Raw genomic sequence first — 110847 nt, forward strand, 5'->3', positions numbered from 1 at the left:
ACCCCCCCCCACCCCCCCCCCCCCCCCCGGGGGGGCGGGGGGGGGCCCCCCCCCCCCCCCCCCCCCCGCGGGGGGCCCCCCCCCCCCCCCCCCCCCCCCCCCCCCCGGGCGAGTGGCCGGTCAGGAGCCCCGCCCCGGACGCTGGACGTACAGCCGATTGCCGTGCGGCCCGGTCCACTCCACCCGTACGACACCGGGCACGGCGGCATCGTCGATGCGTGACGCGTTGGACCAGTAGCCGAACGCGGGGTTGCGGAAGAACGTCGCCCACAGCCGGCCGGTGTGGTCCTCGAAGAGGTTGTTGTGTCCGGCGCCGACGCCCAGGGTCCACCGCTCGGAGTACGGGCCTTCGAAGTGGTCCGAGACCGCCACGATCGCGTCGTACTGATACTGCACGCGGCCGGTGCCCGGCGGGTCGTACGCGTACCGCGGGGTGCCGTCGGCACTGATCGACGTCCGGTCCCACGCGGCGTGCATCAGGAAGTACTTGCCGCCGTACTTGAACACGTACGCGCCTTCTAGATACGGCTCGGGGGAGTAGGGCTTCTGCTGGAAGCGGGGGAGGTTCGTCGGCGTGACGATGTCCTCCATGTCGTCGCGGAACTTCGCGTACAGGTCGTTGTGGAGCACGAGCCACGCGTCGTCGCCCTCGCTGTAGAGGCCGCCGTCGATGTGGAAGTACGCACCGGGCTCGATGAAGTTCGGCCCACCGGTGAAGGACTCTCCGAAGGGCTTGTCGAGGTTGCCCCGGGCGAGCCGGTAGGGACCCTCGACGCCGCCCTCGCTCACGAGCAGGAACGAGCCGACCTTCTGCGAGTGGTCGCCCATGCACGCGACGATGTACCACTTGCCGCGGAAGTAGTGCACCTCCGGCGCCCACGCCTGGCCGCGCTTGCCGAACCGCTCGTCGTGCCAATATTCCTGCCAGGGCGCCACGACCGTGCGCCCGGGCCGGTTCTCACCGACGAACTCGGGCGACCACACCTTGCCCCGCTCGGCACCCGGCCGGATGCGGGTGGTGTCGGCCAGCCGCCACGGCCCCTGCATGGACCGGGAGGTCCACAGGAAGATGCCGTCGTTCCACGGGCCGGCAGCTTCCAGCCCGGGGACGCGGGTGGTACCGGTCGCCACGTAGAGCGGACGTCCGTCGATGACGAAGCAGTTGACGTAGGTGTCCCGCATCCAGACCTGGCCGCGTTCCCTGTCGCGGGAGCGCAATTCGAGCGGAAGGACGAAGGAGTTGTCCTTGCGCGGCCACAGATCCGTGTCGTGGTCCGCGAGTCCGTACGGCGTGAGGTCGGGCCGATTCGGCGGGTACCGCCGCAGCGCCCCATCCTGCTTCTTCGGCGAGGCCACGGATTCTGCCTCGGCGGCTTGCGTGGCTCGTGCCGCTGTGGCGGGCAGCGCCGCCGTCACGGCCAACGAGCCCGCGACACCGGCCAACAGGGATCGCCGCCCGACGCGGGGGCCGTCTTCGGAAGTCGTCATCAGTTGCGCGCCCTTCTTCGTCGTCCGGGGCGTGTTGCCTCATGGGATGGCATGACGCACAGCATGCGAAGGCCCGCCGATTTTCGTCAACACCACGGAAAAATAATCCGGATCGGGCCGGGATCCGGGCGACGGAATCGATCAGCCCAAGGGCGCTCTCGGGGGCCGCTTCGGGCGCTGCGGTAGGCGGCGATCACGGTGGCGCCCAGGGCGGTGCGACGGGACAACGGTCGCCCGTGGGTCATGCCTGTTGCCCGTGGGGTGGTGGATCGAACGGACCCGAGCGAGGGTTGGGTCGTATGCCTGCGCGATCGCCGCCACCTCGGCGATGTGCTCACGGACATCGGGGCGCTGCAACGCTTCCTTGTACTGCTGATCACTGGTCCACTGCGCGTAGTTGAGGACACAGGGTGAGCGCGGTGCCTGCAGCGGTCGGGCCATGCGATGGGCAAGCCCTCCGGCGACGGCGAGCCTTCGTTGTCAGGACTCTGACATCATGGACTGTAGGCGCCCCCACCCCCACGCCAAACTCCTGACATGGGGGGCGTCACGACAAGGTATGACCTCGGGCGGGATTTCGGCGGCCACTGGGCTCAGCGGAGCCAGGCCTCGGCGTGCTGGAGTAGGCCGGTGCAGAAGTTCGCTCCCATCAGGGAGGCGATCGCCGCCTCTTTCGTCGCGAGATCGGGCGGGTTGACGGCAACCGCGTAGGAGACGCGGGCGACGTCGCTGGTGATGCTGCTGACCTCGTCCACGATGGCCCGGGTGCGTGCGACATCATCGGGCTCGCTCGTGAGCTCGTAGAAGTGGTAGCAGCTGCAGACCAGGCGCGGGACGACGACGTGGGCGTCGAGGGCGGCACCCACCCCGCGCGCGTTCGCCACGTGGAGCCTGCCGAACGTCGCGGAGGTTCCGAGCCATCGCTGGAGCGGCCCGCAGAACATCGCCTTGTACAGCAGACGTATCGCCGTCACGAGGGTGCAGGTCTTCGAGACGTAGGGATTCTGGATGGGGTCGTTGGGGGCGAACGTGTCGGCCAGGACGTTGGCCATCCCTCCGGAGACCCCGCCGAGTATGCCGACGACCGCGGTGATAGCGGCGTACTCGTTGTTTCCGGTGGGGAACTGGGCCTCCATAACCGAGCGTTGATCAAATTGCGCAGATCAGGGTCGGTGGCCGGGTCCGCCGTGGACGGTATGGCGAACGGATCGGAGCCTTTTGCCTGCTCCGTGAGCTGGTCGTAGTCGATTCATGGCCGGACTCAGGGCGGGCACTGCCGCCCAGGACCTGGGTCGGTGCGGCCTCGATCGGACAGCGGATGCGTTCCGCCGGATCGGGGCCGGTCATCGCGGGCAGCTCCGAAAGCTCGGCCGTGGTGCACACGGTGCACATCTCCAGCAGTGCGGAGACCACAGCTCGTCGGGCGTGTTGCAGGGCTGCCCGCTCGTCCGCGGCCGCGCATGGATCGAGTCGGACCACAAATGATGGCCCGCGATTGCGGGCCCGGCCCCGGCAAGCCCACGCCTGCGACTCGCAGGCGGCGGTCCTGGGGTGGCGTCGGCTGCTGTCCGCCGGACCCGGCGCGCGCGAGGAGGACAACCAGCGGCTGTGGGACGCGGCACGGCGCCGCGTGGCCGCCGAGCTGTCCGGCGACCGCATCGGCCTCGTCGCCCAGGACGTCGCCGCGGCACAGCGGCGCAGCCCCTTGACGGTGAGCGGGTACTGCACGGCACGGAGAGCGTTCCGCCGCTGTGGCTTGGTGCCCAGCAGCTGCGGAAGGCTCCGCCACCTGTCGCAGGCTGATCGTCGATGGCGTGCGGTTCGACAGCGCCCGCCCACCCTCCGCTGCGCCTTGACCGATGTCCCGGCCGACCGACCGGCACGGCTTCGCGCACAGGCCATGGATGACCGCCGGGCATGGCGCTGTGACATGCCTGGTCGGGCGGTGCGTAGCCGGTGCTGCGGAGGCCCTGTGGGGCTTCCCATGCACAGCAACGGCTGCACAGCGACGGCATCCTTGTTCTGATGGCAATCAGATGGCGATCAGACGGCTCGCCACAGGGCTGGGGCCATCGGGGGTTCCCAGCCGGGCTGCGCTGTGTGGGCCTGGAGGCACACGTAGGCGCGGCTCGCGTGCGTCACCCGGTCTCCTGCCCGGTAGGCCGTGCCCGCGGCCCATGCACTGCCCGATGGTGGAGGGGTGGTGGGCGACGGGCCGGGGTTCTGCGGTACGTCCAGCACGAAGTCGAAGGCCGCCTCACGGCCGCCGTTGCCGTTGCGCACGTTCATCAGTAGGCGGGCGTCGAAGAGCATGTCGGTGTTGTTGCGCGGTTCGTTCGGGAAGTACAGCTGTGTGGTGAGGATCGGGCGGCCGGGGGCCTGCACCTTGACGTGGATGTGCCGGGTACGGCCCGGGTAGAGCCCGGGGACAATGGTGGTCAGGGTGAACGCGCCGCGGGAGTCGCTGTACTGATGCCCGCGCATCCGGTAGCCGGTGTTGTCGTAGTCGCCGTTGTCGTCCGCCTGCCAGAAGTCGAGCAGGGCGCCGGAGACGGGAAGACAGGCGCCGCCGAAGACGTAGCCGCTCACGGTCAGCCGGGTACCGGGCATGCCGGGCTCCAGCAGATCGGTGCGTTGGGGAGAGTGGGGTTTGAAGTACGGGCCCTCCATCTGCTCGGGCGTGGGGTCGTCGCCGTCGTCGCATTCCGGAGTGAGGGGCGCGGTGGTGCCGGTGGAGCTGAGGGTGCGGGCCAGAGCCGGGCCGCCGATGAGGGCGACGGGTATTGCGGCGCCGGCCGCGAGCGCCGTCCGTAAGACGGTCTTGCGGCGCACGAGCCGAGGCGACTCGGTGGACGGGGACGGTCTCTCGCTGTCCATACCTGCTCCTTGGGTGGGGGCACGTGGGGGCCGTCGGATCGGTAACGAAACTAGGCGTGTGACCGCCCCGTCGCGATGGACTGGTGGTGGCGTCTGTGGTGTTTTCGGAAGTCGCCGGGACTGCTGCCGGTCTCCCGCCGGAAGAACCGGCAGAAGTAGGCGGGATCGGTGAATCCGGTGCGGGCGGCGACTTGCCGTACCGGCAGCTCGGTGTGTGCGAGCAACTGCTGAGCCCGGTACACGCGGGCCGCGATCAGCAGCCGGCCCGGGCTGCGGCCGGTGGCCGCGCGCACGGCCTGGGTGAGGTGGCCGGGGGACACCCCGAGCCGTTCGGCGCACTCACGCACCGACCAGGCCACCGCCTCCCGCCGGGCCGTCAGCCGGGTGAATGCCTCGGCCAGCGCCCCGGGCCGGGCGGGGGACCGGTCCGGGCCGGCTGCCTCCGCCGGGCCGGCGACCCGCGTCGGCCCGGTGCCGCCACTGTGCTCCGGTAGCCGCGCAGCGCATACGATGAGGACGTGCAGCAGGGCCCGTGACACGGTCTCGTGGCCGGCAGCGCGTTGCCGGTGCTCCGCGGCCAGGTCGGCCATCAGCCGGCCGATCCGTGTGTCGTCCTCGGCGTCCAGGGCGAACCAGCTGGTTCGTGCGAGCTGCCGCAGCACTTCGCGGTCGCCGGGGTGATCCACCAGAAAGTCCTCGGTGAACAGCGCGAGTGTCCCGTCGACGTCCCGGTCGCCCTGCCAGTGGTGGATCTGCCAGGGCAGTATCACGCCCAGGTGTGGTGGTCGCACCGGCCACCGGGCGAAGTCGATGACATGAGCGCCCGAACCCGCGGTGACATGGATGATCTCGTAGAAGGTGTGGCGGTGCGGGAGGTCGGTCCATGACAGCGGGCCCATCTCTTCGAAGGAGCCCGCGGCGAACGGCGCTGCGCCGGGGTCGGGTAACTCCAGTCGATGCAGGGGCGGTTCTCCCGCCGGCGGGTCTACGCAGGGCGTGCCTCGCGGGACAGTGGTACTGCGCATCACTCCTCCTCGGAGCAGGTACAGACCAATAGCATTCGGTGGGTCACGTTCCCAGAGTGGTACGGCTGCGAACACCGCCTTCGGCCCTCCTGGTCCGCGTTCGGGCCACCTATTGGTCCGTACCTGTCTCTTGCCCTTCTTCTGTCATGCGCCGCAATATCCCCTCATGGAGCTGGAATTGCGACATCTGAGAACCATCCGAACGATCGCGGAGGAAGGCAGCCTCACCAGGGCGGCCACGGTGCTCGGTCTCGCGCAGCCCGCACTGAGCGCACAACTCAGACGGATCGAAGCTGCTTTGGGCGGCGCGCTCTTCGAGCGGGGACGGCGCGGCGTGCGGGTCACCGCACTGGGCGAACTGGTGCTGGAGCGCACCCGGATCGTGCTGCCGGCAGTGAGCGAACTGCAGCAGGAGGCCGTCAGGTTCGCCCGCTCCTGGCGCGGACCGGAGCGGCTTCGGCTCGGCGGCACGCACGGTCCGCTCCTCGGCGCGCTGCTGGACCGGCTGGCCCAGGCGGTGCCCGACGCGACCGTGACCACGTACGTGTCGTGGTCCGAGCGGGAGTTGGCCGTGCTGCTGGCCGAAGGACGGTTGGATTTCGCGCTGGCCGGCACCTGCGGTACCACCGCTCCGCCCGACGCCACGCGGCTGGCCTGGCGGGAGATCGCGGTGGACCCTGTGTTCGCGATGCTGCCCAGCAGCCATCCGTTGGCTTCGTGCGCCGAAGTCGAGCTGTCTGCACTGGCCGGTGAGGAGTGGGCCTGCGTGCCCGGTGACGGCTGCTTCGCGGACTGCTTCACCGCGGCCTGCGCCCGGGCCGGATTCAGCCCTCGGCGCATGTACGAGACGGATACCGCGTCCTGCGTGCATCTGGTGCAGGTGGGGCGGGCGGTGGGACTGTGCCGGGCCTCGTTCCCGACGACACCCGGCGTCATCACCCGGCCGCTCGCCGGTACTCCACTGCTGTGGCGGCACGTGCTCGGCTGGCACCCCACCCTTCAGCAGCCGGACACCACGGCCACCGTGCTGGCCGAGGCACGCGGCGCACATGCCAGGACGGCGGAAGGCAGCGACAGCTACCGGCCCTGGCTCGCGGAGCGCGGCGAACGCACGGGTCAGAGCCTCGGGCCCAACTGACCGCGCCTTTACGGCAAGCGCGTTCCATAACACCGGGGCAGGGGGTCAGCTGACACCTTACGCAGTCCGATCAGCCCTCCTTACGGTATCGGCACCCCACCGAAACCCGAGGAGAGTCCCATGCTCCAAAGACCTGCCGCAGCCGTCTGCGCCGCATTGGCGGCCGCGGGCACGCTGCTCGTGGCCGGGCTCAGCGGCTCAGCGAACGCCAGTGGCCATGCGACTGCCCCGGATACGCTCACCGCCGCGCAGACTCTGCGCACCGCCGACGCGCCGGCCGCCCTGTTGGACGCGATGCAGCGGGACCTGAAACTGGGCCGGCAGCAGGCAGCACACCGACTGGTGAACGAGGCGGAAGCAGGGGCCACGGCGGGTCGGCTGCGCGCGGACCTGGGCGGCGATTTCGCCGGCGCCTGGGTGCAGGGTGCCGAGTCCGGCACGCTCACGGTGGCGACGACCGACGCACGCGACGTACCGGCGATACGGGCCCGCGGGGCACGGGCGGCCGTCGTGCACCATTCGCTGGCCTCACTGGACGCGGCCAAGGCCCGGCTGGACCGCGCCGCGGCCCGGCACGCGACCGCCGACACCCCGGTCTGGTACGTCGACGTCCGGTCCAACTCCCTCGTGATACAGGCAGTGCGCCCGGCGGCCGTCCGTCCCCTGCTCGCGGCGGCCGGGGTCGACCCGGCTCTCGTACGATCGATGAAGTCAGCCGAGCGTCCCCGGCCCCTGTATGACCTGCGCGGCGGCGACGCCTACTACATCGGCAGCGGCAGTCGGTGCTCGATCGGCTTCCCCATCACCCGCAGCTCCCAGCAGGGATTCGTTACGGCAGGCCATTGTGGCCGGTCCGGCAGCACCACCACCGGTTCCAACAGGGTGGCCCAGGGCACCTTCCAGGCGTCGGTCTTCCCGGGGAACGACATGGCGTGGGTGGCCACCAATGCCAACTGGACGGCGACCCCGTACGTCAACGGTTCCAGCGCGCAGGTCGCCGGGTCCACGCAGGCCATGGTGGGCGCCTCGGTGTGCCGCTCCGGCTCGACCACCGGCTGGCACTGCGGCACGGTCCAGCAGCTGAACACGAGCGTGACCTACCAAGAGGGCACCGTCAGCGGCGTCACCCGCACCTCGGTGTGCGCCGAACCCGGTGACTCGGGCGGCTCCTTCCTCTCCGGCAGCCAGGCGCAGGGCGTCACTTCGGGCGGTTCGGGCAACTGCACGAGCGGTGGTACCACCTACTTCCAGCCCGTCAACCCGATCCTGCAGGCCTACGGCCTCACCTTGACGACGAGCGGCAGCGGACCCGGCGACCCGGGCGACCCCGGGGACCCGAGCGGCGCCTGGTCCGCGGGCACGGTCTACAGCGCCGGCGACACGGTGACCTACGGCGGTGCCACCTACCGCTGCCTCCAGGACCACCAGGCCCAGCCCGGCTGGCAGCCCCCGGCCGTACCGGCCCTGTGGCAGCGCCTCTGATCGCCGGACCGGCCGACACCACGGCAACGGCCCTGCCCAGGTAACCCAGTGAACACCGGCCGGCTCCGGCCGGGGCGCGCACCACCGCGCACCGGGCGGATCCGAGCTGCCCAATGCCGGCCGCTCACGCTCGCGGTGTTGTCGTCGGTTGTCGACTCCCGCAAGGCCCTGAAGGGGCCAGGGCGACGACGTCTTCTCCCTCTGCGCCCGGTGCTTCGGGAGCAGACTGACGCGGTTGCGCCCGGACGCCTCTCACCGGCGTCCGGGCGGTCGTGCTCAGTTCTTCTGGAAGTGCTCCACCAGCCGTGCGTAACTGTCGCCGCCCCGCCCTTGCTCGATCGCCCTGTCCACCAATCCGAGGGTGTACTCCGGGAAGTCGACGCCGAGGCCCCGCGCCGCGCACTCGCTGATGAGGTCCACGAGGGAGGGCCGGTGCGAGCGGAGGGCGCCGTAGGGGGTGGCGAAGCTCTTGCTGTCGACCTCGTCGCCGAGCATCGGCAGGTGCCCGATGAGCGCCGTCACGGCGGGGTTCGCCTGCTCCAGGAACTGCTTCGTGGTGATGCCCTCGCTGGACAGCAGTGCGGCGGCGTGCAGGAAGCCGTTGAGCATTCCCCACATGGTGCCGTGTACCGCCATCCCGTACAGCGTGGGCGCCCCGGCGTCGGTGCCGATCAGGGTTCCCCGGCCGCCGATCAGCCGCAGCACGGCTTCGTGGCGGTCGTGGACCTCGCTGGAGCCACCGTAGAAGACCACGCTCTCGTCGCCGCCGACACCCGGGGCGATCGTCATGATCTGCCCGTGCAGATACGCCGCCCCCTGTTCCCGGACCCAGTCCGCCACCGCTCGGGCCTCCTGGGACGTGCCGTCGGTCAGGTTGAGGACCGCCCGTCCCTCCAGCGCGTCCCCGGCCGACTCCAGCACCTCGCGCACTGTGGCGTTGCCCTGCACACTCACCACGACGAGTTCGCCGGCGGCGACGGCCTGCCGCACGCTGCCGGCCCGCCTCGCCCCCTTCGCCACCAGGGCGTCGGCCTTGGCCGCCGTACGGTTCCACACCGTTGTCCGATGCCCGCCGGCCAGGAACGCGGCGGCAAGGGCGCCGCCCATCTCACCGAGCCCGAGCACGGTCACAGTACTGGTCACGCTTGCCCCTCTCTCGAATGCGGGACGGTACCGGCCCGTCCCCGATGAAGAAGAAGCCTGCTTGCTCAACCGCGCTTGAGGTCAAGCCTCCGGGAATTCCACTCCGGCTACTGGCTGTCTGCATCAGCCGGATTGTCGCGGACTGCCCCTGGAGGCATCAGCGTTGTGCTTCGGCACGGCCACCCGGAGGCCGAGTGCCGCGGCGCTGTGGCGGCGGTGCGTGTCGGTACGGCCGGGACGAGCAGGCCGCCGGCGACAACCGCCTGGAGAGGTGGCCGGGGCGCGAGCGTCGCACTGTTGTTGAGCAGTGCGAGGTCAGGCTTCTTCGGCAGTGTGTCGGCCGCGGTGGCGCGTACGGCCCGGTCGATCGCCTCTCGCAATCGGTGTGCTGCGGCAAGGCTGTCGCTCTCCGCGCTGTCCGCGCTGTCGGCAGTGCCCCGCTGCCTTCCAACTGCCCGCTGCGGCGCAGCCAGCGCTCCAGAGCGGGCGGGTCGAGGAGCGTCTCCCTGGAGGTGGTTTTGCGGTCCCGGAGGGTGCTGACGAAGTCCAGCCCGACCCGCCCGCCGCACCGGAGCCAGTCGTCTCCCGTTTCCGCCGTGTCCATGGTGACGGCTGACCGTCCCCTGAGCCTTGATGGGTGAGGACGGCGGCGATGGCCGTCACGGGGGCGGGCGGGCTGTAGTCGGGTGATGTTGTTGAGCTGTGGTTAGCCGGGCGGGTTGGCTGCGTGGATACTGGCGATCATGCGTATGGAGATCGATCCTCGGGATACGTCCCGTAATGACTTCTACCGGCTGCTGACCGCGACGGTGGTGCCGCGGCCGATTGCTTGGGTTTCGACGGTGGGGCGGGACGGCGCTACGGCGAACCTGGCGCCGCATTCGTTCTTCACCATCTCTGCGGTGTCGCCGCCGATCGTGCAGTTCACGTCGGTGGGGCGGAAGGACTCGCTGCGGAACGTGGAGGCGAGTGGGGAGTTCGTGGTGAACCTCGCGCCGGAGGGGTTGTTCGAGCAGATCAATGACACCGCCACGGACTTTCCGCTCGGTGAGAGTGAGTTCGAAGCGGTGGGGATCGCCACGGAGCCGAGCCGGCTTGTGAAGCCGCCGCGGGTGGCCGCTTCTCCCGTCGCGCTGGAGTGCGAGCTGCACAGTACGTTGCGCTTCGGGGACTCCACGGTCGTCTTCGGGCGGGTCGTACACGCGGCGGTGGCCGAGGACGTCATGGCGGACGGACATCCGGACATTCGCAAGTTGCGCCCGCTGTCCCGGCTGGGGAAGGACGAGTGGGGCACGGTGGGGGAGGTTCGGGAGATCTCCCGCGTTCGGTACGCGGACTGGGAGGGGCCGTCGGCGAGCCGCGGTGAGTCGTCATGAGGCAGGGTGCCTGAGCGGGCGGTGGCGTCATGGCGAGTTCCGGTGCGAGCAGTGTGGTGGTCACTTCTGTGTGAGGAAGTGGGCTGACACTCTCTGTGCCTCGCAGGATTCTCGCTGGTGGGAGACGACGTGACCGTTGCGGAAGCCGCAAGTGCGGATGCACACGCCGAGGGGAGTGCCGATGCGCGGGCCGATGGGGGATGGGTGAGCCGGCGGCTGGCCTTGCGGGCGGCGGGGGTGGCCGCTGCGGCTACCGTGCCGATCATGGGTATCGGGGGTGGGGGTGCCCAGGCCGCTGCGGCGACCGCTGATACGGGGGCGGGGGAAGGGGCCGGGCGGCGGCTGCGGGCGATGACGTTCAATCTGCGGTACGCCTCGGACGAGCGGCCGCACTCCTGGGACCAGCGGCGTCCGGTCATGCGCGAGCTGCTGCGGCGGGAGGCGCCGCATCTGCTGGGTACGCAGGAGGGTCTTTACGGGCAGCTGCAGGACATCGCGGAGGATCTTGGAACGCGGTATTCCTGGCTGGGGACCGGGCGAGCGGGTGGCAGCCGTGATGAGTTCGCGGCGATCTTTTACGACACGCGACGACTTCGGCCAGTCGAATACGACCACTTCTGGCTGTCCGGCACTCCGTACCTGATCGGCTCGGCGACCTGGGGCAACACCGTCATCCGCATGGTCACCTGGGTGCGCTTCCGTGACTTGGCAGGGGGTGGGGAGTTCTATGCCCTCAATACGCACCTTGATCATGCGCATCAGGGATCGCGTGAGCGGTCTGCCGCGCTCATCACCGAGCGGCTGCGCGGCATGGATGCGGCACTGCCCCGGATCGTGACCGGTGACTTCAATGTCGCGGCGCACGGGAACGCGGTGTACGAGACGATGCTGCGCGCCGGCTCGCTCGTGGATTCCTGGGACGTTGCCGAGGCGCGCAGCGCGCAGTACGCGACCTTCCACGGCTACCGGCCGCTCGTGCCGGACGGCGACCGCGTGGACTGGCTGCTCACCTCGCCCTCCGTGCGGACGCTGCGGGCCGAGATCAATGTCTTCGCGAAGGGCGGGCAGTATCCCAGTGATCATCTGCCCGTGCAGGCCGTGCTGGAGTGGTAGCGAGGGAGAGAAGCAGGGGGAAGGAATGCGGGCGCCGGTCAGGGCTTGGTGCTGCCTCGTACGTGGAGGCCGGACAGGAGGTCGCGGGTCGCGGCGGTGATGGCGTCCACGGCCTCGTCGAACACCTCGCGGTTGTGCGCGGCGGGCGCGCGGAAGCCGGAAACCTTGCGTACGTACTGCAAGGCCGCCGCGTGCATGTCCTCCTCTGTCACATCAGGGGTGGTCGGTGGGCGGAGGGTCTTGATACTGCGGCACATGAGGCCAGTCTGCCGCGTCGTGCCGCCGGACGCGCGCGTACGGCGAGCCGCGGGCCCCGCTTCCCGCTCAGGCCGCCGTGACGATCTCGTCCCGCACGGCCCACGTCCAGGCCGCGAGCAGGCGCGTGTACTCCTCGCGGTCCTCGGCCGTCCAGGCACAACCGCGTCGAGCCCGGACGAACTGCCGTATGGAGTCGTTCACTTCGGTGGCAGTAGGGCGGACTTGACCCGGAAGCAGCTGAGTTGCGGGAGTTGCGGACATGAGACACATGTTAGGGGGAAGGACTGACAATCGACCGGGAGTTATTTGCCGGGAGGGATGCGCGAGGAGTAGCCGTGCGAGGGACTCCGTCAGGGGGTCTCTTCCCACTTGCGTACTACTCGGGCGGGGTTGCCCACGGCCAGGACGTTCGCCGGGAGGTCCCTGGTGACGACTGAACCGGCGCCCACCACGGTGTTCTCGCCGATGGTCACGCCGGGGCAGACGATCACCCCGCCGCCGAGCCAGACGTTGTCGCCGATGGTCACCGGTACGCCCTTCTCCCAGCCGGCCCGGCGCCGCTCCGCGTCGAGTTCATGGGTGGGGGTGAGGAGCTGAACGTGGGGGCCGATCTGGACGTTCGCGCCGATGGTGATGGGCGCGGCGTCGAGGAAGACAGCCCCGAAGTTGATGAAGGTGCCGGAGCCGATGCTGATGAGATATCCGTAGTCGCAGTGGAAGGGCGGGCGGATCCGTACGTCGGCACCCACCGATCCGAGCAGCTTCTGCAGCAGCGCGTTGCGCCGGTCCGGGTCGTACGTGCCGGGTGTAAGTCCGCCGGCGGCGTTGAAGGCGGCGCACAGCTCGATACGGCGCTCGGTGTCCGCCATGAGTTCCGGATCATCGGCGATGTACCAGTCACCGGCCAGCATGCGGTCCTTGTTCTCGCCCACGGCGCTCCTTCGTGATCGGCCCCGATGATCGCTCCCGAGTGGAGGGTCACGGTTCCGGAGCGGGGCAGGTCCGTCAAGGAGGCGGGTCCGCCAAGGAGTCACCCGGACGGGCGAACCCTTGGCGGTCGGGCAGGGATAAGCGCAGGTCGGCGCCCGGGTCCGGCCGACCGTGGGCGGAGTGCCGCGGCCGGGTCGACGGCGATTGTCAGTGGCCGCCGCTACGGTGAGCAATGTTCCTATCCGAGCTGCTGGCGCTACTCGGACCGGTCCCGCTCCCTGACAGCGCGGGGGGCGGGACCACAGGAAACGGCCGCCGATGGGGGCCGACGGGGAGCGCCCGGTAGCGGGCCCCCTCGCAGGGACAGCCGCAGGGGCGCCCGCAGGGAACAAGGGCAGGGGGGCGGATGCGGGCAGGGAAGGTAAAGATCAGTGGCTGGCCAGAGTCCCGTCCAGGTACTGCTGCACCGGGACGAACAGGCCCTGCGGTACGTATCTCGGTATGTCCGCGTGCGCGACCCAGGCCACGGCGGACAGCTCCTCCGGCGCCGCGACGTGCGCTTCGCCCGCGACCGCCGAGCAGGCGATGTACGACAGCAGCCGGCCCGTCTCGGGATGAAACCGCCTGCCCAGCAGTCTGACCACCTGGGACCGCAGGCCCGTCTCCTCCAGGGTTTCCCGTACCGCTGCCGACTCCGGCGTCTCGCCCGACTCGATCTCGCCGGCCGGGAACTGCCACACCAGTGATCCTTCGGGGTTGCGACGGCGGATCAGCAGGACGCGGTCATTGCGTACGACCACCGCCGCGGCGATGGGCGGCCGGTCCATGGGCTCGGTCATCGGTCCCTCCTGAGCAGACGGTGTCGGGGAGTGACGTGTCGGGGCGTGACGGTGTCGAGGAGCGACGGTTTTGTTGACAAGCTTGCCCCGTGATGCCGACACGGGCACATGCCGATGGGCACCGCCCGTACCCGGCGAGCTTCGGGTGTGCACATGCGGTGACTCAGGAGCAGGCTGGATTCAAAGGGCCCGCTGTTCTGGAGGAGGGCTCCGTCGACGGTCCCTGGAGGAGGGCTCCATGGAAGGTCGCATGGACGGACGCACCGGCAAGGCGCGCAACATCTTCCTCGTGTGGCTGGTCTGGCCGCTGATCACGCTCGGGATCTACTTCTTCGTCTGGTACTACAAGATCAACCGAGAGGCCCGTGACTTCGACCGGAGGCTGGACGTCAATCCGGTACTGGCGATGCTGGCCCAGCTCATCGGCTGGATCATCATCGTGCCCCCGTTCTTGTCCACCTACCGCACCGGCAAGCGGATCGCGCACATGCAGCGGGCCGCGGGGCTGGAGGGCAGCTGCAATGCGTGGATCGGGCTGATCCTCATGTTCGTCGCCGGCCTGCAGTCGCTGTACTACCAGCACGAGCTGAACCAGGTCTGGCGGCACTACGGCGATCCGCCGGAGGGAACGGTGGTGCCGCTGCAGCGCTGATCAGCGTCACCGTGGGGCGGGGGCTAGGCTGCCTCGGCGTCGTCCTTGCGGATGGCTATGACCCAGGCCTCCAGCAGCTGCTCGTATTCCGCCCGCTCGTCCGGCCACAGGGGCCGGCCCGCACGTCGGCGCATGAAGGCGCGGATCGCCTCGTTCGCCTCGGCGGCGGGGTCAGTGGGCATGTATCGATGCTAGGGGCAGGCACTGATAGTTGGGCTGATCGGACGATGAAAGTTCTCTTAGTAGGCGATGTCATTACGTTGCCTGCGGGGCGGGGACGGTGGGCATGAGTCGGCCCCGGGGCGTCGTCTTCACCGCTCGGGGAGAGACGACGACTCGGGGCCGATGGATGAGGTGGCGGGGTGAGCTGCCCTGGAGGCTCGGTCAGCCGCCCGCGGACTCGCCGGCGTGGGGGCTCAGGACGCCCGCTCCGATCAGGATGAACAGGGCGATGCCGAGCAGGACGCGGTAGATGACGAAGGGCATGAAGGACTTCGTGGTGATGAACTTCATGAACCAGGCGATGACCGCGTAGCCGACGACGAAGGCGATGATCGTCGCGAAGATGGTCGGGGGCCAGGAGACGTGGCCCTCGCCGGCGTCCTTGAGCTCGTACACGCCCGAGGCCAGTACGGCCGGGATCGCGAGCAGGAAGGAGTACCGGGCGGCGGATTCGCGGGTGTACCCCATGAGCAGGCCGCCGCTGATCGTGGCGCCCGAGCGGGATACGCCGGGGATCAGGGCCATCGCCTGGCAGACGCCGAAGAGCAGGCCGTCCCTGACGCCGAGGTCGGTGAGCGTCTTGCGCTGCTTGGCGGCGCGGTGCCGGCCGCCGGTCTCGTCGCGTGCGGCCAGGCGGTCGGCGATGCCGAGGACGATGCCCAGCACGATGAGGGTGGTGGCGATCAGGCGGAGGTCGCGGAACGGGCCCTCGATCGCGTCCTTGAGGGTGACGCCGAGCACGCCGATCGGGATGGAGCCGATGATCACGAGCCAACCCATCTGGGCGTCGTGGTCCTGGCGCATCGCCTTGTTGCCCAGCGAGCGGGCCCAGGCCGAGATGATGCGGACGATGTCCTTCCGGAAGTAGATCAGTACGGCCGTCTCGGTACCGATCTGGGTGATCGCGGTGAACGCGGCGCCGGGGTCGTGCCAGCCGGCGAAGGCCGCGGTCAGGCGCAGATGCGCACTGGAGGAGATCGGAAGGAACTCGGTCAGACCTTGGACAAGTCCAAGGATGAATGATTCAAACCAAGACATGGGTAGTACGCCATCCGGAAGGTGATCGTGCCGTGACCGGCAATCGTGCAGGCCGGCGGGGAATTCGGGGTGGCGGCCGTCATGGGTGCGACCGCTGTACGTGCCGGTTCGGGGGAGTGGGTCGTGGTGGTCGTCCTCAGGCGGGCCCTTTGCTGGCGGAGCTGATGAAGCATCAGGCGACCCCGGAACGCGACACGGGACGCGGAGCGCGAACGTGTGCAGGCGCACGTGCGGGTCACTGATGGCACAGCTGTTCTTCGGGTGGCTCGTGGGCGGGCTGCGGCGCGATCTTGCGCCGGTCGTAGGGCAGCGTAGCGCCCCGAAGTGTCCGACAGGCGATCGGCCCGGCCCCGCGCGGTGCCGGGCGGCGGTGACAGGGGCCGAGGGGACGGTCGCGACGGCGGCGCGCCCGCGGCTGCGCCGAACCCGGACTGGCGCAGGGCCGGTCCGGGTTACTTCCGGTACGACGGTTGCCGTCCGGTGGCCGGCGCGGCGGGCGGCCTGCTCAGTGGGGCCGTCCGGTGATGCCGCCGATGCCGGTTGCTGCTCAGTGACGCCGTCGGTGCTGGTTGCCGCTCAGCGGTGCCGTCCGCGCCGACTGCCGCTCAGCGGTGCCGGCGGCTGCCGTCACCGCCGCCGGCTAGCGCCGTTCCAGGGCCGGTGCCAGCAGGTCGAGAGCCTGTTCCCAGCGGAAGAGGCGGCGACCGCCGCCCGTACGAGGCTGATGCGGCGCGTAGTCGCCCAGCAGGACGCCCATGCGGCGCAGCCGGGTCAGGCTCTGTGCATAGGCGGGATGCGCGGCCTGCGCGGCGTTCAGGTACGGGAGCGCCGCGATGGGAATGCCGAAGCCATACGCTTCGCACAGGATGCCCAGAGCTAATGTGTCGGCGATGCCCTGCGCCCACTTGTTGATGGTGTTGAACGTCGCGGGGGCGACCGCGATCGCGTCGGCGGGCGGTAACGGGCGTGGCTCGCCCGGCGTGCGCCACGCCGACCGCACGGGATACCCGGTCTGCGCCTCGATGGCCGCCGCGTCGACGCACTCCCGGCCGCGTGGCGTCGCGATGACGCCGACGCGCCAGGTGCGCTGCTGCGCGGTCGTGATCAGCTTGCTGACGTCGTCGGCGATGCCCGCGGCACAGAGGATGACGTACAGGAACGGCTGTCGGCCGATGGCGGTGGGGGAGGGGCCGGGGGCGGCGGGGGCGGTCGACCCGCCCTCTCCCCGGCCGTCCCCGCCGGTCTCCGCCGTGCCGCTCTCCCGGCTGTCCTGGCAGATCACGCGGGTGCTCCGAGGCGGCGGCTGAAGAGGTGCAGCTCCGGGAGGGCGCGGTGGCGGTCGCGGGCGGCCATGTCGGCGACCATTTCGCGTACGGCGGGCCGGCGGATGTCCTGGGAGGCGCAGCGTTCGGCGATCCGGAGCGCCTGGAAGGCGTCGGCGAGCTTGCCCTGCTGGCTGTACGCACGGGCCACGTCCACCCACAGCCCGGCGCGGCGCTCCGGTACGGGGATGTTCCGGCGCATGAGGGGGCGCGCGGCCTCCAGCGCCTGCCCCGCGTCGCCGAGCGAGACGGACGCGCTGACGGTGTGCAGCTCCACGTTGGTGGGGCTGAAGTTGGCCCAGGCGTCCGGCCGGTCGTGCGAGACGTACCGGGCGACCTCGCCCGCTTCGTCCAGCAGTTCGCGGGTCGCCGCCCGGTCGCCGCTGCTGCTGGCCGCGGTGACGCCGCGCAGCAGCATCAGCCCGACGGCGGCCAGGTACTGTGAGGAGCGCCGGTCGTAGGACCCGCAGAGCTGGTCCGCGGTGTGCCGGACGATCGCCACGGCCTGCGCGGCGTGCTTCTCGCGCACCAGGACGTGGGCCTGTACGCGGACGCTGGACGCGAGGACGACCGGGTCCCCCGAGCGTTCGGCCTCCGCCATCGCGCGGCCGACCGCGAGCCAGGCGTTCCCGTGGTCGCTCTGCTTGAGCAGCAGGCCCGCCGCGGTCTGGTAGGCCGTGGCAAGCAGGCCGGAAAGGTGCGGAACGTCGGCCGAATTGTGGTCGGCCGCGTTCCGCAGATCGGCGATCACGCCGGGGATCGTGCCCTCCAGTTCCTTGTAACTGCAGGTGCTGAACAGCCGGCGGACGGCGCCCACCCGCTCCTTCAGCTCGGCGAGTTTCAGTGCCGGCCTGGCGGGCGTCCTGCCCGGGCCGGGGAGCAGCGAACGGACCAGCTCGTCATGGGCGACGGGGGTGGGTACGTCGGGCGTCGCGAGCGCAGCGATGCTCGCGGCGAGGAAGGTGCGGCGGTACATGTCTTCTGCCTCAGGGTCGGCGGTGCTTGCATCCGGGGAGGCAGCAAGGCCGAGACTGTCCAGCGGAATACCGAGAACCTGTGCGACTTCTCGCAACAATCGGGTGTCTTCGGTGCCCCGGCCGCTTTCCAGGCGGCTCACTTTCGACTGGTGATAGCCAAGGGCTCTGGCGACATCCGCTTGCGAGCGCTTCTTCAGCACCCGCGCCCGGCGGATCACCTCGCCCAGCCTCTTCGCTTCACTTTGTACGTCGACCATGTGTGCCACGGCCCCTTTGCCGCCGCCGATCCTGACTGCTCAACCGAGCGTAATGAAACCATAATCGAGAGTGATGCAACTCCTGCATAAGTGATGCATCGCCGACGTCCGATCTGGCCACAGCGGCCGCATCGCTGCTTGCCTGAGTTGCCCACTCAGTCAGGAGGCCACTCATGCAAGCGCACGGGCTCAGCTTCTCCGTGCCTGGTACGCCCGCCGCCGCAGCAGCAGCGCGGCGCCGGGTAGTGAGCGACTTACGGAGCTGGAGCGTGCAGTTCGACGCCCAGTCACTCCAGAACGTCGAACTGGTAACCAGCGAATTGATCACCAACGCGGTCCAGCACGCGGGGGGTGACTCCGTTGCCGTCAGCGCCCGGTTGCACGGTGAGACCCTGCTGATCGAGGTGTTCGACGCCAGTGCCGAGCTGCCGAGCGCGTGTCTTGCGGACCTGGACGACGAGGGCGGGCGAGGGCTGTTCCTCGTCGCGGCGTTATCCCTCGACCACGGTGCCGAGCGGACGCCTACGGGCAAGCGGTGCTGGGCGGAGATCCCGGTCGGCCGGGTGCCGCGTACGGGCACGCACACGTCGTCCGGGGGCGGCACGGCGGCGCACATGGCCGGCGCCCGCGTTTCGCTCCGGTGCGTCTGATGCGGCGGGGGCGGAAAAGGGGAATGGCGCGTACCGCGTTGGCGATTGACCGGAACTGAACGAAATCACGGAAATGCAGCTCGTCGTTGGCGATGCGGGCTCACGTGGTGCTCAGTGTGGGGGGAATGGGGCGTATTCCGGGGCGCATTCAGCGGCGCATCGACATCTGTATGGCTTCCGGCCGGAGCGGCAAAGGGTATTCCAGATGTCGATGCAGATGTTTGTGCGAATGCTGATGCGAGTGCACGGGTAAATGCACGTGCGTGCGCATGTCGTGCGCGTTCTCGGGTCAGGATTCTGAATTCCCGCGCAGTGCGCCGCGCTTCCACCATGCCACGGCGACCGCCGCCAGGCCCGTGACGGCGATGAAGCCCATCGAGATCAGGAACGCGGGCGACGTGGGGCTGGACGCCTGCGCGCCGGCCACGACGTACGCGGCGGTGTTCGGGATGCTGCCGATCCCGGTCGCGAGCAGGAACGCCGGCCACCGCATACGGGACACCGCCGCACAGTAGTTGGTGGCAGCGAAGGGCAGGCCGGGGAAGAGTCGGACGGCCAGCATCGAGCGGAAGCCGTGCCGGCTCAACTGCCGGTCGGCCGCGGTCAGCCAGCGAGCACGGAGCAGCGGGCGCAGCGCGTCCTGGCCGAGCAGCCGGCCCAGGCCGAACGCGAGCCCGGAGCCGAGCACCGTACCGAGCAGCGCTGCCGGCGTGCCGATCTGAGCACCGAAGAGCGCGCCCGCCGCGGCGTTCAGTACGGGGCGTGGCACAAAAGCGGTCGTGCACAGGCCGTAGGCGACCGTGAACAGCACCACGGCCGTGCCGCCGGAGAGCTGCGGCGGCCACCCATGGGCGAGCAGGCGCTGCGGTTGCCATACGACCATGGCGACCGCGGCACAGGCGAGCAGGGCGACCAGCAGTCCCAGGCGGGACCACGGCGACAGGAGGAGCCGCGTACAGCGCACGGCGAAGGCGTCGGGCGGGGCAGCGGAGTCGAGCATCAGGGGAGCGTAACCGAACCGGGTGTCAGAACGGTGTAATAAGTGTGTACGGGTGACCGAGCGTGAGCAACGAGGCGGGAGCGGCCGGCGATCAGCGCTCTCACAGCAGACTCAGCTTCGCCGCGCGACCGCCGTCGACGGTGTAGATCTGTCCGGTGATGAAGCCTTCCCCGTCGGCGGCGAGGAAGGCCACGAGCGCGGCTACTTCCTCCGGCTTTCCCGTGCGGGCCACCGGGTGGATACGGCCGGTGTCGCGCCGGAAGGCGTCCGGGGCCGGCATGCTGTCGATGAACTCCAGGTTCAGATCAGCAGGAAGGCCGCCGTCAGGTTCACGGCGATGCTGCGCTGCCAGTCCGGTGACATGGCCTCGGCCGTGACTGCGACCGCGTCCGGCTCGCCCACGCCCGAGGAGTAGGAGGAGGGCACGCGTGTCACCGCGCCACCGCCCAGGAGATCGGCCACCCGCACACCGAGCCGCTTGCCGATCGCCCAGATGCGCGGTCTCGCGGTCCGGGGCGACCTTCCGGAGACGTAGCCGGAACTCATCGGCCGGCCGCGCCTTGTGCGCGGTGACCCTCGCGGCGATGACCTTGCTGTCCGGGTATCCGGCCGGCGCGTTCAGGAAGAGGCATCCGGTGTTGGCCACCTCGGCCAGCCAGCCGCCCAGCCGGACGAGCGGGTGCAGCACGTGTGCCACACCGTCCTCCGGCCCCCAGTGAGCCACTGGAAGTAGGTCCGGTCCCGGTACTCCAACGCGCCAACGATCATCGCCTCGCGACTGGGGAAGTACTTGTAGAGCGTCCTCAGGGAGACATCGGCCTCGGCGCGCAGGGCCCCACACCCTGCTCGGCGAAGCCCTGCCCGGCGAAACTCCGCTCCAGCTCACTTGCGATCGCCGTGGCTCGTGTCGCGCGCGAAGGAATTCGGCCTCCGTGATCAATATGCGAACGCACGTGGCTGTCCCGCCGCAATAATCGGTCGACGTGACGGCGTTCGCCCGCGATCCTTTGTGGCATGACCCGGTTCGCCTGCCACGCGCTCAGGTCCGCTGCCGCGGACGTGCTGCAGGCTGCCGTCATTCCTCACGCCGCTGCCCCGGCAGCCGTTTCCTGCGCCGCACTCGACGGCGTCCGAAGCTGACCCTCCCCGGACAGTCCGGCGGGCCCCGCAGGGGGAGGGTCGGCCGGACCAGGGGGTCCGTACGGCGGCCGAGCCGCCGTCCCACCGCAGCACCGCGCCACCGCAGCGCCGTCATGCCTGCCCGGGCGCGCGAGGAGACCACGTATCCATGTCGCACACTCCTTCCCGCACTCCGTCCCCCAACCCCGCCCAGGCCCGCGCCCGCAGCGCGGCCCCCGGCGCCAAGTCGGCCTACCTGCGCACCAAGCCGCACCTCAACATCGGCACGATCGGCCATGTCGACCATGGGAAGACCACGCTGACCGCCGCCCTCACCAAGGTCCTGAGCGAGCGCGGCAGCGGTACGTACGTGCCGTTCGACCGCATCGACCGAGCCCCGGAGGAGAGCGCCCGCGGCATCACCATCAACATCGCGCACGTCGAGTACGAGACGAGTACCCGGCACTACGCGCACGTGGACATGCCCGGCCACGCCGACTTCATCAAGAACATGGTCACCGGCGCCGCGCAGCTCGACGGCGCGATCCTCGTCGTCTCCGCGCTCGACGGGGTCATGCCGCAGACCGCCGAGCACGTGCTGCTGGCGCGGCAGGTCGGCGTGCGGCACCTGGTCGTCGCCCTGAACAAGGCCGACGCCGGCGACCCCGAACTCACCGACCTGGTGGAGCTGGAGGTCCGCGAGCTGCTGGCCGCCAACGGGTACGACGGCGAGCACGTGCCGGTCGTCCGCGTCTCCGGGCTGCGTGCCCTGGAGGGCGACCCGCGCTGGACGGCGGCCGTCGAGGCGCTGCTGGACGCGGTGGACACGTACGTGCCGACTCCCGAGCGGTACGTGGACGCGCCGTTCCTGCTCCCGGTGGAGAACGTGCTCACGATCACCGGGCGGGGCACGGTCGTCACGGGCGCGGTCGAGCGTGGCCGCGTACGCAAGGGCGACCACGTGGAGATCGTGGGGACGGCGGACGCGGCGCGTTCGACGGGACACGGCGCCGGCACGGGCGGGATGTCCGTGGTCACCGGCCTGGAGACCTTCGGCAAGCCGATGGAGTACGCGGAGGCCGGCGACAATGTGGCGCTGCTGCTGCGCGGTGTGGCCCGCGACGCGGTCCGCCGCGGCCAGGTGATCGCGGCGCCGGGCAGCGTCACCCCGTACCGCGTGTTCACCGCCGATGTGTACGTGCTGTCCGCGGAAGAGGGCGGCCGGCGGACGCCACTGTCGACCGGGTACCGGCCGCAGTTCTACCTCCGCACGGCCGATGTCGTGGGTGAGCTGGACCTCGGGGAGCGCGGTACCGCGCGGCCGGGGGAGACCGTCCACGTCACCGTACGGCTGGGCCGCGGCATGCCCGTGGAGCCCGGACTCGGCTTCGCCATCCGCGAGGGCGGCCGCACGGTGGGCGCCGGGACGATCCGGAGCGTGCTGCCGGACTCCGGGATGCCGGACCCCCGGCCGCTGGACTCCGGGCTGACGGACGCGGACTGACGGCCTGACGGGCTGACAGTGCTTCGGGAGGCCCCCGGGGCGGTGTGCTGCGCCGCCTCGGGGCCTCCCGGAGGGGTTCGCACGCTGTCCCGGCGGGGCCTCCGCTGTGCCGTATCGTGCGGTCGCTCGTGCACCTGCACACCCGTGTTCACGTGCAGTTTCTTGTGCGGGAGCGCGCGTGTACGGATGTGCGGGCCGGGTCCGGATGCGGCCTGTCGGCGGCGCGTTCTCGATGGAAGACTGCACGTCCGGCGGACCCTTGAGGCACCGGGTTCCCGGGGCCCGGACACAGGGCCTTTGCGGCGCTCACGGGGCGCTTGCGGCCCCCGGTGCAAAGGACCGCCGACGAGCGGGAAATGTCGGACCATCGAGAAATGGGAGAGCGGCACGCATGGCGGGTACGGCGTTGGTGCTGGGCGGTGGCGGGCTGACAGGCATCGGCTGGGAGATCGGGATGCTCGCCGGACTGGCCGAGGCGGGGGTGAACCTCTGCACGGCCGATGTCGTCATCGGCACGTCCGCGGGATCCCTGGTCGGCGCTCAGCTCACCTCCGGGCAGCTGACGTTGGAGGAGCTGTACGAACGGCAGTTGGCCGGTGCTTCGAGCGGCCCGTCGGTCGGTGCATCCGCAGGTGCCGCCGGCATCGCACAGGGTGGCGGCGCACCGGCCCGGATGGGCGCGGTGTCGATGGCCCGCTTCGCGGCCATCGCGCTGCGGTCGCGGGACGCGGTGACCTTCGGCGCGCGGATGGGACGGCTGGCGCTGGCCGCCCGTACGGGGCCGGAGAACACCCAGCGTGCGGTGATCGCCGGGCGGCTGCTGTCGCAGGAGTGGCCGGCCAGGCGGCTGATGATCACGGCCGTGGACGCGTACACGGGGGAGCGCAGCGTCTTCGACGGAGGCAGCGGCGTGAAGCTCGCCGACGCGGTCGCCGCGAGCTGTGCGGTACCGGGTGTCTGGCCGCCCGTGACGATCGGGGACCGGCGGTGGATCGACGGCGGCGTCCACTCGTGCGCGAACGTGGACCTCGCCGCGGGCTACGGACGCGTCGTCGTGATCGCCCCGATGGCGTCCGGCGGCGGCCCCGTCGAGCCGCCCCGCACGCAGGCCGCGCGGCTCGCGGCGGACGGCGCCGAGGTGCTGGTCGTCACGCCGGACCGCGCCGCGCGGGCGGCCTTCGGCCGGAACGTCCTGGACCCGTCCAAGCGCGCCGCGGCGGCCCGCGCAGGCCGCGTCCAGGCCGCTGCCCATGTGTCGGAGGCGGCCAGGGTGTGGACGGGCACGGACGGGGGCTGACGGCGGGCGCCGCTCCCTGCGGGGCCCGCCCGCGCGGGTACGGAAGTCGCCCCGCACACCGCACAATAGGACGGTGGCAGAGCGAAACGACGTGCCGGCAGCAGTCGGTGACCCGATACCTCCCGTCCCCGTGGCCGCCCCCGGGGCAGTCCTCGTGCCCGTCACGCGGGAGGTGGACCGCGGTACGGCCAAGGTGCTGCCGGACGTGGACCGGTCGCGGGCGGCGCTGCTCACCGTGGACGGCGCTCCGCAGTCGTACGTGGATCTGGACGATCCGACGTACCTGGAGTTCGAGTACGCCCGCCGGGTGGGGCATGTGCTGGACGCCGTGGCCGAGCCCGGCCGCCCGCTGGACGCGCTGCATCTCGGAGGCGGCGCGCTGGCCCTGCCGCGCTACCTCGCCGCGACCCGGCCCGGCTCGCGGCAACAGGTGATCGAGGCCGATCGCGGTCTGCTCGACCTCGTACGGGAACACCTCCCGCTGCCGCCCGACAGCGGCATAGCGGTGCATGCCGCGGATGCCCGTGCCGCGCTGGAGTCGGCGCCGGCGGCCTCCGCCGATGTCGTCGTGGCCGACGTCTTCGGCGGGTCGCGGGTGCCGGCGCATCTGACGTCGGCGGAGTACGCACGGGCCGCGGGCCGGGCGCTGCGGCCCGGCGGCTGCTACGTGGCGAACCTCGCCGACAGCGCGCCCTTCACCTTCCTGCGCGGCCAGCTCGCCAACTGCACGGCGGTCTTCGCGCAGGTCTGTCTGATCGCGGAGCCGTCGGTGCTGCGCGGCCGGCGGTTCGGGAACGCGATCCTCGTCGCCTCGCAGGAAGAGCTGCCGCTGGCGGAGATCGCCCGGCGGGTGGCGGCCGACGCCTTCCCCGCCAGGGTCGAACACGGCCCGCGGCTGCGGCAGCTCATCGGTGACGCCCGACCGGTACGGGACGCGGACGCGGTTCCTTCACCCGAGCCGCCCACCGGCGCGTTCAGCGTGGGGTGACGTCGTCCGTGGCGGCGGAGGACGGGAGGCCGGTCACCGGGACCTGACCGGGGATGTCGGCCGGGGCACCGTCTGCGGACCCGTGGGCGGACTCCGTCCTGGGCTGCCCCTCGGCTCCCGGTGCCGTGTCCGGCCGGCGCGTCAGCTGCCGTACGTCGCGTACGCACAGCACGGCCGCCGTCAGCAGGGCGATCAGCGCCGAGCACGCCCACAGCGCTGTGGTGCGGCCGATCAGGTCCTGGACCGGGCCCGCGAGGGCGGTGGCCAGCGGGACCATGGCGAGGGAGCCGAGCCAGTCGTACGAGGAGACCCGGGAGAACTTCTCCTCCGGTATCTCCTGGTGCAGCGCCATCATCCACGTCACCGCGAACACCTCGACCGCGATCCCCGCGCCGAACATCACGGCCGTCAGCGCGCCGGCGGGCAGCGGTACGGCCAGCGCGGCGGACGGCAGAGCGAGCGGGAAGACGCACAGCGTGCCCACGCGCAGCAGGTACCGCGGCTTGTACCGGGTCATCAGCAGCGCGCCGCCGACCGTACCGGCGCCGAACGCCGCGAGCGCCAGCCCCCACGGGCCCGGGCCGCCCAGGTGCTCCTGCGCGACCAGCGGCCCGTAGACCGCCTCGGCGGCCGCCACGACCGCGTTGACGATGGCGAACTGCAGGACGATCGACCACAGCCACCGCCGCGAGACGACCTCCCGCCAGCCGTCCCGGAGGTCGGCGAGCAGGCCGTCACCCGGTTCCCGCGGCGGCACGCCCCGTACGTCGAGGAAGGCGCGCAGCGCGCCGGCGAGGGCGAAGGCGGCGGCGTCGACCGCCAGCACCCAGCCGGGGCCGACGGCCGCGATCAGGGCGCCGCCGAGTGCGGCGCCGCCGATGTTCGCGCCGTTCATGCCCATGCGGAAGACGGCGAAGGCGCGTCCCGACTGCTTGCCGGAGACGCTGGCCAGCACCATGCCTTCGGCGGCGGGCGCGAAGAACGCCTGCCCGGTGCCGCCGAGCGCGGAGAGCAGCGCCATCTGCCACAGGCGGGGTTCCCCGGTGAGCACCAGCAGCGCGAAGGCGCCCTGGGACACGCAGTTCAGGACGTTGGCGGCGACCATCACGCGGTGCCGCGGCAGCCGGTCGGCGATCGCCCCTCCGATGAGGAGGAAGATCACCAGGGGGACCGTACGGGCCGCGGCGACCAGGCCGACGTCGGTCGCCGAGCCGCCGGCTCCGAGCACGGCGAACGCCGCCGCGATCAGCGCCCCGGAACTTCCGAGGCCGGTGACCACGGCGGCGGCCGTCAGCAGCGTGTAATTGCGCCCCGCCCACGCGGGGCGCTTCATCTTCATCACAACAGCATCGCGTTCTTGCCCGAAGGCGTCACTCGGATTTGCGCGCGGCCGGCCCGGGGGTACCCGGGCCGGCCGGGCCCGGCTACTCCAGTGGCCGGAGGGAGCTCATGATCTTCTTGACCGTGGCCTCGTCGATCTCGCCCTTGACGTCCTTGGCGGCGTAGAGGATCCAGGTCGCGTACTCACCCGTGGTGTCGGTGTACGTGACCGCGTACGCTTTGCCGTCCGAGTCGCACTTGCCGTCCTTCTTGACGCCGGTCACGGTCGCCGTGGACAGCTTTCCGGTGATGCCGTGATCGCTCTTGAAGGACTTGGCCTTGGTGCCCTTGAACGTGCCGGTCTTCTTCTGGTCGTACCCGGCCCAGACCCAGTTCAGGGCCTCGTTCTGGGCGGCCTCGCCCTGGCTCTTGGCGCCCTGCGCGCCCTTGACGCCGGTGCCGGCCAGCGAGGCGGTGGACTCGTTGCCGTCCTTGTCCTTGACGGTGCACCAGTTTTCCTTGAAGTAGGCCGGTGCGGTCATGGAGATGAGGGTCTTGGGGAAACCGGACTTGTCCTTCTCGTCCTGGAACCCGGTATAGGTGTCCGGCGAGGTGGTCGTCCAGTCCTTGGTGGGGACATCGAAGGCGACGTGCCGCTTGGCGTTGACCACGGTCTGCCAGCCCTTGATGACCGGCTGGTCGGGGGCGTTCGGGTCGCCACCGGGGCCGCTGCTCGCACTCGCGTCGCCCGACGGCTCCGAGGGCTCGGCCGTCGCGGACGTGCTGGGCTTCGGGTCCTGATGGGCGACGGGCTTCTTCTCGTCGTCCTGGAGGACGAAGACGCCGGTGACCACGGCGGCCGCCACGACCGCCACCGCCGCGACGATGGCGATCGTCACGGTGGTCTTCTTCTCGTTGCCGCCGTTGTTCTTGGGCGGCTGCGGCCCGCCCGGACCCTGCCACTGCGGCTGCGTCGGGTGCTGGTAGGGGTGGGGCTGCTGGTAACCCGGCTGTTGGTAACCCTGCTGCTGGTACGGATTCGGCTGTTGGTACCCCGGCTGCTGATAAGGGTTCTGATCCTGCGGGTTCTGCTCGCCCCCGGGCGGCTGCTGTCCTGGCCACATGGGCGCTAACGATAAAGGTCCGAGGTGGGAGGTGTCACAGCTGCCCCGGCGAGCGTGACAGAACCCTGACCTTCACATGCGCTTCGTGGCGCTTCAGGTGGCTTTGGCGCCGCGTCGCTGCGGCCACGGGCCGGCCGGGGCTCCCGACGCGCCAAGGGCGCTTTTCGAGCTGAGAGTGGGGTCTGACCAGGGTGGCCAGGTTGGCTACTCGGCGGTAACATTTCGCTCATGACAAGTGAGAGCGCCTCGATGGGTGAAATGCTGGCCGCCGCGGTCCCGATGGTGCGGACCCTGAATCTGGAGTTCGTCGAGGTCACCCCGGAGCGTGCGGTGCTCCGGCTTCCGGACCAGCCGGACTTCCACAATCACATCGGTGGCCCCCACGCGGGCGCCATGTTCACCCTGGCCGAGTCCGCCAGCGGTGCCATCGTCCTCAAGGCCTTCGGCGACCAGCTCTCTCGTGCGGTGCCGCTCGCGGTGCGGGCCGAGATCGACTACAAGAAGGTGGCCAAGGGGCCGGTGACGGCGACGGCGACCCTGGGCCGCCCGGTGGCCGAGGTCGTCGCCGAGCTCGATGCGGGCGGGCGGCCGGAGTTTCCGGTCGGTATCGCCATCCAGCGCGAGGACGAGGCCGTCACGGGTGAGATGACGGTCGTGTGGACCCTGCGGCTCAACGGCTGAGGGGCGCCGGGGAGAGATATCTGAAAGTAGCTTGGTTGCCGGGCCGGGCCGCCTCTTCGGCGGCGGCCCGGCCTTTTCGGCGGGGCGAGCCCCACCCCCGTGAGGGCGCGCCCGTCGGCGGTGACCCGTCACCGCTGAGCTCGGTTCGCGCGAGGGAGAGCATGCGCTCCTCGGAGGCAGCGCGCATGAGGTGGATGTCCCGGTAGGGCCGGGAGGCAGTCCCGATCAGGTGAGACCGGCATCCCGGGCGCGTGCGACCGCGGCAGCCCGGCTGCTCAGACCGAGCTTGGTGAGAGTCAGGGCTGCACTCGTCGAGCCTGGTATGGATGAGGTGCTCGTACGCACGAGGTGCGGGCAGGACGGCGACGCTCCCGCGAAAGGCCGAGGTGGGGAACTGCCGCAGCAGGGCCTTGAGGTGCAAGGGGTTTCCCTGAGCGTGCTCCCTCATCCGGCCGGCGGCCTTCCGCGGCAGCGGTGCGCCGGCCAGAGCGGTGTGCAGCCGGCGGATGTCCTTGACGTCCAGCTCCCCCCGAGCCGGAGCTTGAGTGTGCCGTCATCGCTGAGCATCCGCTGCAGCCCCGGAGGCAGCCTGGGATCGATCGCGTCCCGCACCACAAGTACGGTCATCACCCGGTCCACACGGAGTCGCCGCAGGGCGAAGGTGAGTGAGTGCAAGGACGCCGAGTCGGCCCAGTGGGCATCGTCGATGACCATGAGAAGCGGTGCCGTACGCTTCTGGAGCCTGCCGATGATGTCGAGCAGCCCCGCCCCACGGTAATCGCGTCCGGCACGTCGGCGCCGGAGCGTGCACGGGGCTCCAGGGCCTCCAGCAGCGGATCGAATTCCACGGTGAGGTGCGCGAGGAGTTGCGACACCACAGCGTACGGAAGCTGAGTCTCGTTCTCCTCACCGCTGGCCAGCAGAAGGCAGCTGTCCGGTGGGACGTCCGCGAGGAAGCGGCGGACCAGGCAGGTCTTGCCGATGCCGGCGGGGCCTTCGACGACAACGATTTGCGGCTCACTGCTCGCGGCACGCCGCAACCGCGTGTGCATCGACGACACTTCGTCCGCTCGGCCGAGAAAGATCGTTCTCTCCGCCCGGCCTGACACGCGGCACCACCCCCAACTGCCTCGGCCGAGCCCGGCAGGTGCCGAACCCCGGGAGAAGTCCCGGGTTACCCCCTGGGGTGCCTCAGATCCTCTGCTGTCTACGGTGCCACGAAAAAGGAAGGGACCGGCATGCGATTCTGGGCACATGTCCTCCTGCTCGGCACGCCGCTGACACTGGTGGGCATCATCGTGAAAGGACTGTTCGACAAGAACGCCAAATGGCGCTGCGGGATCCGGATGTCGTACTGAGCGACTCGGCCCGTGCCTTGGTGGTCCGCAGCAGGCCGAGTTCGTCCAGCGTCGCGGAGGCCAGTCCGTCCAGGAGCCTGCGCACCTCGGCGATGGCGCCTCGGATCTCCGTACTGAGCGCATCGAGAATGGGCCCGGTCTTGGCGTCGGCCGGAGCCGACAGCCGTGCGCCGTCGAGCAGATAGGCCACGCCGGCAAGCGTCGGCCCCAGACCGTCGTGCAGGTCGCGGCGGAGTCGGCGGCGTTCCTCTTCGCGGGCGGCAACCAGCCGTTCCCTGGAACGCTGCAGGTCGGCCGTCACCCGGACGCCGTGCAGGGCAAGCCCGGCCTGCCGCGCCAGGTCATGGAGCAGGCGCAACTCCGCGGGCGAGAACTCCTCGCCGGGCGACCGGGGGCTCATCGCCATCCGGCCCAGCAGTTCGCCGTGATGGGTGAGAGGAATGGTGAAGGGATGGGCATCGGCAACGCCATGCGCGGAGGCGGCACGGAATTCATCGTTCTGGAGCAGCTGAATGGCGACGTAGGGGATTTTGAGGGCGTTCGCGACGGTATTGACGATCACCGGGAGTGCGGTGCCCGGTGCCAGTGCGGAGGAAAGCCGCCGGCCGTGCTCGGAGACAACGGCGTACGGCTCGCCGCGCCTTCCGTAGAGCAAGCGGTTCACGCCGCGCTGAAGGCGGGCCCGTACCGGAACGGCGAGCATCGCGATCACCGTGACGACGATGGCTGAGGCGCCGAGTCCGATTCGTTCGGACAGTGTGCCCAGCGACGCCACGACCAGGATGTAGGCCCCCGCTGATGGACACTGTCAGCAATGCGTAAACGAGCGTGCGATTGATGACGCGGCCGATGTTGTAGAGGTGGTAACGCAGCACCGCGGCACCGATCGAGGTGGGGACCGCCCACAGCATGAAATTCGCTGCCGCCCGGGCCCAGTTGCCGATCTCCTGAGTCGGCGGAAAAGACCACACCGCTACGGCCGCACCGCCGACGAAAGCCAACCACTTGATCTGGGCGCGTTCCTCCCTGCCGGCCCGCTGCAGTCGTACGATGACCGCGGCCGCGGAGCCTGTCACCAGTGCGGGAAACCCGGAGAAAAGGGTCGGCAGGGCATTTCTGAGACTGCCGTGGTCACCGAATAGGTACTCGGACCACGGAAGAGGGACCAGCGGAGGCTCGGTATAAACACCCCCGCCCGAGACGGCGAGTACGGCCAGTAAGGCCGACCAGGCGGCGTAGATGCAGGCAATGGGGCGCCAGCGCCGGGACGGCAGAGAGCCGTTGGGGTAGAGCAGCAGGGTCCACAGCAGCAGTATTACTGGGCCCGCCCACAGACAATTGGCCAGTAGGCCGGCGCCGGCCGTGAGAGGGAGGTCGTGGGCGCGTCCGTATCGGAAGTAATTCCAGGTGGTCTGATCAGCGGCGGTCGGGAATCCTGCGCTGATCATCATGATCCCGATGCGATTCCCCGGTCGGTGCGTGAGAATTATGCCGCCGACAATTGATGTCGGCAGGGCGATTCCTATGTATGCGAATCGGCCCAGGCGAAACGAGAGCCCCTCACGTGGTTGCTGCTGTAAGTCCAGCAGTAAACTAGAAGCCACCAGGGACGTCGCCATGAGACATATTGTCCAAACGGCCCGAGCGCATCATTCAGCATTCCGGCGGGACAAGAGCCGGCCTCCCTCCAGTCCAACGCCCGCGCTGTCCCGGTCCCAGCCGCACTGTGCCAATCGTATGGGTGAGGAGACGGCTGAGAACCGTCCAGGGGGAGCGGGCCGCCCAGGCCATTGCTTGAGTGCCGCTGCCGTATGGCGGAGAGGTCACCACGTGTGCGACCGTTCCGTGGGAGCGGGTGCGGACACGCTTGGACTCGCCGCCCAACAGTTGAGCCCGCGCTTGTAGTGGCGGTCGGAAATTGCCTGCGATTCCTCCAGGGGCGCGGGCAACTGATGGGCTCCACGTTGCGTCCCACCATCTGAAGGAAGAACGGCCGCCCCCTGCCCCGCGCCGTGCGCGAGGGCTGCGGCCGTGACCAGCAGATCGAGTACGCTTCCCGGACGCGCGGCACCGCGCGTCAGGGGGCGGCCCGCACGGCGGGCCCGATACGAGGTGGAGGAACGGCGCGTTGCACGTCCAGGAGTGGCTCGAGTCCGTACCAGCGGTGAGCGTCTATCTCCTGGTGGGGGTGGTCATCGGGCTGGAGAGCCTGGGCATCCCGCTGCCGGGCGAGATCGTTCTTGTCAGCGCATCGCTGCTGGCGGCCACGCAGGACCACATCAACCCGTACGTGCTGGGTACGTGCGCGACGGTCGGCGCGATCGTCGGTGACTCCATCGGGTACCTCATCGGCCGCAAGGGCGGTCAGCCGCTGCTGGACTGGGCCGGGCGCAAGTTCCCGCGCCACTTCGGGCCCGAGCACGTCGCCATGGCCGAGGAGAAGTTCGCCAAGTGGGGCATGTGGGCCGTGTTCTTCGGCCGCTTCATCGCGCTGCTGCGGATCTTCGCCGGACCGCTGTCGGGCGTGCTGCGCATGCCGTACTGGAAGTTCCTGATCGCCAACGTGCTGGGCGGCATCGTCTGGGCCGGCGGCACCACCGCGCTGATCTACAGCGTCGGCATCGTCGCCGAGCCCTGGCTGAAGCGCTTCTCGTGGCTGGGCCTGGTCGCCGCGGTCCTCTTCGGCCTCGGTTCGCTGATCGTCATGAAGCGCCGGGCGGCCAAGGCCGCCGCGGCCCATGAGGAGAGGCAGAGCGCCCAGGAGAAGCAGCCGGCGGCGTCCGCGGCCGCCGAGTAGCCGCCCGCTCCCGCTTCCGTCTCCTTGTGATCTTCACCCCAGCAGGGGCGGATCGCACCCGTCCGTCGCCTACGGTGCTGTCGGCGCGACGACAGGCCATGGCGTCGGACCTGGCGGCAGGCCATGACGACGAGACGTGACCACGGTGTGATCACGAGACGTGACGAGGAGACAGCGATGGCGGGACAGGCATTGATTTCCGGGGTCGGCGGGCCGGAGCCGAAGATCGCCCCCGAGGCGTTCACCGCGCCCACCTCCGTCGTACTGGGCGAGGTCACCATGGCGGCCGGGGCGAGCGTCTGGTACCAGAGCGTCCTGCGGGCCGACGGCGGCCCCATCGCCATCGGCGCGGAGAGCAACATCCAGGACAACTGCACCGTCCATGTCGACCCGGGCTTCCCGGTCAGCGTCGGCGAGCGGGTGTCGGTCGGGCACAACGCCGTACTGCACGGCTGCACCATCGAGGACGACGTCCTGGTCGGCATGGGCGCCACGGTCCTGAACGGGGCCCGGATCGGGGCCGGCTCGCTGGTCGCCGCGCAGGCGCTGGTCCCGCAGGGGATGCAGGTGCCGCCCGGCTCGCTGGTCGCCGGCGTACCGGCGAAGGTCAAGCGCGAGCTGACGGACGAGGAGCGCGAGTCCATCAGGCTGAACGCCGCGGTCTACGTCGACCTCGCGGCGCGCCACCGGGAGACCGTGCAGAGCGGCGACTGACGTACGGTACGGCGCCCGACCGACACAGGACGGCCGCCTCCGTGCGGAGGCGGCCGCTTCCCCGGCACTCCACGGCATCCGGTGCCGATCGGCTGCCGCCGGCAGTGATCAGCCGGGCTGGCTGTTGTCCTTGAGCGTGCCCCAGCCGTGCCAGCGGTCGATCTCGATCCAGGCGCTGACCCGCTTGCGGTCGCGCTGCGGGTACTCCTTGCCGAGGTACTGCTGGGCGAGCCGGTCGATGTCGGCGAGGCCCTCGTCGTCGCGGAGTTCGACGACGCGGCCGATGATGCTGATGTGCGTGTACCAGTTCTCCTCGTCGAGCACGGTGAGCGTGACCCGCGGGTCCCTGCGCACGTGGTTCAGCCGCTTGCGGCCCTCGTCCATGTTGACCAGCACCCGGCCGTCGTCCCAGAGGTACCAGGTGGCCGTGGACACCGGCTGGCCGTCGGACCGGAGGGTGGTGATGACGGCCGGGTTCGCCTTCTTCAGCATGGCGACGGCGGCCTCGGGAAGCGGCGGATTCGACATGGACTCTTCTCCTCCTCGTTGCGTGCGTCCGCGTCGCACGGCCCGGCCACCGGAACCGGACCGTACGGAGGGCCGTACTGGCGGGCTACCGGACCGGACCACGAGACGCACCTGCACCGTGCCACATCCCGGCCCCCGCATCCCGTACCGACTCCAGCGAATCCGCCCGGTGCCGGGCAGTTCGCCACCCTCCCGTCCCCGGAGGAGGGCGCGGCCGAGCCGGGACTCCGGGCCGGCCCGGGGGCGACCGTGGGGTGAAGATCACAGGACGCGGCGGGGTGCGGTTGGCCTACCGGTGAGTACGGTGAGCGGGTGCGAGCGAAGAAGAACGTGTTCTCATCCCTCGGTGCCGTGCGGCGCCGGGCCGCGTCATGGGCCGTGCACCGTGGCACGCGCTGGGTGCGGGAGGCCGGCGCGGTGACCGCCGAGCGCCCCGGACCGTACCGCTTCCGCCGCATCGGGGGCGGCACCCGGCTCGCCTTCCCGCAGGGCACGGTCTTCGGTGAGCAGTGGATCGAGCTCGGTGAGTACTGCATCATCGGCGAGCAGGTCACGCTGACCGCAGGAATGATGCCGGGCCTCGATCTCGGCCCGGAGTCGGTGCTGCGCCTGGGCAACGGCGTCGTGCTCGGCCGCGGCAGCCATGTCGTCGCCTCGCAGACCGTCACCATCGGCGACGAGGTCTACTGCGGCCCGTACGTCTACATCACCAGCGACAACCATTCGTACGACGACCCCGCGCAGCCGGTGGGCAAGCAGTGGCCGCGGACCGCGCCCGTCGAGATCGGTGCCGGCTCCTGGCTGGGCGCCGGCGCGGTGATCCTGCCGGGCGCGCGGCTGGGCCGGAACGTGGTGGTCGCGGCGGGCGCGGTGGTGCGCGGCGAGGTCCCGGACCACGCCGTGGTCGCCGGGGCGCCCGCCAAGGTCGTCCGCACCTGGGACCCGGCGGCGGGCTGGCAGCCTCCGCTGCGTACGCCGCCGCCGAAGCCGATCCCCGAGGGCGTCACCCCGGAGCAGTTGCTCGCCCTCGCGGAGTGGGAGGCGGGGGACCAGGTCCCGGCCTCAGCCGCTGGCGGCGAGCAGCGCCGAACCCGCGAGAGCCAGTGAGGCGCCCGCCGTCTGCACGGCGCGCAGCCGCTCCTTGAGCACGCCCATCGCGGCGACCGCGGTGACGACGGGATAGAGCGAGGCGAGTACGGCCGCGATGGTCACCGGGCCGCTCTGCGTGGCGAGCGCGTACGTGCCGTTGGCGGCGACATCGGCGATGCCGACGAACGCCAGCGCGGGGAGCGCGGCACGGATGACGGACGTGCCGCCTTCGGGCAGCGCGGGCGTGCCGCGCCGGACCGTGACGTACAGCGCGGCGCCGCCGACCACGACGTTGCACAGCCGCTGCACGAACAGGGCGAGGAACAGGCCGGTCACGGTCGTGGACGCCGCGGAGATGAAGGCCATCACCGCGCCGAAGCCGAAGGCCGCGACGAGGGTGAGGACGAGCGCCTGGCCGGTGACGGAGTTGCCGCCGCGCTGCGGGCCGCCGGCCAGCACCACGCCTATGACGGCCACGGTCATGCCGGCGATCTGCACCAGGCCGGGGCGCTCGCCCAGGGCGAAGCCGACGCCGAGCGGGACGAGTACGGAGCCGAGCGAGGCGACGGGTGAGATGACGCCCATCGGGCCGAGCGCGAGCGCACGGTAGAAGCAGAGCATGGCCGCCGGGCCGACGACACCCGCCGCGACGGCGCACCACAGCCGGGGCGAGGCCGCGTGCCAGGCGCCGGAGGCGACGACGATCGTGCCGAGCACCACCGCGGCGATCACCTGCGAAACGACCACGACGGTCAGCGCCTGCATGCGCCGGGTGAGCAGACCGCCGCCGAAGTCGGCGGCTCCCCACAGGATGCTGGTGGCCAGAGCCAATACCGCGGTCATGATGTGGAACCTCGCAAGTACAGTGTGCTGAACGATGGAGTGCAGGAGAGAGTAGTGCAGGAGACTGAACTATGTAATGGATTATTTTGAACTTGGCGAGGTGGTGGCCAGGTCTTCACCCGGCCTTCACTGGGCCTCCGATGGAGCAGTTGGACCGAACAAGACTGGAGGGAACGTGACGGATCTCGATCAGCTCACGCAGTCGCTGGCGCGCAATCTCAAGCACTGGCGCGGCGAGCGGGGCTACACGCTCGATGCCCTCGCCGCCCGCGCGGGCGTGAGCCGCGGCATGATCATTCAGATCGAGCAGGCCCGGACGAACCCGAGCGTGGGAACGACCGTCAAGATCGCCGACGCGCTGGGCATCAGCATCACCAGGCTCCTGGAGTACGACCAGGGGCCGCAACTGCGGCTCGTCGGGCCCGGCGAGGCCGTGCGGCTGTGGTCGACCGAGGCCGGCAGCCACACTTCGCTGCTCGTGGGCACGGAGGCGCCCGGTCCATTCGAACTGTGGGACTGGCGGCTGATGCCGGGCGACCGCAGCACGTCGGACCCGCATCCGCAGGGGACGAAGGAGCTGATCCACGTACGCGAGGGGGAGCTGACGCTCGTCCTGGACGGCGTCCCACACCGGGTACCGGCGGGTGCCTCGGCCGCCTTCGAGGCGTCCCTCCCGCACGAGTACCGCAACGACGGCGAAGAGACCGTGGAGATGGTCATGGCCGTGAGCGTCCCGTCGGGTCGGTGAGTCCGGGAGCCGAGACAGGAGTCAACTGTGTTCGTGTTGCTGTTAGCTTGACGGGCATGTCGACACCTACTCCCTCACGCACGCCCCTGGACGCCTTCGAAGAGGTCCGGCCGGCCGTCGAGTGCGCGGAGCTGCTGCCCGAGCCCGTCGCCGCCGCGATCCGCGACTGGCAGGGACCGGTGGACGTCCGGCAGCTTCACCACGTGGACACCGACCCGGCCATCGCCGACACCGCGCTCCTCGTCGAGCACTACGGCTCCTGGCTGCTCGACCAGTCCGCGAACTGCGTCGTCGTGGCGGGCAAGCGCGGCGACACCGTCACCCTCGCCGCCTGTGTCGTGCTCTCCACCACCCGCGTGGACGTCAACGGTGTCGTACGGCGCGAACTCGGCGCCCGCAAGGCGTCGTTCGCCCCGATGGACACCGCGGTCGGCCGCAGCGGCATGGAGTACGGCGGCATCACCCCCATCGGACTGCCCGCCGACTGGCCGCTCCTGGTGGACGCGGCGGTCGCCGATGCGCCGTACCTCCTGATCGGCAGCGGGGCCCGGCGCGGCAAGCTCATCGTCCCGGGCAAGGCCCTCGCCACCCTGCCGGGCGCCCGCGTCCTGGAGGGACTGGGGCGCGCCGCGGGCTGAGCGACGAGCGGCGGCCGGATGCCGGGCGCCGGTTACGGGTGCTCGGTTGCCGTCGACCGGTGGTCAGTGGTCGCTCAGAGCGTCTCGATGTCCGTCGCCGAGCCGAGGTACGTCTCGCCGAAGGCCGCGGCCGCCGCGTCCGAGGCGAACAACTGGCGCAGCCGGGCCTCCGCGGTGCCCGCGCGGAACCGGTCGCCGGACGACGCGCCGTGCATGACGTCGGACAGCCACTGCGAGAACTCCTGGTACTGCCAGATCTTCTGCAGGCAGGCGTCCGAGTACCGGGCGAGCCCGGCGTCGTCCCCCTTCGTGCAGGCGCCGATGAGCGCCCGGGCGAGCAACAGGGCGTCGTGGATCGCCAGGTTCATGCCCTTGGCCGCGATCGGCGCGACCAGGTGGGCGGACTCGCCGGCCAGGTAGAGCCGGCCGTACCCCATCGGCTCGACCACGTAGTTGTGCATGTCGAGGACCGTCTTCTCGATGATCCGGCCCTCGCTGAGCGGCTGGGCGCCGGTCGCCGCCAGGCGCGTACGCAGTTCGCTCCAGATGCGGTCGTGCGGCCAGTTCGCCGGATCGTCGCCCGGCGGGCACTCCAGGTAGTAGCGGGTGACCTCGGGCGTGCGCGCCATGTGGGCGCTGAATCCGCGCTCGTGCAGGCCGAAGACGACGCCCTCGGCGGACGGCGGGGCCTCGGCGAGCAGCGCGAGCCAGCCGATGCCGTAGTCCAGGCGGGAGATGCGGAGTTCCTCGGCGGGTATCGCGGCGCGCGCCACGCTGCGGGCGCCGTCACAACCCGCTATGTACGCGCAGTCGATGCGGTGCCGGGCGCCCGTCTCCGGGTCGGTGTACGAGACGGACGGCCGGTCGGTGTCGATCCCGGCCGGGCGGACGTCCCGTACGCCGAAGCGGATGTCGCCGCCCGCCGCGTCCGCGTAGGCGGCCACCAGGTCGGTCACCAGCAGTGGCTGCGGATACACGAAATGGCTCTGCCCGGAGAACCGGCCCGGCTCCACCACGTGCCGCTTCCCGCCCCACCGGAACTCGAACGTCCGCTGGCGCTCGGCCCGTTCCCGCAGCCCGTCGGCCAGCCCGTGCCGCTCCAGGGCGTTGACCAGCCACTCCTCGATGAAGCCGGCCCGCGGCCGCTGCTCGATGTACTCCCGGCTCTCCGCCTCCAGTACGACGCAGCCGACGCCGGCGGCGCGCAGGACGTTGGCGAGCGTGAGCCCGGCGGGGCCGGCGCCGATGATGACGACGGAGGTGCGGTGCGTCTCCTCGGGGGAGCCGGAGGAGGAGGGGACGGCGGCGTCGGCCACGGTGTCGGTTCCCTTCGTACGGGGGCAGAACCGGGTGGCAGTGTATGGCCGAAGTCCCTGGTCAGATGCGTCAGGTGGGTCAGGTGCGGCCCGGAGCCGGACTCCGCCGGAAGGTACGGGCATCAAGGGACAGCGCGGTCGAGTGCTCCGCGAAGCCGAGGCTCCGGTACAGGGCCTCCGCCTCGTCCGTGGCATGCAGATCGATACGGGACACGCCCTGCCCGGCCAGCCACTCCAGCAGCGCTTCGGTCGTCGCGCGGGCATAGCCGCGCCCGCGGTACTCCGCGTCCGTGCACACGTTGAAGATGAAGGCGAACCGCCCCGTGGGATGCTGCGGCGCGGGCAGCCGCTGCTCGACCGTCCCCACGGCACACGCGGCGAGCCGCTTGCCGGTAGGGGTGCCCGCCGTGCCGTTCATGCGGTGGGCGCCGTCCGCGTCGCTCGCCGCCTCCGCGGCGTCCGCGTCGATCACGAAGGCGCCAAGGACCGGCTGGTCGCCCGACAACTGCTGCCGTGCGATGCTCACGGCTTCCTTTTCCCAGTCTCCCGGCCGGTCGGTGCCGTCCATCGCGGCGAACATCAGCCGGCGCAGCCGTACCAGCTCTTCGGCGTCCTCGGGCCCCGCCTGTCGAATCTCGATCATGCCGGGACGCTAGCGCACGGGCGTTCCCGTGAGCTGGGAATTCCGCAGGCCGGACAGGCCCGTCAAGGGGTCCTGATCGACATCGACTGATGACGGCTGAGCCGTCCGGTCGAGCGCCGGGTGCTTGGCGGCTGAGCGGGGAAGCCCGCACACGGAACTTCGTACGCGACCACGGCTGGCTGCCGCCCGAGGACGAACTGCCGGACTTCCTCCCGCTGCTGCTGGAATTCGCCGCGCGCAGCCCCGAGCCGGGCCTGCGCCTCCTCGCCGGCCCCCGCCAGCCGCAAGGAGGCCATCGCCCCATGGCGCACGCCCCGTTCGTCCACCAACTGCACGCCGCACTCGCGATGGCACTCCTCGCGCTGTGGCCGTTCAGCCGCCTGGTCCACGCCTTCAGCGCCCCGCTCGGCTAGCTCGTCCGCCCGTACGTCGTGCACCGCTCGCGGGGCGCCGCCGGCGCCGAGGCCATGGCCGGCCGTCGCGCTAGCTCAGGGCGGGGATCTCGATGGCCGGGCAGCGGTCCATGACCATGTCCAGGCCGGCGGCGCGGGTCCGCTCGTACGCCGCCTCGTCGATGACGCCCAGCTGGAACCAGACCGCCTGGGCGCCGATGGCCACGGCCCCGTCCGCTACCTCGCCCGCCAGCGCGCTGTTCACGAACACGTCGACGACGTCGACCTCGAAGGGAATGGCGTCGAGGGAGGGGTAGCCCTGTTCCCCGTGCACCGTCTCGGCCTTCGGGTGCACGGGGACGACGCGCTTGCCGAAGCGCTGCAGTACGTTCGCGACGCCGTACGCCGCACGCTGCTGGTTCGAGGACAGCCCCACGACGGCCCAGGTGTCACCGAGTTCCGTCAGAATCTTGCGGATGGTCGCCGGGTCGCCGTACATCGCTTCAGCCTCCTGGTATCGGATCGTGCTCCCCACGGTATGCCCCTGAGCGTGTCGGCGCGGTGCCGGATCACGGAGGCCGGTCAACGGCGCAGTGGGGTGTACGCCGCCGTGTGGCGGGCCCCCGGCCAGGGCACAGTGCCCAGCATGAGCAACGAAGATCGTGACAACGGACGGCAGGCGCTGAGCGGGAGCGTGGCGCTGGTGACCGGTGCCTCCAGTGGGATCGGGGCCGCGACGGCGCTGGCGCTCGCGCGGGAGGGGTGTGCCGTGGCCCTGGTCGCCCGCCGGGCCGAACGGCTGGCGGAACTCACCGCGCGGATCGGGAAGGCGGGCGGCCCGGAACCGCTCTCCCTCACCGCCGACCTCAGTGACGCGGCGCAGGCAGCCCGTGTGGTCTCCGAAGCCGTGGACCACTTCGGCCGGCTGGACGTGCTGGTGAACAATGCCGGATACGGAGCGCGCAGCCCGTTCGAGGACAGCGATCCCGAGGACTGGGACCGCATGCTCGACCTGAACGTGAAGGCGTTGCTGCGGATGTCGCACGCCGCGCTGCCGCACCTGCTGCGCGCTGCGGCGGACGGCCCGCGCGGCGTCGCCGACCTGGTGAACGTCAGCTCGGCCGCCGGGCGGGTGCCGCGCAAGAACAACAGCGTCTACTCGGCCAGCAAGCACGCCGTGTGCAGCTTCAGTGAGGCGCTGCGGCAGGAGGTGACCGGGCGCGGCGTACGGGTCGGACTGGTCGAGCCGGGGGTGGTGGTGACGGAGATGACCAGCGGCAGCCAGGCGTCCTCGGCCCGTGGATTGCCGCGGGAGGAGTGGCTGGTGGCGGAGGACATCGCGCGGTGCGTCGGCTTCATGGTGACGCAGCCCGCCCATATGGCCGTCAACGAGCTCACGGTACGGCCCACCGCTCAGGAGCACTGACCCCGGAAGCACTCGGCCCGGAAGCGCTGAACCCGACCGGCAGCGCCTCGGCCGCCCCTGGCCGAAAACCGCCTTATGGGCCGCCCTCGGCCGTCCTACCTTGACTTCGTGACCAGATTTCAAATCTGGTCACGAAGTCAGAAAGGCCCGCGGAACCAAGCGGCCAGCAGCACCAGGGAAGCCGGAGGGCGGAGCGCGTGGAGCGTGGGGAGCGGATTCTGGAGGCGGCGGGGGAGCTGCTGGTCGCGTGGGGGTACCGACGCGTCACCATCGACGAGATCGCCCGTCGCGCCCGGGTCGGCAAGGGCACGGTCTACCTGCACTGGAAGACGAAGGACGCGCTCTTCCTGGCCGTCGTCCTGCGCTCCAAACTCCGCAGCCACCGGTCCCAGCTGGCCCGCATGCGCAGCGACCCGCTGGCCGTCCTGCCGAGCCGGATGATGAGCGGGGCCTACCTGGACTTCCTGGCCGACCCCGTACTGCGCGCCCTCTACCACGACGACGCCGACATCCTCGGCCGGTTCACCGACATCGCCAAGAAGGAGCTCGCCGAACTCTCCGCGTACAGCAACGAGGTGGTGCGGCACTACCTCGAAGTGCTGCGCGCGCACGGACTGGTACGCACGGACATGGCCGTCGAGCACCAGCAGTACGCCTTGCTGGCCACGGCCTCCGGCTTCTTCCTGTCCGAAGCCCTGCTCCACGACCGGGCCCCGCAGAGCGCGGAGGAGCGGTCCACCATTCTCGCCCGTACGGTGCGGGGCGCGCTGGAGACCTCGGCCGACCCCGACCCGGAAACCGGCCCGGCCGCAGCGCGCATCCGCGCGGCCGCGGCCGCCGCCGCGCCGGACATCATCCCCGCCTTCGAGCGCCTGGCGGAGCTCAGCGAGCAGGAGATGCGCCGGCAACTGCGCGAGTGACGTCCGGCCCCCACGACCTGGAGGAGAACGCACGATGACCGAAGCACCCGCCACCCCGTCCTCGCCGCTCGCCACCTACATAGGCAAGCACCCGGGCGAGCCGAACGTCGCCGACCCGGCGCTCCTCGCCGACCCCTTCCGCGGCTACGGCGCGCTGCGCGAGCAGGGGCCCGTCGTCCGCGGCCGGTTCGTGGACGACTCGCCCGTATGGTTCGTGACCCGCTTCGAGGAGGTCCGCGAGGTCCTCCGGGACCAGCGGTTCGTGAACAACCCCGCTGCGGTGCGCGCCGACGGCACGCGCGAGGACCCGCTGACCCGGTGGCTGGACATGCTGGGCATGCCCGAGCACTTCCACGTCTACATGCGCGGCTCCATCCTCAACAACGACGCCCCCGACCACACCCGGCTCCGCCGCCTGGTGTCCCGGGCCTTCACGGCACGCAAGATCAACGACCTGCGGCCGCGGGTCGAGGAGATAGCCGAAGACCTGCTCGCGCGGCTCCCGGAGCACGCCGAGGACGGCGTCGTCGACCTGCTCCCGCATTTCGCCTACCCGCTGCCGATCACGGTCATCTGCGAGCTGGTCGGCATCGCCGAGGAGGACCGCCCGCAGTGGCGCGCCTGGGGCGCCGACCTCGTCACGATGGAGCCGGAGCGGCTGGCCCGGACGTTCCCCGCCATGATCGATCACATCCATGCGCTGGTCGACGAGCGGCGCGGCGCGCTCACGGACGACCTGATCAGCGAGCTGATCCGGGCCCATGACGACGACGGCGGCCGGCTCAGCGACGTCGAGATGGTCACCATGATCCTCACCCTGGTGCTGGCCGGGCACGAGACGACGGCGCACCTCATCACCAACGGCACCGCAGCCCTGCTCACGCACCCCGACCAGCTGGCCCTGTTCAAGAAGGATCCGGCGCTGCTCCCGTCCGCCGTGCACGAGCTGATGCGCTGGGCCGGGCCGGTGCACATGACCCAGCTGCGGTTCGCCGCGGAGGACGCCGAGATCGGCGGCACCACCGTACGCAAGGGGGAGGCCGTGCAACTGCTGCTGGTCGCCGCCAACCGCGACCCCCGCCACTACGCCGACCCGGACCGGCTGGACCTGACCCGGCACCCGGCGGGGAAGGCCGAGAACCACGTCGGCTTCGGCCACGGCATGCACTACTGCCTGGGTGCCTCGCTGGCCCGCCAGGAGGGCGAGGTGGCGTTCGGCCGGCTCTTCGCCCGCTACCCCGGCCTGTCCCTCGCCGTCGACCCCGGCGACCTCCAGCGCGCGGCGGTACCGGGCAGCTGGCGGCTGATTTCCCTGCCGGTGCGCCTGTAACCGGTACGCCTGCAACCGCTCAGGACATCGATGCCCCTACCGAACTCCCGTACAGCCGGTGCGTCAGGTACTACTGTGGCGCCTGACGCACCGGGTACCGGGAACGGGGGCGGCCGGCAGATGGTGACGAGCGAATTCGCCGAGTGGACACGGCACTTCACGGCCGAGGCGGAGGGGCGGCGGCGCGCCGGTGATCCCGACTGGGCGCGGGGCGCGCGGGCGCCGGAGGCCGTATGGCGCAGCCTGCAGAAGTTCCAGGTGGGCGAGGACGGCGACGGCGCGGACCTGATCGGCAAGGCCGACGCGGCCGGGGACGCCGACTACGCCGCCGCGGTACGGCTGTTCGTCGCCGAGGAGCAGAATCACGCACGGCTGCTCGCCCGGCTGCTGGCGGCGGGGGACCGGCCGACCCTCACGACGTGCTGGAGCGACCGGACCTTCGTACGGCTGCGGCGGCTGCTCGGACTCCGCACGGAGCTGCTGGTCCTGATGGTCGCCGAGCTGGTGGCCGTGCCGTACTACCGGACGGTGCGGGACGGCGCCGAGGACCCGCTGGTCTCCGAGGTCGCGGGCCGGATACTGGCCGACGAGCGGCGGCACATACCGTTCCACTGCCGTCGGCTGCGCGCCTCGCTCGACGCTCTGCCCGGGCGCCCGCTGCAGGTGCTGACCATGGCGGGCTGGCGCCTGCTGATGCTGGGAGCGACGGCATTCGTCGCGCTGGACCACGGCGCCGCGCTGCGCCGGCTGGGCGTACGCCGGGTCCGCTTCATCGGCGCGGCGATGGCGGAGACGGGCCCGGTCGTGGCCGCGGTGCTCGACCGGAGCGGGCCGCCGCCCGTACCGCCCGCCGGCCATCGTTCCCCGCTCTCCGGCACCGCCGGGAGAAGCGGGCCGGCCGGCGATTAGGCTGGCGTGATGCAGGAGCAGTACCGCACCCTGGCCGCCGAGGGCGTCCACGAGATCGAGATCAACAAGTCTCGCTTCATCTGCGCGCTCGCGCCGGTGGCGACCGAGGCCGAGGCCCAGGAGTTCATCGCGCGCATCCGCAAGGAACACCCCACAGCCCGGCACCACTGCTTCGCGTACGTCCTCGGTGCCGACGGCGGGATCCAGAAGGCGAGCGACGACGGCGAGCCGGGCGGCACGGCGGGCGTCCCGATGCTGCAGATGCTGGTCCGGCGCGAGATGCGGTACGTGGTCGCCGTCGTCACCCGCTACTTCGGCGGCATCAAGCTCGGCGCCGGCGGACTGATCCGTGCCTACGGCGGCGCGGTCGGAGAGGCCCTGGACACGCTGGGCACGGTCACCCGCCGCCGCTTCCGGCTGGTCACCGTCACCGTCGACCACCAGCGGGCCGGCAAGGTCGAGAACGACCTGCGGGCCACCGGCAGGGACGTCCGGGACGTGCGGTACGCCGAGGCCGTCACCTTTGAGGTCGGCCTTCCGGAGAGCGAGCTGCCGGCCTTCCGCGCCTGGCTCGCCGACACCACCGCGGGCTCGGCCACGCTGGAGCTGGGCGGCGAGGCGTACGGAAGCTAGTCGCACGGGAGCCGGCCGCACGGCGTCGGCCTGATTGAGGCCCGTAGTGCGGGGTAACCGGTCACAGACGGGGCGAGCGATCTTTCTTCGTTCGCTTCGGTTACTTGCTGTGACATGGTTATGGGCTGTGATGTTCGCGCGCGACGCCGTTCACCGGCACGCCCCTGATGCGTGAGGAGGTGCGATGACCACCACTGATGCACCCGATTCCGGCTATGGGCACCCGCCCGGTTCCGCTCCCCGCGACCCGGGACCGACCCCGCGCGACCCCGAATCGCCCGGGAAGGCCCCCGAGGAACCAGGTCCCGCCACTCCGGGCCCCGGCGGCCCCGACGCGCCTCCGGAGGAGCAGCCGGACGGTCCGCCCGGCACTCCGGCGGTCGAGCCGCCCGACTGAGCCACGGGTGAGGCCACGGTGAGCGACCTGGCGCGCGGCAGACACGAGACGGCCGAGGAACGTGCGGACCGGCGGTGGGGAGAGCTGCTCCAGGAGCTGCGCGTCGCCCAGACCGGCGTGCAGATCCTGTTCGGCTTCCTGCTCACCGTCGTCTTCCAGCCCGGCTTCGAGGAGCTCGACAGCCTCGGGCGCGACATCTACGTCGTCACCGTCGTCCTGGGTGCGGCGACGACCGGAGCCCTCATAGGCCCGGTCTCGCTGCACCGGCTGGTGACGGGGCGCCGCCTCAAGCCGGAGACCGTCACCTGGGCCTCCCGGCTCACCGTGCTCGGGCTCGTGCTGCTGCTGTGCACGATGGTGTCGGCAATGCTCCTCATCCTGCGCGTCGCGCTGCACGGCACCGGCGCGATGTGGCTGGTCGGCGGCATGCTGGTGTGGTTCGTCCTCTGCTGGTTCGTGCTGCCGATGTACGCGCGGCGGAGCGCCGCCCGGCACCACGGCACGCGCGAGCCGTGACCGGCAGGCCGCTTCCGGGGAGCCGGCTCACGGCAGGAGCACCGGCGTGAGGTCCGGGTCCTCGAAGCCCTCGTCGTCGAAGGGGTAGAGCGTCGCTCGACGCGGTGGTGGCCCAGGCGGAGCAGGTCCTGGTCGACGCCGCCGGGAGTGAGGGCGAGCAGCCAGTCCGCCGCGATGTCGTGGAGGTAGGGCTCCAGGTAGCCGATCTTGACCACGACCAGGTCGTACGCCGTCGGATCGAGCGTGCCGAAGTCGGCACGGGTGTGGAGCGGGGTGCGGCGCTCGGCCGGCCCGACGAAGACGAAGTCGCGCCGGACGTCCCAGTACTGCCGGGCGAGCGAACGGGCCTGGTAGCGGGCGAGTTCCGGATCGTCCGCCGTGACCACGACCGCGGCGCGGCAGCGGGGCTCGTCGGCTCACGCGTAGCCCACCCACACCGCCGCGTCGACCACTCCGTCCAGCGCCTCGACGGCGGCGAGCCGCCCGTACAGGGACCTGGCCGGCTCCAGCCGGGCGCTGGTCTTCTCGCCGGGCAGCGGGACGGGGACCTGGACCCATGCCCGGTGCGGGCGGCCGAGCCCGGCCGTCAGCCGCGCGACGAGCTTGCGTGCCGCGCGCTCGCGGGTCTCCCACGCGTCCTCGTGCGGGGCGAGCCGGTGGGCGGTGAGCAGGTCGAGGGGTTCGGCGAAAGCGCGTGGATTCCGAAGCGGGGCACCGGGGTGTCGTCCACGTGTGTCCCCGGCCCACAGCTGACACTGTGGGGCGAGTGGATCAGGCCCGGCCCGGGCTCGCGCGCCGCGCGACGGGAGACCGCCGGGGCCGGGGCGGAGCGAAAGGAGTGACGTCCAGCATGGCGTCGACCGAACCTGTGCCAGGAGTTCCGTGCTGGGTCAGCCTGAGCGCGCGCGACCTGAAGGCGGCCGAGGAGTTCTACGGCGCGGTGCTGGGCTGGTCCTTCCGGGCCGGGGCGCTCGGTGAGGAGTTCTCCGTCGCCTACCTGGACGGCAACCCGGTCGCGGGCCTCGGCGAGCTCGCGGGCGCCCTGCACGTGGCCGTCGCCTGGACGCCGTACTTCGCCGTCGCGAGCGCCGACGAGACCGCCGCCCGGATCCGGGAGCGCGGCGGCACGGTCGCCATCGGCCCCCGCGCCTTCGGGCCGGGGCGCGCCGCGATCTCCGCCGACCGGGACGGCGCCACCTTCGGGATCTGGGAGGGGCGGGTCCCCGCCGGCTGGTCCGTCGGCCAGGGCAGCGCACCGGCCTGGCTGGAGCTGCGCACCCGTGACGCGTTCGACGCCGCGATCTTCTACGCGGAGGTCCTGCACTGGGCGACCCAGGAGGGCAAGGGCTGCGACGTCGCGTACGAGCAGGAGCGAGTGATCGTGCGGGAGGGCGACCACACGGTGGCCGAGCTGCGCGGGGGAGCCGTCGAGGCGGCGCCCGACCCGCACGTGCGGCCCCGCTGGCACGTCCACTTCTGCGTACCGGACGTGAAGGCGGCGGCCGAGGCCGCCGTCACCACCGGCGGCGCGGTGGTCTCCCCGCCCGTGGAGACCGAGGGCGGCGGCCACCGCTGCTCGCTGCGCGATCCGGACGGCGGCCTCTTCACGATCACCGAGGGCATCTGACCACCGAGGCCACCTGACCACCGAGGCCTGACCGCCGAAGGCATCCGACCGGCACCGGTACACGCGGGCGGCGCTAAGGGTGCGTCTCCTCCACCAGTACCCGGACCGTGCCGAGGGTGGTGTCCGTGGCGTCGGGGAGGTTCATGCCCGCCTCGATGCCGGTCCGCAGGTAGGTCAGTACCGGCTCGGTGAGCCGCTCGCCGGGCAGCGCGGCCGGAATGCCCGGCGGGTACGGGGTCAGCATCTCCGCCGAGATCCGCCCGGCAGCGCGGTCCACCGGTACGTCCTCCGTCGTGCCGAAGAACCCGTCCCGCGGCAGACAGCTCTGCTCCAGCCGCAGCCCGGCCGGCGACGGCACCTCGACCGCGCGCGCCGGGCGCAGCTCCGGCGCTGCCCGGGAGAGGTCGCGCAGCGCGGCGAGCAGCCGGTCGGCCGTGCCGCGGTCGTCGGCGTGCGTGATCTGTGCGCTGATCCGGCGGTGGTCGGAGAGGTGGGCGTCGATGTGGCGGTGGGAGCGCAGCCAGTCCGCCGCCGCGTAGCCGGTCGTCCCCAGCCCGCTGACGTCGATGACCACGGGCAGCGGGTCGAAGTCGACGCCGAGCCCGGGGCCGCAGAAGTCGGCGCGGTCGTTCACGTGCAGCCCGTCGATCTTCTCGATCTCGGTCCGCACCTCGGCGGCGAGGCCGAGCGCGTGCGCGAGCAGCTCCTTGCCGTGCAGCATCATCTGCCGCCGCCAGCCGTCCATGCCCGCGTAGAGCAGGACCGAGGGGCTGGTCGTGCCGAGCAGGTCGGCGCGGGACTTCAGCAGCGCCGGGTCGATCAGGTCGCCGCCCAGGTGGAAGACCGAGCCCTGCTCCAGGCCGCTGCCCATCTTGTGGATGCTGGTCACGCAGACGTCGGCGCCCGCGTCCATCGCCCACGAGGGCAGGTCGGGGTGGAAGGGCAGGTGCGCGCCCCACGCCTCGTCGACGATCAGCGGCCGGCCCCGGCGGTGGCAGACCTCCGCGATGGCCGCGATGTCGGCGCAGCTGCCGTACGGCGTCGGGCTGGTCACCAGCGCGCCGCGGGCGTCCGGGTGGGCGTCGAAGGCCGCCTCGTACGCGGCCGCCGAGGGCGGGTGCGCGAGGTGCCGGTCCGCGTCCCACTGCGGATCGATCCAGATCGGCTGGACGCCCGAGACGATCAGGCCGGACACCACGGACTTGTGCGCGTCCCGTCCGACGAGCAGCTTCTCGTGCGGCCCCGCGACGGCCAGCATCGCCGCCTTCACCGACAGGGAGCTGCCGCAGGTGGAGAAGAAGGTGTGCGAGGCGTGCACGGCGTCGGCCATCAGGTCCTCGGCGCGCTCCAGGACCCGGCCCCTGGTGCGCCGGTCGTCCAGGGAGCCGCTGGCCAGCACGTCGCCGTGGAAGACGGCGTCGCCCAGCACCTCGCGCACCTGGGGATCGGCGCCGCGGGCCTGCTTGTGTCCGGGCGGTGTGAAGGAGAGCCGCCCGAGGTCGCGGTAGTCGGCGAGCGCTTCGAGAACCGGGGCCTGCGTGTGATCCTGTGCCATGTGACACGGCTTCCCGCAGGCCGGGGCGGCCAATCCGGACATATGCGCCAGGTGGCGTCGGAAGTGTCACCCGTGCCGGCGCACCGCAGTGCGGCCGTCAGGTGCGGCTCCAGGAACCCAGCACCATGAGTGTCTTGGTGCCGGTGACCCGGCCCGCGCTGCGCAGGCCGTCGATGACCTGCTGGAGGTGGGCGATGTCGCGGACCCGTACCTGGATGAGCGCGTCCGGGTCGCCGGCGATGGTGAAGACGGCCTGCACCTCGGGCACGTTGTAGGCCGACCGCACGATCTCGTTGACCCGCGTCGTCCCCGCGTACCGCAGTTCCACGAACGCCTCGATGCCCCAGCCGAGCTTGGACTGGTCGATCTGCGCGGCGAAGCCGGTGATCACTCCGATGTCCTTCAGCCGGTCCACGCGCCGCTTGACCGCGGCCACCGACAGACCCACCTCGGTGGACATCTCGGAGAACGTGCGGCGGCCGTCCTCGCGCAGCAGGCGCAGCAGGCGGTGATCGATGTCGTCGACCTCAGGCATGCAAAGGAATGTACGTCGACTGGCCCTGTCCGTAAATACTTTGCGCCTTGCCGCGGATTTCCAGCCGGATGCTTGTGCGTTCCGCTTCCCGTTGCTGTGCTGTGTGCCGTTCGTCACCACCCCCACCCCAAGATCCTTCACAACCTGTCGAGGAGGCTTGCGTGAGCACCCCACCCGTCGCGGTGTCGCTCGACGACAAGTACACGGCCACCGACGGCCGCGCGCTGATCTCGGGCGTCCAGGCCCTGGTACGGCTGACGCTGGAGCAGCGCCGGCTGGACGAGGCCCGCGGGCTCGACACGCGGGCCTTCGTGAGCGGCTACCAGGGATCGCCGCTGGGCGGTGTCGACATGGAGATGGGCCGCGCCGCCCGCTTCCTCGACGAGGCCGGCGTGGTCTTCCGGGCGGGGGTCAACGAGGAGCTGGCCGCCACGGCGGTGGCCGGCACCCAGATGCTCGCCCAGGTGCCGGGGCGCCGGCACGCCGGCGTGACCGGCTACTGGTACGGCAAGAACCCCGGCCTGGACCGCGCGGCCGACGCCATCCGGCACGGCAACCTCGCCGGCACCGCACCCCTCGGCGGAGCCGTCGCCTGGATCGGTGACGACCCCGGCTGCAAGTCCTCCACCGTGCCCAGCTCCTGCGAGCGGATGTGCCAGAGCCTGGCGATGCCCGTCCTGGCGCCCGGATCGGTCGCGGAGATCATCGAATTCGGGCTGCACGCCGTCGCGCTGTCCCGCGCCACCGGCCTGTGGACCGGCCTGAAGATCGTCGCCGATATCGCCGACGCCTCGGCGACCGTGGACTTCGGAGCGCTGCGCCACGGCATCCCGGAGCCGGCCGGCACCGGGCGCGCCGCGTCGCCCGCCCTCGTCGGCCCCGCCGCGCTGGACGCCGAGCACGACATGCTCACCCGCCGCCTCGACCTCGCCCGCGCATACGCCCGTACCGCCGGACTCAACAAGGTCGCCTTCAGCGCCCGCCGCGCCACCCTCGGCATCCTCGCCTCCGGCACCTCCTACGCCGTCGTCCAGCGCGCCCTGGACGACCTCGGCCTGGCCGAGGCGGCGATGGAGGAGCTGGGTCTCCGGCTCATCCGGGTCGGCATGCCCTTCCCCGTCGCCGACGAGGACCTGATGGCCATGACCGGCGACCTGGAGCAGGTCCTCGTGGTCGAGGACAAGGTGCCGTTCCTCGAATCGGCCCTGAAGGAGGCGCTGTACCGGACCACGGACGCGCCCGTCGTCGTCGGCCGCCGCGACGAGACCGGCCGCCCGCTGCTCACCGCCCGCTCCACCCTGGGCGCCGAGGACGTCGCCCGCGCGCTGGCCCGCCGCATCGGCGCCGACCGGCTGCCCGCGCGGGCGAGCGCGCACCTGGAAGCGCTGGCCCCGGCCCGGCCCGCCCGCATCAACCTGCCCACCGTCGCGGCCCGCACCCCGTACTTCTGCTCCGGCTGCCCGCACAACACCTCCACCCGCACCGACGACTCCACTCTGGTCGGCGTCGGCATCGGCTGCCACGCGATGATCGCGCTGGACGGCGCCGGGCGCGGCACCCAGGTCGGCCTGACCCAGATGGGAGGCGAGGGCGCGCAGTGGATCGGCCTCGCGCCCTTCACCGACGATCCGCACTTCGTGCAGAACCTCGGTGACGGCACGTTCCACCACTCCGGCTCGCTCGCCGTACGCGCCGCCGTCGCGGCCGGCGTCACCATGACGTACAAGCTGCTCTACAACGACGCCGTCGCGATGACCGGTGGCCAGCGCGCCGAGGGCCGCCTCGACATCCCCGCCGTCATCCGGCTGCTCGCCATCGAGGGCGTGCGCAAGGTCGTCGTCACCACCGCCGAGCCGGGCAGCTACCGCGGCGTGCGGCTGGATCCGATCGCGACCGTACGGCACCGCGACGAACTCGCCGACGCCGAGCGCGAACTGGCGGCCACCGAAGGCGTCACCGTCCTGCTCCACGATGACCGCTGCGCCGCCGAGGAGCGGCGGCTGCGCAAGCGTGGCCAACTGCCCACCCCGGTGGAGAAGGTCGCGATCAACGAGCGGGTCTGCGAAGGGTGCGGGGACTGCGGCGACAAGTCGACCTGTCTGTCCGTTCAGCCCGTCGAGACCGAGTTCGGCCGCAAGACCCGTATCCACCAGGCCTCCTGCAACACCGACCTCAGCTGCCTCAAGGGCGACTGCCCCTCCTTCCTGCTCGTCGAGCCGGGCCGCAAGGAACCCCGGAAGGTGCCCGAACTGCCGGTCGCCCTGCGCGAACCGGGCCGCCGGGTCGGCCCGGACGGCACACTCCTGCGGATGCCCGGCGTCGGCGGCACCGGCGTGGTCACCGTCTCGCAGATCCTGCAGATGGCGGCCCGGCTCGACGGCCTGTACGCGGCCGGGCTGGAGCAGACCGGCCTCGCCCAGAAGGGCGGCCCCGTCCTCAGCGACCTGCGGATCGCCAAGTCGCCGGTGACCGGCGCGCTGCGCGCCTCCCGCGGCACCGCCGACGTACTGGTCGGCTTCGACCTGCTCGGCGCGGCCGGCGACACCACCATGGCCGTCGCCCGGACGGGCCACACCGTCGCCGTCGTCAACACCGCCGTCGTACCGACCGCAGCCATGGTCACCGGACGCGTCGTCCTGCCCGGCTCGCCCGACGACGCCCTGGAGCGCATCGAGTCGGTCACCCGCCGCGAGGACAACCTCTACCTCGACGCGCAGGGCCTGTCCGAAGCCCTCTTCGCCGACCACATGCCCGCCAACATGGTGCTCATCGGCGCCGCCTACCAGCACGGCTGCCTCCCGATGAGCGCGGACGCCATCGAGAGCGCCATCCGCCTCAACGGCGCCGCCGTGCAGAAGAACCTCGACGCCTTCCGCTGGGGCCGCGCCGCGGTGCTCGACCGCGCCGCCGTCACCGCCGCGCTCGCCGCCCCCGAACGCCCCGCCGTACAGGTCACCCGGGCCGCCGCGGAGATCGCCGCCGGACAGCCCGCCGACGAGGAGCTGCGGACCGTGGTCGCCACCCGCACCGCCGACCTCATCGGCTACCAGAACGAGCGGTACGCCCGCCGCTACGCCGATGACGTCGCACGCGTCGCGGCCCTCGCCGAGGAACGCGCCGGCAGCGAGGCCGGCACCGCCATCGCCGTCGCCTACGCTCGCGGCCTGCACAAGCTCATGGCGTACAAGGACGAGTACGAGGTGGCCCGGCTGCACCTGGACGCCACCGAACAGGACAGGCTGCGCGACGAGTTCGGCGCCGGCTCCAGCGTCTCCGTCCTCCTGCACCCGCCCGTCCTGCGCGCCCTCGGCATGAAGCGCAAGATCCGGTTGCGCCGCACCGCGCCGGCCGCCTTCCGGGCCCTGCGCGCCGGCCGCGTGCTGCGCGGCACCTCGCTCGACCTCTTCGGCTACGCCGAGGTCCGCCGCGTGGAGCGCGCCCTGATCGGCGAGTACCGCCACCTGGTGCGCGGCGCGCTCGCCCACCTCACCCCGGAGAGCACCGACGCCGTACGCGAGGTCGTCGAACTCCCCGACCTGATCCGCGGCTACGAGGACATCAAGCTGGCCCGCGTCGCGGAGTTCCGCGCACGGGCCCGCACCGCACTCGCGGGACTCGGCGCCGGCACCACCAGCGCTCTCAGCGCCACCACGGAGGCACGATGACCGTCGACCGGCTGCTGCCGACCCAGGAGGCCGAGGACCTGCTCGGCCTCACCCGCGACATTGCCGACAAGGAACTCGCTCCCCGCGTCGACAAGCACGAACGCGAGGAGCTCTACCCCGAGGGCCTCTTCAGGACCCTGGGCGAGGCCGGACTGCTCGGCCTGCCCTACCCGGAGGAGTACGGCGGCGGAGGCCAGCCGTACGAGGTGTACCTCCAGGTCGTCGAGGAACTGGCGGCCCGCTGGGCGGCCGTCGCGGTGGCCACCAGCGTGCACACCATGTCGGCGTACGCCCTGATGACGTACGGCACCGAGGCGCAGCGCGAGCGCTGGGCGCCGGGGATGCTCGCGGGCGGCCTGGTCGGCGGCTACAGCCTTTCCGAACCGCAGGCCGGCTCGGACGCCGCCGCGCTGACCTGCAAGGCGGTGCGCGATACGACCGGCTACCGGATCACCGGCAGCAAGGCGTGGATCACCCACGGCGGCAAGGCCGACTTCTACACGCTCTTCGCGCGCACCTCCGCCGGCAGCCGCGGCATCTCCTGCTTCCTTGCCCCCGGCGCCACCGAGGGCCTGACCTTCGGCCGCCCGGAGGAGAAGATGGGACTGCACGCGATCCCGACCACCGCGGCCCACTGGGACGGCGCGCTCATCGAGACCGACCGGCTGCTCGGCAGCGAGGGCCAGGGCTTGCAGATCGCGCTCTCCGCGCTGGACTCCGGCCGGCTGGGCATCGCCGCCTGCGCCACCGGTGTCGCGCAGGCGGCCCTGGACGCGGCCGTGGCGTACGCCAACGAGCGCACCGCCTTCGGCCGGAAGATCATCGACCACCAGGGGCTGGGCTTCGTCCTCGCCGACATGGCCGCGGCCGTCGACTCGGCCCGTGCCACCTACCTCGACGCGGCCCGCCGCCGCGACGCGGGCCGCCCGTACAGCCGCCAGGCCAGCGTCGCCAAGCTCATCGCCACCGACGCCGCGATGAAGGTCACCACGGACGCGGTCCAGGTGTACGGCGGCTACGGCTACACCCGCGACTTCCCGGTCGAGCGGTACATGCGCGAAGCGAAGATCATGCAGATCTTCGAAGGCACCAACCAGATCCAGCGCCTGGTGATCAGCAGACAGCTCTCCCGGCCGTGAGCCGCGCTTCCGCCATCGGCTGACAGCTGTGCCCGGTGCAGCACGGAACCGGAGGCCCCGCTCCCGAGCCGGAGCGGGGCCTCGGCGGTCATGCCCGTGCGGATGCTGTGGCGCACTGTGCAGTGATCACACGGGCAGTGATGGCATGGCTGCTGATGACATGGGCACGCCGTCCCAGTACTCTTGCCGATCGCGGAACTGACCAGCAGTCAGAGCGGGCTCAGGGCTGCAACAGCTGAAGAGCGGGGCCTGCTCAACAGAACGGGGGATCGGTTGAGTACCCATGACGAGACGCGCGAGGAGAGCGGTCCACCGCGTCTCCAAGTGCGGTTGCTGACTGCGGCGGGGGCGTGCGGCGCGACGCTGCTGGCGGCGTCACTCGCCGTCGTTCTCAGCGGCGCCAACGAAGTGACCGTGCCGGGCGTGCCGAGCCCGTCCGGACTGCCGACGTCCTTACCCAGCTCCTTACCGACCTCGCTGCCGACCGATCTGCCGACCGGCCTCCCCAGCGACCTCCCGTCGTCGATGCCCACGGACCTGCCCACGGATCTGCCTACGGACCTCCCCACTGATCTGCCTACCGGCCTGCCCAGCATGCCGGAGCTGCCGGAGCTGTCCGGAGGTGGCTCATGAGGGGGCCGCGTCTCGTGTCGGTACGCGACGACCCCCGGGCGCGGGCACGGGCGTTGCTCATCGCACGCGTCGCCATCGCGTTCTACCTCGTGGAGCTGCTGCTCAACCTGACCCGGCCGCATCTGCTGCCCGACGAGCCGGCCCTGTCGATCTTCTACAAGCTGCCCGGGAACTCGGGCTCGCTCGGGCGGCTGCTGTCGATGCCGGAGCTGGTGTTCTGGGTCATGCTCGCGGGCATCGTGGCCGGTGCGGCCGTACAGGTCTACGCGGCGCTCACCCGCCGCAGCCGTAAAGGTGACAGCGGTGAGGGCGACGCCGGACGGCGGGCGATCACGCTGACCTGGATCACCCTGGGCTGCCTGTTGCTGCCGTTCGGGCTGATCTCCCTGACCGTCCTCGTCGAGTTCTTCCCGATCACCCTGCTGTGCCTGCCCACCACGGCCCTGGTGCTGCTTCTGCTGCGCTCGGTCGTACGGTTCGCCCGGGTGCCCTGGTCGGCGCTCCTGATCGCCTTCGGCTGGGGCGTGCTGATCGTCTTCGGGCTCGGCCGTGCCTACACCAGCCTGGGGTTCGGCACCGTCTACGGCTATCTGGGCCCGCGCGCCGGGACCGGCCTCGGCGAGTTCACCAAGGGGCTCGACGACACCCTCGCCCTGCTGATCCTGCACCTCGGCCTCGTCAACGCACTCATCGTCGCGGCGGGCGTCGCCCTGCTGCTCATGCTGCTGCGCCATCGCGTCACGGACGCGGTGACGGGGCTGCTCCTCGGCGCGGCCGTCGGGCTCGGCTACTGCTTCGTGGAAAGCGTGCTGATCATCAAGCTGTACGGCTCGTTGGGCGTCTTCATGGGGCCCACCAGCGGCTTCGAGTACTGGATCCGCCAGTCGATCGGCCTGCTCGGCGGGCAGGTGACATTCGGTGCGCTGGTCGGAGCCGCGCTCGGCGCGGCCGCCGGCGCCCGCAGACGGGGCTTTCTCGTCGGGGCGGGCCTCTTGGCGGCCGTCGGCGGGGCGACGGCGTCCGAGACCCTGTCGGGCTGGCTGTCCGGCCGGCTGGAGGACCAGGTGGAGGTCGGCAGCGCGCTGGACACGCTCGTGGTCTCGCCGTTGCTCTGGCTCCTTCCCCAACTTCCCTTCTTCGCACTGGCCGTGGCGCTCCTCGTGACCGGGATACGGTCCCGCGCCCCCGCGCTGCGAAACGCGGTGGCGGCGGAGACCGCGGCGGCAGGGGCCATCACGGCGGCGGAGGCACCGGTCCTCGTCTCGCCCGTACTGCGGTTCTGGGCGGTGGTGAGTACGTGGCGGGCGTACGGCAGGACCGCGGCGCTGGCCCTGCACCGGTTGCAGACCGCCCAGTTGGAACTTGCGAGCTGGCGGGCGCAGAACGATCCGGAAGCGGGGACCGAGGGGGACGAGTTGCGGGCACGGGTCATGCGGGTCAAAGGCGTACGTGAGGTGAACTCGTGAGCCGTCACGACAGTGTTTCCCGCACCGCGGCACGCCCGCCGCGGTGGATGCGAGTGCGCGGCGCCGCCGCGCGGCTGGCCGTCTGCGCGGTCCTGGCGGCCTGCGCCATGCTGTCGGCCCCGCAGGAGGCGTCCGCCTGTGCCGTCAGCTACGGCTACCGGCCGTCGATGGACATCAACACCCTGCGGGAGCACCGGACCTGCTCGGCCGGAACCTCCGCGGCCGGGGTGGCCGGCGTCGCCGTACTGGTACTCGGCGCCCTGGCCGCCGCGGGGGTGGCCGCCTTCCGCAGCGGTGAGCGGCGGATGGGAGCGGGCGAGCGGGGCCGGACCGGGCCGCACCCGGCCCTGACCGCCTACCTGGAAGCCACGGGCATGGCCCCGCCGGAACGGGGGCAGCACCATGCGCCGTAACGTGCTGCGCCTCGGAGCGCTGTTCACCGCGCTGTTCCTCGCCTGCGCGCCGACTGTGCTGGAGGGCGGGCCGACGGTCGCCGCCGCGCCGTCCCCCGGCCCCGCGCACTCATACAAACTGCTGGTGAAACCGGGCGTGGCACCGACGGGCAAGGACCTGGACAGCATCGCCAGGAAGGTGATCCAGGACCCGATGGGGCAGGAGCTGCACCTGGCCGTCGAGCGGTTCAAACTGCTCCCCGTGCGGCCGCCGAACACCTCCGTGGCGTTCTTCGACTTCGGCTGGATGGTGAACAGCCCCGACCTGCCCGGCTGGCTGAAGGACAGCTATCCCCACTTCCTGGGTGAGTTCACGGACGAGGTGAGGTCGCCCAGCACCGCGCCATCCTGGAAGTATCCGCTGCACGGCCGCATGCTCGACGCCGAGAACTATTTCTACGACGACCTCTTCGAGGAACTCGGCGTGCGGCCCACGGATTCCTACGGAAATGACCAGGTGCTGGCGCTCGCCACGGGCAGCAGGGGCGACAACCGGCACTCCGAGGACGCGATGGACGAGTTCATGTCGCGCACCCTGGACGAAGCCCTGCGCCGAACAGCCCGCACACCGGCCCAGGTGCAGGAGACGGCCAAAATCATCAGGGTGATCAAGGGCCACTCCGGGGCCGGCATCGCGGGCCAGCGGAGCTACTGCAACGACTGTGCTCCCAAGGTCAGCAAGGCCGGCTACAAATTCCGGAACGAACTCTTCATCGTCAAGTTCGACAAGCGGGGCTCTCCGCAGGCGAAGCTCGCCAACAGTACGCTCAAGCAGCTGCCGGTCAAGCTGGCGAAGGAGTACAAGAAGCAGGACGAGAAGGCCGCGACCGAGGCCGTGAACAAGGTGGGCCTGACGAGTTCCTGCCCGCTCGGCGGCACCGCGCAGACGATGGACCTCGCGGCCCTGTCCAGGTCAGCGCCCTGTGGCGGGGACAAGAGCGGCCTGGCCGGGGCGCTCTCCTCATCGGACTACGGCGGCGTCGACTTCTCCACCCTGCAACTGCGCTACCTCTCGGACGACGCCGACTCGGGCGTGCGGTACGCATTCTCCGCCAAGGCCGCTGAGAAGGGACTGGAACAGGATTCCCGCTCGGGCCGCAGCTCGCTCATCGGCAGCATGGCGGACCTGCGTACCTGGCTCGTGCTGAGCCCCGACACATTCTGGGTGAACCTCAATCCGGCCGAGCCGGACCGCATCATCGACTCCGCGCTCGGCCGGACGAACGCGGGCCGGGCGCTGCTGGAGGCGGACTGGCGGATGAAGCGGACGCAGGGAAAGCTGCTGGACCCCGGGACCTCTTTCGGCGCCGAATACTGGAGAAAACTCGGCGGCTCGGGAGGACGCAGCTGCTATTCGTCACGGATGTGGATCGTTCCGGGGAAGGTGGAGGTGCGCGAGGACGGTTCCTCGCTCTACGTCCTCAAGGCCGCGCTCGACGTCAAGGCCAAGGCCGAGAAGGTCGCCGGGCTGGGCCGGTCCGGGTGCAACGCGGACCCCGCGGAAACGGCACGCAACGAGCGGCTGGAACAGGAAATGGTGGTGCCGAAGATCGCGAAGGCGGTCAATACGGACCCCGAGTACGCGGCGTTGCGCCAGGCGTTCCTGGCCCGCGTCGTCGCGCAGTGGATCCTCGACCGGCACGCCGCCGGCCACACCACGTCGTTCGACAAGCTGATCGGCTCGGGCGATCTGGGGCCCGCCACCCTGGACGGCTCGTGGGAGCCGAAACAGGTGTACTCCGACTATGTCCGCTCCATCAGCGAAGGGGATTTCACCTACAGGCGGACGACCCGCGTCGGCAACAAGATCATCACCTATGTGATGCGGACCGGTGGGGTCGACTTCAGCAGACTCCGGCCGGACAAGCTCAGCTCGGCGGAGATGGGCCGGCAGGTGCCCCAGCTGCCGCGGACCGTACGGCAGTCCGCCGACCGGCCCACGACGGCGGCGGACGGTTCGGTCTGGCTCGCCGACTCGGCGGCGCCACCGCACATCGGCACCTGGGAACGGATCCGCGGCTTCCTCGGGGGCACGACCGGCATCCTCGTCGTCGTGGTGGTGGCCCTGGCGATCCTGCTGCTGTTCGTCCGCGACGGCTCGGCGCTGCGCCGCAAGGTCACCGAATGACGGCCGTGGCGGCCCCGCTCATGGCCCGCTGTGGTGATCCGAACCGCCGGTGAGCCCGTGGCGTGCGGATGCCCGGCCTACACGCTGCTGACGCTGGGGCCGCCGTAGTCGTGCGGCGGGCCGCCGCGCCATTCGACCCAGGCCGGGTCGTCGAGGAGGGGTTCGGCGTCGGGGAGGCCGCTGCGCCGGAGGAACTCCACGACGTCCATGTCGCTCTGCGCGAGGCCGAGGTTCTCCCCGTCGACGTGCACATGCCGCCCGCCGGCGGGGGAGGGCGGCTGGATGACGATGCGGGTGGTGCTCATGCGTCCACCGTGCCGCCTGTGGAGCGGGCCCGCATCCGAGGGCTCCGCCGGCCGGCCTCCCCGGGCGGCCCGGCCGGCGGCTCCCGAGGGGCGGTGATCATCGTCCCCCGAAGCGTGGATACCGTGCGGACATGGCAGACATGTTCGAAGGAGGGGCAGGTGGTCGCGCATGCTGATCGATGAGCTGCGGCAGGAACTGCCGGACGGACGGCTGGTCGAGGACCCGGAGGTCGCCGCGGGATTCGTCCACGACGAGGCCGAGTGGGCCCCGCACGGCAGCCCCTGCGCCGTCGTCCGGCCGCGCACCGCGGAGGAAGTGCGCACGGTCGTCCGGGCCTGTCTGCGGCACGGTGTCCCGCTCGTCACGCGCGGCGCCGGCACCGGCCTCTCCGGCGGCGCCAACGCCGTCGAGGGATGCGTCGTGCTCTCCACCGAGCACATGAACGCGATCCACGAGATCGACCCCGTGGAACGGCTCGCCGTCGTGGGCCCCGGTGTCGTCAACGACGACCTGCGGGCCGCCTGCGCCGAGCACGGCCTCTGGTACCCGCCGGACCCGGCCAGCGCCCCCTGGTCGACCATCGGCGGCAACGTCGCCACCAACGCCGGCGGCCTGTGCTGCGTGAAGTACGGCGTCACCAGGGACTACGTCCTCGGCCTCGAAGTCGTCACCGGCACCGGCGAGCTGGTCCGGCTGGGGCGGCGCACCGCCAAGGGCGTCGCCGGCTACGACCTCGCCGGGCTGATGGTCGGCTCCGAGGGCACGCTCGGCGTGATCACCGAGATCACCGTAAGGCTGCGGCCCCTGCGCGAGCCGGAGCGCACGGTCGCCGGGTACTTCTCCTCGGTCGTGGACGCGGGCCGCGCCGTCGCCGCTGTCGGCGCCGCCGGGCTCACGCCCTCGGCGCTGGAGCTGATCGACCGGCACTGCCTGGCCGCCGTCGACAAGTGGAAGAACATGGGCCTGTCCGTCGACGCCGACGTGGTCCTGCTCGGCCGTACGGACGCGCCGGGCCCGGCCGGGGAGCAGGAGGCGGCACGCATGCTGGCCTGCTTCGAGGAGGCGGGAGCGACCTGGGCCGCGCAGTCCACCGACCAGGAGGAGGCCGACGCGCTGTTCGACGCCCGGCGGCTCGCCTACCCGGCGCTGGAGCGCCTGGGCCCGGTCCTCACCGAGGACGTGTGCGTGCCCAAGGCCGCCGTACCGGAGATGCTGGCCCGCATCGAGCGCGCCGCCACCCGCCACGACACCCTCATCGCCAACATCGCGCACGCCGGGGACGGCAACCTCCACCCCCTGCTCATCACCCCACCCGGCGACACCGAGGCCCGGGAGCGGGCCCAGGCCGCCTTCCACGAGATCATCGCGGAGGCCATCGCCCTCGGCGGCACGGTCACCGGCGAGCACGGCGTCGGCCTCCTCAAGCGCGACGGCCTCGCCCAGGAGCTGCCCGCGCCCGTCATCGACATGCACCATGCGATCAAGACGGCGCTGGACCCGCAGGGCATCCTCAACCCCGGCAAGGTCGTGCCCGAAAGTGCCCGAGAGGACCGCGCTGACTGACCGGAAGGCCCCGACGGCGGACCGTTCGGGCAGCCCCGCGCGCGGGGACGGTCCCCCGTGCCCGTGTGCGGCGGACCAACCTCTACGCTGCTGATCAACCGTTGGCCGCCGCGGTGCGTCGCACAGGGCATGACAGAAGAAGCGAGGGGGACGAACACTTCCATGCACGGTCTCGAACCCGCGGATCCGCCGGACCTGGGCGGCTATCCGCTGCTTGCCAGGCTCGGTGCGGGCGGCATGGGGCAGGTGTACCTGTCACGGACGCACACCGGACTGCCGCTGGCGCTCAAGACGGTACGCGCCGACCTCGGCGCCGAGCTGGGCTTCGAAGCCCGCTTCGACCGGGAGATCCGCAACAGCGACCGGGTGCGTTCCCCGTGGTCCGTCGCCGTCGTCGACCACAGCACCGCCGGGCAGCGGCCCCAGTGGCTGGCCACCGAGTACGTACCGGCGCCATCGCTCGGCGACTGGGTCGAGCAGGCGGGCCCGCTCCCCGAGCCGGCCCTGCTGGCCCTGGCCGTCGAACTGTGCGGAGCGCTCCGCGAGGTGCACAACACCGGTCTGGCCCACCGCGATGTCAAGCCCGGCAACGTCCTGCTGGCGGGCGACCACCCGCGGCTGATCGACTTCGGTATCGCCCGCGCCGCCGACGACTCCCGGCACACCCACACCGGCGGCATGATCGGCTCGCCCGGCTTCCTCGCGCCCGAGCAGGCCACCGGAACCGGGACCTCCATGCCCGCCGACGTGTTCTCGCTGGCCGCCGTCCTGGCCCACGCCGCGACCGGACGCGGCCCCTTCGCCCGGCCCGCGGAGAACGCCTCGGCGCCCGTGCTGCTCTACCGCATCGTCCACGAGGAACCCGACCTCGGCGGCGTGCCCGAGGCGCTGCGGCCGCTGCTGGCGTCCTGCCTGGTCAAGGAGGCGGAGCAGCGGCCGACGGCGAGCGCGCTGGGCGAGTGGCTGGCACGGATCGGCGCCGACGGGCACCACTGGCAGCAGGTGGTTCCCCCCGAGCTGGCCGAGGAACTGGCCGCCCGTGAGCGGACGCTGCGCAGGCTGGCCGAGGGCCCGACCGCGACGCAGCACGCGCCGGGAGCCGGGGCGCCCGGGTTCGGCCCGCCGCCGACCATGTCCCCGGCGGGCCGGCCTTCCGCCTTCGCCCCGCCCGCCTCCTTCGGGCCGCCCTCCGCCCCGGCCCCGGGCGCCGTGCAGCCACCGGCGGGTACGCAGCTGCCGGGAGTCGCGCAGGCCTCGTACTCCATGCCGGCACCGCTGCCCCCGCAGGTCCCGGACGGCGCTCGGCCGGTCGCCACCCCGCCCGCACGGAAGCGGCTGTCGAACCGCATGCTCGTCGCCCTCATCCTGCTGGCGCTCCTGCTCTCGCCCCTCCTCAGCCGGACGATGCGGGATCCGGTGTTCTACGCCGTCCTTCTGGCCCCCTTCGTCCTCATCAGCTTCCTCATCCGCAAGGCCGTCCTCCGGCGCCGGAGACGCGAGGGCCGCTAGCCGTCCGGCCCCGGACCCGGTCCGTGGGACGAAAACCGAGGTCCGTGGGGAACCGGGGGCCCGGGGGCGCTAGCGTGGTGCCTGCCGTTGACCACCGGCCGCGGGCCGGACACGGGCGCATCGCGGGGAGGAAGAGAAACATGCAGGTCGGAGCCGTCCGTTGAGAATCTTGCACACCTCCGACTGGCACCTGGGCCGCTCGTTCCACCGCGTGAACATGCTCGACCACCAGCGTGCCTTCCTCGACCACCTCATCGAGACCGTCCGGGACCTCGAGGTCGACGCCGTGGCCGTCGCGGGTGACGTGTACGACCGTGCCGTGCCGCCGCTGGCCGCCGTCGAGCTGTTCGACGACGCGCTGCACCGCCTCGCCGAGCTCGGCGTGCCCACCGTCATGATCTCCGGCAACCACGACTCCGCGCGCCGGCTCGGCGTCGGTGCCCGCCTCATGGCGAAGGCCGGCATCCACCTGCGCACCGACCCGGCCGGCTGCGGCACGCCCGTCGTGCTCGCCGACGACCACGGCGACGTGGCCTTCTACGGTCTGCCGTACCTCGAACCGGCACTGGTCCGCGACACCCTCGGCGCCGAGAAGGCGCGCCACACCCAGGTGCTGCGCGCGGCCATGGACCGGGTACGGGCCGACCTCGCGGAGCGCCCCGCCGGCACCCGCTCCGTCGTCCTCGCGCACGCCTTCGTCACCGGCGGCGCCTCCAGCGACAGCGAGCGCGACATCACCATCGGCGGCGTCGCCTCCGTACCGGCCGAGGTCTTCGACGGCGTGGACTACGCGGCCCTGGGCCATCTGCACGGCTGCCAGCAGATCACCGACCGGGTGCGGTACTCCGGCTCCCCGCTCGCCTACTCCTTCTCCGAGGTCCACCACCGCAAGTCGATGTGGCTAGTCGACCTGGGCCCGGACGGCACGCCTGACGCTCAGCGGCTGCCGTGCCCCGTACCGCGGCCGCTCGCCCGGCTCCGCGGCCGCCTGGAAGACCTGCTGGCCGACCCGGATCTCGCCCGGCACGAGGAGTCCTGGGTCGAGGCGACCCTCACCGACACGGCGCGTCCGCACGAGCCGATGGCCCGGCTCGCCGAGCGCTTCCCGCACATCCTCGCCCTCGCCTTCGAGCCCGAAGCGCGCGACGGCGGCTCCGGGATCTCCTACGCGCAGCGGCTGCGCGGCCGTTCCGATCAGGAGATCGCCGAGGACTTCGTGGCCCACGTGCGGCCGGGCCGGGCCGCCGACGCCGCCGAGCGGTCGGTGCTGCGCGCCGCGATCGACGAGGTACGGACGGACGAAGCGGCCAAGGAGTCGGCGTGAAACTGCACAAGCTGACGCTCGCCGCCTTCGGGCCGTTCGGCGGCGTCCAGGCCGTCGACTTCGACGCCCTCTCCGGCGCCGGGCTCTTCCTGCTGCACGGCCCGACCGGCGCCGGCAAGACCTCCGTCCTGGACGCCGTCTGCTTCGCGCTGTACGGCTCCGTCCCCGGTGCCCGCCCCGGCGGCCCGTCCCTGCGCAGCGCGCTCGCCGCGGCCGGCACGGCCACCCAGGTCGTCCTGGACCTCACCGTCGGCGGCCGCCGGCTGGAGATCACCCGGCGGCCCGAACAGCCCCGCCCGAAGAAGCGCGGCACGGGCACGACGATGGAGAAGGCGTACAGCGCGCTGCGCGAGTACGACCCGGTGGCGCGTGAGTGGAAGGCGCTCAGCCGTTCCCACCAGGAGATCGGAGAGGAGATCCAGCAACTGCTCGGCATGAGCAAGGAGCAGTTCTGCCAGGTCGTGCTGTTGCCGCAGGGCGAGTTCGCGAAGTTCCTGCGGGCGGACGCCGAGGCCCGCGCCAAGCTGCTCGGCCGGCTCTTCGACACCCGCCGGTTCGCCGCGCTGGAGGAGCGGCTCGCGACGGTGCGCAAGGCGGCCGCCGACCGGGTCACCGCCGCCGACGACCGGCTCCTCGCGCTCGCCCACCGGATGGCGCAGGCCGCCGGCGACACCCCCGACCTCACCGACGGCTCCGTACCGGCGCCGGGCCGCGCGGAGGAGCCCGCCACCGGCACCGGCAAGGGCTCCCGTACCCGTACGAAGAAGGCCGCGGCGCGTACCGACACCACGCCCGCGCCCGGCGAGCCCGGCTTCGCCGCCACCGTGCTGGCCTGGGCGGCCGTCGCCAGGTCCGGAGCCCGCGAACGGCTGGAGATCGCCGCTGCGGCGGCCGCCACCGCCGAGGGCGCCGCCGACGACGCCGCCCGCGCGCTGGAGGACACCCTCGAACGCGCCCGGCTCCAGCAGCGCCACGCCGAGGCCCGCCGCCGGGCCGAAGCCCTCGATGCGCAGGCCGACGACCGGGACCGTGCCCGGCAGCGGCTGGACCGCGCACGCAAGGCCCAGCGCGTCGCTCCCGGCCTCGCGCTGCGCGACGCCGCCTGGCGCGACCACGAGGCCGCGCACGCCACCGAACACCGCTGCCGGGGGCTGCTGCGCCCGGACCTCGTGGACGCCGGCGGCGACCAGCTGTCGGACCTCGAACACCACCTCAGGGGCGAACTGGGCTCCCTGGACGCGGCCCGCCGCGACGAGCGGCGCGCCGCCGACATCGCCACCGAACGTACAGCGCTGGAGCGTGAGGCCCGCGACGACGAGCAGACCCTCCTGGACGCCGGTGACTGGCTGGCCGGCTGGGAGGCCACCCGCGCCGCCCACCAGCACCGCATCGACACCGCCCAGGAAGCGGCGGCCCGCGCAGAACAGCTCGGCGCCCGCGTCGAACCCGCCGAGGCCCGGTTGGCCGCAGCGCGCCGCCGCGACCGCGCCACCGCCGAACTGGCCGACGCCGAGCGGGCGGTGCTCCGCGCGCAGGAGGCGGCGAACCAGGCGCACGAGGAGTGGCTGAAGCTCAAGGAAGCCCGGCTGCACGGCATCGCCGCCGAGCTGGCCAAGGACCTCAAGGACGGCGAGCCGTGCGCCGTCTGCGGTGCGACCGGTCACCCGGCCCCCGCCCGCACGACGGCCGGCCATGTGGACCGCGAGCGGGAGGAGGGCGCGTTCGCCGATTACGAGCGCGCCGTGACCGCCCGCGACCGGGCCGAGCAGACGCGGGGGGCCGTCAAGGAGGAGCTGGCCGCCGCGGCCGCGGGAGCCGGTGACGCGTCGGTCGACGACCTCGCCCGGGAACTGGCGGAGCTGCGTACGGAGTACACCGAGGCGCATGCCACCGGCGCCGGGCTGCACGCCGCGCGCGAAGCCCTCGCCCGGGCCGAGCGCGAGTACGAGCAGCGCCGGGCCGAGCAGCAGGCCGCGCAGCAGCGCACCGCGGCGCGTGACTCCCGCCGCGACGCGCTGGACCGCGAGGAGCAGGCCCTGGTCGAGGGGCTGCGCCGGGCGCGCGGGGACAGCGCGAGCGTCGCCGACCGCGCGCACCGCCTGGAGCGGCAGGTCGCGCTGCTCGCCGAGGCGGTCACCGCGGTACGCGCCGCCGAGACCGCCGCCGAGCGTTTGAAGGAAGCCGACGCGGCGCTGGCCGACGCCGCGTACAAGGCGGGCTTCGACACCCCGCGGGAGGCCGCCGCCGCCATGCTCGGCGACGACGACTGGCGGCACGTCCAGGGCCAACTGGACGCCTGGCAGGCCGAGGAGACCGCGGTCGCGGCCGAGCTCGCCGACCCGCGCATCGCCGACGCCGCGGCGCTGCCGCCCGCCGACACCGACCGGGCCCGCGCCGTCTCGGAGACCGCGGCCCGCCGGCTGCGCGAGGCCGCCACCGACCGCGCCACGGCGCACGAGCGCTGCGCCGAGCTGGACCGGCTGTCGGCCCGTGCCGAGTCCGACGCCCGCGAACTGGCGCCGCTGCGCGAGGAGTTCGACCGCGTCGCCCGCCTCGCCTCCCTCACCGCGGGCACCTCGGCGGAGAACGAACGCAAGATGCGGCTGGAGTCCTACGTGCTCGCCGCCCGCCTCGAACAGGTCGCGGCCGCTGCCAGCGCCCGCCTGACGAAGATGTCGGCGGGCCGCTACACCCTCGTGCACTCCGACGAACGGGCCGGCGGTGCCCGTCGTTCCGGCCTCGGCCTGCATGTCGTCGACGCGTGGACGGGGCAGGAGCGCGACACCGCGGGTCTCTCCGGCGGCGAGACGTTCTTCGCCTCGCTCTCCCTGGCGCTGGGCCTCGCCGATGTGGTCACGGACGAGGCCGGCGGCACCCGGCTGGACACCCTCTTCATCGACGAGGGTTTCGGCAGCCTCGACGAACAGACCCTCGACGAGGTGCTGGACGTACTGGACTCCCTCCGCGAACGGGACCGCAGCGTCGGCATCGTCAGCCACGTCGCCGACCTGCGCCGGCGCATCCCGGCCCAGCTGGAGGTCCTCAAGAACCGGTCGGGTTCGTCCGTACGGCTCCGCGTCGCAGGCGGCACCGGCTGACACCGGTGGCACCGACGCGGGGCCTCAGGGGCTGACGGGGCGGGCGGCGAGCGGGGAGGAGTACACGACATTGGTCGTCACGGAGCCCAGTGCGCCGATCCGCCCCGCCACCTCCTCCAGGTGCCGCATCGACCGCGCCGCGACCTTGATGATGAAGCAGTCGTCGCCGGTGACGTGGTGCGCCTCCAGGATCTCCGGGGTGGTGTCCAGGAGGTCGTGGAACGGCTCGTCGTTGCCGTTCGGATAGCGCAGCCGTACGAAGGCCAGCACCGGCAGCCCGACCTGCTCGGGATTCACCACGGCCGCGTATCCGCGAATCACCCCGGCCTCCTCCAGCCGCCGCACCCGCTCGGTGACGGCACTGGCGGACATGTTCACCTCCCGCGCCAGCACGGCATACCCCGCGCGCCCGTCCTCCTGAAGGGCACGCAGTATCCGCCAGTCGGTGGCATCGGGGGAGTACGGGGGCGAACTCGTCATGACCGCTGTCTAGCAGTGGAATCCCCGGCGGATCAATGGGTTCACCGGGGATTTTCGGTTCAGGGCTCCTTCCGTTCCGGGGCTGCCGCCGCCAGGTCGGCCACCGTCCCGGACATGACCGTGCGGAGGTGCCGGGTGAGGTGATCGAGGGGCCAGTCCCACCAGGCGAGGTCCAGCAGGCGGGCGATGTCCGCCTCGTCGTACCGGAGACGGAGGAGGCGGGCCGGGTTGCCGCCCACGATGCCGTAGTCGGGCACGTCGTCCACGACCACCGAACCCGAGGCGATGACCGCGCCGTGGCCGATGCGCACGCCGGGCATCACCGTCGAGCGGTAGCCGAACCACACGTCGTGCCCGACCACGGTGTCCCCGCGCCCCGGCAGGCCGCTGATCAGGTCGAAGTGGTCGGCCCACGAGCCGCCCATGATGGGGAAGGGGAAGGTGGAGGGGCCGTCCATACGGTGATTGGCGCCGTTCATCAGGAATCGCACGCCCTCGCCGAGCGCGCAGAACTTCCCGATGACCAGCCGCTCAGGCCCGTAGTGGTACAGCACGTTGCGGGTCTCGAACGCGGTCGGGTCGTCCGGATCGTCGTAGTAGGAGAACTCGCCCACCTCGATCAGGGGCGAGGTGACCAGCGGCTTGAGCAGCACGACGCGCGGCTGGCCGGGCACCGGGTGCAGCACGGTCGGATCGGCGGGCAGGAGCGGGGGCATGAGCGGGCCTCTTTCTGCTGGTGTGAGCGTCAGGTTGGCCCTGACGATGCGTCATGGGTGCGGAAAACGGGGTGACAACGGTCGATTCGGCGGCCAGGGTGGTCGGCCATGACCACCCACGACCACGACCGGTCCGCCGACGCACCCGAACCCTCCCCGTCCGCCGACGCGCTGCGCCGCGAGCAGTACCCGCTGCGCGGACGCACGGCACTGGTCACCGGAGCCAGCCGGCGCGGTGGCATCGGCTACGCCGTCGCCCGCCGGCTGGCCGCCTACGGTGCGAGTGTGTACCTGCACCACCACGTCCCGCACGACGCGCGGCAGCCGTGGGGTGCCGACCCGGGCGGACCCGAAGCGGTCGCAGCGGGCGTACGGGAGGTGGCGGTGCCCGGCGCTGTGGTGGCGCACGGCCCGGCCGACCTCGCCGATCCCGATGCACCGGCCCGCCTCCTCGGCGCGGCCGCGGGCGCGCTCGGCGGCCGCCTGGACATCCTCGTCGCCAACCACGCGCTCAACGGCAGCGACGGCACCCTCGGCACCATCGACGCGGCCGTGCTGGACGCGCACTGGGCGACCGACGTGCGGTCGGTGGTCCTGCTGGCGCAGGCGTTCGCCCGGCACCGCACCCCCGAACAGCCCGGCGGCCGTCTCGTGATGATGACGTCCGGCCAGGACCAGGGCGGCGGCATGCCGGGGGAGGTGGCCTACGGCCTGGCCAAGGGCGCGCTGGCCTCGGCGACCCGGACGCTCGCCACCGCTTTCGCGCCGCTCGGCGTCACGGTGAACACCGTCAACCCCGGCCCGGTCGACACCGGTTACGCGGTCGGGGAACTGCGCGAGTGGGTCGCCGGGCGCTTCCCCGGCGGGGCGTGGGGCGCGCCCGACGATCCGGCCCGGCTCATCGCCTGGCTCGCCACGGACGAGGCGGGCTGGATCACGGGCGAGGTCATCAACTCGGAGGGCGGTTTCCGGCACTGAGCGGCCGCGCCTCCCGTGCCCCGCCGTCATCGGCCCGTTCCCCCGCCCCGACCGCTTCCGCCGTACCGGCCCCAGCACCGTTCCCCCCGTACTCGAAGACGTGCGTCTCCGCCTCCTCGCCCGTGCGCAGAAAGCCGGACCGCTCCAGCACGCGCTGCGAGAGGAGGTTGGCCGGCTCCGTGGCGGCCCGCAGTGTGCGGACCTCGGGGCGGGACCACGCCCACGAGGCGAGCAGCCGCACCGCGTCCGTCGCCCAGCCGGCGCCGCGGGCCGAGGGGGACAGGTCGTACCCCAGCTCTGCCGTGCCGGTCTCGTCGGGCGGACCGTGGAAGCCGATACCGCCCAGGGCCACGCCGTCCTCGGTGCGGGTGATGGCGTAGGTGCCCCAGCCGGGCCGGTAGAGCCCGGCCGCCGCGAGCTGCACCATGATCCCGGCGCCTTCCACCGTGCCCTCCGGCGGCGCGCCGTCCACCCAGCGCAGCCCGGCCGTACCGCCGTCGGCGAGCCGGGCGCACTCGGTCGGGGGCAGCGCCCGCAGCGTCAGCCGGCCGGCCGTGAGCGCGAGCGGGAAGCCGGACCCGGCGGCGGTCAGCGCCTCGAACAGCCGTGCTGTGTCCGTGTCCGTGGCCGGGCCGAGGCCGGTGGTCTGCCCGTCGCTCACGGCGAGCGTCCGCCACGCCCCGGCAGTGCCGGGCGCGAGGTCGGTCGTGACGAAGCGGTTTCCCGAGCGGCGTACCAGCGTCGCCACTTCGGCCGGAAGGGCGGCGGGGTGGGGTGTCGCGCCAGCCGTCGCGTCCGGGTGTGCGGTCGTCAGCACCGGCACGGCGTCCACCCACCACACCCGCGTCGCCGCAGCGGCGGCCGACGGAGCGCCGTCCGCCGGGCTTTGAGGGGCGGCGAGGTACTGCTCCGGGCCGGTGAGCAGCGTGCGGTCCCGGTCCGCGAGCGCCGCCGCCAGCGCGGTGTACGACGCGCCGGTCAGCGGCCCACCGCGGTACCAGGCGGTCCCGGGCCCGGCGGGCACACCGGCGACGGCCCGCGCCGTGTCGCCCGCCCGCAGCGCTTCGTCGTCGGTGACGGCGACCTGTGCCCCCGCCGCGCGGGCGGCTCGTGCCTCCCGGTCGACTTCCGGAGCCGGATGCCCGGGCCGCGACGGATCGCCGGGAAGCAGGAAGAGGAGGGTCATGAGCACGGACCCTACGGACCACTGGCCCCGGCCGCCACGGATTTACTCCGGCAGCGGCAGAGGGGCGGCGCCCCGGCCGGGCCGCCGCCCCTCCTGCGCAGTGCGGTCTACAGCGCCGACAGCTCGCTTTCGAGGTCGTCGAGGCCGAGGGAGCCCTGGGAGAGGGCCGCCATGTGCCACTTCTTGGGGTCGAAGGCGTCGCCGTGGCGGCGGCGGGCGGCCGCGCGGCCGTTCAGCCAGGCGCGCTCGCCCAGCTTGTAGCCGATCGCCTGGCCGGCCATGCCCTGGTACCGGATGATCTCGCTCTCCACGAAGTCGGAGGGCCGGCCGCAGTGCGCGTCCATGAACTCCTGCGCCAGCTCCGGTGTCCAGCGCTCGCCCGGGTGGAACGGCGAGTCCTTCGGGATCTCCAGCTCCAGGTGCATGCCGATGTCGATGATCACGCGGACCGCGCGCATCATCTGGGCGTCGAGGTACCCCAGCCGGCGTTCCGCGTTGGTGAGGTAGCCCAGCTCGTCCATCAGCCGCTCGGCGTACAGCGCCCAGCCCTCGGCGTTCGCGCTGACCATGCCGACCGTGGTCTGGTAGCGGGAGAGCTGGTCGGCGACGTGCGCCCACTGCGCGAGCTGGAGATGGTGGCCCGGCACGCCCTCGTGGTACCAGGTGGAGACCAGGTCGTACACCGGGAAGCTGGTCTCGCCCATGGTCGGCAACCAGGTGCGGCCCGGACGGGAGAAGTCCAGCGAGGGGCCGGTGTAGTACGGCGCGGCGGCGGAGCCGGCGGGCGCGATCCGCGACTCGACACGCTTGACCCGCTCGGCCAGTTCGAAGTGGGTACCGTCCAGCGTCTCGATGGCCTCGTCCATCAGGGACTGGAGCCACCGCTGGGCCTCGTCGACGCCCTCGATCTTCTCGCCGTGCTCGTCGAGCCAGGCCAGCGCCTCCCAGGGGGACTTCGCGCCCGGCAGGACCTTTGCGGCCTCCTTCTCCATCTCGGCGAGCAGCCGGTGGAACTCGGACCAGCCGTACGCGTACGCCTCGTCGAGGTCGAGGTCGCTGCCGTTGTAGTAGCGCGCGAGGCGGGCGTACCGCTCGCGGCCCACCACGTCGGGGGAGCCCTCGACGGCCGGCGCGTAGGTGTCGCGCAGCCAGTCGCGCAGCTCGCTCAGCGCTGCGGTGGCGAACCGGGCCGCCTCGTCGAGTCCCTTGCGCAGGCTCTCGGGCCCGGCGGCGGCGAAGTCCGCGAACCAGCCGCCGTCCTCACCGATCCACTCGGCGAGCTGCCCGAGCACCGTCCGCACCTGCCGCGGCCCGGCCGGCAGCCCGCGCCGCAGACCCTCGCCGAGCGCGGCCCGGTACCCCTCCAGGGCGGCGGGGACGGCGCGCAGCCGCTGCTCGACGGCCGCCCAGTCCTCGTCCGTCCCGGTCGGCATGATGGTGAAGACCTGGCGCACGGAGTGCAGCGGCGAGCTGAGGTTGCTGACCGCCCGCAGACCCTCACCGGACTCGTGCACGGCGAGCTCGGCGGTGAGCCGCTCGCGCAGCAGCCGGGCGCAGCGCCGCTCGTTGTCGCTGTCGGCGCCGGGCCGGGCCTCGGCGGCGGCCAGCCGGTCGAGCGTGGTGCGGGCCAGCTGGGCCAGCGCCTCCTGCCCGGTGGGGGAGAAGTCGGGCAGCTTGCCGGAGCTCTCCGGTACGCCGAGGAACGTGCCGGTGATGGGGTCGAGGGCGATGAGGGCGTCGACGTACTCGTCGGCGACCCGGCGGGGCAGCGGCTCGGCTTCGGAGCCGGCCCGACCGGTGGAAGCGTTGGGTTCGGACATGGGCCCATCCTGGTACGGATGGGCCCACCGCGTCACCAGCAATATTGGTTACGAGCCTGTCGGAAGGCTTTCTTCGCCCTCCGCTGAATCGCGCACCCCGTCGGCGGGCAGTACGTCGGCGTTGCGCGCCCGCAGCCGGTCCCGTACCAGGGCGATGCCCACCACCACGGCGGCGGCCAGCAGCGACAGGGTGACCTGCTGCCGGCCGTCCGGGTCGGTCAGCATGTAGACCAGCACGAAGGAGATCATGCCGATCGTCGCCCAGGTCAGATACGGGAAGAGCCACATCCGTACGACCAGCTTCGACGGGTCGTCGCGCAGGATCATCGCGCGCATCCGCAGCTGCGCGAAGGCGATGACCAGCCACACGAACAGGGCGACGGCGCCGGAGGAGTTCAGCAGGAAGGCGAAGACGGTGTCCGGCCACTCGTAGTTGAAGAACACCGCGACGAAGCCGAAGAGGACGGAGGAGAGGATCGCGGCGCGCGGCACACCGCGGGCGCTGGTCCGCGCGAACGCCTTCGGTGCGTCACCCCGCCGGCCGAGCGAGAAGGCCATACGGGAGGCGGTGTAGAGACCGGAGTTGAGGCAGGAGAGCACCGCCGTCAGCACGATGACGTTCATGACCTGGCCGACGTGCGGGATGCCGATCGAGTTCAGGGCGGCGACGTAGCTGCCGTCCTTGGTGATCGAGGGGTCGTTCCACGGCAGCAGGCTGACCACGATGAAGATCGAGCCGAGGTAGAAGACGCCGATGCGCCAGATGACGCTGTTGGTCGCCTTGGTGACCGCGCGCTGCGGGTTCTCCGATTCACCGGCCGCCAGGGTGACGATCTCGCTGCCCATGAAGGAGAAGACCACCATCAGGACGCCGGTGAGGATCGAGCCCGGCCCGTTCGGCATGAATCCGCCGTGTCCGGTGAGGTTCGCGATGCCCGCGGTCTCGCTGTGCGCACCGGGCAGCACGCCGAAGACGGCCAGCATGCCGATCACGACGAAGGCACCGATGGCCACGACCTTGATCCCGGCGAACCAGAACTCGAACTCGCCGTACGAGGCGACCGACGCCAGGTTCGTCGCGGTGAGCACCACCATCACGATCAGGGCCCAGCCCCACTGCGGCACGGCCGGTATCCAGCCCTCCAGGATCTTGGCGCCGGCCGTCGCCTCGACGGCCAGCACCACGACCCAGAAGAACCAGTAGAGCCAGCCGATCGAGAAGCCGGCCCAGCGGCCGAGCGCCCGGTCCGCGTACGCGGAGAACGAACCGGAGCTGGGGTAGGCGGCGGCCATCTCGCCCAGCATCCGCATCACGCACACGACGAGCGCGCCGACCAGTGCGTACGACAGGAGGATGGCGGGACCGGCGGCGGCGATGCCGGAGCCGGAGCCGACGAAGAGACCGGCGCCGATCACTCCGCCGATCGCGATCATGGACAGATGGCGGTTCTTGAGCCCGGCCTGCAGGCCGTCCGAAGGGCGTCCGCCGTCACCGGGGGCGGGGGGCGACGGCGCCACGTCGGTCGTCGGTTGCGTGCTCATACGGTCCTCGGCATTCGGTGGGATTCCATCCCTGCGCGGGGCAGGGCGCAACGCCGCGGGTGCGGCGGGTCGCGATGAGGGTGCGTCGCGTGGGGAGGCGGAGAGCCGGCGGCGCGCTGCGGACGGACGCCCGGCTTGCGGGACCCGCCCTCGGGGATGGCCCCGGACCTCGGGGGTCGCCCGGTGGCCACGAGGGTTCGATCTTGCGTTACGCAGACGCTAGGAAGAATTCGCCCCGCTCACCATGTACAGATGTCACACCCTCCGCGCCTGCCGTTTTGACACGTGCACAAACGCGCAGCTCAGAGGCGGTGCGAAAGGATGTCCTCGCCGGTCAGTGCGGCCGGATCGGTGTCGTCGGCGACATCTTCCGGGGCGATGCCGGCATATCGCGCGAGGGCCGCGACGTCCCGCCCCTGGATCAGTGGGAGCGCTTCCGCGATCCGCTCGTCGCTCCAGTTCCACCAGCCGGTCCGCCACAGCAGCTTGCGGCGCAGCGGGTCGAAGCGGTGCCGCACGACCCGGTGGTCGCCCACCACGACGGAGTAGGGGGCGACGTCCTTGGAAACGGTGGCGCGCGCCCCGATGATCGCGCCGGTCCCGATGCGTACGCCGGGCAGGACGACCGCCTCGTAACCGGTCCACACCTCGTGCCCGACGACGGTGTCACCGGCAGGCGCCCAGGCGTCGTGCTCGTGCGGGAAGAAGTTGAAGCCGTACGGGGTGACCGCGTCGGGGTGGGTGTCGTGTCCGTGATTGCCGCCCAGCAGGAAGGCGGTGCCGGAGGCGAACTGGCAGAAGTTCCCGATCCGCAGCCGGTCGAGGGGGACGCCGCTCGCGCCGTACTCCGTACGGTCGTCGAACGCGTAGCGCAGCCGTCCGGCGAAGCCGTCCCCGTGGTGGTAACCGCTGTACCAGCTGTGCCGGCCGTCCTCCAGTGCGATGAGCGGGTGTGCGGCCACGTCGGGATCGGTGTCGATGCGCTGCACCTGGGTGAAGTCTTCGAAGATGTCGGTCATGGTCGCGGACGCTAACAGCGCGGCCGCACCGGAGCTTTCGAATTTTGTTGTGGGGAGGGGGTGGACGGAGTGTGGGGTTTTTGCACCCGGTGCTCCGGGGCTCGGTGTTACTCGGTAGTCAGTACGCTGCGCATTGTTACGATCCCGCCATGGCGGGGGACACCGGCCTACGGGCCCATGGCAGTGCACCGACCGACCCGAGCACACATCAGCTGAGACTCTTCCTGACGCTGGCCGAGGAGATGCATTTCGGACGGGCGGCCAAGCGGGTCTTCATGACCCAGCCCGCCTTCTCGCAGCAGATCCGTTCGCTGGAGCGCCGCCTCGGTCTGACCCTGGTCGACCGCACCACGCGCACCACGGGACTGACCCCGTCCGGACTCGAACTGCTCCCGGAGATCCGGGCGATGGTGGCCGCCGCCGACCGGCTGCGGCGGGTCGCCGGAGAACGCGTCCGTACGCTCTCGGGCCGGGTGGTCATCGGCTCCTTCGAGGCCATCACCTCCATCCACCCCATCCCGGACGTGCTGGAGGAGCTGAAGGCGCGGCACCCCGGCATGGAGGTCGAGATCGCGCGGACCAGCTTCGCCGACTCCGCGGCCACCGTCCTCTCGGGCGGGGTGGACGCGGCGTTCCTCTTCCCGCCGGTGCCGCCCGGCATCCAGCTCCACCGGCTCGCCGAGATGCCCCGCGTGGCATGCCTGGCCGCCTCCGACCCGCTGGCGGACGCGGGCCCGCTCATGCTCAAGCAGCTGGACGGACACCGGCACATCGGGTGGTCACCGGAGATCCCCAAGGTCTGGCGGGACTTCTGGTCGGTCGATCCGCGGCCCGACGGCACACCGGCCCGCTACACCGCCCACCAGGTCGGCGAGTTCGAGCCCGCGCTCACGGCCATCGCGCTCGGCGACGGCATTCAGCTCCCGCCGGAGCCGGCCCGCTGGCTCTACCAGCGGCACGGCGTCGCGTACACCGAGGTCACCGATCTCGCGCCGTGCCATGCCGCGCTCGCCTGGCGGGCCCGGGACCGTGACCGGCCGATAGTGGCCGCACTGCGCAGTGCGGTGCGCACGGTCCTGGGCCGCGGCACATAGCGCGACATGCGCCGAAGGCAGCGGGAACCGCCGGCCGGTCACGCCGGCCGGCGGCTCCCGTCGCCGCCCGTGCGGCTCAGCCCTCGTACCGCGCGAAGACCCAGGTGCAGTTGCTCAGCACGAAGGCCAGGGTGAACCACTTGACGCCGGCGGCGCGGCCGCGACCCGCGGGCCCCGGCTCATCGGGGGTTCTCCGCGTGCGTGAGGGTCTCCCAGGCGACGAAGAGGTTGTTGGAGCCGGCCGGGCGTCCCTGCTCGGTGAGCTTCTGCGTGTTGGTCATGGCCTGGCCGAGCCGGCCGTGCAGGGCGTTGAAGCCGACCTCGGTGACCGGGCCCATGCCGCGCTTGATGCTGCCGCCGCACAGCCAGCTCGGCGGCGCCTCGCCCAGCTCGTACTTGGCCTGGAAGCCCAGCGCGTACCGCAGCCGCTCGCCGACGTCCGTGCCGTAGAGGTCCTGGCCCTGGATGCGGCTGGTCTCGGCGATGTGCGAGATCGCGGAGATGCCGTAGCCGGTGTGGGTGAAGTCGCGGCAGGTCTCCTGGGTGAGGCCGTTCACGAACGTGGACTGGCCCTGCCAGTACTTGATGATCTTGTCCCGGGTGTCGAGCCCACTGCCGGGCGCGGCCTTCGGCAGCTCACCGTCGCTGCTGAGGTACACATACGCCGGCACCCGGCCGCGGAACTTCGCCATCGCCTTGTCGTACGAGGCCTTGTCGTCGAGGAAGACGGAGATGCCGACGGCGGCCTCCATCATGCTCAGTTCCCAGTTGCCGTTGGAGTTCGAGCCCTTGATGACTGTCGGCAGGTAGACGTCGCGCAGCATGGTCTTGAAGCGGTCGACCCTGTCCTGCGCCCAGCCCTGGTAGCTGTACCGGATGATCTCGGCGGCCCGCGGCCAGGAGGAGCCCGCCCAGCCGGTCTGCAGCGGGGCGTTGGAGTTGGTGTGGTCCTTGATGGTGCCGGACCAGGCGTCCATGAGCTCGATCGCCTTCTTGGCGTACCGCTCGTCCCGGCTGATGTACCAGATCAGCGCGTCGGTGTACGCGGCGAGCGCGTCCTCGCGCTCGTCAGTGCAGCCGTAGTCGGGGTCGGAGTAGGAGCCGCACTCCACGATGGCGCGGGGCTTGGGCGTGCGGTCCAGCGAGGCGTACTTGCTCGCCTTCATCCGGTCATAGGCGCTCTTCCAGGGCTGGGCCCCGGAGTTGACCTTCTCCCGTACGAAGTCGAGCTGGCCGCTGGAGACCAGGACGCCGGGGTGCGTGAAGGCGGCCGGCGCGGCGGCCGCGGTGCGGTCGGCGGACACGGGCCGGGGCGCGCCGGTGGCGGGGCCGGCGGCCAGGGCGGTGGCGAGGGTGGCCACCAGTGCGGTGGCGGCGAGGAGCGCGGTACCGGTGGTGCGTGCCGCGTGGCGGGGGCGTCTCTGTACAGGCATGTGGGGGTTCCGTCCTTGTATGTGAACGGTGGTCGCCTCTATGGACAGGCGCGATGGTCGGTGAACCTAAAGGTCTGAACCAGGCATGTCAACACTGGGAGCCGGAACCACCCGCACACGCCGCGCCCCCCACGCGCAGCCGGTGCCCGGGCCGGCCGAACGCCGGCCCGGGCACCGGTCTCAGGCGGGCTTGAGCGGGTCGTGCCCGATGTTCATCAGCCCGTGCCGCCAGTCGGCGCCGCCCGCCTGCGGGTCGCGGTGGTCGGCGCGCTGGCTCTCCACGATCTCGCACACCCGCCGCATGACCTGCGCGTCCTTCTCCGTGAGGTCGGTGCGGCGCTTGCCGAGGATCTCCGCCACGTGCCTGCCGATGGGCGCACCGGCCTGATCGGGGACCACCTCGGCGTCCTGCCCCGCGGCCTGGACGCTCAGCCACTCGTGCAGCTCACGCGACGTCATGTTGACGACGGAGTGGAACGTGTCCCACAACTCGTTGCTGACCTGCGCTGTCACGACATGCCTCCTCGGTTCGCGGTCGCCGGGCGCACGATCGCCCGGAACGTCCGCGCACAGGTATCCCGCGACGGATCGGGGCAAACCCGCTGCACCCGGACGGCGTGCCGCTGCCGAGGCGGCCGCTCAGGAGGTGCGTTCCAGCACCACCACCGGGATCTCCCGGTCGGTCTTCTGCTGGTACTCGTTGTACTGCGGCCAGGCCGCCGCCATCGTCCGCCACATCGCCGGCTTCTCCTCCGCCGTCGCCGTGCGGGCGCGGGCGGTGAAGCGGTCGCCCTTCACCTGCACCCCGACCTCTGGGTTGGCCTGGAGGTTCAGGTACCACAGGGGTGGTGTGTCCGCGCCGCCCTTGGACGCGACCACCAGCAGATCGTCACCGAAGCGTTGGTAGATCAGCGGCGTGCTGCGCCGCTCACCGCTCCGCCGCCCGGTGGTGGTGAGGATCAGCGTCGTGGTGCCCTGCCAGTCGTGGCCTTCCGCGACATCGGTCTCGACGTACCGCTTCACGTGCTCCTTGCCGAACAGCATCGGCCGGCTCCTTCGTACGGACGAAAAGGGACAGGGCAAACCTGGCATCGCCGGGCCCGCGGCACACCTCCGTCGGGCGGCGCGCCGGGCCGGGCTTCGCACGCCGCGTAATGCGCCGGGCGACCCGGTCCGGGCGGGCGGCGGTTCAGCGCCGGGGGATGCCGCGCATCCCCACCTCCGCGGCGACCAGCCGTTCCAGGGCCTCGTCGGGGTCCTCCAGGCCCGGTACGCACACCACGTCGCCGCGCTCCAGTGCGGACAGCGAGGCGGTCACCACCTCGTCCACCGGCATTCCGCCCTCCGCGTGAACCTGCTGCGCAAGACCCCCGACCGACTCCTCACCCGTCGTCAGGTGGAACTCGGTGGCGGTGAGTCCGGGACACAACACCTGAATGCGCAGCGGCGAGTCCGCCAGCTCGGCAGCGAGAGTGCGGGTGAAGGTGACGACATATCCCTTCGTGCCGCCGTAGACGGCGCGCCGGGGGAGCGGGTCCGGCGGCAGCGAACCGGCGAAGGCCAGCCGGGAGGCGACGTTGACCACCGCGCCCCGGCCACGCGCCAGCATGCCGGGCACGGCCGCCCTGGCCAGCACCGTCAGCGCCGTGACATTGACGCTCAGCACCCGCGTCAGCAGCGCCGGGTCGACCTCCGTGAAGTACCCGTAGCCGTTGATGCCCGCGTTGTTCACCAGCAGCGCCACGTCCTCCCGCGCGACCCGCTCGGCCGTCCGCGCCAGGTCCTCCGGTTCCGCCAGATCGGCGACGAGCGTCTCGACGGCGACCCCGGCCGACTCCCGCAGCCGGCCGGCGATCTCGTCCAGCCGCTCCGCCCGCCGCGCCACGAGCACCAGGTCCCGGCCGGCCTCGGCCAGCCGCTCGGCGTACCGGGTGCCGATACCCGAGGAGGCCCCGGTCACCACCGCCGTTCCGGGCCCCGCACTGCCTGCTCCGGTCGTCCCCATCCCCGACACTCCTTCACTGATCGGCATACGGCCGGGCGCCTGCCCGGTGTGCTGACGCGCACTCAGGGCGGCGCCCTGCGAGCAACCGGAACACACTACTCCGCGCCCTGTCCGTGGCTTGTCACCACGGTGTGCGTCCCGCCGTCACTCACGCAGCGTCACGGTCTCCCTGGTTTTCGGCCGGCGGCCGGGTGGGAGTCATAGCCGGCATGCGACCGGCACCCCGCACCGCTCCGGGCATCCGGGGGCCGGCCCGAGAACGTCCAGGAGAAACCATGAAGCTGACGCCCACAGGGATGAAGACCACGGCGGCCGCCGCCGTCATGGTGGCCGCGCTCGCCGTCCCGGCCGCCACCGCTTCCCGGCCCGCCATCGCGTACGCGTCCGCCTCGCAGCCCGCACCGACCCGTGCCGCCGCATCGGCCGCGGCGGTCCCGCCCGGCCTGTCCTGCGACACCGGCAAGCACGCCAACGACGCGTACACCGGCTACGCCCTCTGCCGGAACAACGGCAGCGCGCGGCAGACCTTCTGGGTGCACCTGGTCTGCGGCTGGGCGCCCGACGTGGACGGCGAGCACGTCGCCCTCGACCCCGGGCGGCCCGGCCAGTCCACGGCCCACTGCGGTCGCATCGGCACCGGCATCGGCGAGATCCAGGTGCGGCCGTAGCACCGCGGAGCCACGGGCGGGGGCCTGCCGTTCGGGTGGCAGTACGTGTGTCGCTCCGGCGACTCGGCTACTGATCGACCCGTGGGGTGGTGGGAGCACACCGCCTCTTCCCGTGGCAACCGATGGAGGTATGGATGATCCGCACCGCGCTGCGCCTGGCAGCGGTCGCAGTCCCCGCAACGGCACTGGTCCTGGTCGCCGGCGGCACCGCGTCCGCGCACGATGACAACGACTTCCTGAAGAGCAGGATCATCATCACGAAGACGCACCACGACAAGAGCGGCTCCGGGCACCACGGCTCGTACGCCGGCCACGAGTGGACGCACTCGATCTACATCGAGACCGGCATGGGCGAGGACCTCGCCTTCGACGGCGACTGACCGGGCGCCGCCGCGGACCGGGCCCCGCTCCTCACGAGGAGAGCGGGGCCCGGACGCGTGCCAGGCAGGCTCAGCCGGCGCTCAGCGGCGGTACCGCCGGGACCTCGATGGCGTTGTCGATGTCCTCCTGGGTGAGGCGGAACTGCGCCGGGTAGGACTCGCGCCGGGTGCGGCGGTCGGGTTCGGTGGTGCGCCAGGTGTAGAGGCAGCGGGTGCACTGGAGCACGTCCCAGACACCGGGGACGGGGGAGTGGGCGAGGGTGTCGAGCGCGTCGTGCGCACAGCGGGGGCAGATCATGCGAATTCCAGGTCTGTAGATCTCTATGGCGATGAGTGGGTAAGTCGATGAAGCGATGTCGCTGAGGGGCGCGCCGCGCGTCAGCGCTTCGCCAGCATCGAGGTCAGCCGGCCGATCCACTCCTTGGTCTCCGGCAGGTCGCGGACCGGGGTGCTGAAGTTGCCGCGGTTGTCGGGGGAGACCGGCGTCGTCGCGTCAATGATCATCTTGCTGGTGATACCGGCCGGGGTGGCGGCCGGGGCCAGCTCCAGGACGGACAGGTTCGGGATGACCACGACGTCGTCCTTGGGGTTCACCTTGGCGGACATCGCCCACATCACCTGCGGGAGGTTGAAGGGGTCCACGTCCTCGTCGACGAGGATGACCTGGGCGACGTAGCCGAGGCCGTGCGGCGTCGTCATCGCCCGCATGCCGACCGCCTTGGCGAAGCCGCCGTACCGCTTCTTCGTGGAGATGATCACGGCAAGGCCGTGCGTGTACATGGCGTTGACCGCCTGCACCTCCGGGAACTCCGCGCGCAGCTGCTTCAGCAGCGGTACGCAGGTGTTGGGCCCGACGAGGTAGTCCACCTCGGTCCACGGCATGCCCAGGTACAGCGACTCGAAGACCGGGTTCGTACGGTACGAGATGCGGTCGATGCGGACCACGGGCATCCGGCGGCCGCCGGAGTAGTGGCCGGTGAACTCGCCGAACGGCCCCTCGATCTGCCGCTTGCGCCCCTCGATCACGCCCTCGATGACGACCTCCGAGCCCCAGGGGACGTCGAAACCGGTGAGCGGCGCGGTGGCGATCGGCGCGGGCGCGCCGCGCAGCGCGCCGGCCATCTCGTACTCGGAACGGTCGTACCCCATCGGCATGCCGGCCACGATCGTCGTCACCGGGTCGTTCCCCAGCGTGATCGCGATGGGCAGGTCCTCGTCGCGGCTCTCCGCGGCCTTGAGGTGCAGCGCCACGTCGTGCACCGGCACCGGCTGGATGGCGAGCCGGTCGCGGCCGATGACCTCCAGGCGGTACGTGCCGACGTTCTGCTTGCCGAAGTGGTCCGGGTCGTCCGGGTCGCGCGAGACGACCGCGGCCTTGTCGAGGTAGAAGCCGCCGTCCCCGTCGTTGAGACGGAAGAGCGGCAGCACCTCGAAGAGGTCGACGTCCGCGCCCTCCCGGGTGTTCTCGCGCCAGGGGGCGTCCTCGCGGCGCTCGGGCGGGACGGGAAACGCATCCCAGCGGCGCGCGAACTCCTCGACCTGGTCCTTGACCGAGGTGGCGGCGGGCAGGCCGAGCGCGAGGGCATGGTTGCGCCAGGAACCGTGCACGTTCAGGGCGATACGGGCGTCGGTGAAGCCCGTGACGTTGTCGAAGTACAGGGCGGGCGCGCCTTCGCCGATGCGGCCCGCCGCGTTCGCGGCGGCGGCCAGGTCCGGCTCGGGCAGCACCTCGTCGGTGATGTGCAGCAGCTGACCCTCCTCGTCGAGGGTCGTCAGGAAACTGCGCAGGTCGTCGTAGGGCATGGGTACTCCTGTGATGAGGGGGGTGAGGGCGGCGCGTGGGCGTCAGGCGGCGCGGGCCGCGCGCATGCCCTCCCACCGCTTCGCGGCCGGTGCGGGCAGGTCGAACTGGTCGATCACACGGGCCGTGATGTGGTCGACGATGTCGTCGACCGAGGCGGGGTGGTTGTAGAAGGCGGGCATCGGCGGCACGATCTGCACGCCCATCCGGGCCAGCGCCAGCATGTTCTCCAGATGGATCTCGCTCAGCGGCGTCTCCCGCGGGACGACCACCAGCTTGCGGCGCTCCTTCAGCACGACGTCCGCGGCGCGGCCGACCAGCCCGTCGGCGTAACCGGCCCGGATTCCGGCGAGCGTCTTCATCGAGCAGGGCACGATGATCATGCCGTCGGTCCGGAACGAGCCGGAGGAGATCGACGCGCCCTGGTCCTCGGGGCTGTGCACCACATCGGCCAGCCCGGCGACCTCCCGGGCGCTCCGCCCGGTCTCCAGCTCGATCGTGGACCGGGCCCAGCGGCTCAGTACGAGATGGGTCTCCACCTCCGGCAGCTCGGCCAGGTGCTCCAGCACCCGGATCCCGAAGACCGCCCCGGTCGCACCCGTCATTCCGACGATCAGCCGCACGTCACACCTCTGCTCTCCGGCAGCTTCCGGCTCATCGCTGCCTCTTCTGCGACCGTAGGAGGAGGTAAACGGAAAGCAGCAGTACGCTACGGACTCGGTATGGGGAAAAACGGACAGCTCTCGATCACGGACGTCGCCTACCGGCCCTCTCTCGGTGCTCCTCTGGGCATGGACGTCCTCGACTTCGCCGAATTGCGGGCGCGCGGCCACCGTCGCGGCATCGACCTCGCGACGCCCCAGCGCCCCGGCTTCCACCACCTGATCCACGTCGGCGCCGGCACCCTGCGGCACACCGTGGACTTCTCGGAATACGCGCTGGGCCCCGGCAGCTGGCTGTGGATCCGGCCGGGCCAGGTCCACCAGTACGTCGCCGAGGACCTGGTGACGGCGCGCGGCACCATCGTCATCTGGCAGCCCGGCTTCGCCGACGCCGAGGCGCCCTTCGAGCAGGCGCCGTTCGTCCCGGAAGGGCCGCACGTCCGCGCCACCCAGCTCGCCCTGCGCCACCTCACCCACGAGTACGCCGACCTGGCGTCCATCCCCCTGCCGGCGCACATCGAGGCGCTGCGCCTCCTGCTGACGGTGCTGCTGCTGCGGCTCGCCCACGCCCGCCCGGAGCCCCCCGCCGCCCACCGGCCCGGCGGCACCTTCGCGCACTTCCACGCCGCCGTGGAGCGCGACTTCGCCGACACTCACCGCGTGGCCGACTTCGCCGACGCGCTGGGCTACAACACCCGCACCCTCACCCGCGCCACGCTGGCCGCCACCGGGCTGACCGCCAAGCAGTACCTCGACGCGCGCATCCTCCTGGAGGCCAAGCGCCTGCTGGTGCACACCGACGCCTCGGGGGCCGACATCTCCCGTCGGCTGGGGTTCCGGGAGCCCGGCGATTTCTCCAAGTTCTTCCGCAAGCGGGACGGTCGCACACCGCAGCACTTCCGGGCAGTGGCGCGCGGTACGACCCGGTCGGTGATATCGGGTGAAAATCCGACGACTCGGTGACCTGATGGACCTCGGTCGGCCATCAGGGGCAATCGCCCGAGCGTCGTCCCTCCTGAGGCGTGCCGGAGGTGAACCATGGGGGCGATCAACCCACCTACCTGAAGAGGTATGACATGCGCAAGACCTTCGCTCGCACCGCCGCGGCCCTCGCCATCGCCTCGGCCGCCATCGTTCCGATGAGCGGCGTCGCCTCCGCGCACAACGGTGACGGCGGCGGCATGATCAGCGGTTCCGCGGGCAGCTACACCAACGTCGGTGGGCACGACGGCGTCACCACTGTGGGCAACTCCGAGGCCGCCGCCTACTGGATGGACCACGCCCTGTCCATGCACTGACCGGCCCGCGCGACGGCTGAGCCGTCGCGGACCGGTGGCGGTGCCGCACCGACGCGGGTGCGGCACCGCCGCTTTTGTGTTCAGGGCCCCTCGGCCCATGTGGTGACGGTGCGTCAGGACGCCGCGGCGTCCGCCGCCGCCCGCTGGGCGTCATGGGCGTGGATCCACCCGAAGTCCGCCGGGACCGTGGCCAGCTTCCGGTCCCGCCGCTCGGCCGCAGGCCCGTCGGGCAGGTGCAGGAGGCCGGAGGTGACCCAGGAGCTGCGCTGCACCTGCCGGGTACGCACCCGGCGGAGCCGTTCGTACCGCCGCAGCGCCACGTCGTACGCGCCGGACCCGCCGGCCGTCCGCGCGTCGGCCAGGCAGTCCGCCAGCGTCACCGCGTCCTCGATGGTCTGGTTGGCGCCCTGCCCGTGGTGCGGCAGCATCGCGTGCGCCGCGTCCCCGAGCAGCGCCGCACGCCCGCGGCTCCATCTCCGCAGGGGCGTCTGCCCGAACAGCCCCCACCGGGCACTCTGCGGTGCACCCGACAGCATCTCGATGATCGCCGGGTGCCAGCCCTCGAACGCGGCCAGCAGCTCTCCGGGCGCGGCCTCGGTCCGCCAGGTGTCCTCGGCCCACCGGTCCGGTCCCTCCACCACCGCGAGGAAGTTGACCGTGCCTGCGCTGTCGATGGGGTAGTGCAGCACGTGCGCGCCGGGACCCATCCAGAACTGGATGGCACCGGGGTCGGGCAGTGACGGCATCGCCCCGGCCGGTACGAGGCCACGGAAGCCGCTGGTTCCGGAGTAGGCGGTGACGTCCTCGTCCGTGACCCGGCGCCGCACGGTGGAGTGCACGCCGTCGGCGCCGACGACCAGATCGGCCCGGGTGCTGCGGCCGTCGGCGAATTCCAGGCGTACCCCGTCCCCGCCTTCGGGGTCCTCGGTCACGCCGCTGACCGCCGTGCCGAGATGCAGCCGCTCGCTGCCCCAGGCGTCGCCCAGGACGCGCTGAAACGCCGCGCGGTGCACGCCCAGGTAGGGCCCGCCGAACCGGGTGCGGTACGCGGCGCCGACCGGGTGCGCGGCGATGCGGCGGCCGTCCTTCCAGTGCCGGTGGACCAGCTCGGTCGGCTCGGCGCCGGCCGCGGTCAACCGGGCGTCCAGGCCGAGCCGGGCGAGCAGCCGGGTGGCGTTGGCCGAGAGTGCCACCGCGGCGCCCACTTCCCGCAACTCCGTTGCCTGCTCATGGATTTCGGCGTCGATGCCGCGGGCCCGCAGGGCGAGAGCCAGGGTGAGCCCGCCGATTCCGGCGCCCACGATCGCGATGTTCGGGCCGTTTGCGCCCATCCCTGCCTCCTCGTCTCGCCTCTTTGATGTACCGATCGGTACATCAATGGAATGCGTTGGACCTTAGATGTACCGATCGGTACGGTCAAGGGGTGCCTCGTGCGACTGATCCCGGAAAACGGACCGAACTGCTGGACAAGGTGGTGCGCCACCTCGAACACCATGGGCTGGCGGGCCTCTCCCTGAGCCCGCTCGCCGAGGCGGTGGGCACCAGCAAACGCATGCTGCTCTACTACTTCGGCAGCCGCGAGAACCTCCTCGCGCAGGCCCTCGCGGCCAGCCGGCCCGACGCCGAGGCCATGTTCGGGCCCGTCCACGACGCGGCCGGGCTGCACACCGCCGCCCGCGAGCTGTGGGAAGCCATCACGGTCGGCAGGCAGCGCGGGCTGATCCGCATGCTGCTCCAGCTGCTCAGCCTGGCCACCACGCAGCCGGAGCCGTACGGTGCGCTGGCCGCCGACGCCGTCGAGGTCATGGTCGGCCCGATCGCCGCCGCGTACGCCCGGCTCGGTTACGACGAGCGGGACGCCAGGGTCCGGGCCACCCTGCTGGTCTCCGGCCTGCGCGGCCTGTGCCAGGACCGCCTGGTCACCGGCGACACCGACCGCATCGACGCCGCGGCGCACCGCCTCATCGAGGACGCCACGAGCCCGGCCCGCTGAGCCGGCCCAGCTGACTCTCGTCGGCGGGGCCGCGGTCAGGGTGTGTCCGCGTACCGCCGCGCCAGTTCGGCGACGGTCCGGGCGACGGCGGCGCGCAGTTCGGGCGGGCCGAGCACCTCCGCCTCCGTGCCGAGCCGCAACAGGTCGGCGACCGCGACGGCCTCCGTCTCGACCGGCATCTGCACCCGCACCCACCCCTCCCCGTCGGGCGGCCCGGCCGTCTCCAGCGCGCGGGTGCCCGCCGCGCCGAACTGCATGGGGAGCAGCCGCTGGGCGCGGGGCGAGATCCGCAGCCGGGCGGTGCCCTTGTGCAGCGCGCTCTCCAGCCGGCGGGAGGACTCCGCCCAGTGGGCGGCCAGGTCGAAACCGTCGGGCCGCTCGAAGGTCTCGTCGGTGGCGTCCGCGGAGAGAAGCCGCGCGATCCGGTAGGTGCGCGGCGTGCCGTCCGCCAGCGCCACCAAGTACCAGATCCCGCTCTTGAGTACGAGGCCCAGCGGGTGCAGCACCGCCCGGCGGTCCTCGCCGCCCCACCGCCGGTAGTGCACGTGCAGCACCCGCTGTTCCCACACCGCGCGCGCCACCTCGGTCAGGTGCGGGACGGGATCGGCGTCCCGGAACCAGGCGGGCGCGTCGAGGTGGAACCGCTCCTGGATGCGCCGCGCGCGATCGGCGGGACCTGCGGGCAGGGCCGCCCGCAGCTTCAGCTGGGCGGTGGTCAGGACCGCGCCGAGTCCCAGCTCGCGTGCGGGCCCGGGCGCCCCGGCGAGGAAGAGGGAGTCGGCCTCGGCGTCGGTGAGCCCGGTCAGCCGCGTGCGGTACCCGTCCACCAGGCGGTAGCCCCCGGCCGGCCCGCGGTCGGCGCACACCGGGACGCCCGACGCGCCGAGCGCCTCGATGTCCCGGTAGACGGTACGGACGGAGACCTCCAGCTCGGCGGCCAGCTCGGGCGCCGTCATCCGCCCGCGGTTCTGGAGCAGCAGGAGCAGCGAGAGCAGGCGGTCGGCGCGCATGGACCTCATTGTCGTACGTACCTGACAGAAGATGTCAGGTACTGCCGCCAGGCTGATCGCACACCGCGCGGAACGAGCCGTGCGACCGATCGAGAGGGCGGCCATGCCCGTACAGACCTCCGGCCACTTCACCTATGCCGACTGGACGGAGCGCACCGTCGGTCCGGGCGAGGCCCACCCGAAACTCGCGCACGCCTCCGTCGTCAACTCCTTCACCGGCGGCATCGAAGCGGCCGGGACGACCTGCGAATACACCATCGTCTACGGGACGGAGAAGACCGGGACGTTCACCGGCATGGAGCTGCTGACCGGAAGTCTCGACGGTCGCGCGGGCACCTTCGTCGTGGCGGAGAGCGGATTCTTCGGTGCCGACGGGACCGTGCACTGCACGTTCGAGGTGGTGCCCGACACCGGTACCGGCGAGCTGGCCGGGCTGCGGGGGGCCGGGACCTTCACCGCCGTGCGCGGCGAGTCGGCCGTTCCGTACACCTTCGACTACGAGCTGGACTGACACCGGCAGCCACGGAATTCACTCGTGTGAGTGTGGTGTGAGGTGAGGCTCTGAGGGGGCAGGAGGCCGGCGGGCCATGGGCACCGCCGGCCTTCCTGTGGACGTCCGGTCCTTCAGGACTGGGGACGGCTGCCGTGGTTGGCACCGTTCTTGCGACGTGCCTTCTTCTTGCGGCGGCGCTTGGACGACATGACGGCTCCTTTCTCGCGTTGCTTTCGCCGAGATTCCACCCTTTCATACCGGTATCCCGCTCGGCGATCTCGGGGCCTCGTACCCAGCCCCGCTCGCGCAACGCCCCCTCTTTCCCGTGAACCACCTCACGCACCCGCGTGGCTCAACGACCGGGCGCCACCTCGGACACCGTGCGATTCAGTGACCCTGCCCCCGGTAGTCGGGTGAAGCTCCGTTAGTACCGGGCCGTCGCGCGGAAGGACGGTCACGTCACATCCATGATGCGAGGGAGAGAGCACCGTGCGTACCCGACTCGCGGCAGGTGCGGCAGCCGCCGCCTCCATGATCGTCCTCTTCGGCGCCCCCGTGGCCGCCGCCTACGCGCCGGCGTCCGCCGCCGGCACCGTCCAGGCCGCCGACCCCGGCGACGAGGACCCCGTCAACGGCCCGGCGAGCGTTCCGGGTGACCCGCAGCCCCAGCCACAGGGTGCCTTCCCGGGCGAGGAGCAGCCCGCGGAGCCGGGCCTCCAGCCGGGCCAGCCGCCGCAGGGCGACGCCACCAAGGGCGAGACGCCGCAGAAGGGCGGTCTCCTCGGAGGCGGCGGCAAGGGCGGCCTCCTGGGCCTGGGCCTGCTGGGCCTCTGACGGCCCTCCGGCTCCGGCCGGGGAACGCCCGTACGAACTGAAGAACACCCGCGGCAGGGGGCCGACCGGACGGCGGCCCCCTGCCGCACGCCTGTGCCCACCTGCGGGTGGCCGGAAATCGGTGCGGCCCGCTACCGCCCTGTGTGAGCGACCGGTTACCGTGCGGAACGCCCGGAGCTGATGGCGTATCAGCAGCGTATGGCGGTGTGCGACCCGGTACACCGGCGCCGCCGCATGCCTTCAGTACGCACGAGATCCGCACAAGGAGAGCCCGCAGTGAACCGTCTTCGTACCGTGCTCGCCGCACTCGGCCTGGCCGCCGGGCTGGCGGCGGCCCCTGCCGCGAGCGCCGCTCCGCAGCAGCAGGAGGAGCGTCCCGCGGCCGCTGCCGCCCGGCCGCAGCCCTGCACCGGGAAGTTCCAGGGGGACGCGCGGCTCGGCCCCCAGTGGCTGCCGAACAAGCGGCTGGCACCGGTCGGCCCGCTGCTGAAGGGCTACCAGCGGACCGGCTCCCTCTCGCCCAGTGCCTTCCTGAAGAAGTACTGGGAGGGCCCGGCGGACTCGGGCAGCTGGAAGTATCCGCCCAACGACGGGTTCGCCGAGGTCAACGGCGAGGTGGACAAGGAACCCGCGAAGCTGCGCACCGGCCAGCGGCTGGACCGCTTCGGATCGGAGTTCGGCGGCTACCTGGCACCGGCCGGCGATGCCTACGCCGAGCGTGCGCTGCCCCCGCAGAACCTCAACACCCGCGAGCCGGCCTCGCCGTGCGACTACCACACGTACAAGGTGATCAAGCCGTTCTGGGTGTGGCAGGGCAGCATTGCACCCTGGTTCGAGCAGCCGGGCGGCGGCCAGCAGATCAAGCTGGACGCGGTGTTCCTGAACCCGGGCGAGGGCCAGCGGCTCAACGTGAAGTGGCTGGTGGACCACAAGTACCTCACGCGCGCCGACGCCTGACCGGCGCGGACAGCAAGGAGGACGCCATGGACCGGCAGGAGCTGCGGGCGTCGCTGCGCGCGGCCGGCGTCGCCGACGGCCACTACCGCATCGAGGGCGTCCACGAGCCGGCTCCCACGCCCCCCGACTTCCTGTACCTGCGCAGGACGCCGGACGGGGCGTGGGAGACCGGCGGCTACGAGCGCGGCACGTACGAGCCCCTCACCCGCCACCCGGACGAAGCGGCCGCCTGTGCCCACCTGCTGGCCCTCCTGACGTGAGGGCGTAGGCGATGCCGGTGTCCAGGTCGCTGTCGTGGCCGGAGTGGAAGGCCGCCCGGTAGGCGTCGTCCCCGAGGAGGCTGCGGGCCCGGTCCTCGCACGCCTCGCGAGCGGCGACGAGCTCGGGCGAACCCATCCGGGGGCTGCCGAGCGAGTGCCAGACCTGCTCGGCGATGCCGAGGAACCGGGCGGCCGTCTCCGCGAGACCGGAAGCGACGGCCGCACCGGCGAGCACGTCGACGATCAGCGCGATGCCGAGGCTGTCCCGCAGCCGGCGCTTGCCGTCGAGGGCGGTACGCGCGTGCGCCGCGGCCTCCTCCGGCCGCCCGAGTCCCAGCGCGGCCATGGCACGCACGTAGTCGCCGTACGCCAGCGCCCAGGTGTCGCCGCACCGGGCGCACTCGGCGGCCATGTCCTCGGCGACCGCCATGGCCTCCGCGAACTGTCCGTCGTGCACATGGACGAAGGCCCGGGCGATCCGCACCGCGAACCACTCCGCGTCGTACTGCCCGGTGCCGGGCCGGGCACGCGGCACCGCGTCCAGCACCTCGGCGGCCTGCCGCTGCCGGCCCAGCATCGTGAGGCTGCCGCCCTTCAGGAAGGCGGCGGCGAACACATGCGTCTCGTCGAGGTCCCCGGCCACGGCCTCGCGGAAGGCCTCGGCGAGCCGGAGGCCGGTCTCCGCCTCGCCCAGGATGATCGCGGCGCGGCCGCAGGACCACAGGGCTTTGGCGCGCACCGGTCCGGGGGAGCTGCTCAGGGCCAGTGCCCGGTCCAGATAGTGCCGGCCCTCCTTGGCGAATCCGCAGGCCGACCAGAGGAACCACAGCGCCCCGCCGAGGTCCAGAGCGCCGTCCGCGTCCCGTTCGGCGAGGCAGAAGTCGAGTGCGGCGCGCAGGTTGGTGTGTTCGGCGACCGCCCGGTCGCGCCAGACGAGCTGGTCGGGCCCGATCCAGCCGGCGTCGGCTGCCCGGCTCAGGTCCAGGAAGTGGTCGCGGTGGCGGCGGCGCACCCTCCGCTCCTCGCCGAGCTCGTGCAGCCAGTGGGCACCGAACTCGCGGATCGTGTCCAGCATCCGGTACCGCTCCCCGTCCCCGGTGGGGACCCACTCCACGATCGAGCCCTCCACCAGCGCGGCGAGGAGGCGGGGAACCTCCTTGGCCGACAACCGCTCATCGGCCAGCACGCGGGCCGCCGCCTCGGCGTCGAAGGTACCGGCGAACACCGACAGCCGCGCCCAGGCCAGCCGTTCTGCCGGACTGCACAGCTGGTGGCTCCAGCCGATCGCGGTGCGCAGCGCCTGGTGCCACGGGGGATCCGCAGGGTGCGTCGCGCCCTCGGTGTCGCCGAGGAGCGCGTAGCGGTCGTCCAGCCGCTGGTTCAGTTCGATCAGCGGCATCTCGCGCAGGCGGGCGGCGGCCAGTTCCAGGGCGAGGGGCAGCCCCTCCAGGCGGCGGCACAACGCCGCGAGTCCGGGCCGGTTGGCGTCGCTGACGGTGAAGCCCGGTACGGCCTCGGCGGCCCGGTCGGCCAGCAGTACGACCGCGTCCGCGGACTCGTCGCCGTCCCCGGGGACCGGCAGCGGATCGAGGGTGAGCACCTCCTCGGCGGGCAGGCCGAGCGGGCGGCGGCTGGTCGTCAGGATCCGCAGTCCCGGCGCGACGGCCAGCAGCGTCGCCGCCGCGTCCCGGCACTCCTCGACGAGGTGTTCACAGGTGTCCCAGACCAGCAGGGTCTCCCGGCCGGCCAGGTACTCGGTGATCACCTCCAGCATCGGGCGGGTGGACTGATCGACCAGCGGCAGCGCCTCGGCGATCGCGTACGGCAGGAGCCGGCCCTCGCTCAGCGGGGACAGCTCCACCCACCACGCCCCGTCCGGGAAGCGCGGCTGCACCTCACCCGCGGCCCGCCGTGCCAGCCGGGTCTTGCCGACCCCGCCCACCCCTGTCACGGTCACCAGCCGCGACCGCCCGAGCCACCGTCCCAGCCGGGCCAGCTCCGCCCGCCGTCCGACCAGCCGGTCCCGCTCCGCCGGCAGGTTCCCCACCCGCCGCTCTTCCATCACTTTCGGCCATCCCCTTCCAGGTCCTGTCGTGTCCCCCGCCCATAGGTGACTCGGTGTTAGCAGCACACCGTGTCGCCTACGGGGAGTTTGGTCACTTCGGCCGCGGCACGCCGCTCCGGCGTGGAAGGATGGTCTGCGCTCCACTCTCTTTCCGGGGTTGCCGGCTTTCCGGGGGTGCCGGACTACGGCTCGGGGTCAAGCTCCGGCAGGGCGTTGGCGCGGGCCACGTCCGCGTACCAGTGCGCGCTGGCCTTCGGGATGCGCCGCCCGGTCGGGTAGTCCACGTACACCGCGCCGAAGCGCTTGCTGTAGCCGTAACCCCATTCGAAGTTGTCCAGCAGCGACCACAGGAAGTAGCCGCGGACATCCACGCCGTCCGCGATCGCGCGGTGCACGGCCGACAGGTGGCCGTGCAGGTACGCGATCCGGTCCGGGTCGTGCACCGCACCGCTGGGGTCGAGGTAGTCGTCGCCCGCCGTGCCGTTCTCGGTGATCATCAGCGGCAGGTCCGGCACGTCCGCCTTGAGCCGCAGCAGGAGGTCGTACAGGCCGCTGGGATCGACGGCCCAGCCCATCGGCGTCGTACGCCCCGGCGGCCGGTGGAAGACCACGTCGTCGGCGGCCGGCCACGGGCTGTGCCCGCTGGCGCCGTGGCCGTCGAAGGAGTGGTCGGGAGCCTCGGAGCCCGCCGCGGACACCAGCGTCGGTGTGTAGTAGTTGACGCCCAGGAAGTCCAGCGGCCGGCGGATCGTCGCGGTGTCACCGTCCCGCACGAAGGACCAGTCGGTGAGCCGCGCCGTGTCGTCCAGCAGGTCGGCGGGGTAGGCGCCGGTCAGCAGCGGGCCCATGAACACCCGGTTGGCGAGGGCGTCGATGCGGCGCGCCGCGTCCACGTCCTGCGGGCTGTCGGTGCGGGCCCGTACCTGGTGGATGTTGAGCGTGATCGAGACGTCCGCCTCCGCGGGCAGCCCCGCGCGCAGCGCCTGAACCGCCTTGCCGTGCGCGAGGTTGAGGTGGTGCGCGGCGCGCAGCGCGGCCACCGGGTCGGTACGGCCGGGCGCGTGCACCCCGGACGCATGGCCGAGGAAGGCGCTGCACCAGGGCTCGTTGAGCGTGGTCCAGGTGCGGACCCGGTCGCCGAGCGCCTCGACGGCCAGCGCCGCGTACTCCGCGAACCGGTCGGTGGTGGCCCGCTCCGGCCAGCCGCCCGCGTCCTCCAGCTCCTGCGGCAGGTCCCAGTGGTACAGCGTGGCGACCGGCCGGATGCCCTTCTCCAGCAGCTCGTCGGTCAGCCGGCGGTAGAAGTCCAGGCCCTTCTGCACGGCCGGGCCGCGCCCGGTGGGCTGGACGCGGGGCCAGGCCAGCGAGAAGCGGTACGCGCCCACGCCCAGGTCGGCCATCAGGGCGACGTCCTCGCGCCAGCGGTGGTAGTGGTCCGTGGCGATGTCACCGGTGTCACCGTTGCGCACCTTGCCCGGGGTGCGCGCGAAGGTGTCCCAGATGGAGGGCGTCCGGCCGTCCTCGGCCGCCGCGCCCTCGATCTGGTACGCGGCGGTGGCCGTGCCCCAGAGGAATCCGGGCGGGAACGTGCGGGCGGTGGTGGGCTGCGGGGTGGTGTCCACGGTGTGTGATGCGGTGGTCAAGGGAGTCCTTTCCGGAGACGGAGCGGAGGAGGCGCGGGAGGTGGTGAGCGGGCCGGCGGTCATCCCTTCACCGCGCCCTGCATGATGCCGCCCACGATCTGGCGGCCGAAGACGACGAACATGGCCAGCAGGGGCAGCGTCCCGAGCAGCGCGCCCGCCATGATCAGTGACTGGTCGCGGACGTAACCCGCGCTCAGCTGGGTCAGGGCGACCGGGACCGTCGGGTTGGTCATGTCCAGCGCGATGAACGGCCAGAAGAAGTCGTTCCACGCGTGCACGAACGTGATCATGAAGAGGACCGCCATGGCGGGGCGGGCGACCGGCAGCACGACACTCCAGAAGATGCGGAGCGAGTGCGCGCCGTCCACCCTGCCCGCCTCGACCAGTTCGTCGGGCAGCGCCTCGGCCAGGTACTGCCGCATGAAGAACACGCCGACCGCGCTGACCAGGGTGGGGAAGATGACCGCCGGCAGCCGCTGGCCCCAGCCCAGCTCGCTCATCATCATGAACAGCGGCACCACGCCCAGCTGCGGCGGCACCATCATCGTGCCGATGACGAGCATGAGCAGGATGTTGCGGCCCCGGAAGCGGAGCTTGGCGAAGGCGAAGCCCGCGAGGGTCGCGAACAGCACGGTCGACAGCGCGATGACACCCGCCACGATCAGACTGTTCGTCATGGCCTTGCCCAGCGCCGCGTCCTGCCACGCCTTGCCCAGGTTCTCGAAGAGGTGCGGGCCCGGCAGGAACGGCGGCGGGGTACGGGAGACGCGGCTGTTGTCGCTGGACGCCGCCACCATCGTCCAGTACAGCGGGAACAGCGACGCCACGGTCGCAAGGCCGAGCAGCACATAGGCGACGGGTCCGGCGTGGTGCTGGCGCCCGGCTCCCGGCCGCAGGGACAGCCGGCGGCGGGCGGACGGACGCATACGGTCCGAGGGTGCGGCCGGACGCCGTTCCGCCGCCGGGACCTGGAGACTGTCGGTGGTCATGACTGGCCGCTCCTGGACAGGACGCGCCGGGCACCGGCCGGGCGTCGGGTGAGGCGCCGGACGACGCGCTGGACGACGAAGATCAGGATCAGCAGCAGGAACATCGCCCAGGCGATGGTCGCGGCGCGCCCCATCTGGTAGTTCTTCCAGCCCTCCTCGTACAGCAGCAGGCCCAGGGTCTGGTACTGGTTGTCGGCGCCGCCCGTGATGCCGTTCGGTCCCTGGCCGAAGATCAGTGGTTCACCGAACAGCTGGGTCGCACCGATCGTGGACAGCACGATGGTGAAGACGACGGTGGACCGGATGCCGGGGATCGTGACCATACGGAACTGCTGCCAGCGCGAGGCGCCGTCCAGGGCTGCTGCCTCGTACCGTTCCCCCGGTACGGCCTGCATCGCCGCCAGGTACAGCAGCGCGTTGTATCCCGTCCAGCGCCAGATGACGATCGCGGAGATGGCGAGCTGCGCCGCCCACTTGTCGTTCTCCCAGTTGACCGGGTCCAGACCGACCAGCCCCAGCAGCCAGTTGATCATCCCGAAGTCGCGCTCGAAGAGCATGGTGAAGACCAGCGCCGCGGCGCCCACCGACGTCGCGTACGGCGTCAGCGCCGCGACCCGGAAGAAGACCGAGCCGCGCAGCCGGTAGTGGAGCAGATGCGCCAGCCCCAGCGCCATCAGCAGCTGCGGGACGGTGGAGACCACGCCGAGCGTGAAGGTGTTGGCGAGCGCGTTCCAGAAGCGGTCGTCCTCCCACAGCGCCACGTAGTTGTCGAACCCCACCCACTCCATGAGGTCCATGGAGGACAGCTCCACGCGGTGCAGCGAGATCCACGCGGTGTAGAGCAGGGGATAGAAGCTGAAGGCGGCGAAGACGACGAAGAACGGGGCGACGAAGGCGTACGGAGCGCCGCGCACGTCCAGCCGGTGCCAGAACGTACTCCGCCGGAAGGTCTGCAGGGCCACCGGGATCCTCCTGTGTCGGTCGGGTGCCCGGCGGTCAGCCGGTGGCCTTCTTGATGCGCTCTTCGGTGTCCTTCCAGGCCGCGTCCGGGCTCTTGCCCTGGGCCTCGATGAGCGACAGCCCCTGCGAGAAGATGTCCTTGATCGTGCCGTCCTTGCGGCCCAGCACCTGCTCGTCGGGGATCTCCCGGGCCGCGTCACCGAAGATCTGGCCGATGGGCGCACCGCTGAAGTACTCCGACTTGGCGTCGGCCACCTCGGGTGCCTTCAGGGCCTTCTCCGACGACGGGAAGTTGCCGAGCTTCTCGAAGAGGAACGCCTGCTGCTCCGGAGCCGTGAGCCAGGCGACCAGCTTCTTCGCCTCCTCCTTCACCGGGCTCTGCTCCATGACGCCGAGGAAGGAACCGCCCCAGTTGGCGCCCTTGGGGGCCTTGGCCACGTCCCACTTGCCCTTGTTCTGCGGGCCGGCCTTCTCGCTGATGTGGGCCAGCATCCAGGCCGGGCACACGGTGGTGGCGAAGGTGCTGTTGGCCAGGCCCGGGTCCCAGCCCGGCTGGAACTGCCGGAGCTTGGCGGTCAGCCCCGAGGAGCCGGCTTCGGAGGCCAGCTTCCAGGCGTCGGTGACGACCGGGTTGTCCTGGTAGATCAGCTTGCCCTTGGTGTCGTAGAACTGCTGCGAGCTGCCGTAGATCATGGCGTTGAACAGACCGCTGGAGCTGTCGGTGAAAGCCACCTTGCCGCCCTTGTAGCCGGACTTGAACTTCCGTCCGACATCGACGTACTTCGACCAGTCGCCCGCCCACAGCGCGGCGACCTTCTCGCGGTCGGTGGGCAGGCCCGCCTTGGCGAACATGTCCTTGCGGTAGCAGACGGCCATCGGGCCGATGTCGGTGCCCAGGCCGATGACCTTCTTGTCCGCGGCGGTGACCTGGTTCTGCTTCCACGGCAGGAAATGACCGGTTCCGGGCACCTTGGAGAGGTCGGCGAACTTGTCCGCCCGGGTGTCCACGATCTCCTTGGCGCGCAGGACCTCGACCCCCTGGATGTCCTTGAGGCCGCTGCCCGCGGCGAGGTGGGTCTGCAGGGCGGTGTAGTACGTCTGCTCGTCGCCGGCTATCTCGGCCTTGATGGTGACGTTCGGGTGCTCCTGTTCGTAGCGCTCCAGCAGGCCGGTCTCCTTGAAGCCCATGACGCCGTACAGGCCCATGGTGATCGTGACCTTGCCGTCCTTCACGCCGCCGCCGGTGCCCCCATCGCTGCCGCCGCAGCCCGCGACCAGGCCCAGCGCGGCGACGGCCGCGACCGCGGCCAGGGATCTCTTTGTCATCGTTTTCCGAACGCTCACCGTCGGTCCCCTCCCGGGTTCATATGGAAGTGGGTACGTTCCCATTCGCGGCAGTGCGGGACTGGGAACGTGCCCACCGATGTTCCGGAAGAGTGGCCGCAGTCGAGGCCCGTGTCAATGACTTGAACGCATAAGGCAGTTGACGCTCCGCTCGCGGGAAGCCCGAAGTTCGTCCAGGCATCCCGTAGGGTCTGGCACAATGCGCTGGTGACGGGCGCGGGGACGGGCAACGGCGGGGGAGGCGCGATGGCGGGCGGACAGCGGCCGACCATAAAGACCGTGGCGGCGCGCGCCGGAGTCGGCCGCACCACGGTCTCCCGTGTCATCAATGGTTCGACGCTCGTCAGTGACGAGGCCAGGGCCGCCGTCCTCGCCGCCATCGACGAGCTGAAGTACGTCCCGAACTCCGTCGCCCGCGGCCTGGTCACCAGCAGGACCAACTCCATCGCCCTGGTCGTCCCGGAGTCGGAGTCCCGGCTGGGCGCCGAGCCGTACTTCGCCGCCGTCATCCGCGGCGTCAGCACCGGACTCGCCGACACCCGTACCCAGCTTCAGCTGATCCTCGTCCGTGACCAGGGCGAACGCGACCGGCTCACCGAATCGGTGGCGGAGCGGCGGGTGGACGGCGTGCTCGTGGCCTCGGTGCACGAACACGATCCGCTGCCGGCGCTGCTGGAGGGCATCGGTCTGCCCACCGTCCTCGCCGGGCGCCGCTCGCCCGAGGAGTCGCTGAGCCACGCCCACGCCGACAATGTCGGAGGCGCCCGCGCGGCCGTTCGGCACCTGCTGGAACGGGGCCGCACGGTCATCGCCACGGTCACCGGGCCGATGGACATGGACGTCGGCCGCGGCCGGCTCCAGGGCTATCAGGAGGCGCTGCGTGAGGCCGGTGCGCTGCCCGGCGAACGGCTGATCGCCCGCTCGGACTTCACCGAGGAGGGCGGCCGGACCGCCGTGCGGTCGCTCCTGGCGCGGGCCCCGGAGCTGGACGCCCTCTTCGTGGCCTCCGACGTCATGGCGGTGGGCGCGCTGGCCGAGCTGCGGGGGCACGGGCGGCGGGTCCCCGAGGACGTGGCGGTGGTCGGCTTCGACGACTCCTTCATCGCCCGGCACACCAGCCCGCCGCTGACGACCGTACGCCAGCCCGTCGAGGAGCTGGGCACCACCATCGCCCGTGTCCTGCTGAGCGAGATCGCCGATCCCGACGCGCCGCGGCAGCGGATCACCCTGCCCACTGAGCTGGTCGTGCGCGAGTCCTCCTGACCGCCGGTACGCGGCCCCGGGCCGGGGCTCAGTCGCGGCGGACGGGCCCGATGCGTTCGCGCGAGACCGCGAACGCCGCGAAGTCCGCGTAGTCCGACTCCGGCGTGGCCCAGCTCGGGTCGGAGCCGCCGAAGAAGGTCGAGAAGAACACACCCTCGATCCGCAGCTTCTTCGAGGTGCGGAACTCCAGGTCGTCCTCGCGCAGCACTCGGCGGCCGTCGAGGAACACCTCGACCGAACCGTCGTCCTTTCCCGGGGTGTTGAGCCGTACGGACTGCTCCACGCAGGTCCAGCGGCCGACCGGCCACTTCCACTTGCCGCGCCCGAGCGAGGTGCCGTGCTCCACGGAGGTCGGCAGGTACGCGTAGACCTCTCCGCGGCCCTTGCTCCGCCACATGTACCGGGTGGACAGGCCGTTCTTGCCGTCGGGGATGTGCCGGCCGCCGGTGACCGAACCGCCGTACAGGCCGGGCAGCTTGCCGCCCTTGACGAAGTCGAAGCCATGCGGAAACCGCAGGTAGTAGCGGAGGTGAAGGGTGTCGGTGGGCCCCGAGCGCAGCGGCAGGTACAGCTGCGCGCCGCCTTCCGGGCGGCCGTAGCGGCGGGCGACGGTGGGGCTGGCGGACCGGGCCGGATAGCGGACCCGCAGCACGGGTCCGTACACCGGGTGGTGCCGCAGCACGGTGCGGTCCAGGCCGAAGGAGCCTTCCTCGCGTGGCCGGAGACCGGAGCCGAAGAAGCGCGCCACGGCGGCGGTGTCCCAGTCCAGGGTGGAGCCGGGGGAGGAGGGCTCGTCCGTGTGGTGCGGGGGCGGTGGCTTGTCGTCCGATCCGGAGCACGAGGCGAGGAGTGCGGCGAGGGCGGCCGCTCCCGCGGCGGCGAATTTCCTCCGGTCCATGAGCCGTTGCTCCTTTCCTGCGCCCGGGGGCGTCGGCCGCCCCGCCGCGAGGCCTGCGGCGGGGCGGTCTGGATCAGGCGGCGCTGATGCGGTACGTCATTGCCGCGGTGCTGGTCGGCCTGGCGTGCAGGGTCACGCTGCCCTTGGCGTCCGCCTTGCCGGTGGCCACAGTACGGCCGTCGGCGATGAGTTTGTACGAAGCGCCCGCTTTCAGGCCATTCGCGGTGAACGCCGCTGAACTGGCCGGGTCCAGCTGCACCTTGACGGGGTTCTGGTCGCGGAAGGCGATCGTCCCGGAGGTACCGGCGTCACTCTTGACGGAGTGCGTCAGGTCGGCCGGCGCGGTGTTCTTCGCGAAGACCGTTCCGGCGGTCGCCTGGGTGAGCACACCGGACGTGAGGGCGCCCGTGAAGGTGTTCTCCGAGAAGCTCAGGTCGTCGCTCTGGTTGAGCTTGGCGACGTTGCCCGTGGAGCCGTCGAAGGTGTTGCCGGTGAACTCCAGCCGCGCCGGCCGGCCGGTGTCGTTGGTGTACATGGGCTTGTCCGAGCCCTGGTACGTGAAGACGGCGTACAGCCCGCTGTCGGTGACGGTGTTGCCCGAGGCCTTGATGTCCTGGGAACCGACGCTGTAGCGCAGCCCGTACTTCGCGCGCGTGATGGTGTTGTTCTCGATGACGTCGTCGCTGCTGTCGAAGACCGCGATGCCGGCGCCGTTGGGCTGGTCGTGGACGTTGTTGTCGCGTACGACGGAGTCGGTGACGCCGCGGTGCAGCATGATGCCGTGCACCTGGTTGTCCGAGGGGTCGTCGTCACCCGGCGGTACGTACGGCGGTATGCCGTTGTGGTCGCTCTCGTTGCCGACGATCTCCAGGTTGTCGCACCGCTGGGAGCAGATGATCCCGTGATTGCCGTTGTGGTGCGCGTGGTTGTTGGTGATGGTCAGGTGGTCGGAGTCGTCGTGCGGGTCGAGCCCGTACGTGATGTTGTTGTCGTACTCGTTGCGGTCGAACGTCATGCCGTAGGCACCGAAGGTGTAGGTGCCCATGTAGTTGTGGTGGAAGCGGCTGCCGATCTGGTCGCCGAGCACGTCCAGCTTGTCGCAGACGTCCTGGTGGTCGATGTCGCAGCCCCGGGCCTTGTACGCCACGCCGTAGCTCTCGGCCGCGTAGTAGCCGAGGTAGCCGATGTCGCTGTTGTAGATGTTCATCGTGGACTGGCGGGGCGTGCCGTCGGCGTCGAGGTAGGACAGCACCCGGATGAAGGCCCGGCCGCGCTCGCCGGCGCCGGCCGAGGTGTCGGTGTCCGGGCCGTTCTTCTCCGCGTCCCAGGAGGTGACGTCCGCGTCGTCGATGTCGATCGTGCCGTACTGCGCGGTGACCGAGACGACCTCGGTGGGTTTGTTGCTCGCCGGGCTGTTCAGCCGCAGCGTGTCCACGTCGCCGCCGGTGGACGTGGAGTGCAGGTTCAGCGTGGCGCCGTTCTGGACGACCAGGTTGGCGTCCAGCTGCCAGGTGCCGGGCGAGCCGTCGACCTCGTACAGCGGTGCGCTGGTGCACAGCCGGGCGATGTCGGAGAGCGTCGCCGTACCCGACGTCAGGTAGACCGTGTTGGTGCTGGACGCGTACCGCACCGGGCCGCTGCAGGCGGCGGCCTGCGCGGGCGGGGCGAACACGCCGGTCAGGCCGGTGACCAGCGCTCCCGCCGACAGCAGGACGGTGCCGGCACGCAAGGCTCTGGCGGGGCCGCGTACCGCGCGCCCGCCGGGCGAGACCGGTTCGCCGCCGGCCGGGGGTTCGGGCCGACGACCGGCGCCGGTTGAACGGTGGGTCATGTGTGCACTCCTTCTCCGGCCGCTGCCCCCGAGGGGGGCGGCCGGTATCGGTGGAACGGCTGACGTGGGGTCAGGCCGTGTTCTCGACGTGCCCGGCGACCTTCGGCCGTGGGGTGCCGCGGTGCCGGACGTGATGGAGGGTCTGCAGGACGACGGCCAGGGCGAGCGCCACCAGCGCCGCGAAGCCCAGCCACGGGAACGGCGGCATCGTGATCTCCGTCTTGCCGTGCCGCTTGACCTCGCCGTCCCCGTCGAGCGCGACCGGGGCCCGGACACGGGAATCGGTGAGATCCAGCCGGGACCCGGCGTCGGCCACGACGCCCTGCCGTTCGGCCAGTACGTCCACGGACCTGCCGGAGGCGCGGACGTTGTGCGCCAGGTGCATGCCGCGGTGGGAGCTGCCGACCGCCACCTTCTCCAGGTGGGCCGGGGCGCCGAGGTCGACGGCGGTCGTCCCGCCGGACAGGGAACCGCCGGTGACCCGCAGCCCGGGCGAGCTGGAGGCCAGTCCCTTGCGGCTGGCCTCGGTGACCCGGACGTCGTTGAGCGTGATGTGGCTGGTCGTGGGGGAGGCCAGCACACCGGTCTCGCCGCCGTCCACCCGCACGTCGCGCAGCGCGACATGGTCGGCTTCGCCGCCGATGACGATGCCGGTGCGGTTTCCGGACAGCGAGGTGCGCTCTACGCGGACCCGGGAGCCGGTGATGCCGATGCCGCGGTCGAAGCCGCCGACCGTACCGCCGGAGACCGTGGCGCTTTCGATGCCCTCGCCCAGCAGGATCCCCGGCTCGCTGCCGTTGTGCCCGGTCAGCTCGGAGTCCACGACGGAGACCGTGCTGTCGCCGCCGGAGACGCGCACCGCGGCCCGCGACGAACTCTCCACGTTGGCCTTGCGTACGACGCACTGCCGGCAGGAGGTCAGATCGATGCCGCCGCCCTGGTCGAAGTGGGAGTTGGGCGAGTTCAGCGTCAGGCCGCGCTGGAGGGTCGCCTTGATCCCGGCACCGTCGTTGTCACGTGTGGTCAGGCCGGCCAGCGTACGGTCGTCGGTACCGCCGAGCGCGATGCCGGTACGGCCGTTGGAGTCGGCGGCCAGCCCGGAGGCCTTGGTGCCGCTGTCGCCCTTCAGCACGATGCCGTCCTCGGTGGCCCCGGACGCCGTGACGTTCTCCAGCGTGACGTCCTTGGAACCGGCGAGCCGCAGCCCGGTGTAGTTCCCCTCGAACGTCGATCCGGTGGCCGAACCGGTGCTGCCCCGAGCCCAGGTGACCCCCGACTGATCGGCGGTGGTGGTGTCACCGATGCGGCCGAGCCCGCTGACGGTGGCGTTGCGGAAGTCCATCCGGCCGCCCGCGCCCATCGACACGTACGGCCGGCCCGGCGCGTCGGCGGGCGCGAGGCCGGAGCCCTCCGCTCCCACCGACGCCAGCGTGGTGCTGTCGACGTCGAGCGAGGCCCGGCTGCCGGTGATCCACGTCCCCGACCGGGCGTCGCGCCCCGCGCTCAGCAGCACCTTCTTGGTGCGGTCGTCGATGCGCAGAATGGTGCCGGGGGCGAGCAGGATCGCCGTACGCACCCGCACGGTGGACGGCGCACCGGGCTCCTGGGATATCCACTCCCGGCCCGCGTTGGCGGCCAGCCAGCTCAGCGAAACGGACGGCGTCCCCGGGTACAGCCGGCGCACCAGCGTGCCGCCGTTCATCAGGCTGATGCTGCGCGGCCGCAGCACCATCAGCCGGTCGGGCCGCCCGGTGCGTTCCCAGGCGGCCACGTCCTCCGGAGCGCCGACGGCCGCAGCGGGCGGCGCGGATGCGATGCCGAGCCCCAGGACGGCCGAGAGGGCGGCCGTGGCCGCCCCGAAGCGGTATGCGGTTTTCATGCTCCTGCCTCCGAACCGGCGGCCTGCGGCGAGGTCCGCACCGCGACACCGTTGACGACGGACACCTGCCGGGTCAGCCAGCGCTGCCGGCGGATCGTCAGCAGAGCGCAGATCTTCACGCCGGCCATCACGAACGACACCAGCACGAAGCCGGGCACGAGGAAGAAAGACGACGGCTTGCGCACCAGGTGCGGCAGCATCTTCATCGCCCGGCTGACCCACCACCAGGCGGCCAGGCACGCCACGAAGAACCAGTCCTGGCGGATGATCGCGTACGTCATGAAGAACGGTGCGACCAGCAGGGTGAAGCTGCTCACCGCCTTGTCGGCCATGGTGAAGGCCAGGAACGGGTGTCGCCGGATCCAGCGGGACGACAGCGCTCTGAGATCTGATCTCCAGGTGTTGCGGGACCAGCGCAGCCGCTGCTTGAGGAAGATCCGCCAGGTGCCGGGGAACGTCGACCACACGCGGGCCGAGCGCTGCATGTACGTGCGGTGGCCGCGCGCCAGGACCAGCGTGGTCAGCCGCTTGTCGTCACCGGACATGCAGGGCACGCCCATGAACGTCTCGTGCATGAAGTCGTCGGATATCTCCAGCAGCAGCTCGCGCCGGTAGACCGCCGTCCGGCCGGACAGACAGGAGACCGCCCGGCCCACCGCGGTCTGGGCCGCGTTCTCGTCGAAGTACCGGTAGTCCAAGTACATGTCGTTCACCCGCTGGAGGAAGCCGTGCGGGTTGTAGACGTTCTGCCGGGTGCCGACCCCGCCGACCGTCGGGTCGGCGAACGGCTTGCACACCTCGGCCGCCACGTCCTCCGCCCAGATGGTGTCGGAGTCCACCAGCGCGACCAGGTCCGTGCTGCACACCTCCCAACCGCGCCGCAGCGCGTCGCGCTTGCCGGGTACGTCGGTGATGACGACGGTCACGGGATAGCGGGCCGCGACCTCTTGGCAGGCCTGGTCGGTGACGTCGATGACGAGGACGACCTCCTCGACGTCGTTGGCCAGCCAGGACTCGATCGCGTGCGCGAAGATCTCGGGGTCTTCCTGGTACACCGGGACGACGATGCTCATCGGCAGCCGGAAGTCGTTCCGCACCGGGCGGTACAGGGCGGCCGGCGCGCGGCGCACGAGCCAGCAGCTCCAGCGCACCAGACCCAGGATGCCCAGAGGCAGGTAGACCAGGTAATACCGGAAGTCATAGAGCGTGGTGTCTAGTAGGGCACTCATGGTTCCGTTCTCGTTCACGGGTGTGCCGAGGCCGGGCAAGGGGGGAGTGGGGCTCGGAGGGGGGTGTCCGTGGTGGGTCAGGCGAGTTCGGCGGCCAGTTCGTCCGCCTCGCGGTCGGCCCGCTCGATCAGCATGTCGTTGACCTGCACCACGGCCTTGAGCAGCGGCATGTCCACTCCCAGCGTGTTGGCGAGCCCCAGGAAGCCCTGGGTGTCCTTGGGCAGGCACACACCGCCGTACGGCGCGCCGCCGCGAATGCCGTAGAGCGGGTTGTACGAACCCTCGGCGGAGCGCGCCACGGTCTGCGCGACGGGGTCCAGGTCCAGCCCGAGAGTCTGGCTGACCAGCCACATCTCGTTCCAGAAGCTGATCTTCGTCGCGTTGTAGATGTTGTGCGCGCACTTCACCAGCTCGGCCGCCGCCGGGTTGGAGAAGGTACGCAGCTCCCCGCCGAACGGTGCCAGCAGCTCGGTCAGACGCTCCACCGTGCGCTGGCTGCGCGAGGCGATCACCGTCATCCACGGGTGCCGGAAGTCCTCCAGCGCGGTGGCCGCGCGCAGGAACTCGGGGTTGCCGGCGAGCGAGAAGCCCTCGCCGACGCTTTTCCCCGAGTGCTTCTCCAGCAGGGTCAGGACGAGGCCCTCGGTGGTGCCCGGCGGCACGGTGGACCGGACGACCACGGTGTGGTCCCCGGTGGCGTCGGCCAGGGCCGCGCCCACCGACGCGGTACCGTCCTCGAAGGCGGACAGATCGTAGCGGTGCCCGACGTTGGGCGTGGGCAGCGTAAGGAAAATGAAACCGTCCGGTTCATTGCGCAGGTCGAGCACGTCGCGCGCATCCAGGTCCTGCGAACGCAGGTATTCGATCCGCTGGGGCGAGATGTCGATGAAGGTCACCTCGTGCCCGGCGTGTAAAAAGCCCTTACCGGTGGCTGTGCCGACGACACCGGAACCCACGATGAAAATACGTGCCATGGTGCTGTCCCCTCCTGGTGGATGTGCGTGCGATGCGCGACGCGAAAAGTAGTAACGAAGAGATTGCGGGCCGGAGGGAACCGGTCCGCTGTCACGGCCGTCGGAGCGATGGCGCTCGGGTCGGGACCGCGCATTCCGGTACGCCCGTACCGGGCGGTACTCCCGGGTGTGTCAGGCCCCCCTGCCTGATCAGCATCTATGCATCCTCCGCCGGAATGGCCCCGGTGCGACTGCGTGACGATGTGAGTGCCCTGTCGCACTCTGCACTCATGGGGACGGACAGTACAGAAGCCGACTTACTGAGAGGGCAGGAAATTGCCGTGAGCCCTGAATTCCGCATGCCCGGTTCCGCTCCGGGCCGGAGAGCGTCATTGTCCTGCGGAAAAGCGCTGCGTGGAGCGGAAAACCGGCAGGCCGGAACTCCGGTACGCGAGCCGGGCGCACACCGCGGCGCCAGGCCCGGCGCCAAGGCATGACAAGCGTTTTCGCCGCCAACGCGTCCCGGCCAGTGAATTCAGTAGGTTGTCCTGAATAGGCAAGCGCCGGCGCGCGCGCCGGGATCAGTAATGAGACGCGTGGAAATATGTATTCCGGAGTACCGGGTGGGGCCCCTTGTCACGCCCGTCCCTGCCGACTCCTCAGCAGCGCGCTGCGGAGGCCGGCTCCGCCGCGCTGACCAGGGGCAGGGAGCAACTCTGCCTGGTGACGGCGGGCTACCGCCGGGTCCCCGCCACTGGCCGGAACCCTCACCGTCGGTCGTCGATCACAGCGCGGCCTGCGCGGCGGCCTTTTCGCGCGCCGCCGCGGCCCGCTCCGGATCGCCGAGCTGCTCCTCCAGCCGGGCCTGCGCCGACCAGTTGTACGGGCAGACCGGGCGCAGCTGAATGCGCTCGCTCAGCAGGGTGCGGGCCAGGTCCGTCCGTTCCGCCCGCAGCGCCGCCTCCACGAGGGTGCGCTGGACGGCGTCCCGCTGGGCGTGGCTGCCGCCGAACTCGTGCAGCCGGTGCCGGACCGGCAGCAACAGGTCGGCGGCGCGGCCGTACTCCTGCCGCCCGTAGGCGATCAGCGCCCGGCACACCGGCAGGCCGATGTCGGCGGTCATCGCGCGATTGGACACCGCCGGCGCCGCGCCCGCCAGCCAGCGCTCCCGGTCCGCCACCAGCCGCTCGGCCAGCGCGATGCGGCCCGCGCCCACGTACGCCATCACCGCGTGCGCGTCGTTGAAGGCGTAGTGCGCACCGTCGTCGCGGCGCTCCCAGGCGTCGGCGAGCCGCGCCCACCGCGTGCCCTGGTCCGCACCGGTCAAGTACAGCCGCCACAACATCGCCGCGGCGTCCAGCAGTTGCATCGCGACGCCCGCCGACTCCTCGTGGTGCAGCGCCGCGTCGTAGATCTCCAGTACCCGCGCCGAGTCGCCCAGCTCCATGGCGTAGAGCCCGTAGTGCCACCAGTTGTGCACCGTGAGCAGGGTGCCGTCCGACCAGTCGTCGGTGCGGGCGTCGAGGAAGCGGAGGCCGTCGGTGAAGCGGCCGCGCATCTCGTACGTGTGCACCACGCCGTGGATCGCCCACACATCGTGCGGATGGCGGTCGAGGGCTTCGCGCCCCACCTCCTCCGCGCGCTCGTAGTGCCCCGACTCCTCCAGGCCGAAGGCGTACATGCCCAGCAGCGGCCCGCGGTGCGGGTCGTCCGGCTCCCAGGCGCCCAGCGCCCCGCCGACGCGGTCGCGCAGGCGCTGGGCGTCCCCGGTGAGGAAGTCGTGCTGGTGCCCTGCGAACAGCGCCAGCACATCGCGGGGATGGGCGACGGTGAGGTCGCCGAGCAGCCGTCCGGCGCGGTGGATCTCCCCGCCCAGCCAGGCCTCGGCGGCGGCCAGGTGCATCCGCTCGCGGGAGGTCAGACCCTCCTCGTCCAGGCCGGCGCGGAAGCGGAGGAAGGCGTCGCGGGCCGCGGCCGCGTCCTTCTCCTCGGTGCCCAGGACGCCGAGGTACGCGGCCAGCACCTGCGCCATCACCGACCGCGGTGCCGCGTCGAGCGCGGCGCGGGCCGAGCCGGCCACGTCCGGCCGGAAGAACAGCAGGTGATCCAGGGCCTGTTCGTAGTGGACGAGGGCATCGGCGCCGGTGTGGCTCATCCGGTACCCGTGCCGGTCCGCTGTCATAGGTCCCTCCTGTGTAGCCGGTCCGCCTGCCCTCAGCGATGGTGGACGACCGGCGGCCGCCGGGAGCGGAATCCGGTCCCCGGAGTGCCACCACCCGTACCAGGCCAACGATGCATGCCCCGGCGGGACACGTTCCAGTCATCCCCGGAGCGCCGCCGCGGCGCCGTTGTGGCACCGCCGCCGGAGGTCGCACGGCGGGCGGCGGCACACCGGCAGCGGCCCGCAACAGCCGATCCGGCCAGCCGGGCAAGGGCCTGAATGGGCGGCCCCGCCCGGACCTGGCCACGCACCCTACGGCCGGATGAAGCCGTGCGGGGGGTGCGCAACCCGCCACACCGCAGCGCTGTCACAGCGCTGCGGGACACCTGGCGTGACCGGCTGCTTTGCGCTCCGAGGTAGGCGGTGCCCGGCGACGCCCCACCTCCGGAGTGCGTGGGATTCGGCGGGAAAGGGTAGGCACTCGGCAGGATCCGGCCGAGTGCGTGCGGCGGTACAACCTTCTGCGAGGCACAACCCCGCGCCCACGACGAGGAACACCTGCATCGGCCACGGAAAGTTCGGCGCGTGGTGCGGGCCGGTACCGGTGCGGAAGACGGCCGGAACCGCACCGGAGCCGGCGGGCCCCGGCCGGGACGAACCGAGTCCTCCTCGGCCGGACCGGTTCCACGGGGCGGGGAGTCGGCTAAATCACACACCGTCCGAAGCCGGCACTCAGGGGGATCCAGCACCGGGGCATGCCCCCCGCCCCGTACGGCACTCCTGACGGCGGGCGGTAGGGCGCACTCCGGGGTTGACAGCGAGCGGCGCACGCGGGTGTGTACTCCAGAAGTGCCCGTCCGCCCTCTTCGGACCGTGGCGCGCGGTGTCTCGCGGTTCCGTTGTTTCGTCCTGCTACCTGCACGAACACCTGTGAGTGAACCCGTTCTCGCCGAGTTCGGCCACCGGATGGTTCCCGAGTCGGGGCGTGCTTAACCTGCTGTCACCACCTATGCGCGTCTCGAGGGGGAGCCGTGCTCATGACGTCGATGCAGGGTTACGACAAGCTGGTCGGTAGGGGGGAAGCGTCAGGGTCGGGGGGCCCGGGCGCACACAGGGAACGGGGGGTGTTCCTCAATTACTCGGCACAAGAACGGCCGGCCCCGGCCGTGCGCGCCGCGGGGGCGTGCACGACGATCGCGCCGCCGAATCGTGTCCGGTGCCGACGGACCTGCGCCCTCGCGCCCGCTGGGCGTACGGGTGCGGCGGGCCGGTGTGCCCGCGGGCCCGCTCCGGCGCGCAGCAGATCCCTCCGGACGTGCGGATATCTCGACCGGGCAGCGCTCAGGGCCGGACTCACCGGCCGGGCGGCGGACCCGGACGCACCTCAGAACCCGGACAGCGCTCCGGCTCTGAACCACCGCACCGAGGAGCCGGGTCACCCCACAGAGGACCCGGGCCACGCCGAGGACGACGGCGAAAGCGATCACCACGAGTGCACCGGGCCGCGCAGCGTGCCCGCCTTCGCGGCGGGCGGCGCAGCGTGTGCCTGTCGTGAGCCCTTTCTTCTCGTGCCGCGCGATGCCGCCTTTCCCTGCCCCGGGAGGCGGCCGCAGCGGGCGTCGCACCAGTCCCCCCACCGCGCGGAACGCATGCGTTGAATTCGCGCACAGCTATCGACATTGACTTACTAGGAGCTCACGTGGTGGGAAAACCTGTCGAGGTTTCGACAGCGGATCTGGTTGAATCTTCAACTGTTCAAAATGGGGGCACCGTACCGGCACGCACCACCGAGCGGATGTTCGCCGAGGTACTGGCCGGTGTGCTGAACACCGACCGGGTCGCGGTCGACAGCCATTTCTTTGACGACCTCGGCGCCAATTCCCTGCTCATGGCCCAGTTCTGTGCGCGGGTCAGGAAGCGCGACGACCTGCCGTCGGTCTCCATGAAGGACGTCTACCGGCACCCCACCGTCCGCGGCCTGGCGACGGCCCTGCCGGCCGCGCCGACCGCCGCCGTCGGATCACAGGTGCCGGCCGTCCCCGAGGAGGGCGCGCCCGTCGGCAGCACACCGCGGTACATCCTGTGCGGAGCGCTGCAACTGCTGTTCTTCCTCGGTTACTCCTACCTCGCCGGACTGGTCATGATCCGGGGTTACACCTGGGTCTCCGCCGGCTCCGGTCTGGTCGATGTCTATCTTCGGTCGGCCCTCTTCGGCAGCGCCGGATTCGTCGCCATGTGCCTCTTCCCGGTAGCGGCGAAGTGGATTCTCGTCGGCCGGTGGCGGACCACGGAATTTCCGGTGTGGAGCCTGGGCTACCTGCGCTTCTGGACGGTCCGGGTACTGATCAACGCCAATCCGATGCGGCTCTTCATCGGCAACCCGCTGTACGTGCTCTACCTGCGGGCGCTCGGTGCGCGCATCGGAAAGAACGTCACCATCCTTTCGCACGCCGTGCCCGTCTGCACCGACCTCCTCACGATCGGCGCCGGCACGGTGATCCGCAAGGAGGCGTTCTTCCTCTGCTACCGAGCGCACGCCGGACGGATCCAGACCGGCCCCGTCACCCTCGGCCGGGACGTCTTCATCGGCGAGCGCACCGTGCTGGACATCAAGACGTCGATGGGGGACGGCGCCCAGCTCGGCCACGCGTCGGCGCTGCAGACCGGCGAGGCCGTGCCCGCCGGGCAGCACTGGCACGGCTCGCCCGCCGAGCGCACCGAGCTGAACTACGTACGCGTCGCGCCGACCGGCTGCGGCACCCTGCGGCGCTTCGGCTACGGCCTCCTCACCCTGGTGCAGTTGTTCCTGATCGCCCTGCCGCTGGCCGTCGGCGTCGTGTACATGGTGCTGACCGAGATCCCCGCGCTCGGCAGGTGGCTGGGTCCGGGCACCGAAGGGCTCACCTCGGCGGAGCTGTACACCGACGCGCTGCTCATCTCCGTCGTGGTGTTCTTCGGCTTCACCCTGCTGGGCATGGTCTGGCTGTTCACCGTCCCGCGCCTGCTGAACCTGCTGATCCGGCCGGACCGGGTCTATCCGCTGTACGGATTCCACTACTCCGTGCACCGGGCGATCGCGCGGATGACCAACATCAAGTTCTTCAAGTGGCTCTTCGGTGACAGCTCCTACATCGTCCACTACCTGCGCTGCCTCGGGTACGACCTGTCCAAGGTCGAGCAGACCGGATCCAACTTCGGCACGGGCATCAACCACGAGACCCCGTTCCTGAGCAAGGTCGGCAGCGGAACGATGGTCGCCGACGGACTGTCGATGATCAACGCCGACTTCTCCAGCACCTCCTTCCAGGTCTCCCGGGCGGAGATCGGCGCCCAGAACTTCCTCGGCAACTTCATCGCCTACCCGGCAGGCGGCCGGACCGGGGAGAACTGCCTCCTCGCGACCAAGGTGATGGTCCCGCTCGAGGGAAAGCTCCGCGAGAACGTGGGTCTGCTCGGCTCACCGAGCTTCGAGATCCCCCGCACGGTGGAGCGCGACACCCGCTTCGACCACTTCCGCACCGGACGCGAGTTCCGCCGGCGACTCGCCGCGAAGAACCGGCACAACATCACGACGATGGGCATCTTCCTCCTCCTGCGGTGGATCCACGTCTACGTACTCACCGTGCTGGCCGTCGCGGGCATCGAACTGTACGGCGTGGCGGAGCAGTTGCTCGTCGCCGCCTACATGGGCCTCAGCATCGCCTTCACCGGCGTCTACTTCGCCCTGGTGGAACGGGTCATCCTGCGGTTCCGGCCGCTGCGGCCGCAGCTGTGCTCCATCTACGAGCCGTACTTCTGGTGGCACGAGCGCCTGTGGAAGGTGCCCGACACCCACTTCATGGTGTTCAACGGCACGCCGTTCAAGAACCTGCTCTGGCGCCTGATGGGCGTCCGGCTCGGCAAGCGGGTCTTCGACGACGGCTGCTACCTCACGGAACGGACGCTCACCACGATCGGCGACGACGCCACGCTCAACACCGGCAGCAAGGTCCAGTGCCACTCGCAGGAGGACGGCACCTTCAAGTCCGACCACAGCACGATCGGCGCCGGCAGCACGCTGGGCGTCGGTGCCATGGTCCATTACGGCGTGACCGTGGGCGACGGGGCCGTGATCGCGGCTGACTCCTTCCTCATGAAGGGGGAGGAGGTCCCGCAACGGGTCCGGTGGGCCGGCAACCCGGCCACGGAGATGCGCGCCGTACCGCACCGGAGCGCGTGACGCGGGGGTCACCGAGCATGCCGTACGCCCCGCAACGCAACACACCGCACGGGACCGGGAAGCGGCCCTTGGACGCGGAGAGGGCGGCAGGGCCGTCGCCGGCACCCGGCACGGCCCGGTCACCACGGCCGGCCGGAACAGCGGCCACCACATCGAGAACTACTACCGCGCCGCGCCGGACAGTGGCGCGCAGCACCGTGGCAACGGTGAACGGAGGGGGAAGTTTCCATGACACAGCCAGCAGAGACCGGTCGTGACTTCTGGCGGGGGGTGCTCGCGGGAGGTGGCGTCACCGCAGTCCCGCGGTGGACCCGGCGACCGGTACCGGGCGTCGCCGAGCACGTGGCGAGCGTTCCGGCCGAGGTGGTCACGGCGTTGCGCCGGCTGGCGGAGGAGCTGGCGGTGCCGTTCGACACCCTGCTGCTGACCGCGCATGCCAAGGCCCTCGCGGCACTGGCGGGAGAGCGGGAGGTGGTGACCGGTCTGGTCACCGAACGGGGCGGCCGGCCGCTGCCCTGCCCGCTGGCGACCGACGCCGCCACCTGGCGGGCCGTCGTGCACGACACCGACCGCGTCGCCGCCGCCGTCCTGACGCACCGTGAGTTCCCGGTCGAGGAACTGCGGCGTGAACTGGACGTGGTGGGGCCGGAGTACGAGACGGTGTGGGACCCGACCGGCGGGGACGGCGAGCCGGACGGGAACATAGTGCTGCGGCTGGGCGCCGAGGCCCGCGGCGAGGAACTGGTACTGCGGCTGCGGTACCGCAC

At 71.5% G+C, this 110847-nt stretch carries 103 protein-coding genes and 2 pseudogenes (1 of these 105 only partly in view); 48 read left to right on the forward strand and 57 right to left on the reverse strand.

Annotated elements, in window-relative coordinates:
• Positions 1-120 precede the first annotated feature (120 nt).
• The 4 genes from ACIGQF_RS28385 to ACIGQF_RS28400 form a co-directional block, all read right to left on the reverse strand.
• The gene (locus ACIGQF_RS28385) at positions 121-1488 is read right to left on the reverse strand and encodes a family 43 glycosylhydrolase (RefSeq protein ID WP_399715785.1); all 1368 of its coding nucleotides are present in this window, start codon (positions 1486-1488) and stop codon (positions 121-123) included.
• Between the two features lie 593 nt (positions 1489-2081).
• Positions 2082-2624, reverse strand: a complete 543-nt coding sequence (locus ACIGQF_RS28390; RefSeq protein WP_399715787.1) for a hypothetical protein — start codon at positions 2622-2624, stop codon at positions 2082-2084.
• 907 nt (positions 2625-3531) lie between these two features.
• Entirely contained in the window at positions 3532-4365 is an 834-nt protein-coding gene (locus ACIGQF_RS28395) for a carbohydrate-binding protein (protein ID WP_399715789.1), read from the reverse strand.
• A 50-nt stretch (positions 4366-4415) separates the two neighbouring features.
• Entirely contained in the window at positions 4416-5390 is a 975-nt protein-coding gene (locus ACIGQF_RS28400; protein WP_399715791.1) for an AraC family transcriptional regulator, read from the reverse strand.
• A gap of 166 nt (positions 5391-5556) precedes the next feature.
• On the opposite strand from ACIGQF_RS28400, the gene ACIGQF_RS28405 reads away from it, so the two are divergent.
• Together ACIGQF_RS28405 and ACIGQF_RS28410 are read left to right on the forward strand one after the other, a co-directional pair.
• Positions 5557-6528 carry a LysR substrate-binding domain-containing protein gene (locus ACIGQF_RS28405; RefSeq protein WP_399715794.1) on the forward strand — a complete coding sequence of 324 codons (972 nt, stop codon included), beginning with the start codon at positions 5557-5559 and terminating at the stop codon, positions 6526-6528.
• 120 nt (positions 6529-6648) lie between these two features.
• A complete protein-coding gene (locus ACIGQF_RS28410; protein ID WP_399715796.1) occupies positions 6649-8010 on the forward strand; it encodes an alpha-lytic protease prodomain-containing protein in 1362 nt (453 codons plus the stop codon).
• A gap of 276 nt (positions 8011-8286) precedes the next feature.
• Here the strand turns inward: ACIGQF_RS28410 and ACIGQF_RS28415 are convergent, their stop codons facing one another.
• Complete coding sequence (locus ACIGQF_RS28415; protein ID WP_399715800.1) at positions 8287-9153, reverse strand: NAD(P)-dependent oxidoreductase; 867 nt, start codon at positions 9151-9153, stop codon at positions 8287-8289.
• A 743-nt stretch (positions 9154-9896) separates the two neighbouring features.
• Here ACIGQF_RS28415 and ACIGQF_RS28420 point away from each other — a divergent pair.
• Together ACIGQF_RS28420 and ACIGQF_RS28425 are read left to right on the forward strand one after the other, a co-directional pair.
• Positions 9897-10529, forward strand: a complete 633-nt coding sequence (locus ACIGQF_RS28420) for a flavin reductase family protein (RefSeq protein ID WP_399715804.1) — start codon at positions 9897-9899, stop codon at positions 10527-10529.
• Between the two features lie 264 nt (positions 10530-10793).
• On the forward strand, positions 10794-11642 hold the full coding sequence (locus tag ACIGQF_RS28425; protein ID WP_399716475.1) for an endonuclease/exonuclease/phosphatase family protein: 849 nt from the start codon (positions 10794-10796) through the stop codon (positions 11640-11642).
• A 38-nt stretch (positions 11643-11680) separates the two neighbouring features.
• Here ACIGQF_RS28425 and ACIGQF_RS28430 read toward each other — a convergent pair whose 3' ends face one another.
• From ACIGQF_RS28430 to ACIGQF_RS28445, 4 genes are all read right to left on the reverse strand, one after another.
• Positions 11681-11899: a DUF2277 domain-containing protein gene (locus ACIGQF_RS28430; protein WP_399715807.1), complete on the reverse strand. Its 219-nt coding sequence runs from the start codon at positions 11897-11899 to the stop codon at positions 11681-11683.
• Between the two features lie 67 nt (positions 11900-11966).
• Entirely contained in the window at positions 11967-12101 is a 135-nt protein-coding gene (locus ACIGQF_RS28435; protein WP_399715810.1) for a hypothetical protein, read from the reverse strand.
• Between the two features lie 149 nt (positions 12102-12250).
• Positions 12251-12832: a sugar O-acetyltransferase gene (locus ACIGQF_RS28440; RefSeq protein WP_399715813.1), complete on the reverse strand. Its 582-nt coding sequence runs from the start codon at positions 12830-12832 to the stop codon at positions 12251-12253.
• A 426-nt stretch (positions 12833-13258) separates the two neighbouring features.
• A complete protein-coding gene (locus ACIGQF_RS28445; RefSeq protein ID WP_399715816.1) occupies positions 13259-13669 on the reverse strand; it encodes an NUDIX hydrolase in 411 nt (136 codons plus the stop codon).
• A gap of 238 nt (positions 13670-13907) precedes the next feature.
• On the opposite strand from ACIGQF_RS28445, the gene ACIGQF_RS28450 reads away from it, so the two are divergent.
• Positions 13908-14321 (forward strand): DUF4234 domain-containing protein, encoded by a 414-nt coding sequence (locus tag ACIGQF_RS28450; RefSeq protein ID WP_399715819.1) that lies wholly within the window; start codon positions 13908-13910, stop codon positions 14319-14321.
• 23 nt (positions 14322-14344) lie between these two features.
• Here ACIGQF_RS28450 and ACIGQF_RS28455 read toward each other — a convergent pair whose 3' ends face one another.
• The 4 genes from ACIGQF_RS28455 to ACIGQF_RS28470 form a co-directional block, all read right to left on the reverse strand.
• Entirely contained in the window at positions 14345-14503 is a 159-nt protein-coding gene (locus tag ACIGQF_RS28455; protein ID WP_361551598.1) for a hypothetical protein, read from the reverse strand.
• A gap of 202 nt (positions 14504-14705) precedes the next feature.
• A complete protein-coding gene (locus tag ACIGQF_RS28460) occupies positions 14706-15581 on the reverse strand; it encodes an undecaprenyl-diphosphate phosphatase (RefSeq protein ID WP_361551595.1) in 876 nt (291 codons plus the stop codon).
• Between the two features lie 640 nt (positions 15582-16221).
• A complete protein-coding gene (locus ACIGQF_RS28465; RefSeq protein ID WP_399716477.1) occupies positions 16222-16755 on the reverse strand; it encodes a flavoprotein in 534 nt (177 codons plus the stop codon).
• Positions 16756-16859: 104 nt separating this feature from the next.
• A complete protein-coding gene (locus ACIGQF_RS28470; RefSeq protein WP_399715824.1) occupies positions 16860-18137 on the reverse strand; it encodes a helix-turn-helix domain-containing protein in 1278 nt (425 codons plus the stop codon).
• A gap of 173 nt (positions 18138-18310) precedes the next feature.
• On the opposite strand from ACIGQF_RS28470, the gene ACIGQF_RS28475 reads away from it, so the two are divergent.
• Positions 18311-18787: an ATP-binding protein gene (locus ACIGQF_RS28475; RefSeq protein WP_399715827.1), complete on the forward strand. Its 477-nt coding sequence runs from the start codon at positions 18311-18313 to the stop codon at positions 18785-18787.
• Between the two features lie 289 nt (positions 18788-19076).
• Here ACIGQF_RS28475 and ACIGQF_RS28480 read toward each other — a convergent pair whose 3' ends face one another.
• From ACIGQF_RS28480 to ACIGQF_RS28495, 4 genes and pseudogenes are all read right to left on the reverse strand, one after another.
• On the reverse strand, positions 19077-19787 hold the full coding sequence (locus ACIGQF_RS28480; protein ID WP_399715830.1) for a TVP38/TMEM64 family protein: 711 nt from the start codon (positions 19785-19787) through the stop codon (positions 19077-19079).
• A 100-nt stretch (positions 19788-19887) separates the two neighbouring features.
• A complete protein-coding gene (locus tag ACIGQF_RS28485) occupies positions 19888-20067 on the reverse strand; it encodes an SDR family oxidoreductase (RefSeq protein WP_399715833.1) in 180 nt (59 codons plus the stop codon).
• Between the two features lie 20 nt (positions 20068-20087).
• Positions 20088-20333 (reverse strand): hypothetical protein, encoded by a 246-nt coding sequence (locus ACIGQF_RS28490; protein WP_399715836.1) that lies wholly within the window; start codon positions 20331-20333, stop codon positions 20088-20090.
• 72 nt (positions 20334-20405) lie between these two features.
• A pseudogene (locus tag ACIGQF_RS28495) lies at positions 20406-20651 on the reverse strand (hypothetical protein); the annotation flags it as partial.
• 424 nt (positions 20652-21075) lie between these two features.
• Between ACIGQF_RS28495 and tuf the strand changes: the two are divergent.
• The 3 genes from tuf (at position 21076) to ACIGQF_RS28510 (ending at position 24695) form a co-directional block, all read left to right on the forward strand.
• Positions 21076-22410, forward strand: coding sequence for an elongation factor Tu (gene tuf, locus ACIGQF_RS28500; RefSeq protein WP_399715840.1), 1335 nt, complete (start codon positions 21076-21078; stop codon positions 22408-22410).
• A 391-nt stretch (positions 22411-22801) separates the two neighbouring features.
• The gene (locus tag ACIGQF_RS28505; protein WP_399715843.1) at positions 22802-23707 is read left to right on the forward strand and encodes a patatin-like phospholipase family protein; all 906 of its coding nucleotides are present in this window, start codon (positions 22802-22804) and stop codon (positions 23705-23707) included.
• Positions 23708-23822: 115 nt separating this feature from the next.
• Entirely contained in the window at positions 23823-24695 is an 873-nt protein-coding gene (locus ACIGQF_RS28510; protein WP_399716480.1) for a spermidine synthase, read from the forward strand.
• Here the strand turns inward: ACIGQF_RS28510 and ACIGQF_RS28515 are convergent.
• Together ACIGQF_RS28515 and ACIGQF_RS28520 are read right to left on the reverse strand one after the other, a co-directional pair.
• On the reverse strand, positions 24682-26034 hold the full coding sequence (locus tag ACIGQF_RS28515) for an MFS transporter (RefSeq protein ID WP_399715846.1): 1353 nt from the start codon (positions 26032-26034) through the stop codon (positions 24682-24684). The genes ACIGQF_RS28510 and ACIGQF_RS28515 overlap by 14 nt on opposite strands.
• 85 nt (positions 26035-26119) lie before the next feature.
• On the reverse strand, positions 26120-27139 hold the full coding sequence (locus tag ACIGQF_RS28520; protein WP_399715850.1) for a hypothetical protein: 1020 nt from the start codon (positions 27137-27139) through the stop codon (positions 26120-26122).
• A gap of 228 nt (positions 27140-27367) precedes the next feature.
• On the opposite strand from ACIGQF_RS28520, the gene ACIGQF_RS28525 reads away from it, so the two are divergent.
• On the forward strand, positions 27368-27820 hold the full coding sequence (locus ACIGQF_RS28525; RefSeq protein WP_399715852.1) for a DUF4442 domain-containing protein: 453 nt from the start codon (positions 27368-27370) through the stop codon (positions 27818-27820).
• 626 nt (positions 27821-28446) lie between these two features.
• On the opposite strand, the gene ACIGQF_RS28530 is transcribed toward ACIGQF_RS28525, so the two are convergent.
• A complete protein-coding gene (locus tag ACIGQF_RS28530; RefSeq protein ID WP_399715855.1) occupies positions 28447-29076 on the reverse strand; it encodes an AAA family ATPase in 630 nt (209 codons plus the stop codon).
• 37 nt (positions 29077-29113) lie between these two features.
• On the reverse strand, positions 29114-29953 hold the full coding sequence (locus ACIGQF_RS28535) for a histidine kinase (RefSeq protein WP_399715858.1): 840 nt from the start codon (positions 29951-29953) through the stop codon (positions 29114-29116).
• A gap of 1353 nt (positions 29954-31306) precedes the next feature.
• Here ACIGQF_RS28535 and ACIGQF_RS28540 point away from each other — a divergent pair.
• Together ACIGQF_RS28540 and ACIGQF_RS28545 are read left to right on the forward strand one after the other, a co-directional pair.
• Positions 31307-31975 carry a DedA family protein gene (locus tag ACIGQF_RS28540; protein WP_399715861.1) on the forward strand — a complete coding sequence of 223 codons (669 nt, stop codon included), beginning with the start codon at positions 31307-31309 and terminating at the stop codon, positions 31973-31975.
• Positions 31976-32152: 177 nt separating this feature from the next.
• The gene (locus ACIGQF_RS28545; RefSeq protein WP_399715864.1) at positions 32153-32689 is read left to right on the forward strand and encodes a gamma carbonic anhydrase family protein; all 537 of its coding nucleotides are present in this window, start codon (positions 32153-32155) and stop codon (positions 32687-32689) included.
• Between the two features lie 108 nt (positions 32690-32797).
• Here the strand turns inward: ACIGQF_RS28545 and ACIGQF_RS28550 are convergent, their stop codons facing one another.
• Positions 32798-33217 carry a PPOX class F420-dependent oxidoreductase gene (locus ACIGQF_RS28550; protein ID WP_399715866.1) on the reverse strand — a complete coding sequence of 140 codons (420 nt, stop codon included), beginning with the start codon at positions 33215-33217 and terminating at the stop codon, positions 32798-32800.
• 312 nt (positions 33218-33529) lie between these two features.
• Between ACIGQF_RS28550 and ACIGQF_RS28555 the strand changes: the two genes are divergently transcribed.
• Positions 33530-34324 (forward strand): acyltransferase, encoded by a 795-nt coding sequence (locus tag ACIGQF_RS28555; protein WP_399715869.1) that lies wholly within the window; start codon positions 33530-33532, stop codon positions 34322-34324.
• Here ACIGQF_RS28555 and ACIGQF_RS28560 read toward each other — a convergent pair.
• Positions 34280-35149: an EamA family transporter gene (locus ACIGQF_RS28560; RefSeq protein WP_399715871.1), complete on the reverse strand. Its 870-nt coding sequence runs from the start codon at positions 35147-35149 to the stop codon at positions 34280-34282. The genes ACIGQF_RS28555 and ACIGQF_RS28560 overlap by 45 nt on opposite strands.
• A 175-nt stretch (positions 35150-35324) precedes the next feature.
• Here ACIGQF_RS28560 and ACIGQF_RS28565 point away from each other — a divergent pair, with 175 nt between their 5' ends.
• Together ACIGQF_RS28565 and ACIGQF_RS28570 are read left to right on the forward strand one after the other, a co-directional pair.
• Positions 35325-35897, forward strand: a complete 573-nt coding sequence (locus tag ACIGQF_RS28565) for a helix-turn-helix domain-containing protein (RefSeq protein ID WP_399715873.1) — start codon at positions 35325-35327, stop codon at positions 35895-35897.
• 56 nt (positions 35898-35953) lie between these two features.
• Positions 35954-36535, forward strand: a complete 582-nt coding sequence (locus ACIGQF_RS28570; RefSeq protein ID WP_399715876.1) for a YbaK/EbsC family protein — start codon at positions 35954-35956, stop codon at positions 36533-36535.
• 74 nt (positions 36536-36609) lie between these two features.
• Here the strand turns inward: ACIGQF_RS28570 and ACIGQF_RS28575 are convergent, their stop codons facing one another.
• Complete coding sequence (locus ACIGQF_RS28575; protein WP_399715878.1) at positions 36610-37851, reverse strand: 4-hydroxybenzoate 3-monooxygenase; 1242 nt, start codon at positions 37849-37851, stop codon at positions 36610-36612.
• Positions 37852-37930: 79 nt separating this feature from the next.
• On the reverse strand, positions 37931-38494 hold the full coding sequence (locus ACIGQF_RS28580; protein WP_399715881.1) for a GNAT family N-acetyltransferase: 564 nt from the start codon (positions 38492-38494) through the stop codon (positions 37931-37933).
• Between the two features lie 89 nt (positions 38495-38583).
• Between ACIGQF_RS28580 and ACIGQF_RS28585 the strand changes: the two genes are divergently transcribed.
• Positions 38584-38907: a respiratory nitrate reductase subunit gamma gene (locus ACIGQF_RS28585; protein ID WP_399715884.1), complete on the forward strand. Its 324-nt coding sequence runs from the start codon at positions 38584-38586 to the stop codon at positions 38905-38907.
• Between the two features lie 70 nt (positions 38908-38977).
• Here the strand turns inward: ACIGQF_RS28585 and ACIGQF_RS28590 are convergent, their stop codons facing one another.
• On the reverse strand, positions 38978-39385 hold the full coding sequence (locus ACIGQF_RS28590; RefSeq protein WP_399716483.1) for a CoA-binding protein: 408 nt from the start codon (positions 39383-39385) through the stop codon (positions 38978-38980).
• A gap of 147 nt (positions 39386-39532) precedes the next feature.
• Between ACIGQF_RS28590 and ACIGQF_RS28595 the strand changes: the two genes are divergently transcribed.
• The 7 genes from ACIGQF_RS28595 to ACIGQF_RS28625 all read left to right on the forward strand — a co-directional run bounded on the left by ACIGQF_RS28595 (position 39533) and on the right by ACIGQF_RS28625 (position 45017).
• Positions 39533-40312, forward strand: coding sequence for an SDR family oxidoreductase (locus tag ACIGQF_RS28595; RefSeq protein WP_399715887.1), 780 nt, complete (start codon positions 39533-39535; stop codon positions 40310-40312).
• Between the two features lie 197 nt (positions 40313-40509).
• The gene (locus tag ACIGQF_RS28600) at positions 40510-41232 is read left to right on the forward strand and encodes a helix-turn-helix domain-containing protein (protein ID WP_399715890.1); all 723 of its coding nucleotides are present in this window, start codon (positions 40510-40512) and stop codon (positions 41230-41232) included.
• 34 nt (positions 41233-41266) lie between these two features.
• Positions 41267-42562, forward strand: coding sequence for a cytochrome P450 (locus tag ACIGQF_RS28605; RefSeq protein WP_399715893.1), 1296 nt, complete (start codon positions 41267-41269; stop codon positions 42560-42562).
• Between the two features lie 120 nt (positions 42563-42682).
• Positions 42683-43471, forward strand: coding sequence for a ferritin-like domain-containing protein (locus ACIGQF_RS28610; protein WP_399715897.1), 789 nt, complete (start codon positions 42683-42685; stop codon positions 43469-43471).
• A gap of 9 nt (positions 43472-43480) precedes the next feature.
• Positions 43481-44104, forward strand: a complete 624-nt coding sequence (locus tag ACIGQF_RS28615; protein WP_399715899.1) for a YigZ family protein — start codon at positions 43481-43483, stop codon at positions 44102-44104.
• Positions 44105-44288: 184 nt separating this feature from the next.
• Complete coding sequence (locus ACIGQF_RS28620) at positions 44289-44501, forward strand: hypothetical protein (protein ID WP_399715902.1); 213 nt, start codon at positions 44289-44291, stop codon at positions 44499-44501.
• Positions 44502-44519: 18 nt separating this feature from the next.
• Positions 44520-45017 (forward strand): DUF6328 family protein, encoded by a 498-nt coding sequence (locus ACIGQF_RS28625; RefSeq protein ID WP_399715905.1) that lies wholly within the window; start codon positions 44520-44522, stop codon positions 45015-45017.
• Positions 45018-45044: 27 nt separating this feature from the next.
• Here ACIGQF_RS28625 and ACIGQF_RS28630 read toward each other — a convergent pair.
• Positions 45045-45712: pseudogene (locus ACIGQF_RS28630) on the reverse strand (M81 family metallopeptidase); the annotation flags it as partial.
• Positions 45713-45867: 155 nt separating this feature from the next.
• Between ACIGQF_RS28630 and ACIGQF_RS28635 the strand changes: the two are divergent.
• A complete protein-coding gene (locus ACIGQF_RS28635; RefSeq protein WP_399715908.1) occupies positions 45868-46644 on the forward strand; it encodes a VOC family protein in 777 nt (258 codons plus the stop codon).
• Between the two features lie 73 nt (positions 46645-46717).
• On the opposite strand, the gene ACIGQF_RS28640 is transcribed toward ACIGQF_RS28635, so the two are convergent.
• Both ACIGQF_RS28640 and ACIGQF_RS28645 read right to left on the reverse strand, forming a co-directional pair.
• Positions 46718-48199 (reverse strand): aminotransferase class I/II-fold pyridoxal phosphate-dependent enzyme, encoded by a 1482-nt coding sequence (locus tag ACIGQF_RS28640; protein ID WP_399715911.1) that lies wholly within the window; start codon positions 48197-48199, stop codon positions 46718-46720.
• 97 nt (positions 48200-48296) lie between these two features.
• Positions 48297-48734 (reverse strand): Lrp/AsnC family transcriptional regulator, encoded by a 438-nt coding sequence (locus tag ACIGQF_RS28645; RefSeq protein WP_361551490.1) that lies wholly within the window; start codon positions 48732-48734, stop codon positions 48297-48299.
• A gap of 161 nt (positions 48735-48895) precedes the next feature.
• Between ACIGQF_RS28645 and ACIGQF_RS28650 the strand changes: the two genes are divergently transcribed.
• From ACIGQF_RS28650 to ACIGQF_RS28675, 6 genes are all read left to right on the forward strand, one after another.
• Positions 48896-52399, forward strand: a complete 3504-nt coding sequence (locus ACIGQF_RS28650; RefSeq protein ID WP_399715914.1) for an indolepyruvate ferredoxin oxidoreductase family protein — start codon at positions 48896-48898, stop codon at positions 52397-52399.
• On the forward strand, positions 52396-53538 hold the full coding sequence (locus ACIGQF_RS28655; RefSeq protein WP_399715917.1) for an acyl-CoA dehydrogenase family protein: 1143 nt from the start codon (positions 52396-52398) through the stop codon (positions 53536-53538). Before ACIGQF_RS28650 ends, ACIGQF_RS28655 begins: the two co-directional genes overlap by 4 nt.
• Positions 53539-53862: 324 nt before the next feature.
• Positions 53863-54171: a hypothetical protein gene (locus ACIGQF_RS28660; protein ID WP_399715920.1), complete on the forward strand. Its 309-nt coding sequence runs from the start codon at positions 53863-53865 to the stop codon at positions 54169-54171.
• Positions 54168-55637, forward strand: a complete 1470-nt coding sequence (locus ACIGQF_RS28665; protein ID WP_399715923.1) for a PrsW family glutamic-type intramembrane protease — start codon at positions 54168-54170, stop codon at positions 55635-55637. Before ACIGQF_RS28660 ends, ACIGQF_RS28665 begins: the two co-directional genes overlap by 4 nt.
• Positions 55634-56050 (forward strand): hypothetical protein, encoded by a 417-nt coding sequence (locus ACIGQF_RS28670; protein WP_399715926.1) that lies wholly within the window; start codon positions 55634-55636, stop codon positions 56048-56050. The genes ACIGQF_RS28665 and ACIGQF_RS28670 overlap by 4 nt, the downstream gene beginning before the upstream one ends.
• On the forward strand, positions 56040-58217 hold the full coding sequence (locus tag ACIGQF_RS28675; protein WP_399715929.1) for a hypothetical protein: 2178 nt from the start codon (positions 56040-56042) through the stop codon (positions 58215-58217). The genes ACIGQF_RS28670 and ACIGQF_RS28675 overlap by 11 nt, the downstream gene beginning before the upstream one ends.
• A gap of 77 nt (positions 58218-58294) precedes the next feature.
• Here ACIGQF_RS28675 and ACIGQF_RS28680 read toward each other — a convergent pair whose 3' ends face one another.
• Positions 58295-58522: a hypothetical protein gene (locus tag ACIGQF_RS28680; RefSeq protein ID WP_361551472.1), complete on the reverse strand. Its 228-nt coding sequence runs from the start codon at positions 58520-58522 to the stop codon at positions 58295-58297.
• Between the two features lie 169 nt (positions 58523-58691).
• Between ACIGQF_RS28680 and ACIGQF_RS28685 the strand changes: the two genes are divergently transcribed.
• The 4 genes from ACIGQF_RS28685 (at position 58692) to ACIGQF_RS28700 (ending at position 66017) form a co-directional block, all read left to right on the forward strand.
• On the forward strand, positions 58692-60086 hold the full coding sequence (locus ACIGQF_RS28685; protein WP_399715933.1) for an FAD-binding oxidoreductase: 1395 nt from the start codon (positions 58692-58694) through the stop codon (positions 60084-60086).
• 162 nt (positions 60087-60248) lie between these two features.
• Entirely contained in the window at positions 60249-61595 is a 1347-nt protein-coding gene (locus ACIGQF_RS28690) for a protein kinase (RefSeq protein ID WP_399715937.1), read from the forward strand.
• Positions 61596-61755: 160 nt separating this feature from the next.
• Positions 61756-62919 (forward strand): exonuclease SbcCD subunit D, encoded by a 1164-nt coding sequence (locus ACIGQF_RS28695; protein WP_399715941.1) that lies wholly within the window; start codon positions 61756-61758, stop codon positions 62917-62919.
• A complete protein-coding gene (locus ACIGQF_RS28700; protein WP_399715944.1) occupies positions 62916-66017 on the forward strand; it encodes an AAA family ATPase in 3102 nt (1033 codons plus the stop codon). The genes ACIGQF_RS28695 and ACIGQF_RS28700 overlap by 4 nt, the downstream gene beginning before the upstream one ends.
• A gap of 24 nt (positions 66018-66041) precedes the next feature.
• Here the strand turns inward: ACIGQF_RS28700 and ACIGQF_RS28705 are convergent, their stop codons facing one another.
• On the reverse strand, positions 66042-66497 hold the full coding sequence (locus ACIGQF_RS28705; RefSeq protein WP_399715947.1) for an Lrp/AsnC family transcriptional regulator: 456 nt from the start codon (positions 66495-66497) through the stop codon (positions 66042-66044).
• 59 nt (positions 66498-66556) lie between these two features.
• Positions 66557-67213 carry a CatB-related O-acetyltransferase gene (locus ACIGQF_RS28710; protein WP_399715950.1) on the reverse strand — a complete coding sequence of 219 codons (657 nt, stop codon included), beginning with the start codon at positions 67211-67213 and terminating at the stop codon, positions 66557-66559.
• Between the two features lie 108 nt (positions 67214-67321).
• On the opposite strand from ACIGQF_RS28710, the gene ACIGQF_RS28715 reads away from it, so the two are divergent.
• A complete protein-coding gene (locus ACIGQF_RS28715) occupies positions 67322-68191 on the forward strand; it encodes an SDR family oxidoreductase (protein WP_399715953.1) in 870 nt (289 codons plus the stop codon).
• On the opposite strand, the gene ACIGQF_RS28720 is transcribed toward ACIGQF_RS28715, so the two are convergent.
• From ACIGQF_RS28720 to ACIGQF_RS28735, 4 genes are all read right to left on the reverse strand, one after another.
• The gene (locus ACIGQF_RS28720) at positions 68163-69377 is read right to left on the reverse strand and encodes a GNAT family N-acetyltransferase (RefSeq protein ID WP_399715957.1); all 1215 of its coding nucleotides are present in this window, start codon (positions 69375-69377) and stop codon (positions 68163-68165) included. The genes ACIGQF_RS28715 and ACIGQF_RS28720 overlap by 29 nt on opposite strands.
• Positions 69378-69484: 107 nt before the next feature.
• Complete coding sequence (locus ACIGQF_RS28725) at positions 69485-71197, reverse strand: DUF885 domain-containing protein (RefSeq protein ID WP_399715960.1); 1713 nt, start codon at positions 71195-71197, stop codon at positions 69485-69487.
• A gap of 48 nt (positions 71198-71245) precedes the next feature.
• Positions 71246-72739: an amino acid permease gene (locus tag ACIGQF_RS28730; protein ID WP_399715963.1), complete on the reverse strand. Its 1494-nt coding sequence runs from the start codon at positions 72737-72739 to the stop codon at positions 71246-71248.
• A gap of 302 nt (positions 72740-73041) precedes the next feature.
• Entirely contained in the window at positions 73042-73758 is a 717-nt protein-coding gene (locus ACIGQF_RS28735; RefSeq protein ID WP_399715966.1) for a CatB-related O-acetyltransferase, read from the reverse strand.
• 149 nt (positions 73759-73907) lie between these two features.
• Between ACIGQF_RS28735 and ACIGQF_RS28740 the strand changes: the two genes are divergently transcribed.
• A complete protein-coding gene (locus ACIGQF_RS28740; RefSeq protein ID WP_399715968.1) occupies positions 73908-74852 on the forward strand; it encodes a LysR family transcriptional regulator in 945 nt (314 codons plus the stop codon).
• Positions 74853-75031: 179 nt separating this feature from the next.
• Here the strand turns inward: ACIGQF_RS28740 and ACIGQF_RS28745 are convergent, their stop codons facing one another.
• The 4 genes from ACIGQF_RS28745 to ACIGQF_RS28760 all read right to left on the reverse strand — a co-directional run bounded on the left by ACIGQF_RS28745 (position 75032) and on the right by ACIGQF_RS28760 (position 78290).
• Positions 75032-76285: an alginate lyase family protein gene (locus ACIGQF_RS28745; RefSeq protein ID WP_399715971.1), complete on the reverse strand. Its 1254-nt coding sequence runs from the start codon at positions 76283-76285 to the stop codon at positions 75032-75034.
• 180 nt (positions 76286-76465) lie between these two features.
• Complete coding sequence (locus ACIGQF_RS28750) at positions 76466-76798, reverse strand: DUF3140 domain-containing protein (protein ID WP_399715973.1); 333 nt, start codon at positions 76796-76798, stop codon at positions 76466-76468.
• A gap of 126 nt (positions 76799-76924) precedes the next feature.
• Positions 76925-77329 carry a nitroreductase family deazaflavin-dependent oxidoreductase gene (locus ACIGQF_RS28755; protein WP_399715976.1) on the reverse strand — a complete coding sequence of 135 codons (405 nt, stop codon included), beginning with the start codon at positions 77327-77329 and terminating at the stop codon, positions 76925-76927.
• 145 nt (positions 77330-77474) lie between these two features.
• On the reverse strand, positions 77475-78290 hold the full coding sequence (locus ACIGQF_RS28760) for an SDR family NAD(P)-dependent oxidoreductase (protein WP_399715979.1): 816 nt from the start codon (positions 78288-78290) through the stop codon (positions 77475-77477).
• Between the two features lie 275 nt (positions 78291-78565).
• Between ACIGQF_RS28760 and ACIGQF_RS28765 the strand changes: the two genes are divergently transcribed.
• The gene (locus ACIGQF_RS28765; RefSeq protein ID WP_399715982.1) at positions 78566-78958 is read left to right on the forward strand and encodes a hypothetical protein; all 393 of its coding nucleotides are present in this window, start codon (positions 78566-78568) and stop codon (positions 78956-78958) included.
• A gap of 134 nt (positions 78959-79092) precedes the next feature.
• Positions 79093-79338, forward strand: coding sequence for a hypothetical protein (locus ACIGQF_RS28770; protein ID WP_399715984.1), 246 nt, complete (start codon positions 79093-79095; stop codon positions 79336-79338).
• Between the two features lie 70 nt (positions 79339-79408).
• Here the strand turns inward: ACIGQF_RS28770 and ACIGQF_RS28775 are convergent, their stop codons facing one another.
• From ACIGQF_RS28775 to ACIGQF_RS28785, 3 genes are all read right to left on the reverse strand, one after another.
• Entirely contained in the window at positions 79409-79636 is a 228-nt protein-coding gene (locus ACIGQF_RS28775) for a non-oxidative hydroxyarylic acid decarboxylases subunit D (RefSeq protein WP_399715987.1), read from the reverse strand.
• A gap of 80 nt (positions 79637-79716) precedes the next feature.
• A complete protein-coding gene (locus tag ACIGQF_RS28780) occupies positions 79717-81141 on the reverse strand; it encodes a non-oxidative hydroxyarylic acid decarboxylases subunit C (protein ID WP_399715990.1) in 1425 nt (474 codons plus the stop codon).
• Between the two features lie 42 nt (positions 81142-81183).
• The gene (locus ACIGQF_RS28785) at positions 81184-81762 is read right to left on the reverse strand and encodes a non-oxidative hydroxyarylic acid decarboxylases subunit B (RefSeq protein ID WP_030607277.1); all 579 of its coding nucleotides are present in this window, start codon (positions 81760-81762) and stop codon (positions 81184-81186) included.
• 99 nt (positions 81763-81861) lie between these two features.
• Here ACIGQF_RS28785 and ACIGQF_RS28790 point away from each other — a divergent pair, with 99 nt between their 5' ends.
• Both ACIGQF_RS28790 and ACIGQF_RS28795 read left to right on the forward strand, forming a co-directional pair.
• Positions 81862-82764 carry an AraC family transcriptional regulator gene (locus ACIGQF_RS28790; protein ID WP_399715994.1) on the forward strand — a complete coding sequence of 301 codons (903 nt, stop codon included), beginning with the start codon at positions 81862-81864 and terminating at the stop codon, positions 82762-82764.
• A gap of 113 nt (positions 82765-82877) precedes the next feature.
• Entirely contained in the window at positions 82878-83099 is a 222-nt protein-coding gene (locus tag ACIGQF_RS28795; RefSeq protein WP_399715996.1) for a hypothetical protein, read from the forward strand.
• 113 nt (positions 83100-83212) lie between these two features.
• Here ACIGQF_RS28795 and ACIGQF_RS28800 read toward each other — a convergent pair whose 3' ends face one another.
• Positions 83213-84430 (reverse strand): FAD-dependent monooxygenase, encoded by a 1218-nt coding sequence (locus tag ACIGQF_RS28800; protein ID WP_399715999.1) that lies wholly within the window; start codon positions 84428-84430, stop codon positions 83213-83215.
• A 92-nt stretch (positions 84431-84522) separates the two neighbouring features.
• On the opposite strand from ACIGQF_RS28800, the gene ACIGQF_RS28805 reads away from it, so the two are divergent.
• Positions 84523-85092, forward strand: a complete 570-nt coding sequence (locus tag ACIGQF_RS28805) for a TetR family transcriptional regulator (protein ID WP_399716001.1) — start codon at positions 84523-84525, stop codon at positions 85090-85092.
• Between the two features lie 35 nt (positions 85093-85127).
• Here the strand turns inward: ACIGQF_RS28805 and ACIGQF_RS28810 are convergent, their stop codons facing one another.
• Positions 85128-86102 carry a helix-turn-helix transcriptional regulator gene (locus ACIGQF_RS28810; RefSeq protein ID WP_399716004.1) on the reverse strand — a complete coding sequence of 325 codons (975 nt, stop codon included), beginning with the start codon at positions 86100-86102 and terminating at the stop codon, positions 85128-85130.
• 103 nt (positions 86103-86205) lie between these two features.
• Here ACIGQF_RS28810 and ACIGQF_RS28815 point away from each other — a divergent pair, with 103 nt between their 5' ends.
• On the forward strand, positions 86206-86613 hold the full coding sequence (locus ACIGQF_RS28815) for a DUF3224 domain-containing protein (protein WP_399716006.1): 408 nt from the start codon (positions 86206-86208) through the stop codon (positions 86611-86613).
• 113 nt (positions 86614-86726) lie between these two features.
• Here ACIGQF_RS28815 and ACIGQF_RS28820 read toward each other — a convergent pair whose 3' ends face one another.
• Positions 86727-86804: a 50S ribosomal protein bL37 gene (locus ACIGQF_RS28820; protein ID WP_370443954.1), complete on the reverse strand. Its 78-nt coding sequence runs from the start codon at positions 86802-86804 to the stop codon at positions 86727-86729.
• Between the two features lie 280 nt (positions 86805-87084).
• Here ACIGQF_RS28820 and ACIGQF_RS28825 point away from each other — a divergent pair, with 280 nt between their 5' ends.
• The 3 genes from ACIGQF_RS28825 to ACIGQF_RS28835 all read left to right on the forward strand — a co-directional run bounded on the left by ACIGQF_RS28825 (position 87085) and on the right by ACIGQF_RS28835 (position 88646).
• Complete coding sequence (locus ACIGQF_RS28825) at positions 87085-87429, forward strand: hypothetical protein (protein ID WP_399716008.1); 345 nt, start codon at positions 87085-87087, stop codon at positions 87427-87429.
• A gap of 276 nt (positions 87430-87705) precedes the next feature.
• Positions 87706-88386, forward strand: a complete 681-nt coding sequence (locus ACIGQF_RS28830; protein WP_361551388.1) for a TNT domain-containing protein — start codon at positions 87706-87708, stop codon at positions 88384-88386.
• Between the two features lie 26 nt (positions 88387-88412).
• On the forward strand, positions 88413-88646 hold the full coding sequence (locus ACIGQF_RS28835) for a hypothetical protein (RefSeq protein WP_399716012.1): 234 nt from the start codon (positions 88413-88415) through the stop codon (positions 88644-88646).
• Here ACIGQF_RS28835 and ACIGQF_RS28840 read toward each other — a convergent pair.
• The 5 genes from ACIGQF_RS28840 to ACIGQF_RS28860 all read right to left on the reverse strand — a co-directional run bounded on the left by ACIGQF_RS28840 (position 88588) and on the right by ACIGQF_RS28860 (position 95629).
• The gene (locus tag ACIGQF_RS28840) at positions 88588-90693 is read right to left on the reverse strand and encodes an ATP-binding protein (protein ID WP_399716016.1); all 2106 of its coding nucleotides are present in this window, start codon (positions 90691-90693) and stop codon (positions 88588-88590) included. The genes ACIGQF_RS28835 and ACIGQF_RS28840 overlap by 59 nt on opposite strands.
• A gap of 200 nt (positions 90694-90893) precedes the next feature.
• A complete protein-coding gene (locus tag ACIGQF_RS28845; protein WP_399716018.1) occupies positions 90894-92417 on the reverse strand; it encodes a GH1 family beta-glucosidase in 1524 nt (507 codons plus the stop codon).
• Entirely contained in the window at positions 92414-93343 is a 930-nt protein-coding gene (locus ACIGQF_RS28850) for a carbohydrate ABC transporter permease (RefSeq protein ID WP_399716021.1), read from the reverse strand. Before ACIGQF_RS28850 ends, ACIGQF_RS28845 begins: the two co-directional genes overlap by 4 nt.
• Positions 93340-94311 (reverse strand): carbohydrate ABC transporter permease, encoded by a 972-nt coding sequence (locus tag ACIGQF_RS28855; RefSeq protein ID WP_399716488.1) that lies wholly within the window; start codon positions 94309-94311, stop codon positions 93340-93342. Before ACIGQF_RS28855 ends, ACIGQF_RS28850 begins: the two co-directional genes overlap by 4 nt.
• 28 nt (positions 94312-94339) lie before the next feature.
• Complete coding sequence (locus tag ACIGQF_RS28860) at positions 94340-95629, reverse strand: extracellular solute-binding protein (protein WP_399716024.1); 1290 nt, start codon at positions 95627-95629, stop codon at positions 94340-94342.
• Positions 95630-95893: 264 nt separating this feature from the next.
• Here ACIGQF_RS28860 and ACIGQF_RS28865 point away from each other — a divergent pair, with 264 nt between their 5' ends.
• Entirely contained in the window at positions 95894-96910 is a 1017-nt protein-coding gene (locus ACIGQF_RS28865) for a LacI family DNA-binding transcriptional regulator (protein WP_399716490.1), read from the forward strand.
• 28 nt (positions 96911-96938) lie between these two features.
• Here the strand turns inward: ACIGQF_RS28865 and ACIGQF_RS28870 are convergent, their stop codons facing one another.
• From ACIGQF_RS28870 to ACIGQF_RS28895, 6 genes are all read right to left on the reverse strand, one after another.
• A complete protein-coding gene (locus ACIGQF_RS28870; RefSeq protein WP_399716027.1) occupies positions 96939-97808 on the reverse strand; it encodes a polysaccharide lyase in 870 nt (289 codons plus the stop codon).
• A gap of 73 nt (positions 97809-97881) precedes the next feature.
• The gene (locus ACIGQF_RS28875; protein WP_399716030.1) at positions 97882-99639 is read right to left on the reverse strand and encodes a right-handed parallel beta-helix repeat-containing protein; all 1758 of its coding nucleotides are present in this window, start codon (positions 99637-99639) and stop codon (positions 97882-97884) included.
• A gap of 70 nt (positions 99640-99709) precedes the next feature.
• Positions 99710-101518 carry a right-handed parallel beta-helix repeat-containing protein gene (locus ACIGQF_RS28880; protein ID WP_399716032.1) on the reverse strand — a complete coding sequence of 603 codons (1809 nt, stop codon included), beginning with the start codon at positions 101516-101518 and terminating at the stop codon, positions 99710-99712.
• Entirely contained in the window at positions 101515-102747 is a 1233-nt protein-coding gene (locus ACIGQF_RS28885) for a glycosyltransferase (RefSeq protein WP_399716035.1), read from the reverse strand. Before ACIGQF_RS28885 ends, ACIGQF_RS28880 begins: the two co-directional genes overlap by 4 nt.
• 77 nt (positions 102748-102824) lie before the next feature.
• Positions 102825-103721 carry a 2-dehydropantoate 2-reductase N-terminal domain-containing protein gene (locus tag ACIGQF_RS28890; RefSeq protein WP_399716038.1) on the reverse strand — a complete coding sequence of 299 codons (897 nt, stop codon included), beginning with the start codon at positions 103719-103721 and terminating at the stop codon, positions 102825-102827.
• A 763-nt stretch (positions 103722-104484) separates the two neighbouring features.
• Positions 104485-105882, reverse strand: a complete 1398-nt coding sequence (locus ACIGQF_RS28895; protein WP_399716041.1) for a tetratricopeptide repeat protein — start codon at positions 105880-105882, stop codon at positions 104485-104487.
• 1774 nt (positions 105883-107656) lie between these two features.
• Here ACIGQF_RS28895 and ACIGQF_RS28900 point away from each other — a divergent pair.
• The gene (locus ACIGQF_RS28900; RefSeq protein ID WP_399716043.1) at positions 107657-110080 is read left to right on the forward strand and encodes a Pls/PosA family non-ribosomal peptide synthetase; all 2424 of its coding nucleotides are present in this window, start codon (positions 107657-107659) and stop codon (positions 110078-110080) included.
• 228 nt (positions 110081-110308) lie between these two features.
• Positions 110309-110847: the start of an amino acid adenylation domain-containing protein gene (locus ACIGQF_RS28905; protein ID WP_399716045.1), read on the forward strand. Its footprint extends 2713 nt past the window's final position; the window shows 539 of its 3252 coding nt (coding positions 1-539); it begins with the start codon at positions 110309-110311; its stop codon lies beyond the right edge, outside the window.

This window comes from Streptomyces sp. NPDC053560 (genome assembly GCF_044544605.1).
GTDB lineage: Bacteria > Actinomycetota > Actinomycetes > Streptomycetales > Streptomycetaceae > Streptomyces.

What these genes read in the sequence shown, in the direction of transcription:
- ACIGQF_RS28385 (WP_399715785.1), bottom strand. Translation starts at nt 1,488, where the DNA reads ATGACGACTTCCGAAGACGGCCCCCGCGTCGGGCGGCGATCCCTGTTG.
- ACIGQF_RS28390 (WP_399715787.1), bottom strand. Translation starts at nt 2,624, where the DNA reads ATGGAGGCCCAGTTCCCCACCGGAAACAACGAGTACGCCGCTATCACC.
- ACIGQF_RS28395 (WP_399715789.1), bottom strand. Translation starts at nt 4,365, where the DNA reads ATGGACAGCGAGAGACCGTCCCCGTCCACCGAGTCGCCTCGGCTCGTG.
- ACIGQF_RS28400 (WP_399715791.1), bottom strand. Translation starts at nt 5,390, where the DNA reads ATGCGCAGTACCACTGTCCCGCGAGGCACGCCCTGCGTAGACCCGCCG.
- ACIGQF_RS28405 (WP_399715794.1), top strand. Translation starts at nt 5,557, where the DNA reads ATGGAGCTGGAATTGCGACATCTGAGAACCATCCGAACGATCGCGGAG.
- ACIGQF_RS28410 (WP_399715796.1), top strand. Translation starts at nt 6,649, where the DNA reads ATGCTCCAAAGACCTGCCGCAGCCGTCTGCGCCGCATTGGCGGCCGCG.
- ACIGQF_RS28420 (WP_399715804.1), top strand. Translation starts at nt 9,897, where the DNA reads ATGCGTATGGAGATCGATCCTCGGGATACGTCCCGTAATGACTTCTAC.
- ACIGQF_RS28425 (WP_399716475.1), top strand. Translation starts at nt 10,794, where the DNA reads ATGGGTATCGGGGGTGGGGGTGCCCAGGCCGCTGCGGCGACCGCTGAT.
- ACIGQF_RS28430 (WP_399715807.1), bottom strand. Translation starts at nt 11,899, where the DNA reads ATGTGCCGCAGTATCAAGACCCTCCGCCCACCGACCACCCCTGATGTG.
- ACIGQF_RS28445 (WP_399715816.1), bottom strand. Translation starts at nt 13,669, where the DNA reads ATGACCGAGCCCATGGACCGGCCGCCCATCGCCGCGGCGGTGGTCGTA.
- ACIGQF_RS28450 (WP_399715819.1), top strand. Translation starts at nt 13,908, where the DNA reads ATGGAAGGTCGCATGGACGGACGCACCGGCAAGGCGCGCAACATCTTC.
- ACIGQF_RS28455 (WP_361551598.1), bottom strand. Translation starts at nt 14,503, where the DNA reads ATGCCCACTGACCCCGCCGCCGAGGCGAACGAGGCGATCCGCGCCTTC.
- ACIGQF_RS28460 (WP_361551595.1), bottom strand. Translation starts at nt 15,581, where the DNA reads ATGTCTTGGTTTGAATCATTCATCCTTGGACTTGTCCAAGGTCTGACC.
- ACIGQF_RS28470 (WP_399715824.1), bottom strand. Translation starts at nt 18,137, where the DNA reads ATGGTCGACGTACAAAGTGAAGCGAAGAGGCTGGGCGAGGTGATCCGC.
- ACIGQF_RS28475 (WP_399715827.1), top strand. Translation starts at nt 18,311, where the DNA reads ATGCAAGCGCACGGGCTCAGCTTCTCCGTGCCTGGTACGCCCGCCGCC.
- ACIGQF_RS28480 (WP_399715830.1), bottom strand. Translation starts at nt 19,787, where the DNA reads ATGCTCGACTCCGCTGCCCCGCCCGACGCCTTCGCCGTGCGCTGTACG.
- ACIGQF_RS28485 (WP_399715833.1), bottom strand. Translation starts at nt 20,067, where the DNA reads ATGCCGGCCCCGGACGCCTTCCGGCGCGACACCGGCCGTATCCACCCG.
- ACIGQF_RS28490 (WP_399715836.1), bottom strand. Translation starts at nt 20,333, where the DNA reads ATGAGTTCCGGCTACGTCTCCGGAAGGTCGCCCCGGACCGCGAGACCG.
- tuf (WP_399715840.1), top strand. Translation starts at nt 21,076, where the DNA reads ATGTCGCACACTCCTTCCCGCACTCCGTCCCCCAACCCCGCCCAGGCC.
- ACIGQF_RS28505 (WP_399715843.1), top strand. Translation starts at nt 22,802, where the DNA reads ATGGCGGGTACGGCGTTGGTGCTGGGCGGTGGCGGGCTGACAGGCATC.
- ACIGQF_RS28515 (WP_399715846.1), bottom strand. Translation starts at nt 26,034, where the DNA reads ATGAAGATGAAGCGCCCCGCGTGGGCGGGGCGCAATTACACGCTGCTG.
- ACIGQF_RS28520 (WP_399715850.1), bottom strand. Translation starts at nt 27,139, where the DNA reads ATGTGGCCAGGACAGCAGCCGCCCGGGGGCGAGCAGAACCCGCAGGAT.
- ACIGQF_RS28525 (WP_399715852.1), top strand. Translation starts at nt 27,368, where the DNA reads ATGACAAGTGAGAGCGCCTCGATGGGTGAAATGCTGGCCGCCGCGGTC.
- ACIGQF_RS28530 (WP_399715855.1), bottom strand. Translation starts at nt 29,076, where the DNA reads ATGTGCCCAGAATCGCATGCCGGTCCCTTCCTTTTTCGTGGCACCGTA.
- ACIGQF_RS28545 (WP_399715864.1), top strand. Translation starts at nt 32,153, where the DNA reads ATGGCGGGACAGGCATTGATTTCCGGGGTCGGCGGGCCGGAGCCGAAG.
- ACIGQF_RS28550 (WP_399715866.1), bottom strand. Translation starts at nt 33,217, where the DNA reads ATGTCGAATCCGCCGCTTCCCGAGGCCGCCGTCGCCATGCTGAAGAAG.
- ACIGQF_RS28560 (WP_399715871.1), bottom strand. Translation starts at nt 35,149, where the DNA reads ATGACCGCGGTATTGGCTCTGGCCACCAGCATCCTGTGGGGAGCCGCC.
- ACIGQF_RS28570 (WP_399715876.1), top strand. Translation starts at nt 35,954, where the DNA reads ATGTCGACACCTACTCCCTCACGCACGCCCCTGGACGCCTTCGAAGAG.
- ACIGQF_RS28580 (WP_399715881.1), bottom strand. Translation starts at nt 38,494, where the DNA reads ATGATCGAGATTCGACAGGCGGGGCCCGAGGACGCCGAAGAGCTGGTA.
- ACIGQF_RS28585 (WP_399715884.1), top strand. Translation starts at nt 38,584, where the DNA reads ATGACGGCTGAGCCGTCCGGTCGAGCGCCGGGTGCTTGGCGGCTGAGC.
- ACIGQF_RS28590 (WP_399716483.1), bottom strand. Translation starts at nt 39,385, where the DNA reads ATGTACGGCGACCCGGCGACCATCCGCAAGATTCTGACGGAACTCGGT.
- ACIGQF_RS28595 (WP_399715887.1), top strand. Translation starts at nt 39,533, where the DNA reads ATGAGCAACGAAGATCGTGACAACGGACGGCAGGCGCTGAGCGGGAGC.
- ACIGQF_RS28605 (WP_399715893.1), top strand. Translation starts at nt 41,267, where the DNA reads ATGACCGAAGCACCCGCCACCCCGTCCTCGCCGCTCGCCACCTACATA.
- ACIGQF_RS28610 (WP_399715897.1), top strand. Translation starts at nt 42,683, where the DNA reads ATGGTGACGAGCGAATTCGCCGAGTGGACACGGCACTTCACGGCCGAG.
- ACIGQF_RS28615 (WP_399715899.1), top strand. Translation starts at nt 43,481, where the DNA reads ATGCAGGAGCAGTACCGCACCCTGGCCGCCGAGGGCGTCCACGAGATC.
- ACIGQF_RS28620 (WP_399715902.1), top strand. Translation starts at nt 44,289, where the DNA reads ATGACCACCACTGATGCACCCGATTCCGGCTATGGGCACCCGCCCGGT.
- ACIGQF_RS28635 (WP_399715908.1), top strand. Translation starts at nt 45,868, where the DNA reads ATGGCGTCGACCGAACCTGTGCCAGGAGTTCCGTGCTGGGTCAGCCTG.
- ACIGQF_RS28640 (WP_399715911.1), bottom strand. Translation starts at nt 48,199, where the DNA reads ATGGCACAGGATCACACGCAGGCCCCGGTTCTCGAAGCGCTCGCCGAC.
- ACIGQF_RS28645 (WP_361551490.1), bottom strand. Translation starts at nt 48,734, where the DNA reads ATGCCTGAGGTCGACGACATCGATCACCGCCTGCTGCGCCTGCTGCGC.
- ACIGQF_RS28655 (WP_399715917.1), top strand. Translation starts at nt 52,396, where the DNA reads ATGACCGTCGACCGGCTGCTGCCGACCCAGGAGGCCGAGGACCTGCTC.
- ACIGQF_RS28665 (WP_399715923.1), top strand. Translation starts at nt 54,168, where the DNA reads ATGAGGGGGCCGCGTCTCGTGTCGGTACGCGACGACCCCCGGGCGCGG.
- ACIGQF_RS28675 (WP_399715929.1), top strand. Translation starts at nt 56,040, where the DNA reads ATGCGCCGTAACGTGCTGCGCCTCGGAGCGCTGTTCACCGCGCTGTTC.
- ACIGQF_RS28680 (WP_361551472.1), bottom strand. Translation starts at nt 58,522, where the DNA reads ATGAGCACCACCCGCATCGTCATCCAGCCGCCCTCCCCCGCCGGCGGG.
- ACIGQF_RS28685 (WP_399715933.1), top strand. Translation starts at nt 58,692, where the DNA reads ATGCTGATCGATGAGCTGCGGCAGGAACTGCCGGACGGACGGCTGGTC.
- ACIGQF_RS28690 (WP_399715937.1), top strand. Translation starts at nt 60,249, where the DNA reads ATGCACGGTCTCGAACCCGCGGATCCGCCGGACCTGGGCGGCTATCCG.
- ACIGQF_RS28705 (WP_399715947.1), bottom strand. Translation starts at nt 66,497, where the DNA reads ATGACGAGTTCGCCCCCGTACTCCCCCGATGCCACCGACTGGCGGATA.
- ACIGQF_RS28710 (WP_399715950.1), bottom strand. Translation starts at nt 67,213, where the DNA reads ATGCCCCCGCTCCTGCCCGCCGATCCGACCGTGCTGCACCCGGTGCCC.
- ACIGQF_RS28715 (WP_399715953.1), top strand. Translation starts at nt 67,322, where the DNA reads ATGACCACCCACGACCACGACCGGTCCGCCGACGCACCCGAACCCTCC.
- ACIGQF_RS28720 (WP_399715957.1), bottom strand. Translation starts at nt 69,377, where the DNA reads ATGACCCTCCTCTTCCTGCTTCCCGGCGATCCGTCGCGGCCCGGGCAT.
- ACIGQF_RS28725 (WP_399715960.1), bottom strand. Translation starts at nt 71,197, where the DNA reads ATGTCCGAACCCAACGCTTCCACCGGTCGGGCCGGCTCCGAAGCCGAG.
- ACIGQF_RS28730 (WP_399715963.1), bottom strand. Translation starts at nt 72,739, where the DNA reads ATGAGCACGCAACCGACGACCGACGTGGCGCCGTCGCCCCCCGCCCCC.
- ACIGQF_RS28735 (WP_399715966.1), bottom strand. Translation starts at nt 73,758, where the DNA reads ATGACCGACATCTTCGAAGACTTCACCCAGGTGCAGCGCATCGACACC.
- ACIGQF_RS28740 (WP_399715968.1), top strand. Translation starts at nt 73,908, where the DNA reads ATGGCGGGGGACACCGGCCTACGGGCCCATGGCAGTGCACCGACCGAC.
- ACIGQF_RS28745 (WP_399715971.1), bottom strand. Translation starts at nt 76,285, where the DNA reads ATGCCTGTACAGAGACGCCCCCGCCACGCGGCACGCACCACCGGTACC.
- ACIGQF_RS28755 (WP_399715976.1), bottom strand. Translation starts at nt 77,329, where the DNA reads ATGCTGTTCGGCAAGGAGCACGTGAAGCGGTACGTCGAGACCGATGTC.
- ACIGQF_RS28760 (WP_399715979.1), bottom strand. Translation starts at nt 78,290, where the DNA reads ATGGGGACGACCGGAGCAGGCAGTGCGGGGCCCGGAACGGCGGTGGTG.
- ACIGQF_RS28765 (WP_399715982.1), top strand. Translation starts at nt 78,566, where the DNA reads ATGAAGCTGACGCCCACAGGGATGAAGACCACGGCGGCCGCCGCCGTC.
- ACIGQF_RS28770 (WP_399715984.1), top strand. Translation starts at nt 79,093, where the DNA reads ATGATCCGCACCGCGCTGCGCCTGGCAGCGGTCGCAGTCCCCGCAACG.
- ACIGQF_RS28775 (WP_399715987.1), bottom strand. Translation starts at nt 79,636, where the DNA reads ATGATCTGCCCCCGCTGTGCGCACGACGCGCTCGACACCCTCGCCCAC.
- ACIGQF_RS28780 (WP_399715990.1), bottom strand. Translation starts at nt 81,141, where the DNA reads ATGCCCTACGACGACCTGCGCAGTTTCCTGACGACCCTCGACGAGGAG.
- ACIGQF_RS28790 (WP_399715994.1), top strand. Translation starts at nt 81,862, where the DNA reads ATGGGGAAAAACGGACAGCTCTCGATCACGGACGTCGCCTACCGGCCC.
- ACIGQF_RS28795 (WP_399715996.1), top strand. Translation starts at nt 82,878, where the DNA reads ATGCGCAAGACCTTCGCTCGCACCGCCGCGGCCCTCGCCATCGCCTCG.
- ACIGQF_RS28800 (WP_399715999.1), bottom strand. Translation starts at nt 84,430, where the DNA reads ATGGGCGCAAACGGCCCGAACATCGCGATCGTGGGCGCCGGAATCGGC.
- ACIGQF_RS28810 (WP_399716004.1), bottom strand. Translation starts at nt 86,102, where the DNA reads ATGCGCGCCGACCGCCTGCTCTCGCTGCTCCTGCTGCTCCAGAACCGC.
- ACIGQF_RS28815 (WP_399716006.1), top strand. Translation starts at nt 86,206, where the DNA reads ATGCCCGTACAGACCTCCGGCCACTTCACCTATGCCGACTGGACGGAG.
- ACIGQF_RS28820 (WP_370443954.1), bottom strand. Translation starts at nt 86,804, where the DNA reads ATGTCGTCCAAGCGCCGCCGCAAGAAGAAGGCACGTCGCAAGAACGGT.
- ACIGQF_RS28835 (WP_399716012.1), top strand. Translation starts at nt 88,413, where the DNA reads ATGGACCGGCAGGAGCTGCGGGCGTCGCTGCGCGCGGCCGGCGTCGCC.
- ACIGQF_RS28845 (WP_399716018.1), bottom strand. Translation starts at nt 92,417, where the DNA reads ATGACCGCCGGCCCGCTCACCACCTCCCGCGCCTCCTCCGCTCCGTCT.
- ACIGQF_RS28850 (WP_399716021.1), bottom strand. Translation starts at nt 93,343, where the DNA reads ATGACCACCGACAGTCTCCAGGTCCCGGCGGCGGAACGGCGTCCGGCC.
- ACIGQF_RS28860 (WP_399716024.1), bottom strand. Translation starts at nt 95,629, where the DNA reads ATGACAAAGAGATCCCTGGCCGCGGTCGCGGCCGTCGCCGCGCTGGGC.
- ACIGQF_RS28865 (WP_399716490.1), top strand. Translation starts at nt 95,894, where the DNA reads ATGGCGGGCGGACAGCGGCCGACCATAAAGACCGTGGCGGCGCGCGCC.
- ACIGQF_RS28870 (WP_399716027.1), bottom strand. Translation starts at nt 97,808, where the DNA reads ATGGACCGGAGGAAATTCGCCGCCGCGGGAGCGGCCGCCCTCGCCGCA.
- ACIGQF_RS28875 (WP_399716030.1), bottom strand. Translation starts at nt 99,639, where the DNA reads ATGACCCACCGTTCAACCGGCGCCGGTCGTCGGCCCGAACCCCCGGCC.
- ACIGQF_RS28880 (WP_399716032.1), bottom strand. Translation starts at nt 101,518, where the DNA reads ATGAAAACCGCATACCGCTTCGGGGCGGCCACGGCCGCCCTCTCGGCC.
- ACIGQF_RS28885 (WP_399716035.1), bottom strand. Translation starts at nt 102,747, where the DNA reads ATGAGTGCCCTACTAGACACCACGCTCTATGACTTCCGGTATTACCTG.
- ACIGQF_RS28890 (WP_399716038.1), bottom strand. Translation starts at nt 103,721, where the DNA reads ATGGCACGTATTTTCATCGTGGGTTCCGGTGTCGTCGGCACAGCCACC.
- ACIGQF_RS28895 (WP_399716041.1), bottom strand. Translation starts at nt 105,882, where the DNA reads ATGACAGCGGACCGGCACGGGTACCGGATGAGCCACACCGGCGCCGAT.
- ACIGQF_RS28900 (WP_399716043.1), top strand. Translation starts at nt 107,657, where the DNA reads ATGTTCGCCGAGGTACTGGCCGGTGTGCTGAACACCGACCGGGTCGCG.